This is a genomic window from Streptomyces sp. NPDC014733 (assembly GCF_043083385.1).
Lineage (GTDB): Bacteria > Actinomycetota > Actinomycetes > Streptomycetales > Streptomycetaceae > Streptomyces.
Window position 1 is genome coordinate 1 of the sequence record NZ_JBIBYO010000001.1, and the last position, 115343, is coordinate 115343.

Annotated in this window: 91 protein-coding genes, 3 pseudogenes and 1 riboswitch (1 of these 95 running past the window's edge); of the genes and pseudogenes, 30 read left to right on the plus strand and 64 right to left on the minus strand. The window is 72.5% G+C overall.

Annotated features, from left to right (window positions below):
• From ACF1BH_RS00005 to ACF1BH_RS00015, 3 genes and pseudogenes are all read left to right on the plus strand, one after another.
• Nucleotides 1-105: pseudogene (locus tag ACF1BH_RS00005) on the plus strand (roadblock/LC7 domain-containing protein); the annotation flags it as partial.
• 85 nt (nucleotides 106-190) lie between these two features.
• The gene (locus ACF1BH_RS00010; protein ID WP_391640096.1) at nucleotides 191-805 is read left to right on the plus strand and encodes a DUF742 domain-containing protein; all 615 of its coding nucleotides are present in this window, start codon (nucleotides 191-193) and stop codon (nucleotides 803-805) included.
• The gene (locus tag ACF1BH_RS00015; RefSeq protein WP_073447656.1) at nucleotides 786-1364 is read left to right on the plus strand and encodes an ATP/GTP-binding protein; all 579 of its coding nucleotides are present in this window, start codon (nucleotides 786-788) and stop codon (nucleotides 1362-1364) included. The genes ACF1BH_RS00010 and ACF1BH_RS00015 overlap by 20 nt, the downstream gene beginning before the upstream one ends.
• A 68-nt stretch (nucleotides 1365-1432) precedes the next feature.
• On the opposite strand, the gene ACF1BH_RS00020 is transcribed toward ACF1BH_RS00015, so the two are convergent.
• On the minus strand, nucleotides 1433-3208 hold the full coding sequence (locus ACF1BH_RS00020; RefSeq protein WP_391640097.1) for a dihydroxyacetone kinase family protein: 1776 nt from the start codon (nucleotides 3206-3208) through the stop codon (nucleotides 1433-1435).
• A gap of 267 nt (nucleotides 3209-3475) precedes the next feature.
• Between ACF1BH_RS00020 and ACF1BH_RS00025 the strand changes: the two genes are divergently transcribed.
• Nucleotides 3476-4771, plus strand: coding sequence for an MFS transporter (locus ACF1BH_RS00025; protein ID WP_391640098.1), 1296 nt, complete (start codon nucleotides 3476-3478; stop codon nucleotides 4769-4771).
• Nucleotides 4772-4841: 70 nt separating this feature from the next.
• On the opposite strand, the gene ACF1BH_RS00030 is transcribed toward ACF1BH_RS00025, so the two are convergent.
• The 3 genes from ACF1BH_RS00030 to ACF1BH_RS00040 form a co-directional block, all read right to left on the minus strand.
• On the minus strand, nucleotides 4842-5045 hold the full coding sequence (locus ACF1BH_RS00030) for an acyl-CoA carboxylase epsilon subunit (protein ID WP_391640099.1): 204 nt from the start codon (nucleotides 5043-5045) through the stop codon (nucleotides 4842-4844).
• Nucleotides 5046-5147: 102 nt separating this feature from the next.
• A complete protein-coding gene (locus ACF1BH_RS00035) occupies nucleotides 5148-6731 on the minus strand; it encodes an acyl-CoA carboxylase subunit beta (protein WP_391640100.1) in 1584 nt (527 codons plus the stop codon).
• A 207-nt stretch (nucleotides 6732-6938) separates the two neighbouring features.
• On the minus strand, nucleotides 6939-9371 hold the full coding sequence (locus ACF1BH_RS00040) for a polysaccharide lyase 8 family protein (RefSeq protein WP_391640101.1): 2433 nt from the start codon (nucleotides 9369-9371) through the stop codon (nucleotides 6939-6941).
• A gap of 337 nt (nucleotides 9372-9708) precedes the next feature.
• On the opposite strand from ACF1BH_RS00040, the gene ACF1BH_RS00045 reads away from it, so the two are divergent.
• A complete protein-coding gene (locus ACF1BH_RS00045; RefSeq protein ID WP_391640102.1) occupies nucleotides 9709-10320 on the plus strand; it encodes a YceI family protein in 612 nt (203 codons plus the stop codon).
• A 79-nt stretch (nucleotides 10321-10399) separates the two neighbouring features.
• Here ACF1BH_RS00045 and cimA read toward each other — a convergent pair whose 3' ends face one another.
• The 8 genes from cimA to ACF1BH_RS00085 all read right to left on the minus strand — a co-directional run bounded on the left by cimA (nucleotide 10400) and on the right by ACF1BH_RS00085 (nucleotide 20806).
• The gene (cimA, locus tag ACF1BH_RS00050; RefSeq protein WP_391640103.1) at nucleotides 10400-12055 is read right to left on the minus strand and encodes a citramalate synthase; all 1656 of its coding nucleotides are present in this window, start codon (nucleotides 12053-12055) and stop codon (nucleotides 10400-10402) included.
• 501 nt (nucleotides 12056-12556) lie between these two features.
• A complete protein-coding gene (locus ACF1BH_RS00055) occupies nucleotides 12557-13882 on the minus strand; it encodes an MFS transporter (RefSeq protein ID WP_391640104.1) in 1326 nt (441 codons plus the stop codon).
• A 109-nt stretch (nucleotides 13883-13991) separates the two neighbouring features.
• Complete coding sequence (locus ACF1BH_RS00060) at nucleotides 13992-14603, minus strand: TetR/AcrR family transcriptional regulator (protein WP_391640105.1); 612 nt, start codon at nucleotides 14601-14603, stop codon at nucleotides 13992-13994.
• 83 nt (nucleotides 14604-14686) lie between these two features.
• Nucleotides 14687-15727 (minus strand): agmatine/peptidylarginine deiminase, encoded by a 1041-nt coding sequence (locus tag ACF1BH_RS00065; protein WP_391640106.1) that lies wholly within the window; start codon nucleotides 15725-15727, stop codon nucleotides 14687-14689.
• Nucleotides 15728-15771: 44 nt separating this feature from the next.
• Nucleotides 15772-17463, minus strand: coding sequence for an urease subunit alpha (locus ACF1BH_RS00070; protein WP_391640107.1), 1692 nt, complete (start codon nucleotides 17461-17463; stop codon nucleotides 15772-15774).
• Entirely contained in the window at nucleotides 17463-18152 is a 690-nt protein-coding gene (ureA, locus tag ACF1BH_RS00075) for an urease subunit gamma (RefSeq protein WP_391640108.1), read from the minus strand. Before ureA ends, ACF1BH_RS00070 begins: the two co-directional genes overlap by 1 nt.
• A gap of 183 nt (nucleotides 18153-18335) precedes the next feature.
• The gene (locus tag ACF1BH_RS00080; RefSeq protein WP_391640109.1) at nucleotides 18336-19421 is read right to left on the minus strand and encodes a branched-chain amino acid aminotransferase; all 1086 of its coding nucleotides are present in this window, start codon (nucleotides 19419-19421) and stop codon (nucleotides 18336-18338) included.
• A gap of 344 nt (nucleotides 19422-19765) precedes the next feature.
• Entirely contained in the window at nucleotides 19766-20806 is a 1041-nt protein-coding gene (locus tag ACF1BH_RS00085; RefSeq protein ID WP_391640110.1) for a 3-isopropylmalate dehydrogenase, read from the minus strand.
• 129 nt (nucleotides 20807-20935) lie between these two features.
• On the opposite strand from ACF1BH_RS00085, the gene ACF1BH_RS00090 reads away from it, so the two are divergent.
• Complete coding sequence (locus ACF1BH_RS00090) at nucleotides 20936-22537, plus strand: purple acid phosphatase family protein (RefSeq protein ID WP_391640111.1); 1602 nt, start codon at nucleotides 20936-20938, stop codon at nucleotides 22535-22537.
• Between the two features lie 6 nt (nucleotides 22538-22543).
• On the opposite strand, the gene ACF1BH_RS00095 is transcribed toward ACF1BH_RS00090, so the two are convergent.
• From ACF1BH_RS00095 to ACF1BH_RS00120, 6 genes are all read right to left on the minus strand, one after another.
• On the minus strand, nucleotides 22544-23584 hold the full coding sequence (locus ACF1BH_RS00095) for an NAD(P)-dependent alcohol dehydrogenase (RefSeq protein ID WP_391640112.1): 1041 nt from the start codon (nucleotides 23582-23584) through the stop codon (nucleotides 22544-22546).
• Nucleotides 23585-23652: 68 nt separating this feature from the next.
• Entirely contained in the window at nucleotides 23653-24432 is a 780-nt protein-coding gene (locus ACF1BH_RS00100) for an SDR family NAD(P)-dependent oxidoreductase (protein WP_391640113.1), read from the minus strand.
• Between the two features lie 39 nt (nucleotides 24433-24471).
• On the minus strand, nucleotides 24472-25170 hold the full coding sequence (locus ACF1BH_RS00105) for a TetR family transcriptional regulator (protein WP_391640114.1): 699 nt from the start codon (nucleotides 25168-25170) through the stop codon (nucleotides 24472-24474).
• A gap of 125 nt (nucleotides 25171-25295) precedes the next feature.
• The gene (locus tag ACF1BH_RS00110) at nucleotides 25296-25427 is read right to left on the minus strand and encodes a hypothetical protein (RefSeq protein ID WP_281179980.1); all 132 of its coding nucleotides are present in this window, start codon (nucleotides 25425-25427) and stop codon (nucleotides 25296-25298) included.
• Nucleotides 25428-25846: 419 nt separating this feature from the next.
• Entirely contained in the window at nucleotides 25847-27478 is a 1632-nt protein-coding gene (gene pruA / locus ACF1BH_RS00115; protein ID WP_391640115.1) for an L-glutamate gamma-semialdehyde dehydrogenase, read from the minus strand.
• Nucleotides 27479-27620: 142 nt separating this feature from the next.
• Nucleotides 27621-28547, minus strand: a complete 927-nt coding sequence (locus ACF1BH_RS00120; protein WP_391640116.1) for a proline dehydrogenase family protein — start codon at nucleotides 28545-28547, stop codon at nucleotides 27621-27623.
• A gap of 278 nt (nucleotides 28548-28825) precedes the next feature.
• Between ACF1BH_RS00120 and ACF1BH_RS00125 the strand changes: the two genes are divergently transcribed.
• Nucleotides 28826-30175, plus strand: coding sequence for a helix-turn-helix domain-containing protein (locus ACF1BH_RS00125; protein ID WP_391640117.1), 1350 nt, complete (start codon nucleotides 28826-28828; stop codon nucleotides 30173-30175).
• A 151-nt stretch (nucleotides 30176-30326) separates the two neighbouring features.
• On the opposite strand, the gene ACF1BH_RS00130 is transcribed toward ACF1BH_RS00125, so the two are convergent.
• The 7 genes from ACF1BH_RS00130 to ACF1BH_RS00160 all read right to left on the minus strand — a co-directional run bounded on the left by ACF1BH_RS00130 (nucleotide 30327) and on the right by ACF1BH_RS00160 (nucleotide 41499).
• On the minus strand, nucleotides 30327-31358 hold the full coding sequence (locus tag ACF1BH_RS00130) for a PRC and DUF2382 domain-containing protein (protein ID WP_391640118.1): 1032 nt from the start codon (nucleotides 31356-31358) through the stop codon (nucleotides 30327-30329).
• A gap of 308 nt (nucleotides 31359-31666) precedes the next feature.
• Nucleotides 31667-33253, minus strand: coding sequence for a phosphoglycerate dehydrogenase (gene serA / locus ACF1BH_RS00135; protein ID WP_391640119.1), 1587 nt, complete (start codon nucleotides 33251-33253; stop codon nucleotides 31667-31669).
• Between the two features lie 279 nt (nucleotides 33254-33532).
• Entirely contained in the window at nucleotides 33533-34531 is a 999-nt protein-coding gene (ilvC, locus tag ACF1BH_RS00140; RefSeq protein ID WP_391640120.1) for a ketol-acid reductoisomerase, read from the minus strand.
• 128 nt (nucleotides 34532-34659) lie between these two features.
• Nucleotides 34660-35184 carry an acetolactate synthase small subunit gene (ilvN, locus tag ACF1BH_RS00145; protein ID WP_143942544.1) on the minus strand — a complete coding sequence of 175 codons (525 nt, stop codon included), beginning with the start codon at nucleotides 35182-35184 and terminating at the stop codon, nucleotides 34660-34662.
• Between the two features lie 35 nt (nucleotides 35185-35219).
• A complete protein-coding gene (locus tag ACF1BH_RS00150) occupies nucleotides 35220-37082 on the minus strand; it encodes an acetolactate synthase large subunit (protein ID WP_391640121.1) in 1863 nt (620 codons plus the stop codon).
• Nucleotides 37083-37284: 202 nt separating this feature from the next.
• Nucleotides 37285-40233, minus strand: a complete 2949-nt coding sequence (locus ACF1BH_RS00155) for a putative bifunctional diguanylate cyclase/phosphodiesterase (RefSeq protein ID WP_391640122.1) — start codon at nucleotides 40231-40233, stop codon at nucleotides 37285-37287.
• A gap of 288 nt (nucleotides 40234-40521) precedes the next feature.
• A complete protein-coding gene (locus ACF1BH_RS00160; protein WP_391640123.1) occupies nucleotides 40522-41499 on the minus strand; it encodes a 2-hydroxyacid dehydrogenase in 978 nt (325 codons plus the stop codon).
• An 87-nt stretch (nucleotides 41500-41586) separates the two neighbouring features.
• On the opposite strand from ACF1BH_RS00160, the gene ACF1BH_RS00165 reads away from it, so the two are divergent.
• Both ACF1BH_RS00165 and ACF1BH_RS00170 read left to right on the plus strand, forming a co-directional pair.
• Entirely contained in the window at nucleotides 41587-42618 is a 1032-nt protein-coding gene (locus ACF1BH_RS00165; protein WP_391640124.1) for an aldo/keto reductase, read from the plus strand.
• Between the two features lie 467 nt (nucleotides 42619-43085).
• On the plus strand, nucleotides 43086-44243 hold the full coding sequence (locus tag ACF1BH_RS00170) for a PQQ-dependent sugar dehydrogenase (protein ID WP_391640125.1): 1158 nt from the start codon (nucleotides 43086-43088) through the stop codon (nucleotides 44241-44243).
• A gap of 73 nt (nucleotides 44244-44316) precedes the next feature.
• Here the strand turns inward: ACF1BH_RS00170 and ACF1BH_RS00175 are convergent, their stop codons facing one another.
• From ACF1BH_RS00175 to mnmA, 17 genes are all read right to left on the minus strand, one after another.
• Nucleotides 44317-45018, minus strand: coding sequence for a hypothetical protein (locus ACF1BH_RS00175; RefSeq protein ID WP_391640126.1), 702 nt, complete (start codon nucleotides 45016-45018; stop codon nucleotides 44317-44319).
• Between the two features lie 161 nt (nucleotides 45019-45179).
• Nucleotides 45180-47294: a phosphocholine-specific phospholipase C gene (locus ACF1BH_RS00180; protein WP_391640127.1), complete on the minus strand. Its 2115-nt coding sequence runs from the start codon at nucleotides 47292-47294 to the stop codon at nucleotides 45180-45182.
• Nucleotides 47295-47492: 198 nt separating this feature from the next.
• Nucleotides 47493-48401 carry a TIGR03620 family F420-dependent LLM class oxidoreductase gene (locus ACF1BH_RS00185; protein WP_391640128.1) on the minus strand — a complete coding sequence of 303 codons (909 nt, stop codon included), beginning with the start codon at nucleotides 48399-48401 and terminating at the stop codon, nucleotides 47493-47495.
• Between the two features lie 517 nt (nucleotides 48402-48918).
• On the minus strand, nucleotides 48919-49320 hold the full coding sequence (locus ACF1BH_RS00190; RefSeq protein ID WP_391640129.1) for a hypothetical protein: 402 nt from the start codon (nucleotides 49318-49320) through the stop codon (nucleotides 48919-48921).
• A 26-nt stretch (nucleotides 49321-49346) separates the two neighbouring features.
• Nucleotides 49347-50090: a hypothetical protein gene (locus ACF1BH_RS00195; RefSeq protein WP_391640130.1), complete on the minus strand. Its 744-nt coding sequence runs from the start codon at nucleotides 50088-50090 to the stop codon at nucleotides 49347-49349.
• 59 nt (nucleotides 50091-50149) lie between these two features.
• Nucleotides 50150-50476, minus strand: a complete 327-nt coding sequence (locus ACF1BH_RS00200) for a hypothetical protein (protein ID WP_391640131.1) — start codon at nucleotides 50474-50476, stop codon at nucleotides 50150-50152.
• A gap of 333 nt (nucleotides 50477-50809) precedes the next feature.
• Nucleotides 50810-52318 carry an Asp-tRNA(Asn)/Glu-tRNA(Gln) amidotransferase subunit GatB gene (gene gatB, locus ACF1BH_RS00205; RefSeq protein ID WP_391640132.1) on the minus strand — a complete coding sequence of 503 codons (1509 nt, stop codon included), beginning with the start codon at nucleotides 52316-52318 and terminating at the stop codon, nucleotides 50810-50812.
• A 16-nt stretch (nucleotides 52319-52334) separates the two neighbouring features.
• Nucleotides 52335-52577, minus strand: a complete 243-nt coding sequence (locus tag ACF1BH_RS00210) for a hypothetical protein (RefSeq protein WP_384598312.1) — start codon at nucleotides 52575-52577, stop codon at nucleotides 52335-52337.
• Nucleotides 52574-54067, minus strand: coding sequence for an Asp-tRNA(Asn)/Glu-tRNA(Gln) amidotransferase subunit GatA (gene gatA / locus ACF1BH_RS00215; protein ID WP_391640133.1), 1494 nt, complete (start codon nucleotides 54065-54067; stop codon nucleotides 52574-52576). Before gatA ends, ACF1BH_RS00210 begins: the two co-directional genes overlap by 4 nt.
• A gap of 5 nt (nucleotides 54068-54072) precedes the next feature.
• Nucleotides 54073-54369, minus strand: a complete 297-nt coding sequence (gatC, locus tag ACF1BH_RS00220; protein ID WP_345085978.1) for an Asp-tRNA(Asn)/Glu-tRNA(Gln) amidotransferase subunit GatC — start codon at nucleotides 54367-54369, stop codon at nucleotides 54073-54075.
• A 411-nt stretch (nucleotides 54370-54780) separates the two neighbouring features.
• Nucleotides 54781-56889, minus strand: coding sequence for a putative bifunctional diguanylate cyclase/phosphodiesterase (locus tag ACF1BH_RS00225; RefSeq protein ID WP_391640134.1), 2109 nt, complete (start codon nucleotides 56887-56889; stop codon nucleotides 54781-54783).
• A gap of 157 nt (nucleotides 56890-57046) precedes the next feature.
• A complete protein-coding gene (ligA, locus tag ACF1BH_RS00230; RefSeq protein WP_391640135.1) occupies nucleotides 57047-59263 on the minus strand; it encodes an NAD-dependent DNA ligase LigA in 2217 nt (738 codons plus the stop codon).
• 32 nt (nucleotides 59264-59295) lie between these two features.
• Nucleotides 59296-60345, minus strand: a complete 1050-nt coding sequence (locus ACF1BH_RS00235; RefSeq protein ID WP_391640136.1) for a methionine synthase — start codon at nucleotides 60343-60345, stop codon at nucleotides 59296-59298.
• Nucleotides 60346-60438: 93 nt separating this feature from the next.
• Nucleotides 60439-61128, minus strand: a complete 690-nt coding sequence (locus tag ACF1BH_RS00240; RefSeq protein ID WP_391640137.1) for an SDR family oxidoreductase — start codon at nucleotides 61126-61128, stop codon at nucleotides 60439-60441.
• Between the two features lie 103 nt (nucleotides 61129-61231).
• Nucleotides 61232-61774 carry a TIGR00730 family Rossman fold protein gene (locus ACF1BH_RS00245; RefSeq protein ID WP_391640138.1) on the minus strand — a complete coding sequence of 181 codons (543 nt, stop codon included), beginning with the start codon at nucleotides 61772-61774 and terminating at the stop codon, nucleotides 61232-61234.
• Nucleotides 61775-61889: 115 nt separating this feature from the next.
• Nucleotides 61890-63266, minus strand: a complete 1377-nt coding sequence (gene gdhA, locus ACF1BH_RS00250) for an NADP-specific glutamate dehydrogenase (protein ID WP_391640139.1) — start codon at nucleotides 63264-63266, stop codon at nucleotides 61890-61892.
• 231 nt (nucleotides 63267-63497) lie between these two features.
• Nucleotides 63498-64622 carry a tRNA 2-thiouridine(34) synthase MnmA gene (mnmA, locus tag ACF1BH_RS00255; protein ID WP_391640140.1) on the minus strand — a complete coding sequence of 375 codons (1125 nt, stop codon included), beginning with the start codon at nucleotides 64620-64622 and terminating at the stop codon, nucleotides 63498-63500.
• A 54-nt stretch (nucleotides 64623-64676) separates the two neighbouring features.
• Here mnmA and ACF1BH_RS00260 point away from each other — a divergent pair, with 54 nt between their 5' ends.
• A complete protein-coding gene (locus ACF1BH_RS00260) occupies nucleotides 64677-65336 on the plus strand; it encodes an N-acetylmuramoyl-L-alanine amidase (RefSeq protein ID WP_391640141.1) in 660 nt (219 codons plus the stop codon).
• A 38-nt stretch (nucleotides 65337-65374) separates the two neighbouring features.
• Here the strand turns inward: ACF1BH_RS00260 and ACF1BH_RS00265 are convergent, their stop codons facing one another.
• On the minus strand, nucleotides 65375-66544 hold the full coding sequence (locus ACF1BH_RS00265; RefSeq protein WP_391640142.1) for a cysteine desulfurase family protein: 1170 nt from the start codon (nucleotides 66542-66544) through the stop codon (nucleotides 65375-65377).
• Between the two features lie 140 nt (nucleotides 66545-66684).
• Between ACF1BH_RS00265 and ACF1BH_RS00270 the strand changes: the two are divergent.
• Nucleotides 66685-67553 (plus strand): annotated as a pseudogene (locus ACF1BH_RS00270) (alpha/beta fold hydrolase).
• A 23-nt stretch (nucleotides 67554-67576) separates the two neighbouring features.
• Here ACF1BH_RS00270 and ACF1BH_RS00275 read toward each other — a convergent pair.
• Nucleotides 67577-68425 (minus strand): thioesterase family protein, encoded by an 849-nt coding sequence (locus ACF1BH_RS00275; protein ID WP_391640143.1) that lies wholly within the window; start codon nucleotides 68423-68425, stop codon nucleotides 67577-67579.
• A gap of 95 nt (nucleotides 68426-68520) precedes the next feature.
• On the opposite strand from ACF1BH_RS00275, the gene ACF1BH_RS00280 reads away from it, so the two are divergent.
• The gene (locus ACF1BH_RS00280) at nucleotides 68521-69150 is read left to right on the plus strand and encodes a trimeric intracellular cation channel family protein (protein WP_391640144.1); all 630 of its coding nucleotides are present in this window, start codon (nucleotides 68521-68523) and stop codon (nucleotides 69148-69150) included.
• 18 nt (nucleotides 69151-69168) lie between these two features.
• Here ACF1BH_RS00280 and ACF1BH_RS00285 read toward each other — a convergent pair whose 3' ends face one another.
• The 12 genes from ACF1BH_RS00285 to ACF1BH_RS00340 form a co-directional block, all read right to left on the minus strand.
• Nucleotides 69169-70608: a M1 family metallopeptidase gene (locus ACF1BH_RS00285; RefSeq protein ID WP_391640145.1), complete on the minus strand. Its 1440-nt coding sequence runs from the start codon at nucleotides 70606-70608 to the stop codon at nucleotides 69169-69171.
• A 249-nt stretch (nucleotides 70609-70857) separates the two neighbouring features.
• Entirely contained in the window at nucleotides 70858-71841 is a 984-nt protein-coding gene (locus tag ACF1BH_RS00290; protein ID WP_391640146.1) for an MGMT family protein, read from the minus strand.
• The gene (locus ACF1BH_RS00295) at nucleotides 71838-72416 is read right to left on the minus strand and encodes an RNA polymerase sigma factor (protein WP_391640147.1); all 579 of its coding nucleotides are present in this window, start codon (nucleotides 72414-72416) and stop codon (nucleotides 71838-71840) included. Before ACF1BH_RS00295 ends, ACF1BH_RS00290 begins: the two co-directional genes overlap by 4 nt.
• Nucleotides 72417-72506: 90 nt before the next feature.
• Nucleotides 72507-73577: an alpha/beta fold hydrolase gene (locus tag ACF1BH_RS00300; protein WP_391640148.1), complete on the minus strand. Its 1071-nt coding sequence runs from the start codon at nucleotides 73575-73577 to the stop codon at nucleotides 72507-72509.
• Nucleotides 73578-73798: 221 nt separating this feature from the next.
• On the minus strand, nucleotides 73799-74845 hold the full coding sequence (locus ACF1BH_RS00305) for an ABC transporter ATP-binding protein (RefSeq protein ID WP_391640970.1): 1047 nt from the start codon (nucleotides 74843-74845) through the stop codon (nucleotides 73799-73801).
• 245 nt (nucleotides 74846-75090) lie between these two features.
• Nucleotides 75091-76179, minus strand: a complete 1089-nt coding sequence (locus ACF1BH_RS00310) for an ABC transporter ATP-binding protein (protein ID WP_391640149.1) — start codon at nucleotides 76177-76179, stop codon at nucleotides 75091-75093.
• Nucleotides 76176-77186, minus strand: a complete 1011-nt coding sequence (locus ACF1BH_RS00315) for an ABC transporter permease (protein ID WP_391640150.1) — start codon at nucleotides 77184-77186, stop codon at nucleotides 76176-76178. Before ACF1BH_RS00315 ends, ACF1BH_RS00310 begins: the two co-directional genes overlap by 4 nt.
• A 76-nt stretch (nucleotides 77187-77262) precedes the next feature.
• Nucleotides 77263-79011: an ABC transporter substrate-binding protein gene (locus ACF1BH_RS00320; RefSeq protein ID WP_391640151.1), complete on the minus strand. Its 1749-nt coding sequence runs from the start codon at nucleotides 79009-79011 to the stop codon at nucleotides 77263-77265.
• Nucleotides 79012-79107: 96 nt separating this feature from the next.
• Nucleotides 79108-80109, minus strand: coding sequence for an ABC transporter permease (locus ACF1BH_RS00325; protein WP_391640152.1), 1002 nt, complete (start codon nucleotides 80107-80109; stop codon nucleotides 79108-79110).
• 409 nt (nucleotides 80110-80518) lie between these two features.
• A complete protein-coding gene (locus ACF1BH_RS00330; RefSeq protein WP_391640153.1) occupies nucleotides 80519-81304 on the minus strand; it encodes an enhanced serine sensitivity protein SseB C-terminal domain-containing protein in 786 nt (261 codons plus the stop codon).
• 58 nt (nucleotides 81305-81362) lie between these two features.
• Nucleotides 81363-82181, minus strand: coding sequence for an enhanced serine sensitivity protein SseB (locus ACF1BH_RS00335; protein ID WP_391640154.1), 819 nt, complete (start codon nucleotides 82179-82181; stop codon nucleotides 81363-81365).
• A 110-nt stretch (nucleotides 82182-82291) separates the two neighbouring features.
• A complete protein-coding gene (locus ACF1BH_RS00340; protein ID WP_391640155.1) occupies nucleotides 82292-83116 on the minus strand; it encodes an AAA family ATPase in 825 nt (274 codons plus the stop codon).
• A 263-nt stretch (nucleotides 83117-83379) separates the two neighbouring features.
• Nucleotides 83380-83474, plus strand: a riboswitch (glycine riboswitch).
• Between the two features lie 147 nt (nucleotides 83475-83621).
• Here ACF1BH_RS00340 and gcvT point away from each other — a divergent pair.
• The 7 genes from gcvT to ACF1BH_RS00375 all read left to right on the plus strand — a co-directional run bounded on the left by gcvT (nucleotide 83622) and on the right by ACF1BH_RS00375 (nucleotide 91830).
• Nucleotides 83622-84749 carry a glycine cleavage system aminomethyltransferase GcvT gene (gene gcvT, locus ACF1BH_RS00345; RefSeq protein WP_391640156.1) on the plus strand — a complete coding sequence of 376 codons (1128 nt, stop codon included), beginning with the start codon at nucleotides 83622-83624 and terminating at the stop codon, nucleotides 84747-84749.
• 153 nt (nucleotides 84750-84902) lie between these two features.
• Complete coding sequence (gcvH, locus tag ACF1BH_RS00350) at nucleotides 84903-85280, plus strand: glycine cleavage system protein GcvH (RefSeq protein WP_391640157.1); 378 nt, start codon at nucleotides 84903-84905, stop codon at nucleotides 85278-85280.
• 68 nt (nucleotides 85281-85348) lie between these two features.
• Nucleotides 85349-86608: a serine hydroxymethyltransferase gene (gene glyA / locus ACF1BH_RS00355; protein ID WP_391640158.1), complete on the plus strand. Its 1260-nt coding sequence runs from the start codon at nucleotides 85349-85351 to the stop codon at nucleotides 86606-86608.
• A gap of 423 nt (nucleotides 86609-87031) precedes the next feature.
• Complete coding sequence (locus ACF1BH_RS00360) at nucleotides 87032-88414, plus strand: L-serine ammonia-lyase (RefSeq protein ID WP_391640159.1); 1383 nt, start codon at nucleotides 87032-87034, stop codon at nucleotides 88412-88414.
• A 179-nt stretch (nucleotides 88415-88593) separates the two neighbouring features.
• On the plus strand, nucleotides 88594-89172 hold the full coding sequence (locus ACF1BH_RS00365) for a hypothetical protein (protein WP_391640160.1): 579 nt from the start codon (nucleotides 88594-88596) through the stop codon (nucleotides 89170-89172).
• 118 nt (nucleotides 89173-89290) lie between these two features.
• Nucleotides 89291-90643 (plus strand): Dyp-type peroxidase, encoded by a 1353-nt coding sequence (locus tag ACF1BH_RS00370; RefSeq protein WP_391640161.1) that lies wholly within the window; start codon nucleotides 89291-89293, stop codon nucleotides 90641-90643.
• Nucleotides 90644-90699: 56 nt separating this feature from the next.
• Entirely contained in the window at nucleotides 90700-91830 is a 1131-nt protein-coding gene (locus tag ACF1BH_RS00375; RefSeq protein WP_391640162.1) for a catalase family protein, read from the plus strand.
• Between the two features lie 34 nt (nucleotides 91831-91864).
• On the opposite strand, the gene ACF1BH_RS00380 is transcribed toward ACF1BH_RS00375, so the two are convergent.
• Nucleotides 91865-92539, minus strand: a complete 675-nt coding sequence (locus ACF1BH_RS00380; protein WP_391640163.1) for a hypothetical protein — start codon at nucleotides 92537-92539, stop codon at nucleotides 91865-91867.
• 356 nt (nucleotides 92540-92895) lie between these two features.
• Between ACF1BH_RS00380 and ACF1BH_RS00385 the strand changes: the two genes are divergently transcribed.
• From ACF1BH_RS00385 to ACF1BH_RS00400, 4 genes are all read left to right on the plus strand, one after another.
• Nucleotides 92896-93351 carry a MarR family winged helix-turn-helix transcriptional regulator gene (locus ACF1BH_RS00385; RefSeq protein ID WP_391640164.1) on the plus strand — a complete coding sequence of 152 codons (456 nt, stop codon included), beginning with the start codon at nucleotides 92896-92898 and terminating at the stop codon, nucleotides 93349-93351.
• A gap of 192 nt (nucleotides 93352-93543) precedes the next feature.
• Nucleotides 93544-94098, plus strand: coding sequence for a GH25 family lysozyme (locus tag ACF1BH_RS00390; RefSeq protein WP_391640165.1), 555 nt, complete (start codon nucleotides 93544-93546; stop codon nucleotides 94096-94098).
• 58 nt (nucleotides 94099-94156) lie between these two features.
• Entirely contained in the window at nucleotides 94157-94984 is an 828-nt protein-coding gene (gene nadE, locus ACF1BH_RS00395; RefSeq protein ID WP_391640166.1) for an ammonia-dependent NAD(+) synthetase, read from the plus strand.
• Between the two features lie 225 nt (nucleotides 94985-95209).
• Nucleotides 95210-95551: a hypothetical protein gene (locus tag ACF1BH_RS00400; RefSeq protein WP_391640167.1), complete on the plus strand. Its 342-nt coding sequence runs from the start codon at nucleotides 95210-95212 to the stop codon at nucleotides 95549-95551.
• A 9-nt stretch (nucleotides 95552-95560) separates the two neighbouring features.
• On the opposite strand, the gene ACF1BH_RS00405 is transcribed toward ACF1BH_RS00400, so the two are convergent.
• The 7 genes from ACF1BH_RS00405 to ACF1BH_RS00435 all read right to left on the minus strand — a co-directional run bounded on the left by ACF1BH_RS00405 (nucleotide 95561) and on the right by ACF1BH_RS00435 (nucleotide 102832).
• Nucleotides 95561-96436: a cytochrome c biogenesis CcdA family protein gene (locus ACF1BH_RS00405; protein WP_391640168.1), complete on the minus strand. Its 876-nt coding sequence runs from the start codon at nucleotides 96434-96436 to the stop codon at nucleotides 95561-95563.
• A complete protein-coding gene (locus ACF1BH_RS00410; protein WP_391640169.1) occupies nucleotides 96433-97203 on the minus strand; it encodes a DsbA family protein in 771 nt (256 codons plus the stop codon). Before ACF1BH_RS00410 ends, ACF1BH_RS00405 begins: the two co-directional genes overlap by 4 nt.
• A gap of 100 nt (nucleotides 97204-97303) precedes the next feature.
• On the minus strand, nucleotides 97304-97777 hold the full coding sequence (locus tag ACF1BH_RS00415; protein ID WP_391640170.1) for a hypothetical protein: 474 nt from the start codon (nucleotides 97775-97777) through the stop codon (nucleotides 97304-97306).
• Nucleotides 97778-98337: 560 nt separating this feature from the next.
• Nucleotides 98338-98865, minus strand: a complete 528-nt coding sequence (locus ACF1BH_RS00420; RefSeq protein WP_391640171.1) for an ATP-binding protein — start codon at nucleotides 98863-98865, stop codon at nucleotides 98338-98340.
• Nucleotides 98866-99131: 266 nt separating this feature from the next.
• Complete coding sequence (locus ACF1BH_RS00425; RefSeq protein ID WP_391640172.1) at nucleotides 99132-99902, minus strand: enoyl-CoA hydratase/isomerase family protein; 771 nt, start codon at nucleotides 99900-99902, stop codon at nucleotides 99132-99134.
• 83 nt (nucleotides 99903-99985) lie between these two features.
• Nucleotides 99986-101233: an Ig-like domain-containing protein gene (locus tag ACF1BH_RS00430; protein ID WP_391640173.1), complete on the minus strand. Its 1248-nt coding sequence runs from the start codon at nucleotides 101231-101233 to the stop codon at nucleotides 99986-99988.
• Nucleotides 101234-101596: 363 nt separating this feature from the next.
• Nucleotides 101597-102832 carry an Ig-like domain-containing protein gene (locus ACF1BH_RS00435; RefSeq protein WP_391640174.1) on the minus strand — a complete coding sequence of 412 codons (1236 nt, stop codon included), beginning with the start codon at nucleotides 102830-102832 and terminating at the stop codon, nucleotides 101597-101599.
• A 365-nt stretch (nucleotides 102833-103197) separates the two neighbouring features.
• On the opposite strand from ACF1BH_RS00435, the gene ACF1BH_RS00440 reads away from it, so the two are divergent.
• From ACF1BH_RS00440 to ACF1BH_RS00470, 7 genes and pseudogenes are all read left to right on the plus strand, one after another.
• Nucleotides 103198-105180, plus strand: coding sequence for an ABC transporter ATP-binding protein (locus ACF1BH_RS00440; RefSeq protein WP_391640175.1), 1983 nt, complete (start codon nucleotides 103198-103200; stop codon nucleotides 105178-105180).
• On the plus strand, nucleotides 105177-107036 hold the full coding sequence (locus ACF1BH_RS00445) for an ABC transporter ATP-binding protein (RefSeq protein WP_391640176.1): 1860 nt from the start codon (nucleotides 105177-105179) through the stop codon (nucleotides 107034-107036). Before ACF1BH_RS00440 ends, ACF1BH_RS00445 begins: the two co-directional genes overlap by 4 nt.
• 322 nt (nucleotides 107037-107358) lie before the next feature.
• Nucleotides 107359-108624 (plus strand): methyltransferase, encoded by a 1266-nt coding sequence (locus tag ACF1BH_RS00450; RefSeq protein WP_391640177.1) that lies wholly within the window; start codon nucleotides 107359-107361, stop codon nucleotides 108622-108624.
• A gap of 31 nt (nucleotides 108625-108655) precedes the next feature.
• Complete coding sequence (locus ACF1BH_RS00455; RefSeq protein WP_391640178.1) at nucleotides 108656-110539, plus strand: ABC transporter transmembrane domain-containing protein; 1884 nt, start codon at nucleotides 108656-108658, stop codon at nucleotides 110537-110539.
• A complete protein-coding gene (locus tag ACF1BH_RS00460; protein WP_391640179.1) occupies nucleotides 110536-112413 on the plus strand; it encodes an ABC transporter ATP-binding protein in 1878 nt (625 codons plus the stop codon). Before ACF1BH_RS00455 ends, ACF1BH_RS00460 begins: the two co-directional genes overlap by 4 nt.
• A gap of 515 nt (nucleotides 112414-112928) precedes the next feature.
• Nucleotides 112929-114593, plus strand: a pseudogene (locus ACF1BH_RS00465) (M4 family metallopeptidase); the annotation flags it as partial.
• A 298-nt stretch (nucleotides 114594-114891) separates the two neighbouring features.
• On the plus strand, nucleotides 114892-115343 hold the 5' end (the start) of the coding sequence (locus ACF1BH_RS00470) for a M4 family metallopeptidase (RefSeq protein ID WP_391640180.1). The gene runs 1174 nt beyond the window's last position; only the first 452 of its 1626 coding nucleotides appear in the window; its start codon is at nucleotides 114892-114894; its stop codon lies off the right edge, out of view.

Genomic DNA, 115343 nt, shown 5'->3' on the forward strand with positions numbered 1-115343 from the left:
GACATCGGCCTCGTCGGCTACGAAATGGCCCTCCTGGTCGACCGCGCAGGCAACGTCCTCACCCCCGACCTACGCGCCGAACTCCAGGGCAGCCTTCTGAACTAGCAGACAAGCAGTGCGTTTCCCGCCTTCGGCCCATTAGGGTGCGAGGGCGCGACCGGCGTCAGACAGGCAAGTTGGAGGAGGAGACGTGGCAACGCCCCCTGACGGGTACCCGTACGGTCCCGGACAGCAGTCCGGGTCGCAGGGCGAGACCCCTCACAACCGCTTCAACTTCCCGTCCGCGCCGAGCCGCCGGCCGCAGCGGTCCCAGCCGCCGCGGCAGCAGCAGCCCCCGCAGTCCCCACCCCGCCCGTACGACCCCCAGCCGTACGAGCCGTCGGTGTACGAGCCCCCTCGGACGCCCGGTGTTCAGCCGGTGCGGCCGCAGCCCCCGGCGCCCCAGGCGCCCGCGGGCGGCGCGCACAATCCGTTGGTGCGCCCGTACGCCATGACCGGGGGCCGGACCCGGCCGCGCTACCAGCTCGCCATCGAGGCGCTGGTCAGCACCACGGCCGACCCGGCCCAGCTGCAGGGACAGCTGCCGGAGCACCAACGCATCTGCCACCTGTGCCGCGAGATCAAATCAGTTGCCGAGATCTCCGCGCTTCTCTCCATCCCCCTCGGCGTCGCCCGGATCCTCGTCGCCGACCTGGCGGAGGCCGGACTCGTCGCCATCCATCAGCCCGGCGGGGACGAGACCGCCGGCGGACAGCCAGATGTGACACTGCTCGAAAGGGTGCTCAGTGGACTTCGCAAGCTCTAGCGGTGCAGCCCGCTCCACCACCTCCGCGAAAATCGTGGTGGCGGGCGGCTTCGGCGTGGGTAAGACCACGTTCGTCGGGGCCGTCTCAGAGATCAACCCGCTGCGCACCGAAGCCGTCATGACCTCAGCGTCTGCGGGGATCGACGATCTCACGCACGCGCCGGACAAGACGACGACGACCGTGGCGATGGACTTCGGCCGCATCACCCTGGACCAGGACCTGATCCTGTACCTCTTCGGTACGCCGGGCCAGGACCGCTTCTGGTTCATGTGGGACGACCTGGTACGCGGCGCCATCGGCGCCGTCGTCCTCGTCGACACCCGCCGCCTCGCCGACTGCTTCCCCGCCGTCGACTACTTCGAAAACAGCGGACTCCCCTTCGTCATCGCCCTCAACGGCTTCGACGGCCACCAGCCGTACACGCCGGACGAGGTCCGCGAGGCGCTGCAGATCGGGCCGGACGCCCCGATCATCACGACCGACGCCCGCCACCGCAGCGAGGCGAAGAGCGCACTCATCACGCTCGTGGAGCACGCGCTCATGGCCCGCCTGCGCTGACGCCGCGCACGCACCACGCCGAAGGCCCCCGCACCGCTTGGTGTACGGGGGCCTTCGGCATGTGCGGCTCAGTCGGTGAGGGTGGTGCCGACGGCGGTGAGCAGCAGCGCGAGGGAGGTGGCGCCGGCGTCGGGGTGGCCGCGGCCGAGGTCGCCCATGCGGGCGGCGCGGCCGCGGGCCGGGACGAGGCCGGCGGTCGCCGCGGCGGCGCGGGTGGCGGCCTCGGCGGCGACGCACCAGGCCTTGGCGGGGCCGTCGGCGGTGTGGGCGCGCAGGGTCCGGCGGAACGGTTCGAGGGCGTCCAGCAGGGTCTTCTCGCCGACGCGGGCGCCGCCGAGTGCGGCGACGGCGTGGTGGGCGGCGTCGGCGGCGTCGGCGAACAGCGCGGTGGTGCAGGGGCCGTCGGGTGCCTTGGTGAGGACGGCGCCGGTCTCGGCGAGGAGCGCGCCGTAGAGCGCGCCCGACGCTCCGCCGGAGGCGTCGGCGAGGGCGAGTCCGGCGGCGAGCAGGGCGGCGCCGGCGGTGCGGGGCGTGGCGGGGCCGGTCTCGGTGGCGCGGGCGGCGGCGACGGCGGCGCGCAGTCCGCGGACGATGCCGATGCCGTGGTCGCCGTCCCCGGCGACGGCGTCGAGGCGGCCGAGTTCGTCCTCGTGGGCGGCGACGGCGCCGAGGGCGGCCCGGAGGGCGGCGGTGGCGGGCAGGTCGGCGGCGTCGTCCGGGTGCGCGGGTGCGGTCCGGGCGGCCGGGATCCGGGCGGTGTCCGTGGCTTCCTCGTCCGCCGTGCGGTCGTCGGCGGTGGGGGTGTGGCCGCCGGGCAGGGCGCGGAAGGCGGGGGTGTCGCAGGGGGCGTCGTAGAGGGCGGTGAGTTCGTCGTCGAGGGCCATCAGGGAGAGGGAGACGCCGGCCATGTCGAAGGAGGTGACGAACTCCCCCACCTCGGGGCGGTACGGCCGGAGTCCGGCGGCCCGCAGCCGGCGGTTGACGTGGCGGTAGACGACGAACATCTCCTCGTACTTGGTGCGGCCGAGGCCGTTGAGGAGGACGGCGACGCGGCCGGTGGCGGCGGGGGGCAGTTCGGCGAGGAGCGGGTCGACGAGCGCGTCGGCGAGTTCGGTGGCGGTCAGGCCGCCGGTGGAGCGCAGTCCGGGCTCGCCGTGGATGCCCATGCCGAGTTCGGTGGTGCCGGGTTCGACGGTGAAGAGCGGCGCGGCGGCGCCGGGCAGGGTGCATCCGGCGAAGGCGGCGCCGAAGGTGCGGGTCATGGCGTTGGCGTGGGCGGCGAGACGGGCGACGGTGTCGAGGTCGTCGCCGCGGTCGGCCGCCGCCCCGGCGATCTTGAAGACGAAGAAGTCGCCGGCGACGCCGCGGCGGTCGCGGGACGGGTCGATCTCCTGCCCGTCGACCGGCGGCGGGCCGCTGGCGACGTCGTCGGTGACGAGGACGGTGCGGACGTCGGTGCCCTCGGCGGCGAGGCGGCGGGCGGCGAGGCCGAAGTGCATGACGTCGCCCGCGTAGTTGCCGTAGGTCATCAGGACGCCGGCGCCGCCGTCGGCCGCGCGGGCGGTGCGGTAGACCTGTTCGGCGCTGGGGCTGGCGAAGACGTCACCGATGGCGGCGGCGTCGGCGAGTCCGGGGCCGACGAGTCCGGCGAAGGCCGGGTAGTGGCCGGAGCCGCCTCCGATGACGACGGCCACCTTGCCGGGGCGGGGCGCGTGCCGCCCGACGACGCCGAAGGCGCCCGGGACGCGGCGGACGGTGCGTGCGTAGGCGTCGGCCAACCCTTCAAGCCAGTCCTCGCGGAAGGTCTCGGCGTGGTGTCCGGGGCCGACGGGGGTGGTGGTCATCAGGGGCACACTCCTTTGTTTCGTCCCTGTTTGATTTAACACCTACATCACAGATCTCGTCACCCCTTGCCCCGGAAATCACGGGGCCACCTGGGAGAACAGCCGATCAAAATCCCTCGCATCACACCTTGCATGTGAAGATCTCAGGATTGATGATGCTCGCACCGCGCCCGCCGACCGGCGGCGCCCGAGCCCGGAGACCCGGCTCCCCTGTCCCGACCCGCCGTCCGCCGTCCTGCGGCGGCACCCGCCCCACGGAGGCGTGACATGGCACCACCCACCCTGTTCGACCGGATCGGCATCCCGCGGCCGCTGGTCTTCGGCTACCTCGGCGTCCTGCTGTTCATGGTGGGCGACGGCGTCGAGTCCGGTTTCATCGCGCCGTTCATGGCCGACCACGGCGCCGGGAGCGAGGTGCACGCCTCCTATGTGATCACCGCGTACGGCGTGACCGTCATGCTCGCCTCCTGGCTCTCCGGGGCGCTGTCGGACCTGTGGGGGCCGCGCCGGGTGATGCAGCTGGGGCTCGTGGTGTGGATCGTCTTCGACGTGCTCTTCCTCACCCTCGCCATCGGCCCGCAGAACTACCCGCTGATGCTGGTCTTCTACGGTCTGCGCGGCTTCGGGTACCCGCTCTTCGCCTTCGGATTCCTGGTCTGGATCACCGCGACCGCCCCGAAGGCGCGGATGGGCACCGCCGTCGGCTGGTTCTACGTCGCCTTCACCGGCGGTCTGCCGACGCTCGGTTCCCTCGTCGCGGGCGTCACCAACCCGCTCTTCGGCCACCTGGGCACGTTGTGGGTGGCGCTGGCGATCATCGCGGTCGGCGGGGCGTGCTGTCTGCTGGGCGTGCGCGAGCGCACCGGTTTCGCGCGGCTGGCGCCGCCGGAGGTGCGTCCGGTGCAGTCGCTGCTCTCCAGCCTCTCCATCGCCTGGACCCATCCGAAGGTCGCCGTCGGCTGTGTGGTGCGCATCATCAACACCGCGCCGGAGTTCGGCTTCCTGGTGTTCCTGCCGACGTTCTTCGCCAAGGAGCTGCACTTCGGCGAGGGCCGCTGGCTGACGCTGCTCGCCGTCATCTACGGCACCAACGTCTTCTGCAACCTCCTCTTCGGCGTGATCGGCGACAGGATCGGCTGGCGGCGCACGATCGCGTCGTTCGGCGGCATCGGCTGCGCGATCACCACGCTGGCGCTGTACTTCGTCCCGAAGGCGGTCGGCAGCCACTACTGGGTGGCGATCGTCGTCGGGATGCTCTACGGCGTGACGCTCGCCGGGTTCGTCTCCATCTCGGCGCTGATCCCGGCGCTCGCCCCCGACAACAAGGGCGGCGCGATGGCGCTGCTCAACCTGGGTGCGGGCGGCGCCGCGTTCGTCGGTCCGGCGATCGTCAGCCTCTTCCTGGGGCCGCTGGGCCCGTCCGGCGTCGTCATCATCTTCGCCGCGCTGTACGTCGTCTCGGCGCTGCTGACGCTGTATCTGAAGACGCCGGAGGAGGAACGGGCCGCGGCGGAGCAGGTGCCGGACGGGCCGGACGCCGCGCCGGACCCGGTCCGCGCCTGACCTTGCACGCGAACGCCCCGGGCCCCGCACCATGCACTGGTGCGGGGCCCGGGGCGTGTCCGGCGAGGGGTCAGCGCTGCCAGCTGGTCGCGCCGTGGAAGCCGTGCTGGCGCTCCAGGCGGCGCCAGCGCGCGGCGGTGGCGCGGGGGCGGGCCGGGGCGGCGGGCCGGTGGGCGGCGCGGGCCAGGAGCACGGCGGTCAGGGCCGCCAGCTCCTCCTCGCTGGCCTCGCCCTTCTCCACGCGGATGGGGTCGGCGGGTGCTGCGGAATTCATGCGTTCGTCTCCGTCGTCTTCGTCTTCGTCGTCTTCGTCGTCTTCTCGGTGCCGTCGGTGCCGCGGTGCTCGCCTGCGTCGCCGGGCGGGCCGGCGCCGCGGCTACTGCGGCGGGTTGCCGTGCTTGCGGGCGGGCAGGTCCGCGTGCTTGGTGCGGAGCATCTCCAGCGAGCGGATGAGCGTGTGACGGGTCTCCGCCGGGTCGATGACGTCGTCCACCAGACCGCGCTCGGCGGCGTAGTAGGGATGCATCAGCTCGGACTTGTACTCCTTGACCATGCGGGCGCGCATCGCCTCGGGGTCCTCGGCGTCGGCGATCTGCCGGCGGAAGATGACCCCCGCCGCGCCCTCGGCGCCCATGACCGCGATCTCGTTGGTCGGCCAGGCGTAGGTGAGGTCCGCGCCGATGGACTGCGAGTCCATGACGATGTACGCGCCGCCGTACGCCTTGCGCAGCACGATCGAGATGCGCGGCACGGTGGCGTTGCAGTAGGCGTAGAGCAGCTTGGCGCCGTGCCGGATGATGCCGCCGTGCTCCTGGTCGACGCCGGGCAGGAAGCCGGGGACGTCGAGCAGGGTGACGATCGGGATGTTGAAGGCGTCACACATCTGGACGAAGCGGGCGGCCTTCTCGGACGCCTCGATGTCGAGGACGCCGGCGAGCGACTGCGGCTGGTTGGCGATGAGGCCGACCACCCGGCCGTCGAGCCGCGCCAGCGCGCAGATGATGTTGGTCGCCCAGCGCTCGTGGACCTCCAGGTACTCGCCGTCGTCGACGATCTCCTCGATGACCTTGTGCATGTCGTACGGGCGGTTGCCGTCCGCGGGGACCAGGTCGAGCAGGGCGTCGCCGCTGCGGTCCGCGGGGTCCTCGCACTCGACGACCGGCGGGTTCTCGCGGTTGTTGGCCGGGAGCAGCGAGAGGAGGTAGCGGACCTCTTCGAGGCAGGTGGTCTCGTCGTCGTAGGCGAAGTGCGCCACGCCGGAGGTCTCGGCGTGGACGTCGGCGCCGCCCAGACCGTTCTGGGTGATCTCCTCGCCGGTCACCGCGCGGACCACGTCCGGGCCGGTGATGAACATCTGGGAGGTCTCGCGGACCATGAAGACGAAGTCCGTCAGGGCGGGGCTGTACGCCGCGCCGCCCGCGCAGGGGCCGAGCATCACGGAGATCTGCGGGATGACACCGGACGCCTTGGTGTTGCGCTGGAAGATGCCGCCGTAGCCGGCGAGCGCGGAGACGCCCTCCTGGATACGGGCGCCGGCGCCGTCGTTCAGCGAGACCAGCGGGGCGCCCGCCTGGATCGCCATGTCCATGATCTTGTGGATCTTGGTGGCGTGCGCCTCGCCGAGGGCACCGCCGAAGATCCGGAAGTCGTGCGCGTAGACGAAGACCGTCCGGCCGTGGACCGTGCCCCAGCCCGTGATCACACCGTCGGTGTAGGGCTTCTTCGCCTCCAGGCCGAAGCCGGTCGCCCGGTGCCGGCGCAGCGGCTCCACCTCGTTGAACGAACCCTCGTCGAGCAGCAGCTCGATCCGCTCGCGGGCGGTCAGCTTGCCCTTCGCGCGCTGAGCTTCGGTCGCCCGCTCGCTGGGGCCTCGGTACGCCTGCTCGCGGATCGCGTGCAACTCGGCGACGCGCCCACGGGCGTCGGTCGCGCCCGCGGGCACCTCTTCGACAGTGGTCATGCATCGACGGTACGTGGGCGAGGGCCCGGGCGCCGATGTCAGTTTCGTACAACGTCGGATGCGATTTGGTGGGCAAGCAGTACAGAAGCCTCCTGTACGTGAGGTCGCCGCGCTGCTCCGTTCGGGTGGGGTGCGACCCGTGTGCTGTATGGGGCCGACAAAACCGGGGCGGGCGCGCGGCGTCTCGTCGGGCGGCGTCCGCGCCGGTCAGCGCAGTGTGAGGGCGGCGGCGTGGGTGGCGCAGGCGGTCCCCGGGGTGAGCCGCAGGCGCAAGGCGCGGCCGGTGGCGAGGACCGTGATGCCGGGGTCGTGGTGCGGTACGCCGGCGACCGGCCGGTGCCAGACGATCTCCAGCGGCTCGCCCGTCCGCTCGGGCGCGGCGGCGTGCAGGGTGGCGGTGCGCGGCCCGGTGCGGCGGACGAGGAGGCTCACCGGGCCGTCGGCGGTGAGCGGTCCCGCGGTACCGGGGCGGAAGAAGTTCGCGGCGGTCAGGCCGAGCGCGGTGACGGCGACGGCCTGCTGCTCGGCGGTGTGGGCGAGGACGGTGAGCCACCGGGGGTCGGCGGCGCGGGCGGCGACGGCGCGGGGCGGGGCGCCGGGCATCAGCAGGTACAGGTACCGGGCGCCGTCCGGGTCGGTGCCGTGGTCGTGCCAGAGGGTGAGGTAGCGGCGGGTGAGCGGGGTGGCGTCGGAGCCGGTGTTGATGTCGTGCCAGGAGCCGGTGCGGTCCTCGCGGAGGGTGTGCAGCGCGGCGCCGCCCGGGAATCCGCCGGGGAAGACGTACCCGCCGTGTCCGGCGAGGTGGGCCCAGCGGGCGGCCGGGAAGATGCGGACGGCGCCCGGGGCGTCGGGTTGCGGGCGGCCGTCGACGGTGAGGGTGGCGCGTCCGGCGGCGCCGAGGGCGCGGTTGTCGACGACCGTCTCGACCGGCACTCCGTCCTCGGCGGTGATCCCGGCGCCGAGGCAGACGACCGTGTCGTCGAGGAAGAACCACGACTTGCGGGCGGCGAGCGTCGAGCCGAGGCCGCGCAGATGCTGGCCGACGGCGGCGTAGCTGCCGTCGGTGGCGCCGCCGACCCAGCGGACGTCGGGGCGGGGCGCGCCGAAGGCGCCGCCCTCGTTGTCGGCGAGGCGCCTGGTGGAGACGGTGGTGCCGGGCAGGCGGTAGGGGTCGACGGTGGGCCAGAAGGCGTCGGTGTACTGCGCGCCGCCGGTCTCGCCCGCCCACCAGGAGAGCATGCCGGCGCCGGTGTGCCAGCCGTGCGGGTTCTCGCCGTTGCCGTTCTCGTAGTGGGCGATGCGGTCGGAGGCCATGGCGAGCCCGGCGGTCCAGCCGGGGCGGCGGTGGACGGCGCGGTCCATGGCGGGGAAGAGGCGGTGGCCGGCGGGCTCCGGGGCGGGCGCGGCGGGGCCGTCGGCCACGGCGGTGAGGCGGGCGAGGTCGGCGACGGTGTACTGGCGGTCGGTGCGGACCGGCAGCACCCGGTCGCGGACGAGGTGGCCCTTGACGAGGGCGTGCCAGCGGTGGCGGTCGGCCTCGTCCGCGCTCTCGGCGAGCAGCGTGATCGCGGCGAGGAGGGCGTGACCGTGGTAGTGGTCGCTGCGCGGGACGCGGCGGTCGTCGGTGAGCAGCGCGCCACGGCTGACGGCCCGTCCGCTGACCATGTCCATCATCAGCCCGTCGTGGAGCAGCGGCGCGTAGGCGTGGGTGACGCTGTCGAGGACGGTGTGGCGGGCCGGGTCGGTGACGGCCCATGCGGTACCGCCGAGCAGGGCGAGGAGTCTGCCGATGCCGTCGAGGAGGACGTAGCCGTAGGTGCCGGAGTAGGCGACGGCGGTGTGCTGGACGAAGGAGCCGTCGGCGTAGAGGCCGTCGCCGTGGGTGACGTAGGGGAAGACCGGGGAGAGGGCGTCGCGGGCGAGGGCGATCCTGGCGGGGTTCCGGCCGAGGATGCCGCTCAGCGCGACGACGCGGCAGAGGTCGACGCGGTTGGCGCCGGTGCTGGTGCCGGTGTACGCGCCGAGCATCGCGTCGGGGACGAAGTGGTCGACGGCGGCGAGGTGGCGGGCGCGTGCGTCGTCGGGGAGCGGGCCGCCGGGCAGACAGGTGTCGAGGACGGCGAGGGTGTCGAGGAGCTGCTGGGGGCTGCCGATCTGCCACTCCCACCAGTTGCCGTAGCGGTCGGCCCCGGCGTGGTAGACGGCGGCTTCGAGGTGGTCGAGACCGGTCAGGACAGTGTCGGCGAGGGCGGTGTCGCCGGTGCGTCCGGTGCCGGGCTGGGCGTACGCCTCGGCCATGGTGCGCAGCCGGGTGTAGCTGCGGGTGATGCCGGCCGGCGGGTCGAAGGGCTGGTCGGGCCAGAGCGAGGCGGCGGCGGGCCGCATGGTGGCGGCGAACTCTCCGGCCAGTTCCCCGGTCTCGCGCAGCGCGCGGGCGTACGGCTCGGCGGCCGGGTCGAAGCCGGTGCCGAGGATGAGCTCCGCCCAGCGGTGGCGCAGTGCGGCGAAGACGTCGTCGGCGGCCGCGGATCTTCGGGCCGGCGCGGCGGATGCGGCGGGGGTGGCGGCGCCGAGGGCGGCGGCGCCCGCGGCGGTGGCGGTGAGGAAGGCGCGGCGGGACCAGGCGGAGGGGTACGGCACGGTCGTTCCTCTCGGTGACGGCACGGCGGCCGCGGCCGCCCACGGCGGGACCGGACCGGCCAACCGGCCTGCGGGACGGCGCACTTGGCGGACGGAGCGCCGGTGTAGCACGGGGCGCACGACGGAACAAGGGCTCCGCGGGAGGGGTGGGAACGGGCCGGGCGGGCGGGACGGGAGAGGCGCCGCGCGCCCCTCCCCCGCACCGGCGGACCCGCACCGGCGGACCCGCGCCGCGGCCCCGTCCGGGCCCTCACCCTCCGAGGAAGTTGAAAATTGAACGAGACCTCGCTACAGTCATTCTCGTTGAACGTTAAACAACTTCTTCCGAGGAGGAGCCATGGCTCTGTTCGCCCGCAAGCGCGCCGAAGCCCCCGCCGCCCCCGCCCTCGTCGCGGCGGACCCCGCCCTCGCCGCGCTGACCGGCGACTACACGATCGACCCGGCCCACAGCACCATCGGTTTCGCGGTGCGCCACGCCATGGTCACCAACGTCCGCGGCTCCTTCGGCGCCTACGAGGGCCGGCTGCACCTCGACGGCTCCGAGCCGGGCCGCTCCACCGCCGCGCTGGAGATCCGGACCGAGAGCGTCGACACCGGCATCGGCGACCGCGACGCCCACCTGCGCGGCGGCGACTTCTTCGACGCCGAGGCGTTCCCGCTGATGACCTTCGTCTCCACCGCCGTCGAGCAGCTCACCGCCGACCGCTTCCGCGTCACCGGCAACTTCACGATCAAGGACGTCACCCGTCCGCTCACCCTCGACCTGGAACTCCAGGGCGCCGCCACCGACGTCTACGGCGCCGAGCGCGTCGGCTTCGAGGGCAGCACCGAGATCCTGCGCTCCGAGTGGGGCCTGACCTGGAACGCCGCGCTGGAGGCCGGTGGCGTGATGGTCAGCGACAAGGTCAAGCTCACCTTCGACATCTCCGCGGTGAAGAACGCCGCCTGAGTGCCGTCACATGCCGCGGCCCCGCGCCGGTCCCCTCCCCCGAGGACCGGTCGCGGGGCCGCACCCCTTTCCGGACCGGCTACTCCTGCGGCTCCACCCCGGCGCGCAGCAGTCCGTACGCGTAGGCGTCGTCGAGCGCCTGCCAGGAGGCGGCGATGACGTTCTCGGCGACGCCGACCGTCGACCACTCGCCGTTGCCGTCGGTGGAGGAGATCAGCACCCGGGTGATCGAACCGGTGCCCTGGCGGCCCTCCAGGATGCGGACCTTGTAGTCGACCAGCTCGATCCGGGCGAGCTGCGGGTAGATCCGCTCCAGACCGACGCGGAGCGCCCGGTCCAGGGCGTTGACCGGGCCGTTGCCCTCGGCGGTGGCGACGATCCGCTCGCCCTTCGCCCACAGCTTCACCGTCGCCTCGTTGGCGTGCGAGCCGTCCGGGCGGTCCTCGACGATCGCCCGCCAGGACTCGGTACGGAAGAACCGCGCGGCCCGGCCCCGCTCGCCGCCCCGCGCCAGCTCGTCGCGGAGCAGCAGCTCGAAGGAGGCGTCGGCGGCTTCGTAGGTGTAGCCCGCCAGCTCGCGTTCCTTGACCCGCTCGACGACCCGGCCGACCAGCTCCCGGTCGCCGCCGAGGTCGATGCCCAGCTCCTTGCCCTTCAGCTCGATCGAGGCGCGGCCGGCCATGTCGGAGACGAGCATCCGCATGGTGTTGCCGACCAGCGCCGGGTCGATGTGCTGGTAGAGGTCGGGGTCGACCTTGATCGCGGAGGCGTGCAGCCCGGCCTTGTGCGCGAACGCCGAGACGCCGACGTACGGCTGGTGGGTGGCGGGCGTGAGGTTGACGACCTCGGCGATGGCGTGCGAGATCCGGGTGGTCTCGGCGAGCTTGCCGGGCGGCAGCACCGCGCGGCCGTACTTCAGCTCCAGCGCGGCGACCACCGGGAAGAGGTTGGAGTTGCCGACCCGCTCGCCGTAGCCGTTGGCGGTGCACTGGACGTGGGTGGCGCCGGCGTCCACCGCGGCGAGGGTGTTGGCGACGGCGCAGCCGGTGTCGTCCTGGGCGTGGATGCCCAGCCGGGCGCCGGTGTCGGCGAGGACGGTCCGGACGACGGCGGCGACCTGCGCGGGCAGCATGCCGCCGTTGGTGTCGCAGAGGACGACCACATCGGCGCCCGCCTCGCTCGCGGTGCGCACGACGTCCTTGGCGTAGGCGGCGTCCAGCGCGTAGCCGTCGAAGAAGTGCTCGCAGTCGAGGAAGACCCGGCGGCCCTGGGCGCGCAGATGGGCGACGGTGTCCGCGACCATCGCGAGGTTCTCCTCGGGCGTGGTGCGCAGCGCCAACTCGACGTGCCCGACATGGGACTTGGCGACGAGCGTGACGACCGGCGCACCGGACTCCAGCAGGGCGGCGACCTGCGGGTCGTCCTCGACGCGGACCCCGGCCCTGCGGGTGGCGCCGAACGCGACGAGCTGCGCGTGCCGGAAGTCGATCTCGGCGCGGGCGCGTTGGAAGAACTCGGTGTCGCGGGGGTTGGCGCCGGGCCAGCCGCCCTCGATGAAGCCGACGCCGTAGTCGTCCAGGTGGCGGGCGAGGGTGAGCTTGTCGGCGACGGTGAGATTGATGCCCTCACGCTGGGCGCCGTCGCGCAGCGTGGTGTCGAAGACGTGGAAGTCGTCGGGGACCGCGCCCGCGGGGCGGGGCTCGGGCGACGCCGGGACTGTGGGTGCGTCCGTCATGCTGGTCTGGCTCCTGTCGGGATCTCGGTCTACCGGAATGACCGGCTCCACCGCCCCTCCATGTTCCCTCGCGCTCCGTCTTCCGGTGCCGGGTGGGTCCGGAAACGAAAAAACCTCTCGCGGATGCGAGAGGTCTGCGCGCGGGTCTGGGACGACGAGGGCCGCGCCGTACGCGGTAAGTACGGGGCGGTCACTGCGGACCGGCGCGCCTGCTGCCCATAATCATGGCAAACGAGAGCACGAGGGGCAGTCTGGCACGTCCCCGGCGGCGCGAGGTAGCCGGTCTCACGATGCGGGCGCCGGTCCGGGCGCGGGGCTGATCCACCGTGGGTGCCGCGGTCCGGCGGCGGCCCGGGGAGAGGGCCGCCGCCGGCCGGCCGACGGTCCGGGCCGGCTCGGGGGGACCGGCCCGGTGCGTCGTGGCAGGGCGTCCGCCGGTCAGGGTCCGTACGGGCGCCGTGGTGCGGGGCGGGCCGGACGGCTGGCGTCCGGCCCGGCGGGTCAGGCGGTGGCCCGCCGGGTGGCCGGGGCGGGTGCGCCCGGCGCGTCGTCCTTGCCGACGCGGTGCAGGTCGATGGTGCGGGTCTCGCGCATCGTCAGGTAGACGACGAGGGAGACGGCGGCGCACCCGGCGACGTACCAGTAGTAGCCGGACTCGATGCCGCCGTTCTTGAACCAGAGCGCGACGTACTCGGCGGTGCCGCCGAAGAGGGCGTTGGCGATGGCGTACGGCAGGGCGACGCCGAGGGCGCGGATGCCGGTGGGGAACAGCTCCGCCTTCACACAGGCGTTGATCGACGTGTAGCCGGTGACGACGACCAGCGCCAGCAGCGAGAGACCGAGCGCGGGCCAGAAGGAACCGGCGTGCCGCAGCAGCGTCATGATCGGCACGGTCAGGAACGTCGAACCGATCGCGAAGGTGATCAGCAGCGGCCGGCGGCCGATCCGGTCGGAGAGCCGGCCGGCGACCGGCTGCAGGCACATGAAGAGGAACAGCGCGCAGAAGCTCACCAGCGAGGCGGTGGACTTCTCCATCCCGGCGCTGTTCGACAGGTACTTGGTGAGGTACGTCGTGTACGTGTAGTACGCCACGGTGCCGCCCATGGTCAGCGCGATGACGAGGAACGCCTCGCGCTTGTGGGCCAGCAGCGCCTTGAGGGTGCCGCGGTCGGGGTCGGTGGCGGCGTCCTCGTCGCCGGCGTAGACGTCGGTCTCCAGCATGTTGCGGCGCAGGTAGAAGACGACGGCGGCGCCGAGCGCGCCGATGATGAACGGGATCCGCCAGGCCCAGCTGTGCAGCGCCTCGTCGGACAGGGTCCGCTGGAGGACGATCTGCAGGCCGAGGCCGAGGAGCTGTCCCGCGGTCATCGACACGTACTGGAAGCTGGAGGCGAAGCCGCGGCGGTCGGGGGCGGACGCCTCGGTGAGGTAGGTGGCGCTGGCCGCGTACTCACCGCCGACGGAGAGGCCCTGGAGCATCCGGGCGATCAGCAGGACGGCGACGCCGCCGTACCCCGCCGTGGCGTAGGTGGGCGCGACGGCGATGAGGATCGCCGAGGCGGACATCAGCGTGACGGTGAGGGTGAGCGCCGCCTTGCGGCCCTTGCGGTCACCGACCCGGCCCAGCAGCCAGCCGCCGACGGGGCGCAGGAAGAAGCCGACCGCGAAGATCCCCATGGTGTTCATGAGGTTGGCGGTGTCGTTCCCCTTGGGGAAGAACGCGTCCGCGAAGTACACCGCGAAGCTGGCGTACACGAACCAGTCGAACCACTCGACCATGTTCCCGGCCGAGCCGACCCAGATCTTCTTCCACTGTTCTCTCCCCATAGCCGATCACGGTCGCCGACCGGCGCCCGCTCGGCAAGAGCAACGTCCGCAACGATCCCGCGTACTTGCGTGCGTTGCGTTCGCGGGCGGGGGTCTTTCCGGGCGTGCGCTACGCCGGGGTCAGCGTCTCGTCGAGGAATTCCGCCACCTGCGCGCGGACCGCGGCGAGGTCCGTGCCGGGGAGACCGACGACGAGGTGGGTGGCGAAGCCGTCGAGGAGGGCGCGGATACGGGTGGCGAGGCGTTCGGCGTCGGCGGTGCGGAAGGTGCCGTCCGAGGCGCCCTCGACGAGGAGGGCGACGAGGTCGCGGTGCCAGGCGAGTTCGAGGTCGAGTTGGCGTTCGCGGGCCGCGTCGTCGGCGGTGCGGGTGCGGTTCCAGACCTCCAGCCAGAGCGTCCAGCGCGGGTCGCCGGGGCCGTCGGGGAGGTAGAGGTCGACGAGCGCGTCGAGGCGTTCGCGGACCGGGACGCGGCGGGCGAGGGCGGCGCGGCGGTCGGCGCCGAGCTGCTCCTCGCTCCACCCCAGGGTCTGGAGCAGCAGCTCGTCCTTGGTGCCGAAGTAGTACAGGATGTGGCCGCTGCTCATGCCGACCTCGCGGCCCAGGCCCGCCATCGTCAGCCCCGCGAGGCCCCGGGCGGCGATGGTCGCCATGGCGGCGGCGAGTACCTGTTCGCGGGGCTGGTTGAGCCGCCGCCGGGGGCGGCGGTCGGGTCCGGACACGGGGGCCTCCGGGGTCGGCGGGGGTGTGACAGAAGGACCCTACGGCCTGGGGACGGCGGCCGGTCCACCGTCCCAGGCGGGCGTCAGGGGCGCGGCTGCTGCTGGGTGATGCAGTGGATGCCGCCGCCCGCCGCGAAGAGGGTGCGGGCGTCGACGAGGGTGACGGTGCGGTCCGGGAAGAGGCGGCGGAAGAGCGCCGCGGCCTCCTCGTCGCGGGGGTCGTCGAAGGCGCAGAGGACCACGCCGTCGTTGCAGAGGTAGTGGTTGAGGTAGGAGTGGTCGACGAGTGCGCCGTCCGCCTCGATGACGGTCGGCGCGGGCACCTCGACGACCTCAAGGCGCCGGCCCCGGGCGTCGGTGGCGGCGCGCAGCACCTCGGCGATCTCCTTGCCGACGGCGTGGTCGGGGTGGGCCGGGTCGGGCTGGCTGTGGACGAGGACGGTGCCGGGGCGGGCGAAGGCCGCGACGATGTCGACATGGCCGCGGGTGCCGAACCGGCCGTAGTCGGCGGTGAGTCCGCGCGGCAGCCAGATGGCCTTGGTGGTGCCGAGGTGGGCATGGATCTCCGCCTCGACGTCCTCCTTGGTGCGGCCCGGGTTGCGTTCCGGGTCGAGCTGCACGGTCTCGGTGAGCAGCACGGTGCCCTCGCCGTCGACGTGCAGGCCGCCGCCCTCGTTGACCAGCGCGGACGCATAGGTACGGGCCCCGGCCAGCCCCGCGACGTGGGCGCCGATCCGGGCGTCGTGGTCCCAGCGGGCCCAGTCCTGGGCGCCCCAGCCGTTGAAGATCCAGTCGGTGGCGCCGAGCGTGCCGGCGCCGTCGGTGAGGAAGGTGGGGCCGATGTCGCGCATCCAGGCGTCGTCCAGCTCCGCCTCGACGACGTCGATGTCCGGGCCGAGCAGCGCGCGGGCGCCCTCGGCGGCGGCGGGCGCGGCGACGACGGTGACCGGTTCGAAGCGGCGCACCGCGCGGGCCACCGCGGCCCAGGCGTGGCGGGCGGCGCGCAGCGTCCCGCCGCCCTCCGGGCCGAAGGTGGCGTTGGGGCCGGGCCAGGCCATCCAGGTGCGGTCGTGCGGCGCCCACTCGGGGGGCATACGGAAGCCGTCGGCGGCGGGGGTGTTCATACGGGGTTCCTCACAGTTCGGTGCCGTGGCGCGCGCCCGGCGGCTCACAGGAAGTACAGGCGGGAGAGGGAGACGGACGCGGCCGGGTCGGAGCGCATCGCCTCGCCGTCGAGGGTGACCAGTCCGCTGCGGGCGTCGACCTGCACCTCGCCGATCCGGGAGTTGCGGACGAGGTCGGCGGGGCCGATGCCGCGGGTGCCGCGGACGGCGACCCGGCGCCGGCGGGTGGGCAGATGGTCGCCGCCGGCCTCGGCGGCGGCGCGGGAGACGAAGGCGACGGAGAGGTCGGCGGGCGCGGCGCCGTGCGCGCCGAACTGCGGGCCCAGGACGAGCGGTTCGCAGGTGTCGGTGGCGGCGTTCGGATCGCCGGTGACGCCGTACGCGGGGAACCCGGACTTCAGCACCAGCTGCGGTTTGGCGCCGAAGAACCGCGGCTGCCAGAGCACGATGTCCGCCATCTTGCCGGTCTCGATCGACCCGATCTCGTGCGCCAGGCCGTGCGCGAGCGCCGGGTTGAGGGTCAGCTTGGCGAGGTAGCGCAGCACCCGGGCGTTGTCGTCGTGCGGTCCGTCGCCGTCGAGCGGGCCCAGCTCCGCCTTCATCTTCCCGGCCATCGCGAAGGTCCGGCGGACGGTCTCGCCCGCGCGGCCCATGCCCTGTGCGTCGGAGGAGGTGATGCCGATGGCGCCCAGGTCGTGGAGGACGTCCTCGGCGCCCATCGTCCCGGCGCGGATGCGGTCGCGGGCCATGGCGGCGTCGCCCGGCAGGTCGGTCTTGAGGTCGTGGACGGAGACGATCATGCCGTAGTGCTCGGCGACGGCGTCCCGCCCGAAGGGGAGGGTGGGGTTGGTGGAGGAGCCGATGACGTTCGGGACGCCCGCCATCTTCAGGACGTTGGGGACGTGTCCGCCGCCGCAGCCCTCGATGTGGAAGGCGTGGATGGTGCGGCCGTCCAGGACGGCGAGGGTGTCCTCGACGGAGAGGCATTCGTTGAGGCCGTCACTGTGCAGCGCGACCTGCACGTCGTGCTCCTCGGCGACCCGCAGCGCGGTGTCCAGGGCGCGGGTGTGGGCGCCCATGTCCTCGTGGACCTTGAAGCCGCAGGCACCGCCCTCGGCCAGCGCCTCGACCAGCGGCGCCGCGCCGGAGGACGAACCGCGGCCCAGGAAGCCGATGTTGACCGGCCAGGCGTCGAATGCGCCGAACGCCCGCCCCAGCGCCCACGGCGAGTTGACGCCGACGCCCCAGACCGGGCCGAACTCCTGGCCGATGATCGTGGTGACGCCGGAGGCGAGCGACGCCTCCATCACCCGCGGGGAGAGCAGATGGACGTGGGTGTCGACGGCTCCGGCGGTGGCGATCAGCCCCTCACCGGAGACGATGGTGGTGCCGGTGCCGACGACGACGTCCACGCCGTCGAGGGTGTCCGGGTTCCCGGCCCGTCCGACGGCGGCGATCCGCCCCTCGCGGATGCCGATGGACATCTTGCGGATGCCCTGGACCGCGTCGATGACCAGGACGTTGCTGATCACGATGTCGCAGGTGTCGCGGACGGCGGCGGCCTTGAGGTGGAGCCCGTCGCGGGCGGTCTTGCCGAATCCGGCGAGGAATTCGTCGCCGGGCTTCTGGGCATCGGACTCGACGCGGACGACGAGCCCGGAGTCGCCGAGGACGACCCGGTCACCGGCGCGCGGCCCGTGCACCGAGGCGTACTCGTGGGGATCCATTCCGGTCATCACCGCTGTCCTTCCGCTCCCAGGTAGCCGCAGGCGGCGGCCCGCCGCAGCGCTTCGGCCTTGGCCCCCGGCGCGTCCAGCGGCCCGTCGACGAGTCCGGCGAAGCCGATCGCGACGCGGTCGCCGCCGATCGGCACCAGCCCGACCTCGGTGGCGCCACCGGGGTCGAACCGCACCGACGAGCCCGCCGGGACGCACAGCCGCATGCCGTAGGCGGCGGCGCGGTCGAACTCCAGCCGGGGGTTGGCCTCGAAGAAGTGGAAGTGCGAGGTGACGCTGACCGGCACCGTCGCGGTGTTGCGGACGGTGAGCCGCAGCGCCGGTACGGGCTCCGGATCCGCCGGTCCCGGCAGGACGGCGCCGGGGCCGTACGGGTCGGGCACCGCCCCGCGGATCGGATCGCTGACCACCGCGAGCCGGGAGCCGTCGTCGAAGACCGCCTCGACATGCACCTCGGTGACGACGTCGGCGACGCCGGGCAGCACGTCGTCCGGGCCGAGCACGGAGCGCGCCGCCTCGATCGCCTCGGCGAGGCGGCGCCCGTCCCGGGCCGCCTCGCAGACGGTGTCCGCGATCAGCGCGGTGGCCTCGGGGACGTTCAGCCGTACCCCGCGGGCCCGGCGCGCCCGCGCCAGCTCCGCGGCGCCGAACAGCAGCAGCCGGTCGCGTTCCGTCGGGGTCAGCCGCATCCTCACACCTCCAGCTCGATTTGAGCGTCACTCTAATGTGAGGAGCAGAACTACGGAAGGGGTGCCAGGGAGCTTGATGCAGGAAGGATTCGTGTCATTGATCACTGCTCTAATTCACCCCTCCCGGAACGCGGAACGGGCCGCCACCCATAGGGGTGGCGGCCCGTTCGTGCGCGGGAGGGATCAGCCCAGGGGGTGCATCCAGCCGTGCGGGTCGGCGGCCGCGCCGGTCTGGATGTCCAGCAGCGCCTTGCGGAGCTTCATGGTCACCTCACCGGGCTGCCCGTCGGCGACGTCCCAGTCACCGTCGGCGGACTTCACCGAACCGACCGGGGTGATCACGGCGGCGGTACCGCAGGCGAAGACCTCGGTGAGCGAACCGTCGACGGCGCCCGCCTTCCAGTCCTCCACGCTGATCCGCCCCTCGGCGACCTCGTAGCCCAGGTCGGCGGCGATGGAGAGCAGCGAGGCGCGGGTGATGCCGGGCAGCAGCGAACCGGTCAGCTCCGGGGTGACGATGCGGTCGCCGAAGACGAAGTAGAGGTTCATGCCCCCCATCTCCTCGATCCAGCGGCGCTCGATCGCGTCCAGCCAGACGACCTGGTCGCAGCCCTGCTCGGCGGCATGGGCCTGGGCGACCAGCGAGGCGGCGTAGTTGCCGCCGGTCTTGGCGGCGCCGGTGCCGCCGGGCACCGCGCGGACGTACTCCTTCGACAGCCACACCGACACCGGCTTCACGCCACCGGCGAAGTAGGCGCCCGCCGGGGAGGCGATGACGATGAAGAGGTACTCGTTGGCGGGCCGGACGCCCAGCCCGACCTCACTGGCGATCATGAACGGCCGCAGGTAGAGCGACTCCTCACCGGAGGCGGGCACCCACGCCTTGTCCTGGGCGACCAGCGCGTCGCAGGCGGCGATGAAGGTCTCGACGGGCAGCTCGGGCATGCCGATACGGCGCGCGGAGTCCTGGAAGCGGCGGGCGTTGGCGTCCGGGCGGAAGGTGGCCACGCTGCCGTCGGGGCGGCGGTACGCCTTCAGCCCCTCGAAGATCGTCTGCGCGTAGTGGAGCGTCATGTTCGCCGGGTCCATGGAGAGCGGCGCGTACGGGACGAGCTGGGCGTCGTGCCAGCCGCGGCCCTCCGTCCACTTGATCGTCACCATGTGATCGGTGAAGTGCCGGCCGAAACCCGGGGCCGAAAGGATCCGCTCCCGCTCGGCGTCGGACAGCGGGTTCGCGGAGGGCTTGAGTTCGATCGTGGGCGTCGTCATGAATGCGTTCCTTCACTGCGTCTTCCGGAGCCGGCGGGCGGGGCCGGGGAGTGCTCGGGGTGCGGCACCGGTGCGGTTGGTACGGCCGCGCGCCCCGGGGCGCGGGGTGGTCCCTGGCGTCAGGGGGCCTCGTCGTCGCGGCCGGCGGTCCATGTCCGATTATCGCGCGCGGGTGTCCGGGTCCGGAACGGGCGTGCGCGGGTCCTGTTGCCCGGCGTACGCCGGTGCGGACCGGTTTCCACCGAGCATCCCACCGGGCCGGTGGTGTGTACACGGGATATACGGCACGGAGCGCCGGGCCCTGCCGGCCCGGCGCTCCGTGGTGTGGCGGTACGGCGCGGGCGTCAGCCCGCTACGCGTGCGGCGAGCTGGTCACCGATCTCGTCGGTGGTGCGGGCCGTGCCGTCGCGGGCCTCCAGGTCGGCGGCGACCGCCTCCTCGATGCGGACCGCCTCGGCGTCGAGACCGAGGTGGCGCAGGAGCAGGGCGACCGAGAGGATCGTGGCGGTCGGGTCGGCCTTGCCGGTGCCCGCGATGTCCGGCGCGGAACCGTGCACCGGCTCGAACATCGAGGGGAACTCGCCGGTCGGGTTGATGTTCCCGGAGGCGGCGAGGCCGATCCCGCCGGTGACGGCGGCGGCGAGGTCGGTGAGGATGTCGCCGAAGAGGTTGTCGGTGACGAGGACGTCGAACCGCTCGGGCTGCGTGACGAAGAAGATCGTCGCGGCGTCGACGTGCAGATAGTCGGTGGTGACCTCGGGGTACTCCGCGCCGACCTTGTCGAAGATCTTCTTCCACATGTGCCCGGCGTGGACCAGCACGTTGTTCTTGTGGACCAGCGTCAGCTTCTTACGGGGCCGGGCGGCGGCCCGCGCGAACGCGTCCCGGACGACCCGCTCCACCCCGTAGGCGGTGTTGACACTGACCTCGGTGGCGACCTCGGCGGGGGTGCCGGTGCGCAGGCTGCCGCCGTTGCCGGTGTAGGGGCCCTCGGTGCCCTCGCGGACGACGACGAAGTCGATGTCCGGGCGCCCCGCCAGCGGCGTGGCCGTGTTGGGGAAGAGCTTCGACGGCCGCAGGTTCACGAAGTGGTCGAAGGCGAAGCGGAGCTTGAGCAGCAGTCCGCGCTCCAGTACGCCGGAGGGGACGGACGGGTCACCGATCGCGCCCAGGAGGATCGCGTCGTGCTCCTTGAGCGCCGCCAGCTCCTCGTCCGGGAGGGTGTCACCGGTCGCGTGCCAGCGCTTGGCGCCGAGGTCGTACTCCTTGGTTTCCACCTTGACGTCCTGCGGGAGGACGGCCGACAGGACCTTGAGGCCCTGGGAGACGACCTCCGGGCCGATACCGTCACCGGGGATCACTGCGAGGCGAATGCTGCGAGACATGTCTGGACCCTACTCGTCGTCCCATTCGTTGACACGCGGCGTCCGCCATGCGGACACATGGGGAGCCGGTCAGCCGCCGTTCACCTCACCGACCCACCGCGGTCGGGTCGCGCTGGGACATTCGGGGCCATGACTGGAGACTCCCGGGGGAGCGCCCCCCAGCCCTCGCAGCTGCCGCGCATGGGCATCCCGGAACGGCTCGCGGCCCGGATGAGCATGCCCGAACAGCACGCGTACCTGCGGACGAAGCTGACCCGGCGGGGCCTGCTGCGCACCTCGGCGGCGGGCGCCGGAGCCGTCGCCGGCGGCGGGCTGCTGGCCGGTTCGGCCTACGCCGCGCCCGTCGCCACCCCCACGCTGCTCACCTCGGGCACCGCGCCGGTGGACGGTGCGCTGGTCGCCCCGTTCGCCCGCCATCTGGCGTTCGGCGCCGACCCGACGACACAGATGCGGGTCGGCTGGCAGGTGCCGTTCGCGGTGCGGCGGCCGTATCTGCGGGTCGGGCTGGAGCCGTGGGACCTGGGCCGCAAGATCCCGGCGGAGGTCCGCGATCTGCACACCCCGTCACTGTCGTCGAAGCTGCCCGCGGTCGACCAGTTCTACCTGCACGCGGCGCTGGACGGACTGCGCCCGGGCACCACGTACTACTACGGCGTCGGCCACGACGGCTTCGACCCGGCGGACGCACGCCACTTCTCCACCGTCGGCACCTTCCGCACCGCCCCGGCGCGTGCCGAGCGGTTCATCTTCACCGCCTTCGGCGACCAGGGCGTCAGCTACCACGCGCTCGCCAACGACCAGCTGATCCTGGGCCAGAACCCCGCCTTCCATCTGCACGCCGGCGACCTCTGCTACGCCGACCCGGACGGCCAGGGCTCCGAGCACGACACCTACGACGCGCGGGTGTGGGACCAGTTCCTCGCCCAGACCGAGTCGGTGGCGAAGTCCGTGCCGTGGATGGTCACGACCGGCAACCACGACATGGAGGCGTGGTACTCCCCCCACGGCTACGGCGGCCAGAACGCCCGCTGGACCCTGCCGGGCAACGGCCCCGACCCGGACGCGGCACCCGGCGTCTACTCCTTCACCTACGGCAACACCGCCGTCGTCGCCCTGGACGCCAACGACGTCTCCTACGAGATCCCCGCCAACCAGGGCTACACCGGCGGCCGTCAGACCCGCTGGCTCGACCGGCGCCTGGGCGAGCTGCGCGCCACCCCCGGCATCGACTTCGTCGTCGTCTTCTTCCACCACTGCGCGTACTCCACCACCACCGCGCACGCCTCCGACGGCGGGGTCCGCGACGCCTGGCTGCCGCTCTTCGAGAAGCACCGCGTCGACCTCGTCGTCAACGGCCACAACCACGTCTACGAGCGCACCGACGCCCTCAAGGGCGGCCGGGTGGCGAAGCGGATGCCCCCGGGCGAGCGGGTGGACCCGCGCCACGAAGGCATCGTCTACGTCACCGCCGGCGGCGCGGGCCGGGCGCTCTACGACTTCCCCGTCCCCGACAGCTACGAGGGGCACGTCAAGGACCTCGACCACGTGGACACCTACCACTGGACGAAGGACCGCGGGAAGGCGGAGGAGGCCGTGGAGTGGTCCCGGGTGCGCTACACCGGCTTCTCGTTCCTCGCCGTCGAGGTCGTCCCCGGCCACCGGCCGACGATGAAGGTCACCGCGCTCGCCGAGTCCGGTGCGCGGATCGACCACTTCGAGGTGGTGAGGTGATCCGGCTCATCCCCGGGGGAGGATCACGGCCCGGCCGGTGATCTTCCCCTGGTGCAGCCGCTCGTAGGCGAGCGGCGCCTCGTCGATGCCGTACGTCTCGGTGTGCACCGCGACCGCGCCGGTCCGGGCCAGCGCCAGCACCTCCGCCAGTTCGGCGCGGCTGCCCCAGTACGGCGAGCAGACCGACACCTCGTACGCGGTGGTCCCGAAGCCGACCGGCAGCGCGCCGCCGCCCAGGCCCACGATCGTGACGTCCGCCTCCGGCGCGGCCATCGCCCCGGCCGCGGCGGTGGTCGGCGGCGCGCCCACGAAGTCCAGCACCAGCTGGGCGCCGAGGCCGCCGGTCCGCTCGCGGACCGCGGCGGCGGCGTGCGCGTCGGAGCGCACCGTCTCGTGCGCGCCGACCTCGCGGGCGAGCGCCAGCTTCTCGTCCGCGACGTCCAGCGCGATGACGTGCGCGGCGGTCATCGCACGCAGCAGCTGGATCGCGACGTGCCCCAGGCCCCCGGCGCCGATGACCACGGCGGTCGAGCCCGGCACCAGCTTGGGCAGCGACCGCTTGATGGCGTGGTACGGCGTCAGACCGGCGTCGGTCAGCGGGACCGCCGCGACCGGGTCGAGCCCGTCGAGCGGCACCAGATGGCGCGCGTCGTCGACGACCATGTACTCCGCCATGGCACCGGGCGCGCCCAGTCCGGGCGGGAAGATGCCCAACTCGGCGGCGTGGTGGCAGGAGTTCTCCCGGCCCTGCGCGCACGCCGCGCAACGGCCGCAGCCCCACGGCCCGTAGACCGCGACCTGCTCGCCGACGGTGAGCCCGGTGACGCCCGCGCCCAGCGCGGCGACGGTGCCGACGCCCTCGTGGCCGAGGGTGAGCGGCAGCGGGAAGCGCAGCGCGTCCGCGGGCATCCCCATCACGGCGATGTCGGAGTGGCACACCCCGGCGGCGGTCACCTCCAGCAGCACCTGCCCCGGCCCCGCCTCGGGGTCGGGGACGGTGACGACCTGCGGCGCCCCGCCGACTTCACGGTACTGAACAGCCTTCATCTCGCGCTCTTCTCTCGATGTGTCCCGAAAGGTTCCCCGTACCCCCGACTCCCCCGAGCCGGCGCGGCTCAGCGCGCGGAGTACCCACCGTCCACGAGGTGGTAGCTGCCGTTGACGAACGACGCGCGGTCCGACAGCAGGAACGCGGTCAGCTCGGCGACCTCGTCGGCGGTGCCCAGGCGGCCCGCCGGGTGCAGCGAGATCAGGTGTGCGCGGCCCTCGGGGTCGGCGTGGGCCAGCAGCGGGGTGTCGATGAAGCCGGGACCGGCGGCGTTGATCCGGATGCCGCGGTCGGCGTATTCGAGGGCGGCGGTCTTGGTGAGACCGACGACGCCGTGCTTGGCGGCGACGTACGCGGGGGACCCGGCGTAGCCGTTGGTCCCCAGGATCGAGGCCATGTTGACGATCGCCCCGCGGCCCGCGGCGGCCATCACCGGCAGCTCGTGGCGGAGCGAGTGGAAGACGCCGTTGAGGTTGGTGTCGATGACCTTGTGGTAGGCGTCGACGTCGTACGCGCCGGTGGGCGCCGACGGGCCGGCGATCCCCGCGTTGTTGACCGCCAGGTCGAGGCTGCCGTACGTCTCGACGGTGCGGGCGACGGCCGCGGCGACGGAGTCCGCGTCGGTGACGTCGACGGCGACGGCCGCGGCGCGGGCACCGACCGCGGTCAGCTCCTCGGCGGCGGCGCGGGCCTTGGCCTCGTCGAAGTCGGCGAGGACGACGGCGGCGCCGCCGCGGACCAGACGGCGGGCGACGGCCAGGCCGATGCCGGAGGCGCCGCCGGTGATCAGCGCCGCCTTCCCGGCGAACTCGTCGGGGACGACGGCGGGGGCGTTGTGCTGCTGCATGTGCTCAGATCCTTGGTGGACCGTGGCGGGCCCTGGGTCTCAGGGTTCCCGGGCGGGTCCTTCGTGGTGCTGCGGGAGCCGGTCGGGCTCCCCGGGGTGCGCCGCCGGGGCGGCGGGTCCGAGCGCGTCGGCCAGGGCGGCGAAGGCGCGCTCGACGAGTGCGGGCAGGGCGGCGAGTTCGCCGCCGCGGACCCAGGCGTGCTCCGCGGCGACCAGGGCTCCCGCCCCGGCGCCGACGAGTACGGCGGGCCGCAGATCGACGGCCGGGTCGGTGCCCATCCGGTCGGCCAGGATCGCCACCGAGTCGTCCTGGGCGGCGACGCGGGCGTGCTGGAGCGCGGCGTAGAGCGTGGGCTCCCGCTCGGCGAGGGTCAGCAGGGCGAAGACGTGCGGCCGGCGGTGCCAGGCCGGGTGCACCGGGTCGGCGACCCAGTGGAGGACGGCGGCGCGGTAGGCGGCGAGCGGCGGTTCGGCCGCGGGCCGGGCGCGCAGCGCGTCGTTGATGCGGTCGGCGTCGGCGCGGATGCAGTCGGCGACGGCCTCTTCCTTGCCGGTGAAGTAGCGGCTGAAGGTGCGCCGGGCGACGTCGGCGCGCTCGGCGATGTCCTCGACGCCGACCTCCCGCAGCCCGCGATCGAGCACCAGCTCCAGAGCTGCCTGCGCCAGCGCCTCACGGGTACGGCGCGACCTCCGGGACCGCCGGTCGGGCCGCTCTGCTCCGCTTTCCTCCGTGCTCATGCCGCCATCGTACACGCACAATGTCCCAATGGGACATCTGGCCCGTTGGGACACTGCGGGGGCGGCGCCGGCCCGGCCGGATCGGCGAGCGGGGCGCGGCCGCGCCGGCCGCGCCCCCGTGGGGCTCAGTGCCCGGTCGTGCCGCCGTTGTCGCGGCGGTCGAGGGCGCGCTGGAGGGCGGCGGCCGCGTTCTTGCGGTCGGCGTCGTTGGTACGGCGGGCGGAGTGACGGGTCCTGCGGACGGCGGTCTCGGCCATGATGCACGTCTCCCATACCTAGGCCCCACGGCCCGGGCGCACCGGGCGAAAGGGTCACATCATTCGGAAGGCCGGAGGGGCGGGGGCCGGCGCGGCAGGGGTCACCTGCCCTCAGCGCGGGCCGCATCCGCCGTCGCTCGATGGAGCGATTCGTTCGGCTCCTACAACGCTAGGCGAGCGGAGCCGTGATGTCTGCACAATTACTTGGTCTTCCTACTATCTGAGACGGCAGCGCCCCGAACGGGCGTCGGGCGGCCCGTACCGGGCCCCGCCGGGTACACGCGAAGCGCCCCCGGCCGGTCGGGCCAGGGGCGCTTCGCGCGGCAGGAAAAACCGCGGGTCACCGGCGAACTGGGGGGAGGTCGCAGGCCGGTGACCACCGGGCGGGTTCAGGGGCCGCCGCCCGGTGTCCGGGGGCGTCAGCCCATGTGCGGGTAGCGGTAGTCCGTCGGGGCGACCATCGTCTCCTTGATGGCGCGCGGGGACATCCAGCGCAGCAGGTTGAACTTCGAGCCGGCCTTGTCGTTGGTGCCGGAGGCGCGGCCGCCGCCGAAGGGCTGCTGACCGACGATGGAGCCGGTCGGGCGGTCGTTGATGTAGAAGTTGCCGGCCGCGAAGCGGAGCTTGTCGGAGACCTCGGCGACGACCTCCCGGTCCTTGGCGAGGACGGCGCCGGTCAGCGCGTAGGCCGACGCGGACTCCATCTGCTCGACCGTCTTGTCGAAGTCGGCGTCCTCGTAGACGTGGACGGCCATGATCGGGCCGAAGTACTCGGTCTTGAAGACCTCGTTCTCCGGGTCCGAGCAGACGATGACGGTCGGGCGGACGAAGTAGCCGACCGAGTCGTCGTAGGTGCCACCGGCGACGATCTCGCAGGTCGGGTCGGCCTTGGCGCGGTCGATGGCGGCCTTGTTCTTGGCGAACGAGCGGTCGTCGATGACGGCGCCGATGAAGTTCGACAGGTCGGTGACGTCACCCATGGTGAGGCCGTCGACCTCGGCGACCAGCGCGTCCTTGAGGCCGCCCTCCCAGGTGGAGCGGGCGACGTAGGCGCGGGAGGCCGCGGAGCACTTCTGGCCCTGGTACTCGAAGGCGCCACGGGTGATGGCGGTCTTCAGGATCGCCGGGTCGGCGGTCGGGTGGGCGACGATGAAGTCCTTGCCGCCGGTCTCGCCGACCAGACGCGGGTAGGAGCGGTAGTTGGTGATGTTCTCGCCGACGGCCTTCCACAGGTACTGGAAGGTGGCGGTCGAGCCGGTGAAGTGGACGCCGGCCAGCTCCGGGTGCGGCAGCGCGACCTCGGAGACCTCCTTGCCGTCACCGGTGACGAGGTTGATGACGCCCTTGGGGAGACCCGCCTCCTCCAGCAGCTCCATCAGCAGGATCGCCGAGTGGGTCTGCGTCGGGGACGGCTTCCACACGACGACGTTGCCCATGAGCGCCGGGGCGGTCGGCAGGTTGCCGGCGATGGCGGTGAAGTTGAAGGGCGTGATCGCGTAGACGAAGCCCTCCAGCGGGCGGTGGTCCAGACGGTTCCACACGCCGTTCGGCTGGATGGGGGGCTGCTCCTGGAGCAGTTCCCGGGCGAAGTGCACGTTGAAGCGCCAGAAGTCGACGAGCTCACAGGGCGCGTCGATCTCGGCCTGCTGGGCGGTCTTGGACTGGCCCAGCATCGTCGAGGCGGCGATGGTCTCGCGCCACGGGCCGGACAGCAGGTCGGCGGCCTTCAGCAGGATCGCGGCGCGGTCGTCGAAGGACATCGCGCGCCACGCCGGGGCGGCGGCCAGGGCGGCGTCGATCGCCTCCTGCGCGTCGGCCTTGGTGGCGTTCGCGTAGGTGCCGATGACGGCCTTGTGGTTGTGCGGCTGCACGACGTCGAAGCGCTCGCCGCCGCCCATCCGCTTGACGCCGTTGATGGTCATCGGCAGCTCGACGGGGTTACCGGCGAGCTCCTTGAGCTTGGCCTCCAGGCGCGCCCGCTCCGGGGAGCCGGGGGCGTAGCCGTGCACCGGCTCGTTGTACGGGGCGGGGACGTGGGTCACAGCGTCCATGACGGCCGTGTCTCCTTCGTTTCGACGTCGGTTTCCATCGTGGTGCGAGCGGCAGCGCCGCTGCGGGTGGGCGGCGCGGGCGCTGCGGTGGGACTCGTGTCCCACCCTCCAGCATCCACCCGCGCCGACCCGTCCGGGGCCGTCAGCCGCGGGTGGCGAGCGACCGGAGGAAGAAGGCCAGGTTGGCGGGGCGCTCGGCGAGGCGTCGCATGAAGTAGCCGTACCAGTCGGTGCCGTACGGGATGTAGACGCGCATCCGGTGGCCCTCGTTGACCAGGCGCTCCTGCTCGGCCTCGCGGATCCCGAAGAGCATCTGGAACTCGTAGTCGCCGGGCTTGCGGCCGTTGCGCTGGGCGAGGTCCTGGCCGATGGCGACCATCCGCGGGTCGTGGGAGCCGATCATCGGGTACCCGTCGCCCGCCATGAGGATCTTCAGGCAGCGCACGTACGCCTTGTCGACCTCGCGCTTGTCCTGGAAGGCGACGGTCGCGGGCTCCTTATAGGCGCCCTTGACCAGCCGGACCCGGGAGCCCTCGCCGGCCAGTGCGTGGCAGTCGTCCTCGGTACGGAAGAGGTAGGACTGGACGACGGCGCCGGTCTGCGGGAAACGCTGGCGCAGCTCCGAGAGGATGGCGAGGGTGGAGTCGACGGTGGTGTGGTCCTCCATGTCGAGGGTCACCGTCGTACCGGCCTCGGCGGCGGCCTCGACCACCGGGAGGACGTTCTTGAGGGCCAGTTCGTGGCCGCCGGTCAGCGCCTGGCCGAAGGCCGAGAGCTTGACCGACATCTCGGCCTTGGTGCCGAGGTCCTGCTCCGAGAGCGCCTCGGTCAGCCGGAGGTAGGCGTCGCGGTTGCGGAGCGCCTCGGAGGGGTCGGTGATGTCCTCGCCGAGGTGGTCGAGGGTGACCTCCATCCCCCGCGCGGCCAGCGACCGCACGACGGCCATCGACTGGTCGAGCCGTTCACCGGCGACGAATCGGTCGACCACCGGGCGGGTGATCGGAGCGGCCGCGACGATGCGGCGGATGCTGTCGCTGCGCGCGGCGGCGAGAAGCACGGGACCCAGCATGGGGCACCTCCACGATTCAGGATGACAAATGCCGGGCGGGCGCCGTTTGGGGGCGGGCGCTGCGGCAAGGTGAGCCACCTGAAACTTAAGGATCTCGCCACCTTTCAGCCATCGACAGCTGTCACGCCTTCGTGTCCCGGATCTCAGACAGATGTATGACAATGAAATGAACGGCGAGCGGGGCAGCCGAGCCGCCGGGCTGCCGATGACGGCGGCGGGGGGGCTGTGGGGGGACGGGGGCGGGTAAGGCAAGTGACACGGAAGGAGACGGCCGGCGGATGCGGGGCGACTACCAGCAGCTCGTGGACGACATCTCAGCGGCGCTCGGAGCGCCCGCGACCCTGGAGGACCGCGATTTCGGGCTGATCGCGTTCGGTGCGCACGAAGGCGACGACGATCTCGTCATGGACCCGGTGCGCACCCGCTCGATCCTCCAGCGGCGCTCGTCGGCCGCGGTGCGCGCCTGGTTCGAGGCGTTCGGGATCGCCCGCGCCAAGTCCGCCCTGCGTATCCCGCCGGACCCGGCGGCGGGCGTGTTCAAAGGCCGGATCTGTCTGCCCGTACGCCACCGCGGCATCGTGCACGGCTACGTCTGGCTGCTGGACGACGGCCACCTCACCGATCTGGAGCTGGGCGGCCGGGACACCCCGCCGGACCCGCGGATCGAGCACGCCATGGAGACCGCGTCGCGGATCGGCGCACTGCTGGCCGAGGACGCCCGCGCCGGATCGGAGCTGGGCGACCTGCTGCGCGAACTGCTGCTGGCGCACCCCGGGGACCGCCCGGCGGGCGCCGTCCTGCTGCGCGACGCGCTCCGCGACACCCTGCGCTTCACCCCGGGCGCGCCACTGACCCTGGTGGCGGTGTTGCCCTGGGACACCACCGACACCGACGCCGCGCCGCCGCCGAGCCTGCCCGGGCTGCTGGCCGCGTGCGCGATGTACCCGGAGGGGCCGGGCGGCCGGGCCGACACCCCGGGGACGCTGCCGCTGGACGGCACCACCCCGCCGCGCGGCATCCCCGTGCTCACCGCCCCGCGCCCGCGGCAGCCGGCCCCCGCGCTGGCCGCGCTGGTACGGCTGCGGTCGCCGGGGGCGCTCGGGCCCGCGCACACCGTCGCCGAACATCTGCTGCGCTCCCCGCGCGCGGGCGCGGTCGCCCCGCAGCAGCAGGGCCGCGGCAGCGCCCGTACGCAGCCGCACCCGGAGGCCCGGATCGGCGCCGGGGTCGCCGGAATCGCCGCCGGGACCACGGAGTTGGCGGCGCTGCCGGGCGCCTGGCACGAGGCGCTGGACGCGGCCCGCGCGGCGCGCGCCGAACCCAAGCTGGGCACCGTCGCGGAATGGGCGGCCCTGGGCTCGTACCGGCTGCTCACCGCGTTGCCCACCGAAGCCCCGGACGCCTCCGTGCGGCCGCTGCTGGACCCGGCCCACACCGAACTGGCCCGCACCGCCGAGGCGTTCCTCGACTGCGCCGGTCAGGCCGGCCGCACCGCGCAGGTCCTCGGCATCCACCGGCAGACGCTCTACTACCGGCTGGGCCGGGTGGAGAAGCTCACCGGCCTCGATCTGGACGACGGCGAGGACCGGCTGCTGCTGCACATGGGGCTGAAGGCTTCACGGCTGTAACGGCGTCGGGCCCCGGAACGGCCCGGGTGCCCGGCGGCGTCGGACCGGCCCGGGTGCCCGGCGGCGTCGGGTGCGGCGCCGCGCCGTCGCGGGCGGGCGGGGGCCGGGCGCCGGCCCCCGCCACTCCCCCGGGTGCGACGCCCCACCCGGGCTACCGGCGGCGCTCCGGCCCCGGTCCCTTGCGCTCTCCCTTGCGGGTGGACATACCGTTGTCGAACTCCACTTCCTCCTTGCGGAGTTCGGCGTTGATCTCCCGCTGCTCGGTGACCCGCTCGGTCTCCAGCCGTACGCGTTCCACCGGCACGGTCCGCTTGGTGACCACGGCCTCCTCCTCGTGGAGGACGACCTCGACCTCGCCTTCGCCGAGCCGCGGGGCGGTGCGTCCGCGCATCCGCTCCTCGTCACTGATCTTCTCCCGGACCAGCCGCACCTCCTCGTGGCTGAGCGGGACGGTGCGGTGCACGTCCTCGGTCACCACGTGCTTGCGCAGATGCGCCCGGCCGGCCTCGCGCTCCTCGGTGCCGATCTGGATCCGCTCCTCGGAGAGCACGATCTCGGGGACCTGTTCGCGGGTCTTCCCGGTCTCCGGGGCCTCGCCCTCCGCACGGCCGCGGGACATCCCGGCGCCGGCCATCGGCCGGCCGGTGTGTTCGGTGCGAGCGGCGCGCTCGCCCTCGGCCATCGTGCGGTCGCGCTCCCCGGCCCGGGTACGGTGCCCGGCGGCCATCCCGGCGCCCGCGCCCGCGGCGGTCCCGGCGGCCACGCCCCCCGCCAGGCCGGCGCCCTTCATCGTCCCCGGCGTACCGGTCGTGGTGCCGGCCGGACTGCCGGTGTCGGCGCCCTTGGGGCCGCCGGTCGTCCCCGGCCGGGTCAGCCCGTAGTGGCGGTAGAGCTCATCCTCCTCGGAGGGGTCGAGGTGCCCGTCCGCGTCGATCCGCGGCGCCTCCTTGATGGTGTCCTTCGTGTGCGGAACATGCAGTTCGTCGTCGACCCGCCGGGCCCCGGCGAGCGGGATGAAGGTCTCCTTCATCCCGAACATCCCGGTCCGCACGGTGATCCACTCCGGGACGTTGGTGGCGTCGTCCCGGTAGACCTGCTGGACCGAGCCCACCTTGGCGCCCTCCGCATCGACCACGTGCAGGCCGGTGAGGTCCTGAGGGGTGTCACCCAGGGGTGCATTCATGGCGTCTTCTCCTTCCGCACGCGCCGGAGGGGGCACGCGCATTTCCCATTGCGCGTCGCCCCGACCCGCGCAGCGACTCGGGAACGGGTCCGCCAGGCAGCTCCGAGGCCCCCCGGACGGTCCTGACGGCGCTCCCGCCCACCCCGGTCACTACTCCATTCGGGTGAACGCAGGGGGCTGGAGCCACCGGGCCGCTCACCCGGCCGGACGCGCACCGTTCGCGGCCGGCCGCCCGCACGGCACCCGGGTACGCGAACGGGCCCGGACCCCGCGGCAGCGGAATCCGGGCCCGTCGGGAACGGTGCGGCTCAGCCGAGGTTCACGGCGCGCGCCGAGGAGGCGCCGATCTCGTCCGAGATCTCCGCGAGCACATTCGCCGGGATGGTGTCGTCGACGGTCAGCGCGACCAGCGCCTCGCCGCCCACGTCCGCCCGCGAGACCTGCATCCCGCCGATGTTGATCCCGGCCTCACCGAGGATCCGGCCGACGGTGCCGACGACGCCGGGACGGTCGCCGTAGCGCAGGAACGCCATGTGGTCGGCGAGCGCCAGGTCGATCGAGTGCTCACCGACGGCGACGATCTTCTGGGTGTTGCGGTGGCCGGAGAGCGTGCCGGAGATCGACACCTCCTGACCGTCCGCGAGGGTGCCGCGCACGGTGACGACGTTGCGGTGCTCGGCCGACTCGCTGCTGGTCGTCAGCCGCACCTCGACGCCGCGCTCCTGCGCGAACAGCGGGGCGTTGACGTACGACACGGTCTCGTCGACGACGTCCTCGAACACGCCCTTGAGCGCGGAGAGTTCGAGCACCTTGACGTCGTGCTGGGTGATCTCGCCGTACACCTCGACGTCGAGGCGGACCGCGACCTCACCGGCGAGCGCGGTGAAGATCCGGCCCAGCCGCTCGGCCAGCGGGAGCCCCGGCTTGACGTCCTCGGCGATGACACCGCCCTGGACGTTGACGGCGTCCGGCACCAGCTCACCGGCGAGCGCGAGCCGCACCGAGCGGGCCACCGCGATCCCGGCCTTCTCCTGTGCCTCACCCGTCGAGGCGCCGAGGTGCGGGGTCGCCACGACCTGGTCGAACTCGAACAGCGGCGAGTCGGTGCAGGGCTCGGAGGCGTAGACGTCGAGACCGGCGCCGGCCACCCGGCCCTCCTTGAGGGCGGCGGCGAGGGCCGTCTCGTCGACGATGCCGCCGCGCGCGGCGTTGACGATCCGGACCGACGGCTTGACCTTGTGCAGCGCGTCGTCGCCGATCAGACCGACCGTCTCCGGGGTCTTGGGCAGGTGGACGGTGATGAAGTCGGAGACCTCCAGCAGCTCGTCCAGCGAGAGGAGCTTGACGCCCATCTGCGCGGCGCGGGCCGGCTGGACGTAGGGGTCGTAGGCGACGACCTTCATGCCGAACGCGGACATCCGCTGCGCGACCAGCACGCCGATCCGGCCGAGGCCGACCACGCCGAGGGTCTTCTCGCTCAGCTCGACGCCGGTGTACTTGCTCCGCTTCCACTCGCCGTTCTTCAGGGCGGTGTTGGCCTGCGGGATGTTGCGCGCGGTGGCCACCAGCAGACCGCAGGCCAGCTCGGCGGCGGTGACGATGTTGGAGGTCGGGGCGTTGACGACCATCACACCGGCCTTGGTGGCGGCGGAGACGTCGACGTTGTCCAGGCCCACGCCCGCGCGGGCGACGACCTTCAGCTTCTTCGCGGCGGCGATCGCCTCGGCGTCGACCTTCGTCGCGGAGCGCACGAGGATCGCGTCGACCTCGGCGATGGCGGGCAGCAGCTCGGCGCGGTCGGCGCCGTTGCAGTGCCGGATCTCGAAGTCGGGGCCGAGCGCGTCGACGGTCGCGGGCGACAGTTCCTCGGCGATGAGTACGACGGGTTTGCTCACGTGGTCTTCAGTCCTCACTAGTCCTTCGCGGACGGCCGTCCCGACGGCCGAAGGCGGTGAAGGGGGCAGCCGCGTGAAGACGCACGACGTTGTGAGCCTGACGCGCTTGTGCCTGGCAGTGTAGTGGCGGCCCGGGGCTTCTCCTGCGCCGGAGCGTAAGGATCACCCGTGCGGGGTTCTACGGGGTGGACAAGGCGGCCGGGGCCCGCGTGTGCGGGCCCGCGGCCACAAGGGTGACGGGGGCCGCGGCACCGCCCGCGGCCCCCGTCACCCGGATGCTCACGCCTCGTCGTCGACCCAGCTCATGAGCTTGCGCAGCTCCTTGCCCGTGGTCTCCAGGAGGTGGTTCTCGTCGGCCTTCTTGTACTCGTTGTACTTCGGCAGACCGGCGTTGTACTCCGCCATCCAGTTGTTGGCGAAGGTGCCGTCCTGGATCTCGCCCAGGACCTTCTTCATCTCGGCCTTGGTCTGGTCGGTGATGATCCGCGGGCCGGTGACGTAGTCGCCCCACTCGGCGGTCTCGGAGATCGACCAGCGCATCTTCTCCAGGCCGCCCTCGTACATGAGGTCCACGATGAGCTTCAGCTCGTGCAGGCACTCGAAGTACGCGATCTCGGGCTGGTAGCCCGCCTCGACCAGCGTCTCGAAACCGGCCTTGACCAGCGCGGCGGTACCGCCGCACAGCACGGCCTGCTCGCCGAAGAGGTCGGTCTCGGTCTCCTCGGTGAAGGTGGTCTTGATGACACCGGCGCGGGTGCCGCCGATGGCCTTGGCGTACGAGAGGGCCAGCGCGAAGGCGTTGCCGGAGGCGTCCTGCTCGACGGCGGCGATGCAGGGCACGCCGCGGCCTTCCTCGTACTGACGGCGGACCAGGTGGCCGGGGCCCTTGGGGGCGACCATGCAGACGTCCACGCCGGCCGGGGCCTTGATGAAGCCGTAGCGGATGTTGAGGCCGTGGCCGAAGAACAGGGCGTCGCCGTCCTTGAGGTTGTCCTTGACGGACTCCTCGTAGACCTTCGCCTGGATCGGGTCCGGCACCAGGATCATGATGACGTCGGCCTCGGCCGCCGCCTCGGCGGGGGTGACGACGCGCAGACCCTGCTCCTCGGCCTTGGCCTTGGACTTGGAGCCCTCGTGGAGGCCGACGCGCACGTCGACACCCGAGTCACGCAGCGACAGCGCGTGGGCGTGGCCCTGGCTGCCGTAACCGAGGACCGCGACCTTGCGGTTCTGGATGAGGGACAGGTCGGCATCGGCGTCGTAGAACAGCTCGGCCACTTCGGGTATCTCCTTGGATCTAGCTGGTTGCCCACACAGTACGTCGGGCAGCGTGCGGAAGGTTTCGGGGTCTCGCGATGCGAGCGGGGCGGGCGGCGTCTGCGCAGGTCGGACGGTGCCCGCGGGGGTCAGGCCGTGCGGTCCAGGGCGCGCAGCGAACGGTCGGTGATGGACCGGGCGCCGCGCCCTATGGCGATGGTGCCGGACTGGACCAGCTCCTTGATGCCGAAGGGTTCGAGCATCTTGAGCATCGCCTCCAGCTTGTCGCTGGAGCCGGTGGCCTCGATCGTGACGGCGTCGGGTGAGACGTCGACGGTCTTGGCGCGGAAGAGCTGGACGATCTCGACGATCTGCGAACGGGTCTCGTTGTCGGCGCGGACCTTCACGAGGACGAGCTCACGCTGGATGGCGTGACCCGGCTCCAACTCGACGATCTTCAGGACGTTGACGAGCTTGTTGAGCTGCTTGGTGACCTGTTCGAGGGGGAGCGATTCGACACTCACCACGATGGTGACGCGGGAGATGTCGGGGTGTTCGGTGACACCGACCGCGAGGGAGTCGATGTTGAAGCCGCGGCGGGAGAACAGGGCGGCGATCCGGGCGAGGATGCCGGGGGTGTTCTCCACCAGGACGGAGAGCGTGTGCTTGGACATGTCGTCTTCTCTCTATCTTCCGTGACGTCCCGGTCTCAGTCGTCCGCGCTGTCGCCGAAGTCGGGGCGCACCCCGCGGGCGGCCATGACCTCGTCGTTGGAGGTGCCGGCGGCCACCATCGGCCAGACCTGAGCGTCCTCGTGGACGATGAAGTCGATCACGACGGGCCGGTCGTTGACGGCGTTGGCCTTGGCGATGACGGTGTCCAGCTCGGCCGGGTCCTCGCAGCGCAGGGCGACACAGCCCATCGCCTCGGACAGCTTGACGAAGTCCGGGACGCGGGTGCCGCGCGGCGCGCCGTCGGCGGGCTCGGCGTCGGGACCGCTGTGCAGCACGGTGTTGGAGTAGCGCTGGTTGTAGAAGAGCGTCTGCCACTGGCGGACCATGCCGAGCGCGCCGTTGTTGATGATCGCGACCTTGATCGGGATGTTGTTCAGCGCGCAGGTGGTCAGTTCCTGATTGGTCATCTGGAAGCAGCCGTCGCCGTCGATCGCCCAGACGGTGCGGTCGGGCATACCCGCCTTGGCGCCCATCGCGGCGGGGACGGCGTATCCCATCGTCCCGGCGCCGCCGGAGTTGAGCCAGGTGGAGGGCTGTTCGTAGTCGATGAAGTGGGCGGCCCACATCTGGTGCTGGCCGACGCCCGCGGCGTAGATGGTGCCCTCCGGGGCGAGCTTGCCGATGCGCTCGATGACCTGCTGCGGGGAGAGGCTGCCGTCCTCGGGGAGTTCGTAGCCCAGCGGGTACGTCTCGCGCCAGCGGTTGAGGTCCGTCCACCAGGCGGCGTGGTCGCCGCGGTGACCGGCCTCGTGCTCCGCCTGGACGGCGACGATCAGATCGGCGATGACCTCGCGGGCGTCACCGACGATCGGCACGTCCGCGACGCGGTTCTTGCCGATCTCGGCGGGGTCGATGTCGGCGTGGATGACCTTGGCGTACGGGGCGAAGGAGTCCAGCTTGCCGGTGACGCGGTCGTCGAAGCGGGCGCCGAGGGTGATCAGCAGGTCGGATTTCTGGAGCGCGGTGACGGCGGTGACCGAGCCGTGCATACCGGGCATGCCGACGTGCTGCGGGTGGGTGTCGGGGAACGAACCGAGCGCCATCAGCGTGGTGGCGACGGGCGCGCCGGTCAGCTCGGCCAGCACCTTCAGCTCTGCGGTGGCGCCCGCCTTCATCACGCCGCCGCCGACGTAGAGCACCGGGCGCTTCGACTCGACGATCAGCCGGGCCGCCTCGCGGATCTGCTTGGCGTGCGGCTTGGTGACGGGGCGGTAGCCGGGCAGTTCGGTGTGGGGCGGCCAGGCGAAGACGGTCTGCGCCTGCATCGCGTCCTTGGCGATGTCGACGAGGACCGGGCCGGGGCGGCCGGTGGAGGCGATGTGGAACGCCTCGGCGATCGTCCGCGGGATCTCGGCGGGGTCGGTGACCAGGAAGTTGTGCTTGGTGATCGGCATCGTGATGCCGCAGATGTCCGCCTCCTGGAAGGCGTCCGTGCCGATCGCGCCGGAGGCGACCTGACCGGTGATCGCGACCAGCGGGACGGAGTCCATGTGGGCGTCGGCGATCGGCGTGACGAGGTTGGTGGCACCGGGGCCCGAGGTGGCCATGCAGACCCCGACCTTGCCGGTGGCCTGGGCGTATCCGACGGCGGCGTGGCCCGCGCCCTGCTCGTGCCGCACCAGCACGTGCCGGACCTTCGCGGAGTCCATCATCGGGTCGTACGCCGGAAGGATCGCACCACCGGGAATGCCGAAGACCGTGTCGGCCCCCACCTCTTCCAGGGAGCGGATGAGGGACTGCGCACCCGTGACGTGCTCGACGGCGGCGGTGCGCTGCGCTCCTTGGGCGTGACGGGTCCGCTGCTGCGGATGGTGGGCCCCGGTGGCCTGCTCGGTCATCTGCGTCTCTTCTCGAAGCTGAGGGTTTTGGCGGGGTTTGGGGGGTCTGGTGCAACAAAAAACCCCTCGTGCCAGGAGGCAAGCGAGGGGAGCGCGTCGGTGCGGTCAGTTGGGTCGTTGCCCAGCTTCAGCCGACGCGCTGTCCAAGTACGAGAATTCGGGTGCGCATGGCACTGACCCTCCCCCCGGCGCGCCATGAGTGTCAAGTGGGTGGGACGGAGGTCTCACTATGTGAGCGGAGCGGAGGGTGGACGATGGCGTCGGGACCCGATCCGCCGTGCCGAACGGGCAGGCCACTGCCGGTGAGCACCACCGCGCGGCTCGGTCCGGCCTGGCTCGGCAGCGGGGTGGAACCGGCCGTCAGCACGCGGCGCAGCCGGTGCTCGTCGAGCGGCCCGGAGAAGGCGGCGCCCTGGCCATGGGTGCACCCCATCGCGCGCAGGGCGAGCACCTGCTCGGGCAGATCGACGCCCTCGGCGACCGACTGCATCCCGAGGTCGGAGGCGATCCGCAACAGGCCGGAAGTGATCTTGTGCAACCGGGCGGACTCCGCCACACCGTCGATCAGTCCGCGGTCCAGCCGCAGGACGTCGATGGGGAGCCGGCGCAGCGCACCGATCGCGGCGTACCCGCTGCCGAAGCCGTCGAGGGCGATACGGACGCCCAGCCGGCGCAGCGCCACCAGACGGCGCTCCAGCTCGTCCAGCGGGGTCCGGGCATCGCTCTCGGACAGCTCCAGGACGAGCGCGCCGGAGGGCAGGCCGTACCGGGAGAGCAAGGTCTCGATGGTCTTGGGCGGCAGCGAGCGGTCGAGGAGGCGGCGGGCGGAGAGCTGGACGGCGACCGGCACGCGGTGTCCCGCGCGGTGCCGGGCGGCGGCCTGCTCGACGGCGGCCTCCAGATGCCAGCGGCACAGCTCCGCGGTGCGGTCGCCGCCCTCGTCGGCGAGCCGCCCGCGCTCGCCGACCCGCAGGAACTCCGCGGGCGTGAACAGGATGCCCTGGGCGGAGCGCCACCGGGCGTGGGCCGCGACGGCGGTGACCCGGCCGGTCGCCAGCTCGACCACCGGCTGGTGCAGCAGCAGGAACTCGCCGTCGTGCAGCGCGCTGCGCAGCCGGGTGGCCAGCTCGGCGCGGCGGGCCACCTCGGCCTGCAGCTGGGGGGCGTACAGCTCGACGCGCCCCTTTCCGGCCTGCTTGGCGCGGTACATCGCGAGGTCGGCGTTGCGCATCAGACCTGCCGGGGTGATGCCGGGCTCGGCGAAGGCCACGCCGATGCTGGCGGCGACCCGTACGTCGCGCCCCTCGATGCGGTACGGCTCGGAGAGCGTGATGCGCAGCCGGTCGGCGATCTCGTGGATGCGGAACTCCCGGGTGGCGGGGTCGCAGGTGGCGTCGCCGGTGATCAGCGCGGCGAACTCGTCACCGCCCAGCCGGGCCGCTATGTCGCCGGAGCGCACCGACTCGCCGAGCCGCTTGGCGGCCTGGATGAGGAGCTCGTCGCCCGCCTGGTGGCCGATGGTGTCGTTGACCTGCTTGAAGCCGTCGAGGTCGATGTAGAGCACAGCGGTGCCGTGGTCCCCGGCGCGGCGGCCGGCCAGCGCCTTGCTGACGCGTTCGGTGAACAGGGCCCGGTTGGGCAGGTCGGTGAGGGCGTCGTGGGAGGCGTTGTGCTGGAGCTGCGCCTGGAGGCGGACCCGCTCGGTGACGTCCCGGGAGTTGAAGATCAGGCCGCCGTGGTGGCGGTTGACGGTCGATTCGACGTTGAGCCAGCCTCCCCCACTCCCGGCTTCGCCCGAACGGGAGGTGCCTCCCCCGCCCGGCCGCCGGTCACCGGCGCGGAAGCGGCACTCGATGCGGGTGGTGGGCTCCTCCTCGGGCGAGGCGGCGAGGAAGCGGCGGACCTCGTGGAGGACCCGGCCGAGGTCCTCGGGGTGGATGAGCGCGGAGAGTTCGGAGCCGACCAGTTCCTCCGCGTCGCGACCGTAGACACCGGCGGCGGCGGGGCTGACGTAGCGCAGCACCCCGCTGGGCGCGGCGATCATGATGACGTCGCTGGAGCCCTGCACCAGCGAGCGGAAGTGGTTCTCCTTCTGCGCCAGCTCCTGGGTGAGGGTGAGGTTGTCGAGCAGCACGATGCCCTGGCGGATGACCAGGGCGAGGACGACGGTGCAGCCGGTGAAGAGGACGACGCGGTCCAACCGCTGCCCGTCGAGGACGTTGGTGAGGATGCCGAGGGTGCACACCGCGGCGGCGAGATACGGCGCGAGCGCGCCGAGCGAGCCCGCGAGCGGCCGGGCCCCGGCGTACGGGAGCCGGCGCGGCGGCCGGACGGCGTCCTCGGTGGCCTCCCCCACCCGGCGGGTGAACCAGGGGGCGTAGGCGAGGAGGATCGAGCCGGCGAACCAGCCGGCGTCGAGGATCTGGCCGGAGCGGTAGTGCTCGCGCAGCAGCGGTGAGGTGAACAGGGCGTCGCACAGCACCGTCAGGGCGAGGGCGGCGATGGCGGTGTTGACCGCCGAGCGCTGGGCGCAGCCGCGCCGGAAGTGCAGTGCGAGGACCATGCTGACCAGCACGATGTCCAGCAGCGGATAGGCCAGCGCCAGCGCGCACCGGGCGACCGAACGGCCCTGGAAGTGGGTGGTGTGGGCGAGGGCGAGGCTCCAGGAGAGGGTGAGCAGGGAGCCGCCGATCAGCCAGGAGTCCAGCCCCAGACAGACCCAGCCGGCGCGGGTGACCGGCCGTTTGGCGAGGACCAGCAGCCCGACGATGGCGGGCGGGGCGAAGAGCAGGAAGCAGAAATCGGCCAGGGAGGGGCTGGGCACCGGGGCGCCCTCGACGACCTCGTACCAGCCCCAGATGCCGTTGCCGAGTGCGGCCATCGCCGAGGAGATGGCGAAGAGCGTCCAGGCGGGACGGGAGTGGGAGCCGACGGCGCGGGCGTACAGTGCGCAGGAGACGGCGGCCACCAGCGCGGCGATACTGAGCCCGAAGTCCCCCATGATCAGTGCGACTTCGGGGGACCCCCAGCCGAGGGCGGAGCCCACGGCGTACCCCCCGCAGACCGCGGCGAGCACGATTTGCGGCAGCAGGCTCGGCGGCCGGTCGGCGGGCAGCTGCGGCTGGGAGAGCACCGCACCCGGCGCGCTCACCGGACCCTCCCGGTCACGGTCCGGCTGTGACGCGGTCGGCGCACCGGAGGCTGCTGCCCCCTTCTTCCCGGTGCTCGTGGATCGCGTGATTCGCGGTGTGCCCATCGGCCGTACATCGCCCGTCGCCCCCCTCGCGTTCCGGATGCTTCACGGGCGCCGCTTGCCTCGTCGGCGCCGTCCCCGCTCGGGACGATACACCAGATCGGTCACTCAGGGATATAGGTTCTCTACGGAGCGTAACTATGCGTGAAGTGCGGACACGCTGCGCATTCATACGGACCCGTAGCGCTACTCCGGGGCATTCCGCTCCGCCGTCGCGACGGTGTTCCGCAGCGGCCGTCCGGCGGCGAAAAGGGTCAGCTGGTCGCGCAGGAGGCGCTTCGCACGGGGCAGAAAAGCAGAGCTGGGGCCCCCGACGTGTGGAGTGATGAGCACACCGGGGGCGCGCCACAGGGGGTGTTCGGCAGGCAGCGGTTCCGGATCGGTGACGTCGAGTGCCGCCCGCAGCCGCCCGGACGTCACCTCGGCGAGCAGCGCGGCGGTGTCCACGACCTTGCCGCGCGCGACGTTCACCAGCAGGGCGCCGTCCTTCATCCGGGCCAGGAAATCGCGTCCCACCAGGCCACGGGTGTCTTCGGTGAGCGGCGTGGCGAGGACGACGACATCGGCGTCCGGCAGGAGGTCGCCGAGCGCGGAGAGTGGATGCACAGGGCCGCGCACGGTCTCACGCGCGGTGCGCGCGAGGCGCGTCACCCGCGCGCACTCGAAAGGAGTGAGCCGGTCCTCGATGGCACTGCCGATCGATCCGTACCCCACGATGAGAACGGATCTGTCGGCCAGCGCGGGCCGGAACGCGGGGCGCCACTCCCCCGCGTCCTGGGCGCGGACGAAGTCGGGGACGCCGCGGAGCGCGGCCAGGATGAGCGTCAGCGCCAGCTCGGCGGTGCTGGCGTCGTGCAGCCCGCGGGCGTTGCAGAGCCGGGTGCCGGGCGGGAGTTGGCCCAGAGCGGGCAGAATGTGCTCGACGCCGGCGGTCAGCGTCTGGACCACCCGGAGTGCGCTCATCCGGGCGAGCGGTCGCAGCGATACCGCCACGTCCTTCATGTACGGCACGGCGTAGAACACACAGCGGGCGGGGTCGGCGGGATACTCGGGGCCCGCGTCCCAGTGGACGTAGTTCAGGCCCGTGGGGAGACCGTCGATCTCTTCCGGGGGAATCGGGAGCCAGACGTCGTGCGGGCTGCCGTGCGGGTCTGCGGTTGCCATGGTCCGAGGCTATGCGAAGGACCGTTCCTCCAGACGTTAGTTTGGTCTGGCCCTTGACCGGGGGCGAGGGGACGGAGGCACGACCAGGTGGAGCGCAGGACAATCGGCGCGGCAACGCTCGAAGTAGGTGCAATCGGGCTCGGCTGCATGCCGATGAGCTGGGGGTACACCGAGTCGCAGCGGGATTTCGAGAGTTCGCTGCGGGCCGTGCACACCGCGCTCGACCGGGGGTGCACCCTGCTGGACACCGCCGACATGTACGGGCCGTTCACCAACGAACTGCTGGTGGGCCGGGTGCTCAAGGAGCGGCGGTCCGACGCGTTCATCTCGACCAAGGGCGGGCTGCTCGTGGGCGAGCAGCACATCGTCGCCAACGGGCGGCCCGGCTATGTGAAGCGCGCCTGTGACGCCTCGCTGCGGCGGCTGCGGACCGATCACATCGACCTGTACCAGCTGCACCGCGCGGACCCGGAGGTGCCGATCGAGGAGACCTGGGGGGCGATGGCGCAGCTGGTGGCGGCGGGCAAGGTGCGGTCACTGGGGCTGTGCGCGGTGGGCGCCCGGGCGCTGCGGCCGACGCGGACGGACCGGCCGGTGCCCGGGGGCGGGCGGCGTCCCGGGGTGCGCACCCATCAGTTGACCCTGCGTCAGCTGGAGCGGATCCAGCAGATCTTCCCGGTCAGCAGCGTGCAGGCGGAGCTGTCGGTGTGGTCGCCGGAGGCGCTGGACGAGCTGGTGCCGTGGTGCGAGTCGCGCGGCGTCGGCTTCCTGGCCGCGATGCCGCTGGGCAACGGCTATCTGACCGGCACCCTGACGCCGGGCCAGGGCTTCGAACCGGAGGACATCCGGGCCCGCCATCCGCGCTTCACCGCCGAGATGATGGCGGCGAACCAGCCGGTGGTGGCCGGGCTGCGCCGGGTCGGCGCCCGGTACGGCGCGACGCCGGGGCAGGTCGCGCTGGCCTGGGTGCTGGCGCAGGGCCGCCATGTGGTGCCGGTCCCGGGGACGAAGAAGGAGCGCTGGGCGGCGCAGAACGCCAAGGCCGCCGATCTGGTACTGGACCGCGCGGACCTGGCGGAGATCGCGTCCCTGCCACCGGCCCGGGGGTCCTGGTACTGACGCGGGTGCGGGACCGCCGGCGGCTGCCGCTGCCGACGGCTGCCGGGCGCCCGCCGGGCGGGCCCGGGCGGCGCCCCGTCCGCCGGCAAGGGCCTGACGCCGCATCACCGCACGGCGAAGCCTGACGTCACGCCGTCCGGCCCGAGACGGCGTCCCCCGTACCGCCGCCTCGGTGGGCGTCCGTGCGGCGGCGGAGGGAATCGCGGTGTCGGCCGCCGCGCGGCGCGGTGCGGGTGTGGTGTCCTGGGGCGGGCCGGGCGGCCGGATGTCGCGGTGTCCGCGCGGCCGTACGGGCGGCCCCGTCGGCCGTACGGCCGCTGTCCGCGTCCTGACATTCCCGGGCCCGCGCGTCCGGCCCGGCGCCTCCGGCGCGTTCGGCGGCCGGACGGCGCGCGGGCCCGGCGCGCACGCCCTCCCGGTACGGGCCGGGGCCGCCCGCGCACCGCCCCCGACGAGAGGAACCCGCCGTGCCACACCGCCTTCCGGCCGCCGTGACGGCCACCGCCGTCCTGCTCCTCGTGGCGGGCTGCTCCGCCGAGGGGGCCCGGCCCGTCCCGGGTGCGCCGTCCCCGGGGCGGTCCGCCGCCGCGGTCACCGGGCCGGAGCGGGACGCCTCCCCGCCGCCCGCCAAGGGGTCGGCCGAGGTGACCCGCACCCTGGCCACGGGGCTCAACTCCCCCTGGGGCGTCGCCGCGCTGCCGGGCGGTGATCTGCTGGTGGGCTCCCGCGACAAGGGCACGCTCACCCGTGTCTCGGCCCGCGACGGGCACAAGACCGAGGTGGGGTCGGTGCCCGGTGTCGCCCCGGGCGGCGAGGGCGGTCTGCTGGGGCTCGCCGTCTCCCCGTCGTTCCGCGGCGACCACCTCGTCTACGCGTACTTCACCACCGCCTCCGACAACCGCATCGCCCGGATGCGCTACGACGACACCCGGCACGCCGGTGATCAGCTGGGGACCCCGGGCGTGGTGCTGCGGTCCATCCCCAAGGGCCGTATCCACAACGGCGGGCGGCTCGCCTTCGGGCCGGACCGGATGCTCTACGCGTCGACCGGCGAGACCGGCGACGAGGATCTGTCGCAGGACAAGAAGTCCAAGGCGGGCAAGATCCTGCGGATGACCCCGGACGGCGCGCCCGCGCGCGGCAACCCCGACCCCCGTTCGGTGGTGTACTCCTACGGCCACCGCAACGTGGAGGGTCTCGCCTGGGACAGCGGAAGGCGGCTGTGGGCCTCGGAGTTCGGCGAGGACACCTGGGACGAGCTGAACCTCATCGAACCGGGCCGCAACTACGGCTGGCCGGCCCGCGAGGGCAAGGGCCCTGCCGACGGCCGCTACGTCAACCCGGTGCTCCAGTGGAGGCCCGCCGACGCCTCGCCCAGCGGGCTGGCGTACGCCGGGGGATCCCTGTGGATGGCCGCGCTCCGTGGTGAGCGGCTCTGGCGCATCCCGCTGAACGGGGCGAAGCCGGAGGCGGCCCCGCAGGCGTTCTTCACCAAGCGCTACGGGCGGCTGCGGACCGTCCTGCCGGCGGACCACGGGGCGCTGTGGCTGGTCACGAGCAACACGGACGGACGGGGGGACCCGCGGAAGGGCGACGACCGGATTCTGCGGGTGAAGATCAGCTGACGGCCGCTCCCCGGCATGGCCGAAGGCCCACCGGACCGGTGGGCCTTCGTGGTGGTGCGGGGAGCCGACGCCGTCAGCCCGCCGGGGCCTGGGCCGGGGCCTTGGGGATGGTGGGCAGGCTCGCCAGCAGGTCGAAGTACATGCCCGCGGAGATGAGCAGCCCGAGGACGCCGAGGGCCAGACCGCCCCAGGCGACGGCGCGGGTCCAGGTGGCGCGCGGCCGGTTGAAGAGCACCGCGGCGCCGACGGCCACGGCGAGCAGCGCGAAGACACCGTTGATCAGTGCGGTGGTGTGCCAGGGCGCCCCGTAGACGGTGGCGATCTGGTCGGTGGCCTTGCCGGACTGGAGCTTGATCTGCCCCAGCAGGGTCTGCCGCTCGGCGAGCAGCGTGCCGAGCCAGGTGCCGGTCACGGAGGCGAGGCCGAGCCCCGCGGCGACGACGGCGCCCGCGCCCCGCTTCACCCCGGTCGGGGCGGGGGCCGCACCGTCCGCCTCGCCGTCGGCGTCCCCGGCGTCCCCGGCGTCCCCGGCGTCCTCCGTGTCCACGGCGTCCGCGCCGGTGCCGTCGGCCGGGTCCGCACCGTCCTGCTCGTCCGTGGCGGACGTGGTGGCCGCGGCGGCCGCGGCGGTCGCCGCGTCGTCCCGGTCACCGGCCGGCTTCCCGGCGTCCTTCCCCTCCGTCCGCGGGGTCTCCGTGGCGGTGTCCCCCGTCACGGACGGGTCGTCGGTTCGCGTCGCGTCGCGCTCATCGGTCGTCGTCCTGGTCGTTCCCATGGGCGCGACCGTAGGGGCCGCGTCTGAGAGCGGGATGAGAGTCGGATGAACGCGGGGACAGCGCGGGGCGCGGGTGACGGCCCGGCCGTGGTGCCGCCCCACGCCGCCCGCGCGGGGCGCGCCCGCCCGAGCGGCGTGGGGCAACCCCACCTGACGCGCCGTCACCCGGTCACCGACTCCTCCCCGTTCTCGATGTGCCCCATCAGCCGCCGACGGAACGACGTGTCCTCCGCCGCCGTCAGGGCCAGGTCGTACCAGCCGTGGGCCGCGGCCGCCGGATGGGCGACGGTGCGGGTGGCGCCCGCCCGGACCGTCAGCGTGCGCGGGGCGGCGTCGGCGTAGGCGAGCGGGGCCAGGGTGAGGGTGAGGTCGGCGGAGCCGCCGTTGACGACGGTCAGATGCAATTCGCGGCGGTCCGCGTCGAGGCGGGTGCGGACGGCCAACGCGGCGGCGGCGCCCCGGGCGCTCCCGGCGAACTCCCGGCGGAAGCCGTTCGGCCCGGTGAGGGTGAAGCGGTACGCACCGTCCTTGACCGGCACGTCCCAGGTGCCCTTCCCCGCCACGTCGCGGTGCTGGGGCGTGCCGTACTCCTTCGCGTACGGGTACAGCGCCAGGTGGGCGGAGGCCGCGCCGTCGTTGCGGACGGCCAGCCGGAAGAGGCCGGCGTCCGCGTCCAACGCGCCGTCGGCGTCCGGCCGGTAGGGCAGCGGGCGAGCCGGGCGGACCCCGGGCTCCTGCTCCGGGAGCGCCTGGTGGACGGGCGGCTGCGGCGCCCAGCGGCCGCTGAACGGCGGGATCGCGCCGGGCTGCGCCACCGACGGCTGCCTGCGGCCGCGGCGGAAGTCGAACGCGCCGGTCAGATCGCCGCAGACGGTCCGCCGCCAGGCACTGATGTTGGGCTCGCGCACCCCCGTCCACTTCTCCAGGAACCGGGTGATGGAGGTGTGGTCGAACACCTGCGAGCAGGCGTAGCCGCCCACCGTCCAGGGCGAGATGACGAGCATCGGCACCCGCATGCCCAGGCCCGTCGGCTTGCCGTCCCAGAACTCCCCCTCGGTCCCGGGCGGCGGCACCGGCGGCGGTACGTGGTCGAAGAACCCGTCGTTCTCGTCGTACGTCAGGAAGAGCGCGGTGTGCCGCCAGACGTCCGGGTTGCGGCCCAGGGCGTCGAGGACCTTGTAGACGATGGTGGCGCTGGCGACCGGCGAGGAGGAGCCGGGGTGCTCGGAGTCGGCGGCCGACGGGACGATGTACGACACCTCGGGCAGCTTCCCGCTCGCCACATCGGCGGCGAACGAGGTGGCGGTGGAGTCCGGCTCCCCGCGGCGCAGCGCCCGCTCGAAGAGGCTGCGGTCACCCGCGCCGAGCGCCCGGACGCCCTGCTCCAGCTGTGCCAGCAGCTTCTCGCGTCCGGCGGCGTCGGCGGCGGCCACCTTCGCGTAGAAGGCGGTCATGTTCGCCGCGCCGTCCACCTCGGCCAGGGCCTTCCTCGCCACCGCCTTGAAGCTCGCGTAGAACTCCAGGTTGTTGTCGGTGAAGTTGTCCCACTCCTGGTAGACGCGCCAGCTGTGGCCGGCCTTCTCCAGCCGCTCCGGGTACGTCGTCCAGGTGTAGCCGGGGTGGTTGTCCTCGTCGTAGGCGTCGTTGCCGACGGCGCGGCGGCCGCTGCCCGGCTCGAAGCCCGTCCAGCCGCTGACCAGGTGGTTGCGGTTGGGGCTGGTGGAGGAGTGGATGGCGGAGTGGTACGCGTCGCAGACGGTGAAGGTGTCGGCCAGCTCGTGGTGGAGCGGTATGTCGCGGCGGTCGTAGTGGGCCATGGTGGCTGCGGTCTTGGCGGTGACCCAGTTGTTCATCCAGCCGTCGTTCCACGCCTTGGCGCCGCCGTCCCACTCGTGGTTCAGCGCGCCTATGTACTGGAGGTCCTTGTGCTGGGCGGCGGCCGCCTCGCGCACCGGGAACGGCAGGACGGTGCCGACGCCGAGCAGCCCCGGCTGTTCGAAGACGGAGCGGCCGCCGGGCAGTTCGACGGCGTTGCGGTCGGCGTAACCGCGGACGCCGCGCAGAGTGCCGAAGTAGTGGTCGAACGAACGGTTCTCCTGCATCAGCACGACGACGTGCCGGATGTCGCCCAGCTCCCCGCCGCGCCGCCCGGGCCGCGCCGCATCGGCGGCCAGCGCCTGCTGCAACGACGGCGGCAGCAGCGACCCGACGGCCGCCGCACCCGCCGCCGCGGCGCCCACGCCCAGGACCCGCCTACGAGATACCTCCGGTGCCACGCCCGACCTCCCAGTCGACAGTCGACGGCCTTCGGTCAGGCCGTCGAGAGGGTGCGACGGGGACGCTAGCGGCCCGGTGTGACCTGCGACAGGTGCTGAGGTGACAACTTGGGGAACACGTGACCGAAGCCGCTGCCGTGCGGGCCCCGCCGCGGACCGGGCGGCCGGGCGCACGGGGCCCGCTCGGCCCGCGGCGGCTCAGTCCGCGAGCAGCGCCGGTGCCAGCTCCTCCAGCTGACCGAGCCCGGGGTCCGCCGGGTCCGCCGTCAGCGGCTGGACGGCGACGTGGTCGGCGCCCGCGTCGAGGTGGTCACGCACCCGGCGCCGGATCGCGTCCACATCGCCCCAGGCCACCAGCGCGTCGACCAGCCGGTCGCTGCCGCCGCCCGCGAAGTCCTCGTCGCCGAAGCCGAACCGGCGCAGGTTCCCCACGTAGTTCGGCAGCGTCAGATAGCGGCTCACATGGTGCTCACGGGCCAGGGCGCGGGCCGTCGCCGGGTCGCTCTCCAGCAGTACCGCCTGCTCGGGCGCGAGCAGCGGGCCGTCGCCGAGGACCTCGCGGGCGTGGGTGGTGTGCGCCACCGGCACGAAGTACGGGTGGGCGCCGGACGCCCGGTCCCGGGCCAGCTCCAGCATCTTCGGGCCGAGCGCCGCCAGCACCCGGTCGGGCTCCGCCGCGGGGGCCGGGCCGTCGTACGCCGCGCCGTCCATCGCGTCGAGGTAACCGCGCATCGCGGCCAGCGGCTTGGTGTAGGTGTGGCCGCGCGCGCCGACGAGCGGGGCGTGGCTGGCGCCGAGGCCGAGCAGGAAGCGGCCGTCGTACGCCTCGGCGAGGGTACGGGTGGCGGCCTGGGCCGCGGCGGCGTCGCGGGCCCAGATGTTGGCGATGCCGGTGGCGACGGTGAGCCGTTCGGTGGCGGAGAGCAGCAGCCCGGCGTGGGTGAACGCCTCCTTCGAGGTGGGGCCCTCCCCCACCCACAGGGCGCCGTAGCCGAGGCGTTCGATCGCGGCGGCGGCCCGGCGTCCGGTCGCCGCCGGGAGCAGGCCGAGCCCGCCGTGCCAGACACCGACCCGGCCGATCCGCGGGGCGAGAGCGTGCTGGGACACCGTTCCTCCAGAGGGTCGGGGGACGTCCGCGTCCCGTTCCGTGCGCTCTACAGCGTCCCCGGCGCGCCCGGCATTCCTTGATCGGACGGGCGGTTTCACGCGGCGGGGACACGCGAACGGCGGCCGTCTCCCCGGGAGTTCCGGGGACAACCGCTCCGGTCGCCTCAGGCGAGGAGTGAGAGGGCGACCAGGCACAGGAGGAGCGAGCAGGCCATGATCCAGCCCCCCGTGGCAACCACTCGTGAACGGTCCGATCGCCACCCACGCACCATCACGATGAGGCCGCCGCACATGAACACCAAATTGACAAGAGTCACCCAGAGATTTCTGCCTGTCACGACAGAGAGAATGACAAGAACCCAGGGCGCCAGGATTCCCGCCCCCAGCAAGAGTGTGGTGAACTGCCCTCGCTCGCGGAGTGCCATTTCATCGACAGCACCCATACGGTCGAGATCAGGTAGTTCCGAATTCATCACGTTCCCCCCTATTCATATGAGCCCCTTCACCTACGCAAGATTCAGAACGAACTCCCCCTCTGGCCACCGTGACGGCTCTTCTCACGAGAGGCACGCGTCCGCTCTTCACGCTCCCTGGCGATCTCCTCGCGCTGCTCTTCCAAGAATTTAGCACCCTCACGCTCCGCATGGGCACGTTCCGCTTCCGACATCTCATCCCACTTGCCACGGAATGTATCGACATGCTTCACCAGCTCTTCTTCGTACGCCCCCACACGCACCGCCTCACGCAAACCGATGCGGCCGGAGAGAACTTCACGAGCCATTTCCTGCATAACCTCCCCGGCCTTGCCATCAGCCAGCACCTCCAACTGCTTTCGCAGCAATCGAGCCATAGCAGGGTCTCGCGTGATGGGAAGGAACTCTTCATCTCCGACGCGAGGGTCATCATCGCGCTCAGGCATGCATACTCCTAGTCCTCAGATACTGATCAAACCGCTGGGCTGTCATATCCCTTTCCCGGCAGCGGAAACTTCACCATGTTGGCGTCATGGAGGTGAGTCAACCCTGTAACGACCCCCACCGAACCACTCACACAGGTCTGCACCTGCGTGATCAGAGCAGAAATCCTGCCCCAGAGAGTAATCATGGCCGCGATCTCTCCCGCGATCGCACCTGCCGCGATAACCGGACCGACCAGAGTGAAACTCGTCGACGCACCGGCGGCAGCAGTAATGGCCGCAGTGAGAGCGAGGTCCAGAATCCCGCTCAACAAGTCACCACATGCCTCAGCAGCATTCCAGACGGCTTCCGTCACAACTTCATACTGCTTTTTGAGCTCATCAAATCCCTCCTTCATGGAGGAGACGTCTTTCGCCAGAGTACTCATGTAGACATACGCGGAGTCCGCGGCATTCCCGGACCAGGTGGAATCGAGCGCCTTGTTCCCGGATTCGATGTTCTGGGCTAGTTCATCGCAGAAATCCCCTAGGGCACCCCACGCCTTAGCGCACTTTGCATACTCCTCCCAGCTTCCCCCCAGGAGCTTCTTCGCCTCATCGACCGGATTGAAGTCGAACGCCAGCTCCAATCCTTTGCTGATCATCGCCGAGGGGCTCAGGACATCCCCGTAAGCCGTGAGGTCCCGGTAGAGACCGCCCGGCTCGTCCTTGTCCTCGTTCAACTTGGGGTTCACCAGCCGACCGGCGGGCTCAGCGACATCAGCAAAGCTCATCAGAATACTCCCGGTTCACACGATATCCGTTCACTGCGAGAAAAGGGATGCGGAACCATTCACCGCTTTGACGCAGGATAGGTGGAGTCAATCTTGGACGCCTGCTGTCGATCAGTCCTCTCATAAAAGGAGGCACTGCGCGCCATCTCCCCCTGCGAGGACTCCAGGATCCGGTGGAGCTTCTTCAGCATTGACTCCACATTCTCCATCACTCCGTCATGGCCGCCGCCAAAAATACTGGCAATGGCAGAAACCGGCCCCTTGTCAAAGACTCCGATCGAACATTGGCGCCGCACATACTCCAATGCCTGATTGGTATCGTCAGCAGCCCTCCCGAGCTGCTTGGAGAACGCGTTCAAATCACCCGGTTCAACCTGAAAAGTCACAATTCAGCCCCCTGCGAGTTCCAGCAACGCTGATGAGTGAGCTTATCAAATCAGCGTATGGGAACCCCCAATCGGGTAAAATTCAGCAAAATGGATCACGCGTTTCCCGGGCACTCCATGACATATCGCACGCACCAACGTTCTCCACTTCTCAGCAAAAGAGGGGAAGCCTGGCCGCGCGCCATTGGGGAGAACTACTCGTACCCGACTAACGCGTCGGTTTCTTCCCCTGCGGGCATCAGCGGAAGCATCCGCGCGGCCAGATAGCGCGAACGGCGGCCGTCTCCCCGGGAGTTCCGGGGAGACGGCCGCCGCTGCGCGTGCCGGGAGGCGTCAGCCCTCGACGCCGAGCTTCTCCAGGATCAGCTCGCGGACGCGGGCCGCGTCGGCCTGGCCGCGGGTGGCCTTCATGACCGCGCCGACCAGGGCGCCCGCCGCGGCGACCTTGCCGCCGCGGATCTTGTCGGCGATGGCGGCGTTGCCCGCGATGGCCTCGTCGACGGCGGCGCCGAGCGCGCCCTCGTCCGAGACGACCTTCAGGCCGCGCTTCTCGACGACGGTGTCCGGGTCGCCCTCACCGGCGAGCACACCCTCGATGGTCTGCCGGGCCAGCTTGTCGTTGAGGGAACCCTCGTCGACCAGCGCGGCGACCCGGGCGACCTGCGCCGGGGTGATCGCCAGCGCGGACAGCTCGACGCCGTCCTCGTTGGCGCGGCGGGCCAGCTCGCCCATCCACCACTTGCGGGCGGCGGCGGAGCCCGCGCCCGCCTCGGTGGTGGCGACGATCAGGTCGACCGCACCGGCGTTGAGGATCGACTGCATGTCGTGGGCGGAGACGCCCCACTCCTCGCGCAGCCGGTTGCGGCGCACCCGCGGCAGCTCCGGCAGGCCCGCCCGCAGCTCCTCGACCCACTCGCGCGCGGGGGCCACCGGCACCAGGTCCGGCTCGGGGAAGTAGCGGTAGTCCTCGGCGTTGTCCTTGATGCGGCCGGCCGTGGTCGAGCCGTCCTCCTCGTGGAAGTGCCGGGTCTCCTGGACGACGGTGCCGCCCGAGGAGAGGACCGCGGCGTGCCGCTGGATCTCGAAGCGCGCCGCCCGCTCCACGGAGCGCAGCGAGTTGACGTTCTTCGTCTCCGAGCGGGTACCGAAGGTCTCGGTGCCGTTCGGGCGCAGCGAGAGGTTGACGTCGCAGCGCATCTGGCCCATCTCCATGCGCGCCTCGGAGACGCCCAGGGCCTTGATCAGCTCACGCAGCTCGGCGACGTACGCCTTGGCGACCTCGGGGGCCCGCTCGCCGGCGCCCTCGATGGGCTTGGTGACGATCTCGATGAGGGGGATGCCGGCGCGGTTGTAGTCCAGCAGGGAGTGGGACGCGCCGTGGATACGGCCGGTGGCGCCGCCGACGTGCGTCGACTTGCCGGTGTCCTCCTCCATGTGGGCGCGCTCGATCTGGACGCGGAAGACCTCGCCGTCCTCCAGCTGTACGTCGAGGTAGCCGTCGTAGGCGATCGGCTCGTCGTACTGGGAGGTCTGGAAGTTCTTCGGCATGTCCGGATAGAAGTAGTTCTTCCGGGCGAAGCGGCACCACTCGGCGATGGAGCAGTTCAGTGCCAGGCCGATCTTGATCGCCGACTCGACGCCGATCGCGTTGACGACCGGGAGGGAGCCGGGCAGGCCCAGGCAGGTGGGGCAGGTCTGCGCGTTGGCGTCGGCACCCAGTGTGGTGGCGCACCCGCAGAACATCTTGGTCTTGGTGCCGAGCTCGACATGGACCTCCAGGCCCATGACGGGGTCGTAGGACGCGAGGGCGTCCTCGTACGACACCAGGTCAGTGACTGTCACGGTGAAACTTTCCCTCTCAGCCCAGCAGGACGTCGTCGTCGCCCAGGCGCTTCAGTTCGCGGTAGAGGATCGCCAGGCCGGTGACGATCGCCGCGGCGGAGACGCCGGCGTCGATCAGCCGCAGCGTGTCGTGCTCGTTGCGGGCCTCGCGGGCCTGCTTGAACACGCCGAAGGCACCGAACGCGGTGGTGCCGATCGACAGGTACACACCGGACTTCGACTTCTTGAAGTTCTTGGCCTTCTTGCCGATGTTGCTCACAGTGACGGTGCCTCCTCGAGCAGCGGGTGGCCCCACTTTTCCACGAAGGCGGCCTCGACGGCGGCTCCGACCTGGTACAGCCGGTCGTCCTTCATGGCGGGGGCGATGATCTGCAGTCCGACGGGCAGGCCGTCCTCCGGCGCCAGGCCGCAGGGCAGCGACATGGCGGCGTTGCCGGCGAGGTTCGTCGGGATGGTGCACAGGTCGGCGAGGTACATCGCCATCGGGTCGTCGGCGCGCTCGCCGATCGGGAAGGCCGTGGTGGGCGTCGTCGGGGAGACGATGACGTCGACCTTCTCGAACGCGGCCTCGAACTCCCGCGTGATGAGCGTGCGAACCTTCTGGGCGCTGCCGTAGTACGCGTCGTAGTAGCCGGAGCTGAGCGCATAGGTGCCGAGGATGATGCGGCGCTTGACCTCGTCGCCGAAGCCGGCCTCACGGGTGAGGGCGGTGACCTCCTCGGCGGACTTCGAGCCGTCGTCGCCCACCCGCAGGCCGTAGCGCATCGCGTCGAACCGGGCGAGGTTCGAGGAGCACTCGGACGGCGCGATCAGGTAGTACGCGGAGAGCGCCAGGTCGAAGGAGGGGCAGTCCAGCTCGACGATCTCGGCGCCGAGGCTCTTGAGCAGCTCGACCGACTCGTCGAAGCGCTGCACGACACCGGCCTGGTAGCCCTCGCCGCGGAACTGCTTGACGACGCCGACGCGCATGCCCTGGACGGTGCCGTTGCGGGCCGCCTCGACGACCGGCGGAACCGGCGCGTCGATGGAGGTGGAGTCCAGCGCGTCGTGGCCGGCGATCGCCTCGTGCAGCAGCGCCGCGTCCAGGACCGTACGGGCGCAGGGACCGCCCTGGTCGAGGGAGGAGGAGAAGGCCACCATGCCGTAGCGGGAGACAGCGCCGTAGGTGGGCTTGACGCCGACGGTGCCGGTGACGGCGGCGGGCTGGCGGATGGAGCCGCCGGTGTCCGTGCCGATGGCGAGCGGGGCCTGGAAGGAGGCGAGGGCGGCCGAGGAACCGCCGCCGGAGCCGCCGGGGATCTTGGTGAGGTCCCAGGGGTTGCCGGTCGGGCCGTAGGCGCTGTTCTCGGTGGAGGACCCCATGGCGAACTCGTCCATGTTGGTCTTGCCGAGGATGACGACGTCCGCGTCCTTGAGGCGCTTGGTGAGCGTCGCGTCGTACGGCGGGATCCAGCCTTCGAGGATCTTGGAGCCGACGGTGGTGGGCATGGACTGCGTGGTGAAGATGTCCTTCAGCGCGAGCGGGACACCGGCCAGCGGGCCGAGCTTCTCGCCGCGGGCACGCTTCTCGTCGACGGCGCGGGCCTGGGCCAGCGCGCCTTCGCGGTCGACGTGGAGGTAGGCGTGCACCTTCTCGTCCACGGCCTCGATACGGGCCAGGTGGGCCTCGGTCACCTCGACGGCGGTGACCTCGCCGGACGCGATCTTCGCCGCGGTCTCGGCGGCGGTGAGCTTGATCAGGTCTGCCATGTCGGTCACTCCTCCCCCAGGATCTGCGGCACCTTGAAACGCTGCTGCTCCTGGGCGGGGGCGCCGGAGAGCGCCTGCTCGGGAGTGAGCGACGGACGGACCTCGTCCGCCCGCATGACGTTGGTCAGGGGCAGCGGGTGGGAGGTCGGCGGTACGTCTTGGTCGGCGACCTCGGAGACGCGGGCGACCGCGCCGATGATGTCGTCGAGCTGTCCGGCGAAGTGGTCGAGCTCTTCGTCCTTCAGCTCCAGACGTGCCAGCCGGGCGAGGTGAGAGACCTCCTCGCGCGTGATGCCAGGCATGCAGCGTTCCTCTGCTGGTTCTCGGAGTTCTACGTGAACGTGAATCTGTCGGAGATCTACGTGAATCTGTACGGCCCAATCCTATGGCCCCGGCGTACGGAGCCGCGCCTGCGTTCCCGCGGGCCGGGCGGGCGGCACCGGCGGCCGGGTCACGGTGGCGTCCCGGCGCGGGTCAGCGGTGCCCGGAGGGCGGGGCCCCGGGGTCGCCGGGCAGGTCCGGTTCCCCGGGCGGCGCGGGGACGCCGGGACCGGCGGACGCGGCGGGACCGGCGGGACGGCCGCCTCCGGGTGGTGTGCCGGACGGGTCCGGCGCGGAGCCTTCCCCGGGTGCGGGGGGCGCGCCCGGCGACGGGCGGGCGGTGTGGTCGGGGCGGGAAGGCGGGTCGGGTGGGTCGGCCGGTGGCCGGGTCCTCAGTTCAGGACCTGTCCCGAAGGGCGGTCCCCCGCCTTCTCCGCCGCCAGGGCGGCCGTCTCCGATTCACGGTGCCACCCGCTCTTGCCGCGGGCGCGCAGCCAGGCGGTGGTCTCGTCCGGTGGCATCGCCGCCGCCACCAGCCAGCCCTGCACGGCGTCGCACCCGAGGTCGCGCAGGCGCTCCCAGGTCTCGTCGTCCTCCACGCCCTCGGCGACGACCAGCAGCCCGAGGGAGTGGGCGAGGTCGAGGGTGCAGCGGACGATCTCGGCGTCCTCGTTGTCGACCGCGAGCCGGGCGACGAAGGAACGGTCGATCTTCAGCTCGCTGACCGGCAGCCGCCGCAGATGGACCAGGGAGGAGTAGCCGGTGCCGAAGTCGTCGAGGGACATCTTGACGCCGTGGCCGGTCAGCCCGGCGAGGGTGTCGGCGGCCCGCTGCGGGTCCTCCAGCAGCACATGCTCGGTGATCTCCAGCTGGAGGGCGCCGGGCGGGACGCGGTGCCGGGCGAGGCGGGCGGCGACCGCGCCCGCGAAGCCCGGGGAGTGGACGTCGCGCGGCGACACGTTGACCGCGACCGGCACCTCCAGACCCATCGCCCGCCACCGCGCCACCTGGGCGAGCGCGGTCTCCAGGACGTACTCCGTCAGCCGGGGCATCAGGCCGGAGGTCTCGGCGATGGCGATGAACTCGTCGGGAGGGACCCGCCCGCGGTCCGGGTGCACCCAGCGCACCAGCGCCTCCAGGCCCGCGACCTGGCCGTCGAAGCCGACCTTCGGCTGGTAGTGCAGCTCGACGTCCCCGGCGTCGAGGGCGCGGCGCAGATCGCCGAGGAGGCCGAGGCGGTCGGGGGTGTTGCCGTCGCGCCGGGCCTCGTAGACCTCGACGCCGCTGCGGTCCCGCTTGGCCTGGTACATCGCGACGTCGGCGCGGCGCAGCAGCCCCTCGGCGTCCAGCGCGTGGTCCGGGAAGACGGCGACCCCCGCGCTCGCTTCGAGTACGAGGGTCAGACCGTCGAGGTCGAGGGGGGATCCCAGGGTGGCGACGAGGTTGCGGGCCACCCGCTGGGCGCTGGTGAGGGAGTCCGCGGTGGGGAGCAGGACGGCGAATTCGTCCCCGCCGAGCCGGGCCGCCTCGGCGCCGCGTGGCAGGGCGTCGCGCAACCGGTCGGCGATCTGCAGCAGCAGGCGGTCACCGGCGAGGTGTCCGAGCGTGTCGTTGACCGAGCGGAAGCGGTCGAGGTCGATCAGGACCAGGGCGCACCGGGCCTCGATCCGCTCGGCCTCGTCCAGCGCGGACCAGGTGCGCTCCAGCAGCCACTGGCGGTTGGGGAGTCCGGTGAGCGGATCGCGCAACTGCTCCTCGGCGCGGGCGCGGGCGATCCAGAGGGTGGAGTCGAGGGCGATGAGCGGGACGGCGTAGAACGGCAGCAGCAGCGGGGCGTGGTCGGCGGTGACGGCGATCAGCGGGGCGATGCCGAACAGCGCGACGCCGACGAGCATCTGACGGGTCAGCGCGGTGCGGGTGACGGTGGGCAGGCCGCCGCCGCGCGGCAGCAGGGTGCACCACAACAGGCCGCGGGTGACGAGGAGGTAGCAGGCGGCGGCCGCGACGACCTGCGGCAGGACGGAGAGGTCCCACACCTCGGGGTGCCAGGGGTGGCGGACCGTGGCGGTGCTGCCGAGGGCCGTGCTGCCGAGGGCGGCGGCCCCCACGCCCAGCAGGTCGACCGCGCCGTGGAGGACCGCCTGCCGCCAGCGGTGGCGGCGGGCGGCGCCGACGAGGACGACGACGGAGAGGCTGACCAGGACCGCGGGCATCCAGCCGTAGAGCAGGACGACCGCGAGGGCCAGGGCGGCGCCGGAGCCGGTGCCGCCCCACCAGCGGTCCCGGCCGAGGGCCACGAGATGGCCGACGATGATGCCGGTGAGCACCGCCAGCGACCAGCCGACGGTGCCGGAGGGGAACAGCGCCCGCCGCTCGCCCAGCGTCCAGATCACCCCGGTCAGGAGGGTGAGAGCCGCGAGGACGGTGAAGGCGGCGGGCAGCGCCGGCACGACAAGCCGGCGGAGCCGCGGCGCCGGAGCGGCGCTGTCGGTCGGTTTCATTCCGATCCCTCTCACAGCCGGCTGTGCCCGCGCCACGGCAGGCGCACCCCTCAACAGTAGGACGCGAAGGGCCCCTACGGGCAGCGATCGGCAGCGGTTGCCCGAATGCGACCCGGCCATCCCGATCACTCTGGTATGCGCCGAAGGGGCGGCCCTGTCACTCCTCCTCAGGCGGTGTGACCGCCACCTCGCGTGCCGCGTCGGGCCCTTGTTCCAGCAGTACCGCGAAGCCGTCGTCGTCCAGGACGGGCACCTTCAGCTGCATCGCCTTGTCGTACTTGGAACCGGGGTTGTCACCCACGACGACGAATCCGGTCTTCTTGGAAACGGAACCGGTCACCTTCGCGCCGAGACTCTGCAGGGCCTCTTTCGCGCCATCTCTGGTGTGGGACGCCAGGGTGCCGGTGACGACGACGGTGACGCCTTCCAGGGGGCGCGGGCCCTCGTCGTCCTGCTGCTCCTCCTCCATCCGGACACCGGCCGCGCGCCAGCTCTCGATGATCTGGCGGTGCCAGTCGACCTCGAACCAGCGCTTGAGGGAGGCGGCGATGGTGGGCCCGACGCCCTCCACCGCGGCCAGCTCCGCCTCGTCGGCCTCGCGGATGCGGTCGATCGAGCGGAACTCGCGGGCCAGCGCCTCGGCGGCCACCGGGCCGACATGACGGATCGACAGGCCGGTGATGATCCGGGCCAGCGGGCGTTCCTTGGCCGCCTGGATGTTCTCCAGCATGGCCAGGGCGTTCTTCTTCGGCTCGCCCTTCTGGTTGGCGAAGAACGTCACGATCTTCTCTTCGCCGGTCTTCGGGTCCCGCTTGGGCAGTCCGGAATCCGGGTCCAGAACGTAGGACTTGATGGGCAGCAGCTGCTCGATGGAGAGGCCGAAAAGATCCCCTTCGTCCTTGAGCGGCGGCTCGGCGGGCTCCAGCGGCTGGCTGAGCGCGGTGGCGGCGACATAGCCGAAGTTCTCGATGTCGAGGCACTTGCGCCCGGCGAGGTAGAAGAGCCGCTCGCGGATCTGGGCGGGGCAGGAGCGGGCGTTGGGACACCGCAGGTCGATGTCGCCCTCCTTGGCCGGCTGCAGCGGCGTACCGCACTCGGGGCAGTCGGCGGGCATGACGAACTCCCGCTCGCCGCCGTCGCGCAGATCGACGACCGGGCCGAGGATCTCCGGGATGACGTCGCCCGCCTTGCGGATGACGACGGTGTCGCCGATGAGGACGCCCTTGGCCTTGACGACGTCCTGGTTGTGGAGCGTGGCGAACTCGACCTCGGACCCGGCGACGGTCACCGGCTCGACGACGGCGTACGGCGTGACGCGGCCGGTGCGGCCCACGCCGACGCGGATGTCGACGAGCTTGGTGTTGACCTCCTCCGGCGGGTACTTCCAGGCGATGGCCCAGCGCGGCGCGCGGGAGGTGGAGCCCAGCCGCCCCTGGAGCGGGATCTCGTCGAGCTTGACGACCACACCGTCGATCTCGTGCTCGACGGCGGTGCGGCGGGTCTCGGCGTCGCCGTAGCGGGCGATGAACTCGCGGACGGCGGCGAGGGAGTCGACGACGCGGTTGTGCGTGGCGGTGGGCAGGCCCCATTCGCGCAGCAGGTCGTAGGCGTGCGACTGGCAGTCGATGTCGAAGCCCTGCCGGGCGCCGACGCCGTGGACGACCATGTGCAGCGGCCGGGTGGCGGTGACCTTGGGGTCCTTCTGGCGGAGCGAACCGGCGGCGGCGTTGCGCGGATTGGCGAACGGGGGCTTGCCGTCGACGACGAGGCGTTCGTTGAGCTCCAGGAACTTCTCCATGGGGAAGTACACCTCCCCGCGGACCTCGACCAGCTCCGGGATCCGCTCGCCGGTGAGGCGGTGCGGGATCTCGGCGATGGTACGGACGTTGGGGGTGATGTCCTCGCCGGTGCGGCCGTCGCCGCGGGTGGCGGCGCGGGTGAGGCGGCCGTGCTCGTAGGTGAGGTTGACGGCGAGGCCGTCCACCTTCAGCTCGCACAGGAAGTGGTAGCCGGCGCTCTTCGGGTCGCCGCCCAGCTCCCCGGCGAGCCGCTCGGCCCAGGCCGCCAGCTCCTCGTCGTCGAAGGCGTTGTCGAGGGAGAGCATTCGCTGGCGGTGCTCGACCTCGGTGAATTCCGTGGCGTACGCACCGGCGACCTTCTGGGTCGGGGAATCCGGGGTGCGCAGCTCGGGGTACTGCTCCTCCATCGCCTCCAGGGAGCGCAGCAGCCGGTCGAACTCCGCGTCGCTGATGACCGGAGCGTCCTTCACGTAGTACCGGAAGCGGTGCTCCTCGATCTGCTCAGCGAGCTGCGCGTGCTCCTCCCGCGCCGCCGCGGGCACCTCTGATGCCGCTGCGTGCTGTTCGCCAGCCACCGTGTTGTCCTCCCGTGGTCCGTGAGTGGTCGTCACTCAGGGTTGTCTGCGAGCGAGGTCGCGGCCCGGACGACATGGGCGAGCACGGAGCGGGCGTATGCGGGCGAAGCGCCCGCGAGCCCGCACGACGGGGTGACCACCACGGACTCGGCGAGAGTCCCCGGCGTCAGCCCCAGCCTGCGCCACAGCGTCCTGACCCCCATGACGCTACCGGCAGGGTCTGACAATCGGCCGCGCGCGGCGGGCACCACCCCGGCGAAGAGCGCGGTGCCGCCCTCCACGGCCTCACCGATCGCCTCCTCCTCACGCTCGGTGAGCAGGGAGAAATCGAACGAGATGCCCGCGGCACCGGCCCGGCGCAGCAGCGCGAACGGGACGGCGGGCGCGCACGAATGGACGACGACGGGGACGCCGTCCGCCGCCTCGACGAGGCTCCGCAGCGCGCCCTCGACGTCGGCGCGGTCGACGGCGGGGTGGGTGCGGTATCCGCTGGCGGACTTGACGCGGCCCTGGAGCACGGCGGTGAGCGACGGCTCGTCGAGCTGGAGCACCGGCTGCGCGCCGGGCACCCGGCGCCGCAGGTCCGCGAGGTGGGCGCGGACGCCCTCGGCCAGGGAGGCGGTGAGGTCGCGGCAGGCGCCGGGGTCGCTGACCGCCGCCTCGCCGCCCCGCAGCTCCAGAGCGGCGGCGAGGGTCCACGGCCCGACGGCGGAGACCTTCAGCGGACCCTCGTACCCCTGGGTGAACTCCTCCAGGGCGTCGAGGTCCTCGCCGAGCCAGGCGCGGGCGCGGCGGGTGTCGCGCCCGGGGCGGTCGCTGATCCGCCAGCCGCTGGGCTCCACATGGGCGTACAGCTCGACGAGGAGGCCGCAGGTCCGGCCGATCATGTCGGCGCCGGGGCCGCGGGCGGGCAGCTCCGGCAGGTGCGGGAAGGTCTCCAGCGAACCGGTGACGGTCTTGACCGCCTCACGCGCGTCGCCGCCGGGCATCGAGCCCACGGCGGTCGCCGTCCCCGCGCCCCAGGGGCGCGCGCCGCCCCGCCCGTCCGTGCCGCTGCGCTCACTCGTGCTGTTCTCGCTCACCCCGGAAGCGTATGACGCGGCGCGTCTCCCGGTGGCGGGCGGCCCGCCCGGAGGCGCCGCCGGGTGGTGGGCGCCCTCCGGGGCGGGCGGGGCTCAGCGCCCCGGGCGGACCGAGAGGTCGTTGATCTCGGCGTCCCGCGGCAGGTCGACGGCGGTGAGGATGGCCGTCGCGACCGACTCGGGGTCGATCCAGCGCGCCGGGTCGTACTCCTTGCCCTCCTGCTGGTGCGTGCTGGCCTGCATCGGCGTGGCGGTACGCCCGGGGTAGACGGAGGTGACCCGCACGCCGTTGCCGTGCTCCTCGCCGCGCAGCGCGTCGGCGAGCGCCTTCAGCCCGTGCTTGCTCGCCGCGTACGCGCCCCACTCCGGGTTGGCGCGCAGCCCGGCGCCGGAGTTGACGAAGACCACGTGGCCCTTGGCGACGCGGACCAGCGGCAGCAGCAGCCGGGTCAGCTCGGCGGGCGAGACGAGGTTGGCGGCGAGCGTCCGCTGCCACGCCTTGGCGCCGAAGTCGCCGATGGCGCCCAGTTCGAGGACGCCGGCGATGTGCATCAGCGAGTCGAGGCGTTCGGGCAGCGGCTGCTTGCCCAGCGCCCAGTCCAGCTTCTCCGGGGTGGCGAGGTCGCCGACGAGCGTCCGGGCACCCGGGTACCGCGCGGCCAGTTCCTTGGCGCGCCCGGCGTCCCGGGCCAGCAGCCACAGGTCCTCCCCGCGCTCCGCCAGCCGCCGTGCGACCGCCGCTCCGATGCCCGACCCTGCGCCCGTGATCAAGTGCGTACCCATACCCCGATCCTAACGAGCCACCGGGGCGCTCCCCCGCACCCCCGGCGCGGGCCGTGACACCGCCGGACTGCCGGTGACCTGGGCGTATGGCGTGACCGACCGCTCAGGCGGTGATGCCCGCCTGCTCCTCCAGGTACGCCAGGGCGCCCACGCCGTCCTCGGCGAAGAAGACCAGCTCGGTCAGGGGGATCGGCAGGAAGCCCTCGGTCTCCATGCGCTGGAACTGCTCCTTGAGGCCGTCGTAGAAGCCCGCGGTGTTCAGCAGGACGACCGGCTTGGTGTGCATCCCGTGCTTGCGCAGCTCCAGGATCTCGGTGGCCTCGTCGAGGGTGCCGGTGCCGCCGACCATGATCACGATCGCGTCGGCCCGCTCCAGCAGCTGCGCCTTGCGTTCGGCGAGGTCCCGGGTGACGACCATCTCGTCGGCGCCGGAGCGCGCCTTGTGTGCCAGGAACTCCACGGAGACGCCGATCAGCCGTCCGCCGGTCTCCTGCACACCGTCCGCCATGACCTTCATCAGGCCGGTGTCGGATCCACCCCACACCAGGGAGTGGCCGCCCTTGCCGATCAGCTCGGCGAACTGGCGGGCGGGGGTGGTGTAGCGGTCGTCGAGGTCGGCGGCGGAGCAGAAGACGCAGATGTTCATACGCGCCAGCTTACGAGTCGGGGAGCGGTGTCCCTCGGCCGACCACGGTGGAGGCGCCGGTCCCGCGACCGGCACCGCCGGCCCCGCACGTCGTTGGGCGGGGCCGCCGGGCGCGTCAGATCAGGCCCTGGGCGAGCATCGCGTCCGCGACCCGCTCGAAGCCCGCGATGTTCGCGCCCGCGACATAGTCGCCCGGCAGGCCGAAGCGCTCGGCCGTCTCGTAGCAGGTGTCGTGGATGTTCCGCATGATCGCGGCGAGTTCACCCTCGGCCCGCTCGAAGCTCCACGCCTCGCGCGCGGAGTTCTGCCGCATCTCCAGCGCGCTGGTGGCGACGCCACCCGCGTTGGCCGCCTTGCCCGGCCCGAACGCGACGCCCGCCTCCTTCAGCAGCGTCACCGCCTCCGGGGTGGCCGGCATGTTGGCGCCCTCCGAGACGGCCTTGACGCCGTTGCGGATCAGCGTCCGGGCGGCGTCCGCGTCCAGCTCGTTCTGGGTGGCCGACGGGAGCGCGACGTCGCAGGGGACATCCCACACGCTGCCGCCCGCGACGTACCGGGCCGAACTGCCGCGCCGCTCGGCGTACTCGGAGATCCGGCCGCGCTCGACCTCCTTGATCTGCTGGAGCAGCGGCAGGTCGATGCCCTTCTCGTCGACGACATAGCCGCCGGAGTCCGAGCAGGTCAGGACGTGCGCGCCGAGCGCCTGCGCCTTCTCGATGGTGTAGATGGCGACATTGCCGGAGCCGGAGACGGTGACCTGCCGGCCGTCGAACTCCTCGCCGCGCCGCTTGAGCATCTCCTCGGTGAAGAGGACGTTGCCGTAGCCGGTGGCCTCCGTACGGGCCTTGGAGCCGCCCCAGTCGAGGCCCTTGCCGGTGAGCACCCCGGCCTCCCAGCGGTTGGTGATCCGCCGGTACTGGCCGAAGAGGTAGCCGATCTCGCGGCCGCCGACGCCGATGTCACCGGCCGGTACGTCGGTGTGCTCGCCCAGATGCCGGTACAGCTCCGTCATGAACGACTGACAGAACCGCATGACCTCGGCGTCGGACCGGCCGTGCGGATCGAAGTCGCTGCCGCCCTTACCGCCGCCGATATTGAGGCCGGTGAGGGAATTCTTGAAGATCTGCTCGAAACCGAGGAACTTCACGATCCCGAGATTGACCGAGGAATGAAACCGCAGTCCGCCCTTGTACGGACCGAGTGCGCTGTTGAATTCCACCCGGAAGCCCCGGTTGACGCGGATCGCCCCGGAATCGTCCTGCCACGGCACCCGGAAGATGATCTGCCGCTCGGGCTCACAGATCCGCTCCACGATCCTGGCCTCGGCGAACTCCGGACGCGCCGCGAGCACCGGGGCCAGTGTCTCCAGCACCTCCAGCGCCGCCTGGTGGAATTCCGGCTCCCCGGGATTCCGCCGGACCAGCTCCGCGTGCAGGGCCTCGTGCCACCCCGGGTGAACCCCGGAACGGCCCTCGGAATGAACAGTCGACATGCTTTCGGATCCCTTCATGACCGACGAAAAGCCGCCCGCGCCCCGATTCCAGCCGAAATCGAAAGGGGCGGCGGCTTACTGAACGTCCTGTCGCGGTACCGAGACTATTTGCCGCAGGGCCTCACATCGAGAGCACTGTGGGGAAAACCTCATCCGCACCGCGGAATCCGGCCGTGCCGGACGCAGGGCAGGCGTCCGTACGGAACCTTCCCTTCCAGGCGTCGGCCCCTCCTACGCCTCCGCCGCCGCCCGCCTGCGGGTCGTGGCGATGGTGGCGGAGCCGACGACGCGGGTGCCGTCGTAGAGGACGATGGCCTGGCCGGGGGCGACGCCGCGGACCGGTTCGGCGAAGGTGACGTGCAGTTCCTCGCCGTCGGTCAGCTCGGCGCGGACCTCCGTCTCACCGCCGTGGGCGCGCAGCTGGGCGGTGTACGTGGCCGGGCCGCCGGCCGGCGGGCGGCCGCACCAGCGGGGGCGTATCGCGGTGAGCGCGGTGACGTCGAGGGAGGCGGCGGGGCCGACGGTGACGGTGTTGTCGACCGGGGAGATGTCGAGGACGTAACGCGGCTTGCCGTCGGCGGCGGGGGTGCCGATGCGCAGGCCCTTGCGCTGGCCGATGGTGAAGCCGTAGGCGCCGTCGTGGCTGCCGAGGCGGGTGCCGGACTCGTCGACGATGGCGCCCTCGGCGGTGCCCAGCCGCTTGGCGAGGAAGCCCTGGGTGTCGCCGTCGGCGATGAAGCAGATGTCGTGGCTGTCCGGCTTCTTGGCGACGAACAGGCCGCGCCGGGCGGCCTCCTCACGGATCTCCGCCTTGGTGGTGCGGGTGTCGCCCAGCGGGAACATCGCGTGCGCCAGCTGCCGGTCGTCGAGCACGCCGAGGACGTACGACTGGTCCTTGGCCATGTCGGAGGCGCGGTGCAGCTCGCGGCTGCCGTCCTCGCGCAGCACGACGGTGGCGTAGTGGCCGGTGCAGACGGCGTCGAAGCCGAGGGCGAGGGCCTTGTCGAGCAGCGCGGCGAACTTGATCTTCTCGTTGCAGCGCAGGCAGGGGTTGGGGGTGCGGCCCGCCTCGTACTCGGCGACGAAGTCCTCGACGACGTCCTCGCGGAAGCGCTCGGCAAGATCCCAGACGTAGAAGGGGATGCCGATGACGTCGGCGGCGCGGCGGGCGTCGTGGGAGTCCTCGATGGTGCAGCAGCCACGGGCGCCGGTCCGGAACGACTTCGGATTCTCGGACAGCGCGAGGTGCACGCCGGTCACGTCGTGGCCGGCCTCGGCGGCGCGGGCGGCGGCGACGGCGGAGTCGACACCGCCGGACATGGCGGCGAGTACGCGCAGGCGGGGTGCGTCAGTCATAACTTCTCCAGAGTAGACGGAACCACCGACAGTCCCGTACGCGTTGTCCAGCGCATGGGGAAGACGGAGCGGACCGGATCCGGCATCAGCAGACGGCGTGCGCTGTGGATCGGCGGCGCCGCGGTGGTGGCCGTCGGTTCCGGCGTCGTCGCGTCCCGCGGCGGGCTGCCGGGCACCGCGAAGCCGCGGACCCCCGGCGCCGTCGACCAGCCGGGCGCGGAGTGGGTCGCGGCGTCCTCGGCGAACTGGCGGCGGGCCGACCGCCCGGACGACTACCGCATAGACCGGGTGGTGATCCATGTCGTCCAGGGCAGCTTCGCGACGGCGCTGAAGGTCTTCCAGAACCCGCTCCACGCGGCCGCCTCGCACTACGTGGTGCGCAGGGACGGCCACCTCGCGCAGGTCGTGCGGGAGCTGGACGTCGCGTTCCACGCGGGCAACCGCGCGTACAACGAACGCAGCATCGGCATCGAGCACGAGGGGTTCGTGGACCGCCCGGAGTCCTTCACGACGGCGATGTACGCCGCCTCGGCGCGGCTGACCGCCGGAATATGCCGCCGCTACGGCTTCCCCGCCGACCGCGCGCACATAGTGGGCCACTCCGAGGTGCCGGGCGCCGACCACACCGATCCGGGGCCGCACTGGGACTGGGACGGCTATCTGCGGCTGGTCCGCGGGGAGCTGCGGAAGACCCCGCCCAAGGGCGCCGCGTAGCCGGCCGCCCCGGGCGCGCGGCCCGGGGACGGCTCCGGTCAGCTCAGGCCGGCCTGCCGGGCGCGTTCGACCACCGGGCCGATGGCCTCGGCGAGCGCCGCGACGTCCTCGGCGGTCGAGGTGTGGCCCAGGGAGAAGCGGAGCGTGCCGCGGGCCAGCTCGGGTGAGGTGCCGGTGGCGAGCACGACGTGGCTGGGCTGGGCGACCCCGGCGGTGCAGGCCGAGCCGGTGGAGCAGGCGATGCCCCGGGCGTCGAGGAGCAGCAGCAGGGAGTCGCCCTCGCAGCCGGGGAAGGAGAAGTGCGCGTTGGCGGGGAGCCGGCCGGCCGGGTCCGGGTCGCCGCCGAGGACGGCGTCGGGCGCGGCGGCGCGTACCGCCTTGATCAGGTCGTCGCGGAGGCCGCCGATCTCGCGGGCGAACTCCTCGCGGTGCTCCACCGCATGGCGCGCGGCGGCGGCGAACGCCACGATCGCGGGGGTGTCGAGGGTGCCGGAGCGGACCTGGCGTTCCTGGCCGCCGCCGTGCAGCACGGGCACCGGCGTCCACTCCCGGCCCAGCACCAGGGCGCCGATGCCGTACGGGCCGCCGAGCTTGTGGCCGGAGACGGTCATGGCGGCGAGCCGGGAGGCGGCGAAGTCGACCTCGGTCTGGCCGACCGCCTGCACCGCGTCGGCGTGCAGCGGGATGCCGAACTCCCTTGCCACGTCGGCGAGTTCGCGTACCGGCTGGAGGGTGCCGATCTCGTTGTTGGCCCACATGACGGTGGCCAGCGCGACGTCGGCGGGGTTGCGGACGACGGCCTCGCGCAGCGCGTCGGGGTGCACCCGCCCGTAGGAGTCGACCGGCAGCCATTCGACGCGGGCGCCCTCGTGGGTGGCGAGCCACTCCACGGCGTCCAGGACGGCGTGGTGTTCGACGGGGCTGGCCAGCACGCGGGTGCGGGCCGGGTCGGCGGCCCGGCGGGACCAGTAGAGGCCCTTGACCGCGAGGTTGTCGGCCTCCGTGCCGCCGGCAGTGAAGACGATCTCGCTGGGGCGGGCGCCGAGGGCGGCGGCGAGCGATTCGCGCGCCTCCTCGACGGTGCGCCGGGCCCGCCGCCCGGCGGCGTGCAGCGAGGACGCGTTACCGGTGACGGTCAGCTGAGCGGTCATCGCCCGCACCGCTTCGGGGAGCATCGGCGTGGTGGCCGCGTGGTCGAGGTAAACCATGGTGCCCCGATTCTACGGGCGGCCGCCCGGGGCCCCGGGGGCGCATCTCCGGCGCGCGGGGGCGCCGCCACGAGGGGCCGCCCGCACGCCCGCCGCCGGCCTCCTCGACGCCATGGTAAGGAGTTACCAGCCTGACGCTCATGACATCAACGACGCACGAGACGCCCTGGCGGCTGGACCGGACGTTCCCCTCCTCGACCGGCGGGGTGCGCTGGACCGCGCTCGGCCCGGAGGAAAGCGCGGAGCCGCCGGTCGTCCTGCTGCACGGCACCCGCTCTCGTCGTACGTCTGGCGCTCGGTGGCCCGGGCGCCGGCCGGACGGCGGCGGGTCTTCGTCCGGGACATGCCGGGGTACGGCGCCCCGGAGATGCGCGCCGGGCAGGACGTCTCGCCGGCCGCGCAGGCGGTGGTCCTCACCGAGCTGCTGGACCACTGGGAACTGGCCGAACCGGCCGTGGCGGCCCACGACTTCGGGGGCTGCGTGGCGCTGCGGGCTCATCTGCTGCACGGTGCGCGGTATTCCCGGCCGGCGCCGGTGGACCCGGTGGCGGTGACCCCCTGGGGGTCCCCGGCGTACCGGCTGCTGGGGCGGCACGCGGAGGTCTTCACCCAGTTGCCGCCCACGCTGCACCGGGCGCCGGTGCGCGAGTACGTCGCCTCGGCGAGCGCCGCCGGGCTACGTCCCGAGGTGCTGGAACGCCTGGTGGAGCCATGGTGCACGGCCGAGGGGCGGACCGCGTTCCACCGGCAGATCGCGGCGAACGACCGGCGGATGACGGACGCGGTCGAGGGCCGGTACGGCGAGATCACGCTGCCGACGCCGGTGTGCCGGGACGCGCGCGACACCTGGATCCCGCCGGAGCGCGGCCGTGACCTCGCGGCCCGCATCCCCGGCGCCCGGCTCCGGTTGATCGAGGGCGCGGGCCATCTCGTCCAGGAGGACGCCCCGGCGGAGCTGACCGCGGAGTTGGCGGATTTCCTGGCCGCGGGGGCGGGCACCGGGGCGTGAGCCGCCCGCCCCGGTGCGGACGGTCAGCCGCCGAGCGGCGCGCGGGCCAGCTGGCGGGACTGGGCGACGAGGCGGTCGGCGGAGTCCCAGACCTCGGCGTCCTCCTCCAGGAAGCCGCCGGCGAGGTTACGGGTGGCGATGGCGACGCGCAGTGGGCCCGGCGCCGGGCGGCAGCGGATGTGGCAGGTCAGCTCGACGGTCGGGACCCAGCCGGAGAGGCCCAGGTCGAAGGCGGTGGGCGGCATCGCGTCGACGGTCAGCAGCAGGGAGAGCGGGTCCGGCTCGCGGCCGTCGGCGAGACCGAACCAGCCGCGCATCTCGCCCTTGCCGGAGGGCGCGCCGACGGCCCAGCCCGCGGTGGCCGGGTCGAGCCGGATGTCGAGACGGCCGGCGATGGCGGTGCTGCCCGGTATCGCCGAGCCGCCGTCGGGTGCGCTGTCGGGGCCCAGGCAGTGTGCGTACGGGGGCAGCGCCGGGGGTTTGGCGCTGGTGCGGACGTCGTCGGGGAGCGCGCCGAGGTCGCCGTAGGAGGCGAGCACCCGCATCCGCTCGACCTCGGTGCCGTCCGGTGCGGTCTGGACGAGGGTGGCGGTGCCGGTCGACATGGTGCGGCCGGTGCGGACCACCTCGGTGCGGATGGTGGCGGGGCCGGGGACGGAGGCCGTCAGGTAGTGCGCGGTGACCGAGAACGGGTCGGGGTGCGGCAGGGCGTCGCCGAGGGCGCGGCCCATGAGGGCGAGGAGATAGCCGCCGTTGACGGCCTGGATGATCGTCCAGCCGGCGGAGAGCTCCGCGTCGTAGTGCCCCGGGGCGCGGCGCACCACGGCCGTGTCCCGGTCGAACTCGCTGTTACCAAGGGTCACCTGTGCCATGGCCGGAACGCTACACCGAAAAGTTACCGACCGGTAGTGTCAGTTCGGGGTGCCCGGCGGACCGCCGGACCGCTGCGGCCTGGGATGATTCCGGGATGCTCCACGTGCTCTACCTGTTCGGTGTCGCCGCGTTCGCCGCGAGCGGCGTGCTCGCCGCGTACCGCGCGAACATGGACCCCTTCGGCGGTCTGGTGCTCGCCTTCGCCGCCTCGATCTCCGGCGGCACACTGCGCGATCTGATCCTCAACCGGCACCCCCTGTACTGGACGCACGACTGGGTCCTGCTGACCGTGATCATCTGCGTCGGCGTGGCCACCATGGTCTATCTCCGCTTCTGGACGCTGCCACGGAAATCCCTGCTGGTCGTCGACGCCGTCGGACTCGCCGTCGTCACCGTGATCGGGGCGCGCGCCGCCATCGACGCGGGCGCCACCCCGCTCGCGGTGCTCATCCTGGCGGTGCTGACGGGCGTCGCCGGTGAGGTCATCCGCGATGTGCTGTGCGGGGAGTTCCCGCCGCTGCTGCTGCGCGAGGACGTCTACGCCATCGCCGCGCTGGCCGGCGCCGCCCTCCTGCTGACCCTGCACCACCTCGGCATCAGCTCCACCGCGGCCACCGCCGCCTCCGCCGGGCTGGTCTTCGCGCTGCGGATGGGCGCGGTCTACTTCGGGCTGCACCTGCCCCGGCCGCACCGGTCGCCGGACCGGAAGGGCACGGACGGCTGATCCGGCCGGGGCGGCGCCTCACGGCTTCGGCAGCGGCGGGCGGGTGCCGGTGTTCAGCCAGGCGTCGAAGAGGTCGCCCAGCCGCCGGCCGGATATCTTCTCGGCCAGCGCGATGAACTGCGAGGTCTCGGCGTTGCCGTAGCGGTGGGCCGCGGTCCAGGCGGGCAGCAGCTTGAAGAACGCGGTGTCACCGATGCGTTCGCGCAGCGCCTGGAGGGTCATCGCGCCCCGGTCGTACACCGCGTCGGAGAACATCGTGTCCCGCTGCGGATCGGCGACCTTGATCTTCCAGAACGGGTCGTCGGCGGGCACCGACGCGTACGCCTCGCGGAACGCGTCGTGGGCGCTCTTGGTGCCCTTGTGCTCGGCCCACAGCCACTGCGCGTAGCTCGCGAAGCCCTCGTTGAGCCAGATGTGCTGCCAGTCCTTGACGGAGACGGAGTCGCCGAACCACTGGTGGGCCAGCTCGTGGACGATGGTGGACTCGCTGCGGACCGCCGAGTAGGCGGGCTTGGACTGCACCTCCAGGGAGAAGCCCGCCTGCGGCATGTCGTCGACGATGGCGCCGGTCTCCTCGAAGGGGTACGGCCCGAACACCTTCGACCAGTAGTCCGTGGCCTCCGCGGTGACGCCGTAGACGTCGACCTTCCCGGCGGGCAGCGTCGGGTCGGTGGCGACGTAGATCGGGGTGCCGCCGGGGGTGGTGCCGGTGCGGACGTCGAACTTCCCGATGGTGGCGGTGGCCAGGTACGTCGCCATCGGGCGGCTCTCCCGCCAGTGGGCGTACGAGCGGCCGCCGCGCTCACCGGATTCGATCAGCCGCCCGTTGGAGACGCCGGTCAGCCCCTTGGGCGCGTCGATGCGGATGTCGTACGTCGCCTTGTCGCCGGGGTGGTCGCTGGAGGGGAACCACGTGGAGGCGGCGTTCGGCTCGCACGCGACGAAGACGCCGTCCTTCGTCTTCATCCAGCCGTACGGGGAGCCGAAGATGATCGGCCCGCCGAGCGGCTGGGGCACGCCGCTGTAGGTGACGGTCACCCTGAACGTACGGCCGTCACGCAGCATCCGCGCGGGCCGGACGGTGATTTCGTCACCGGATCTGCTGAAGCGCGCCGGGCGGCCGTCGACCCGGACGGCGGCGACGTCGAGCTTCTGGAGGTCGAGGTCGAAAGCGCTGAGGTTCTGGGTGGCGCGGGCGGTGAGCGTGGTGCGGCCGTCGAGGCGGCCGGAGGAGGGGTGGTAGCTGACGCCCAGGTCGTAGTGGAGGGCGTCGTAGCCGCCGTTGCCGAGGCCGGGGAAGTAGGTGTCGCCGGCACCGGGCGCGCCCGGGGTTCCGACGGGCGCCGCGGCGACGCTGCCGGGGGCGGTGGCCACGCCACAGACCGTGGCGACGACGGTGCAGGCGGCGGCCAGGGCGAGCAGCCGGGGACGACGGAGTGCGGATACGGAGAGTGCCATGGTGAGCCCATCTCTTCGAACACACGGATGCTGGGGTTCCAGCGGGCCGACTCTGCACGGCGCCGCCGCCCCCGGCGGGGGACTTTGCCAACTCGTCATGCGGAGCGTCATGTGCCGCCGTCCGGACGCCCGGCGGGGGCAGGACCGCGCCCCTCGGCGGCCGGGGCCCGGGCGGACAAGAACGGGCGGACAAGAAGTGGTGGCCATCGGCGCGGGGCTCGGGGCCCCGTGTGCACCGCGGCGGTCGGTTCAGGCGGCGACCGGACGGCAGGACCGGCACGGCCGGTATCCGGCCCGGCGGGCGTCGCGGGCGGAACGGAAGGGGACTTGGTGCCGCGGGGTGATACGGCGGGCGTGCGCGCAGAGCGGATGGCAGTAGATATGGGTGGTGTCGCTGCCGAGGAAGACGGTGCGGGTCCGGACCAGGGCGTGCACCCGCTCCGGGCTGATCCCCTCGGCCGCCCGCAACGCCGCACCGACCGCCCCGCCGTACGCCGCGTCCTGCGGCACCCCCTCGTCGTCGGTGACACGGTGGCAGGGGATCAGCAGATGCACCGGATTACGGGCCAGCGCCGCGGTCACCTGCGCGGCGCCGTTCGGCGGTACGTCATGGGACGGCTCGTCGTGGCGCGGTGGGTTGTGGTGCGGTGCGTCGTGGCTTGGTACGTCGTGGCGCGGTGGGTCGTGGCGCTCGGTCTCGTTCCGGAGCGTGCCGCCCTGAAGCCCGCCCTCCCGGCTCCCGGGGTCCGGAGCCGCCGGTTCGTGCAGCCCGGCCTCGCGCCAGACCCATGACAGGGGCCGCAGTTGGCCGTACGGGATCGAGCGGACCGCGCCGAGGACGGCGGACTCGGTGTGGGTCAGGCCCGCCCCCGCCAGATCGATCCGCAGCTGCCGGGCGCGGCCGGTCCGTACCGCGGGGCGGACTCCGGGGGCGGGCGTGGTGCCCGGCACCGCGCTGCGGCCCGTGATCGCCAGATGCCGCTCCTCGAAATCGCGTGCCGTGCCGACCGCCGCGGCCAGGACGGCTCCCGTCACCACCGGGCCGCTCCGTGCCACGTACAGCTCCCCTGCGGGCACCTCCACACGGACATAGGTGTCGTAGCGATCCTCGGGGACGCCCACATACCGCAGTACCTTCAGTTCGAAGGGGGTCGGGCCGGTGTCCGCCAGCTCCTCCAACGCCCGTACGAGCGCCGGCTCGCCGGAACTCCGCCCCTTCACTCCTCCACTCACGTCCTCACCTCCCTCAGATGTTCCGCTTCCGGCCCCAGTAACTTCCGTAACGTCAACAGCCCCCGCGACACCTGCGCTTTGACCGTGCCGACCGGGCAGCCCTGTGCCTCGGCGACTTCCACATAACTCATGCCCAGTACGTGCCGCATCACGACCGCGGTGCGGGAGCGCTCGGGCAGCTTTCCGAGGGCGGCGCCCAGCAGCTCACGCTCCGCGGTCCGCGACGCCCACTCCTCCGGGCCGGGGCCGGGGTCCGCCCATCGGTCGGAGTAGTCCTCCACGGGGACGGCCGCGACCGGGCGCCGGACCTTGGACCGGATGTCGTTGCGCCACACATTGGTGGCGATGCGCAGCAGCCAGGCCCGCGGATGCAGCTCCCCGCGGCGCTCCGGTGTGTAGTCCAGCAGCGCCTTGTAGGCCCGCAGGAAGGTCTCCTGTCCCAGATCGTCCGCCTCGGTCGCCGACCCGGTCACGCGGTACAGATAGGTGCGCACGGCCGAGCCGTGGATCCGCACCAGCTCCGCGAAGCCGCCGTCGAGATCCCGGGCCAGCTGCTCGGTCAGTCGCTCAGCCATTCGTCCTTCACCCCATGGGCACCTTCGGCACTTCGCACGTCCCGCGCGATGCGGGGAGGGCGGTGGTACCCGCGCCGGTGTCCGGCACGGTCAGTGCTCCTTCCAGAACTCGCGCAGCAGGGTGTGGACCGTCTCCGGCTCCTCGACATGGCCGAACGAGCCGCTGCGCTCCAGTATTTCGAAGCGGGTGCGCGGCGCCCAGCGGACGAACTCCCGCTGCATGGCCGGGTAGAGCGCCCGGTCGTACCGTCCGGCCAGCACCATCAGGGGCGCCTCGATCTCCGCCAGCCGCGGCCGGAAGTCGGGGATGCGGAGGATTTCACCGCCGACGGTGAAGTCGACGTCGGCGCCGCAGAAGAGGGGGTAGAGCGCGAGGTTGCGGGCGCCCGGTTCGGTGGCGAGCAGCGAGGCGTGATCGGGGTGGTGGAAGCGGACCAGTTTCACCGCGGCGGCGAACTCCGCCTGCATCCGCGGGTCGGTGGAGGGCACGCCCCGCTCCCGCAGCGCGGTGATCCGCTCCCACACCTCCGGGAACTGCAACTCCAGCTCGCGGTTGATGTTCTCGTGGTTGAGCTGCCACATCTGGGGGCTGTGCAGGCTGTTGGCGAGGGTGAGGGTGCGCACCGTCTCCGGGTGATCGAGCGCCAGGGCCTGGCCGATCAGTCCGCCGTAGGAAAAGCCGTAGAGGTGGACCGGGCCCGGATCGAGGGTGGTGAGGAGGGCGGCGATGTCGGCGACGTCGCGGGCGAAGGTCAGCTCCGTGAGGTCGTCGGGGGTGTCGGAGCGGCCGCGTCCGTGCAGGTCGACGTAGAGGACGCGGTGGTCGGAGGCGAGTGCGTCGAAGTGCGGGTGGAAGACGACATGCGATCCGGCCGGGCCGAGCCCGGCGAGCAGCAGGACGGGGTCGCCCTGCCCTTCGCTCTCCACCCAGAGGCGGTGGCCGTTGACGTCGTGGTACGCGCCGTCGGGGTGCCGGAAGGCCGGTGCGCCGTGGGACATGGGGAGGCCTCTTTCTGTGCCGTGCGGAGTGGTGGGGTGCGGGACGGCTGCCGCACAGCGCGCGTCGCCGGCGCGGCGGACGGTGGCCGGACGGCCGGCCCACGGCTCGGCGACGGCGCGAGGGGCTCCGGCCGTCTCCCCGGCCAGGGGTTCGATGGTCATGATCGGACGCGCTCCCGTCTCTCCGGACCACGGGAGGCGTCGGCCGTTCACGGCGCCACCGGCGCCGCGGGACCGCCCGCCGTCCCGTCTCACAGAAGAAACACCGGCCGGACGCCGGGGGTTGCAGGGAGGGCACAGAGATTTCGGGGCGCCGGCATCCGCTGCCGACGCCCCGAGGCACGTCCGTCTCCCGTGCCCCGGCCACCGCCGGGGCACGGCCGTCACGCCGTGCCGGGTCCCGGGGCGTTCTCCGGGTGGTGGCAGGCCACCTTGTGTCCGTCCTTGAGCGAGACCAGCGGCGGTTCGGTCGTCGTGCAGGTCTCGGTCGCCTTCCAGCAGCGGGTACGGAACCGGCAGCCGGAGGGCGGGTTGATCGGGGACGGTACGTCGCCCTTGAGCAGGATGCGGTCGCGTTCGGTGCGCCGCTTCGGATCGGGGACCGGCACCGCCGACATCAGCGCCTTGGTGTAGGGGTGCATCGGCGTGGTGTAGAGGGAGGTGCGGTCGGCCAGCTCGACGATCTTGCCGAGGTACATGACCACGATCCGGTCCGAGACGTGCCGGATGACGGACAGGTCGTGCGCGATGATCACGTACGTCAGGCCCAGTTCGTCCTGGAGGTCGTCCATGAGGTTGACGACCTGCGCCTGGATGGAGACGTCCAGCGCGGAGACCGGCTCGTCCGCGACGACGAGCTTCGGCTTGAGGGCGAGGGCGCGGGCGATGCCGATGCGCTGGCGCTGACCGCCGGAGAACTCGTGCGGGTAGCGGTTGTAGTGCTCCGGGCTCAGGCCCACCAGCTCCAGCAGCCGCTGGACCTCCTTCTTGACACCGCCCTCGGGCTCGACGCCCTGGAGGCGGAAGGGGGTGGAGACGATGCCGCCGATGGTGTGCCGCGGGTTCAGCGACCCGTACGGGTCCTGGAAGATCATCTGGACGTCGCGGCGCATCGGGCGGAGCTTCCCCGGGGAGAGGTGGGTGATGTCCTCCCCCTCGAACTCGACGGTGCCGCCGGTGGGTTCGTCGAGCCGGGTGATGAGCCGCCCCATGGTCGACTTGCCGCAGCCGGACTCGCCGACCACGCCCAGTGTCTCGCCCGGGTAGACGTCGAAGTCGATGCCGTCGACCGCCTGGACGGCGCCGACCTGCCGCTTGAGCAGCCCCTTGGTGATCGGGAAGTGCCGCGTCAGCCCGCGCACCCGCAGCAGCGGGGTACGCACCCCGTCGGCGTCCGCCCGGGGCGCGGGCACGGCCGCGGCCGACGTCACGGGCTCGGCCGGCTTCTCGTCGACGGCCTCGGCAGCCTTCCCGGGCTCGGCGGGCTCGGCGGAGGCGGCAGACTCGGCAGACTCGGCGGACTCGGCGGGCTCAGCGGGCTCGGCGGAGGCGGCAGCCTCTTCTACCCCCGCAGCTTCGTCCGCCTTCTCGGCCACAGCAGCCTTCTCGGCCTCCGCAGCCTTCTGGGCCTTCCCGGTCTTCCCGGACTTCCCGGCCTTCTTCTTCGCGTTCTCGCTCACAGCTTCGGCGCAATCTCTTCGGTCCAGATCCGCTTCCGCTCCGCCGGTGCCATGTGGCACGCGGAGAAGTGGCCGGTCGTGGCCTCGGTGAGTTCGGGGCGGACCGTACGGGTGAGGTCGTCCTTGGGCACGTCCGCGTACGGGCAGCGCGGGTTGAAGGCGCACCCGGAGGGGACGTTGATCAGGCTGGGCGGTGACCCCTTGACCGGGATCAACCGGTCGGCGTGGTCCCGGTCGATGCGCGGCATGGAGCCCAGCAGACCCCAGGTGTAGGGGTGTTGCGGCGCCTCGAAGATCTTGTCGGCGGGGCCGCGCTCGACGCACCGCCCGCCGTACATGACCAGCAGGTCGTCCGCGAGTTCGGCGACCACGCCCAGATCGTGGGTGATCACGATGACGGCGGAGCCGAACTCCTTCTGCAGATCGCGGATCAGGTCGAGGATCTGCGCCTGGACGGTGACGTCCAGCGCGGTGGTCGGCTCGTCCGCGATGAGCAGTTCGGGGTTGTTGACCAGCGCCATCGCGATCATCGCGCGCTGGCGCATGCCGCCGGAGAACTGGTGCGGATGGTCGTCCACCCGCTTGTCCGGCTGCGGGATGCCGACCCGGTCCAGCATCTCGATCGCCCGCTTGCGCGCCGTCTTCTTGTCGACGTCGTGGTGGACGCGGTACGCCTCCACGATCTGCTTGCCGACCGTGTAATAGGGGTGCAGCGCGGAGAGCGGGTCCTGGAAGATCATCGCCATCCGGCGGCCGCGCAGCCGGCGTACCTCGTCCGGGTCGGCGCCGATCAGCTCCTGGCCGTCCAGCCGGATCTCGCCGGACATCCGGACCGTGGCGCGCTGCCGCCGCGACGCGCGGTGCAGGCCCATCACGGCGAGCGAGGTGACGGACTTGCCCGAGCCGGACTCGCCGACGATGCCGAGGGTCTTGCCCTTCTCCAGCGTGAAGGAGAGGCCGTCGACGGACTTGACCAGGCCGTCGTCGGTCGGGAAGTGCACCTTCAGATCGCGGACGTCGAGGAAGGGTGCTCCCTCGCCGGACGGCTTCGGGGCGCCGGATGCGGTGTCGTCGGAGTCGGTCACGAGAGCCTCACGCGCGGGTCGACGGCGGCGTACAGGACGTCCACCACCAGGTTGCACAGGACGATGAAGAACGCGGCGAGCAGGGTGACGCCGAGGATGTTGGGCAGGTCGTTGGCGGTGATCGCCTGGACGGCGAAGGCGCCCACGCCCTGGAGCGAGAAGACCTGTTCGGTGATGAGCGCACCGCCCAGCAGCAGCCCCAGGTCCATGCCGAACACGGTGATGAGCGGGGTCAGGGCGGCGCGCAGCCCGTGCCGGACGACGACGGTGCGCTCCCCCAGGCCCTTGGCGCGTGCGGTGCGGATGTAGTCCTCGCTCAGCGTCTCCAGCATGCCCGCCCTGGTCAGACGGGCGTAGAGCGCCGAGTAGAGGAACGCCAGCGTCACCCAGGGCAGGACCAGCGTCCGGGCCCACAGGAGGGGGTTGTCGAAGAGCGGGACGTAGTCGCTGCGTTCGAAGATCGGCCACTGGTAGGTGAAGAGCGCCAGCGCGATGGCTCCGGTGAAGAACATCGGCAGCGACACCCCGGCCAGGGCGACGCCCATCGACAACCGGTCGAAGAGCGAGCCGGGGCGCAGCGCGGAGATGACGCCGGTGGTGATGCCGGAGACGAGCCAGACGACGGCCGCGCCGAAGGCGAGCGACAGGGTGACCGGCAGGCGGGACTGGATCTCCGGCCAGACCTCGATGTGGGTCTTGAAGGAGTAGCCGAAGCACGGGACGTGGCACCGCGCCGCCTCGGGGCCGAACTTGTAGTCGACGCCGGTGAAGATGCCCTTGAGGAACTCCCAGTACTGTTCGTACACGGGCTTGTCCAGGCCGAGGTTCCTCTTCACCGCCGCGATGTCGGCGGGCGTCGGCGACTTGCCGATGTACTGCTGGGCGAGCTGGTCGGTGGTCTGCCCGGCGATCTTCGGCAGCAGGAAGAAGATGCCGAAGGTGACCGCGCTGACGATCAGCAGCAGGATCACCGCGCTGATCACCCTGCGGATGAGGTACGAGAACACGGGGATGCGGCGTCGGTGCCCGCGGGGCCGAGGGGGCCGGCCGCGGGCACCAATGCCTTCACCTGCCTTCCGGGACTTACTTCTTGACGCCGATGTTGAGGTAGTCGTACTGCCCGCTGTAGGCCGAGGTCGCCACCATGTTCGTGGCCTTCGGGGAGCGGTAGTTCAGGACCTTGAAGTAGGTGAGCGGGACCATCAGGGCCTGGCTCATCGCCTTCTTGTCGATCTCGGCGTACGCCTTCTCACGCCCGGCCTTGTCCGGGTTGGCGACGGCGGAGTCGAGGAGCTTGTTGATCTCCGGGTCGTCCGTCTCCGAGAGGTTGGTGTTGCCGGACTGGGAGATGGCCTTGCCGTTGAGGATCTGCTGGAGGTAGCCGTAGCCGGTCGGGAAGTCGGCGCCCCACTGCATCATCATCAGACCGACGTTGTTCTTCTTGTTGAAGGACGGCACGCCCGCGTAGTCCGAGAAGTACTTGCTGCTCGGGTACTGCTGGATCTTGGCGTTGACGCCGATCTTCTTCAGCGAGGAGATGACGGAGGTCGCCGCGTCCACCTCCTCCTGCCGGTCACTGCGGGCGAGGATGGTGGTGGAGACGTTCCCGGCACCGCAGGAGGCCCACTTCTTCTTGGCCTCGCCGAGGTCGAGGTTGTCACCCGCGTACTTCTGCGGGTACTGGTCGAACTTCTGGTAGCCGGGGATGTCCGTCGGCAGGACGGTGGAGGCGATGTCGCCGCGGATCGGGCCGCCGAGGGAGGTCTGTACGGCCTTCTTGTCGACGGCGTACTCGATGGCCTGGCGGCATTCGAGCTTGTCGAACGGCTTCACCTTGGTGTTGATCGCCAGGTAGTTGAGCCGCTGGCCGAGGGCGTTGTCGGTGTTGCCCTTCTCCTTGGCGTCGGTCAGCAGCTGCGCCTGGGTCTGCGCGTCGACGCCCTTGCCGGCCATGTCGACCATGGTGTTGCCGGCGAGGAGGTCCTTGTCGATGGTGGACTGCGCCACCTTCAGCTTCAGGACGATCTTCTCCGGCAGCTGCTTGCGCAGCGGGTCCGTCTTGGCCGACCAGTACGGGTTGCGGACGAGGGTGAGCTGCTTGCCCTCCTGGTAGTCCTGGAACTTGTACGAACCGGTGGAGACCACGGCCCTGGTGTAGTCGGCGCCCTTGTCCTTGGCCTGCGGGACCGGCGCCGTCTGCGGGGCGCTGACCAGCTGGTCGAACTCCGCGAACGCCTTCTTCAGGTGGAAGACGATGGTGTGGTCGTCCGGCGTCTCGATGGACTTCAGACCGGCCTTGCTCTTGTCCTTGTACGGACCCTTGTAGCCGTCGCCGTCGTTGTCCTTGAGGAACTGCTGGAAGTAGTTCGGCCCCAGGGACAGCGTGTCGCGGGCGAAGTTGGAGCGCTCGACGGCGTACTTGACGTCCTGCGAGGTGACGGCGGTGCCGTCGTCGAACTTCACGCCCTCGCGGAGCTTGTACGTCCAGGTCTTGCCGCCGTCGGAGGACTTGCCCATCGACTCGGCGAGGTCCGGGACGATCTCGTTGCCCTTGGGGCCGGGGGCCGGCTTGAAGGTCGTGAGGGAACGCGCGTAGAGGCGGCTGAAGTTGTACACGAACGCGTAGTAGGTGTTGCCCGGGTCGAAGGACTCCGGGGCGTCGGCCATCGCGTAGGTGACCGTGCCGCCCTTCGCGTCCGAGGCGTTGACGATGCCCTCGGTGGCGGCGTTCGCCTTGCCGGAGGCGGTGGATCCGGCGCCCCCCGTGCAGCCGGCCAGCAGGCCCGCGCTGGTGATGGCCGCTATCGCCGCGACCGGAACTGACCTTCGCATGTTGGTGGCGCTCCCCTTCAATCGTCGAACACTTCGAGAGATGACTTCGGAAAACTCGGGACGACCGGACGCGGTGCGGCGGGCGGGGGGGCCGGCTCAGCGGCCGCCGCGGGGGTCCAGTGCGTCCCGCAGACCGTCACCGAGCAGGTTGAACGCGAGCACGGTGACGAAAATGGCGAGACCGGGGACGAGCATGTACTGCGGGTCGACCTCGTAGTACTTGACCGCCTGGTTGAGCATGCCGCCCCAGGACGCCTGGGGCGGCTGGATGCCGACGCCCAGGAAGCTCAGGGCCGCCTCGAAGAGGATGTTGGAGGGGATCAGCAGCGTCGAGTAGACGACGATCGGGCCGACGAGGTTGGGCAGCAGTTCGCGGAAGAGGATGAACGGGCCGCGCGCACCCATGCCGCGCGCCGCGTCGACGAACTCCCGCTCCCGCAGCGACAGGGTCTGCGCCCGCACGATCCGGCCCATGTACGGCCAGTTGAAGAAGCCGATGACGAAGATCAGGACGGAGAGGTGGAGCGGCAGTCCGGTGAGGCCGAAAGCGCCGCCCTGGAGCGAGGCGGAAATCGCGATGGCGAACAGCAACAGCGGGAACGCCAGGAAGACATCCATCAGCCGGCTGATCACCGCGTCGACCCGGCCGCGGTAGAAACCGGCGACCACGCCCATGACCGTGCCGATCGCCACGGAGAGCAGGGTGGCGCCGAAGGCGACGATCAGCGAGACCCAGGAGCCCTCCAGCACCCGGGCGAGCAGATCGCGGCCGAACTTCGGGTCCACGCCCAGCGGGTGGGCGCCGCTCATCCCGCCCAGGTCGCCCTTGGGGAGCGTGGTGTTGGGGTCGATCAGCGACTGGTTGGGGCTGTCCGGGTCGAGTCCGAGCAGCGCCTGGAGCGGGCGGGAGAGCGCGGCGACCGCGATCAGCAGGATGACAACGATGGCACCGGCCACCGCGACCTTGTCGCGCCGGAAGCGCAGCAGCGCGATGCGGCCGAGCGAGCGGCCTTCGATCCGCTTGCCCTCCACGCCCTTCAGCACCGCTTCCGGCTGCGTCTGGGCAGCCGCGCCGGTGGTCTCGATCGGTGCGGTCACAGTGCCTTTGACCCCTCTCGGCCGACGGTGGCCGGCCTCACGCCCCGCCGCGCTCGCGGCCTGGTCCCCATCGCCGCCGCACGCCTCGTACGGGTTGCCACGGAACGTTCGCAACACGAAACGCTGCGCATTCACCTGGCAGGTGTCCGGATGGTGTTCGTACACAGGGCCGATGCCCTGCTGCCGGAGTCTTCATCCGATTCGCGATCACTCACCAGCCCCCAAGGTGAATGGATGCGCAACTGTGATCTGGTCCACAAGTCTCCGCTATACGGACGCATCGGGCGTCTGAGCGGAGAATTCGGTGGCGGGAAAATGCCCGTCAATTCGCGGGCGAACAGGACGATTTACGACGCCGTGTCCCTGACGGCGGAGACCCCGGGGCGGCCCGGAGGCCGCGCCGCCGGGGTCAGTAGGGGCGCGGGTAGCCGTACCCGGGGGCGGGCGGCTGCGCCGGGGCGCCGTAGCCCTCGCGGTCGAAGAAGGGGCGGGCGCAGGCCCGCATCCACATGGCGACCGGGTCGTACTCGTCGTGCATCGCGACGGTCGAGACGGGCAGCCCGTCGGGGACCGCGCCCATGGCCTGCTGGGCCATCAACCGGGCGGCCTCCACGCTCTGTTGGCCCGCGTCGTAGAGGTCCAGGCCGAGGGCGAGGTACGGCGCGCCGAGGGCGGGCTGCACCCACGCGCGGCGCAACGACCGTACGGCGGGCGTGCGGTGGGCGTTCTGCGCGAGCAGGGCGTAGAACTGCGGGAGGTCGATGACCGGTTCGGTGATCCGCAGCGGTCCGGCGGGGAGCCGGTCGAGGCCGCCGGCGATCCGGCGCAGATCCAGCCAGGGGATGCCGACGCCGCCGCCGGGGGCGTGCGGATTCAGCCACAGGCCCCACCGGTCGGGGAAGAGGGCCGAGGCGATCTCGACACCGGTGACCAACTCGTGGTCGCGGTTCCAGCCGGAGGCGGCCAGCTCGGGTGCGGAGGTGACACAGGGCGCGTAGCCCAGGCCGTCGACCTCCATGTTCCCGTACTGCGCGTCGGGCATCCCGGCGCGGCCGTGCCAGAGCAGCATCCAGACCTGACCGGCGGCGAGCGCGTGCAGCAGCGCTTCATAGGCGTCGTAGCGGCCGGGTGTGACCTGTCCCAGCATCTGCTCGACCCGGCCTGCCGCCGCTCCCTGATGCGCACCCGCGCTCACGTGGTCCGTCCCTTCTCCGGCGGCCGCGTGGGGTACGTCCGCCCGTCGTCCGTCCAGCTTACGAGTGGTCCCGGGAGTAGAAGGGCCGTACGCGCGCACCCATCCAGTCGGCGACCGGGTCACCCTGGGCGACCTCCAGCAGTACCAACTGGACGGGCCAGGCCACCGGCACCGCGCCGAGCGCGCGCCCCAGGGCCGTGACGGCCACCTCGCGGGTGGCGTCGTCGTAGGGGTCGGCGAGGGTGGTGTCGATCTCGACTCCGACGAAGAGTGCGGGCGTGTCGCCCTCCACACTCGCCAGGGCACGACGGGCAGTTCGGACAATTCCGACGGCGGAGAACTCCAGCCCGGCGGCTGCGAGGAAGTCCACCGGCTCCTCCTGCCAGTCCGGTTCGAAGAGCCGCACCCGGCCGCCGACGGGCGCGGGCGCCCCGGTCCCGGTCTCCCGGCACAGCTCGGCCACCGCGGGCGCGGGCAGCACGGTGCCGACCGTGCCACCGGGGTTGACGGCGATACCGAGCAGCGGCGGCAGCCCGCGGGCGAACTCCTGCGCCGGGGCGACGGTGAAGGACATGTGAGCACCGACGGTCCGCAGGAACTCCTGCTCGGAACTGAACACCGGGACGTACGCCACGTCGTCGATCACGACGGTGGGCAGGTCCAGGCCCCGGCCGCCGGGGCCCGCGGCGTCCGGGCCACCGCCGTTGGGCAGCGGCACCCACACCCGGCTGCGGCCCAGCACCTCCACGATCCGGCCGCCCGCGCCGGGGTGCCCGACCGAGGCCCCGAGGACCTCTTCGAGTTCGTTGGCGGGCCACGCCAGCTGCGGTATTCCCTGCTCGATCCCCTGCTCGATCCCCTGCTCGGGAAAGTTCATGTCCATCCATCCGATTCCGTACCGCGCGCTCCGGCCGACGACACCCTAGGGCGTGTCGCCACACCCGCACCGTCACCCCAAGGAGGTGAACGGGAGTGTGACGACCGACCCTAGACGAGTGACGGGGGCACCGCGCCCGCCGCCCGGGCCGCGGGACCGCCGCCGCCGAAGCGGAGTGCGCGCAACCGGTCCGCCGCGGCGCGGTCCAGCAGCACGGCGGAGGCGAAACCCCGCGGCGGGCGGCCCGCCGCCGCGTCCCCGATCAGCTGCCGGGCGGCCGCGCGGTGCCGGGCGAAGGCGTAGCCGGACACCCCGCGCCCGCGCGAGCGCTGGCCGCACCGGGCCACCTCCGGCGGGACGTCGAGCAGCAGCAGGTGCGGACGGCGCCCGCCGCGGTGCGCGGCGCGGACGATCCAGCGGCGCACCCAGCGCTGCGTCCCGCAGTCGTGCACCACCGCCGCCCGCCCCGAGCGCAGCACCCGGCCCAGCCCGAGGTAGTGCGCCACCCGGACGAGTGGCCGGTAGAGGACGTACGGCACCCGGCGCAGCCGGCCGCGCTCCCAGCGCTCGCGCACGTCCTGGGAGTCGACACGGTGGACGGGCGCACCGCCGCCGTCGGCCGACGGGACGATGCGGTGCATCAGGGTGCTCTTGCCGCCGCCGGGCAGCCCGGAGACGACGACCACCGCGCCCGCGGGGAACCGGAGTTCGGCCGGGAGCTCGGCGGCGGGGCGGGAGCGGAGGTCGGTGACGGCGGGGGCGGCGGGGGGCGGCGTCCCGTCGCGGGCCGGTGCCGGGGCGGCGTCCGGGCGCGGCTCCCGGCGCCGCCCCGGCGTACCGTGCGGCTCCCGGGACGTGCGGGGCGCGGGCACGAGGCCGGGTGGCGCGGCGCCCCCGGTCTCCGGCATGGCCGTGCGCATGGCTTCGCTCTGCACCGTGATCGCCCCTCCCCCTCCGGCGGGGCCGGGCGGCGCCCGTCCCCTGCCCGCACAGTGTCAAGGAAAGGTAATGCGCTTCAAGGCGTGGGGTGTTCCGGTGCCCGCCCCGGATGCGGCACGGGCCGCGCGGAGGCGCTCCGTCCGCCCGGCCCGGCGGGTTCCGGACCGGGGCTCCTACGTGCGGCGTTCCCGTGCAATGATGTCGGCGCCACGTGCACTCCGGTGTTCCGCCGTGCACGGTCAACTGCATACCGGCCGCTTGAATCCGCGCGGGAGAGTCCCCGGCCGCGCGCCGGGGCGCCGAAGGAGCAAGTCCTCCCTTGAATCTCTCAGGCCCCTATACCGCGCGGGCGAGGCAGATCTGAAAAGCGAGCCGCGGCCCGGTCCGGGAGGCGGTTCCACCCAAGGTGCAAACCGGCCCGTTCGCGGGATTCCGGTGAACCTCTCAGGTTCCGATGACAGATGGGGAGACATGCCCTCTCATCCTGTCCGGGAGCCCACCATGACCGATGCCCCCCGCCGCACCGCGCTCGACGCCGTCCACCGCGCGCTGGGCGCGACCATGACCGACTTCGCGGGCTGGGACATGCCGCTGCGCTACGCCAGCGAGCGGGACGAGCACGTCGCCGTCCGCACCCGCGCCGGCCTCTTCGACCTCTCCCACATGGGCGAGATCACCGTCACCGGCCCGCAGGCGGCCGACCTCCTCGACCACGCGCTGGTCGGCAACATCGGCTCCGTGAAGCCGGGCCGCGCCCGCTACACCATGATCTGCCGGGAGGACGGCGGCATCCTCGACGACCTGATCGTCTACCGCCTGGGCGAGACGGAGTACATGGTCGTCGCCAACGCCTCCAACGCACAGACCGTCCTGGACGCGCTGACCGCCCGGGCCGGCGGCTTCGACGCGGCGATCCGCGACGACCGCGACGCCTACGCGCTGCTGGCCGTGCAGGGCCCGGAGTCCCCCGGCATCCTCAAGGCCGTCACCGACGCCGACCTGGACGGGCTGAAGTACTACGCCGGACTGCCCGGCACGGTCGCCGGGGTGCCGGCGCTGATCGCCCGGACGGGATACACCGGCGAGGACGGTTTCGAGCTGTTCGTCCGGCCGGACGACGCGGCCGCGCTCTGGGAGGCGCTGCTGGCGGCGGGCAAGGACGTGGGTCTGGTGCCGTGCGGGCTGTCCTGCCGCGACACGCTGCGCCTGGAGGCGGGCATGCCGCTCTACGGCCACGAGCTGACGACGGCGACCACGCCGTTCGACGCGGGTCTCGGCCGGGTCGTGAAGTTCGAGAAGACGTCCAACGGCGGCGCCTTCGTCGGCCGCGCCGCGCTGGAGGCGGCCGCCGCGCGTGCCGAGGAGCAGCCGCCGCGCAAGCTCGTCGGCCTGATCGCCGAGGGCCGCCGGGTGCCGCGCGCGGGCTACGCGGTGGTCGACGCCGAGGGCACCGTGATCGGCGAGGTGACCTCCGGCGCACCGTCGCCGACCCTGGGCCGGCCGGTGGCGATGGCGTACGTCGACGCCGCGCACGCCGCGCCGGGCACCGAGGGTGTCAAGGTCGACATCCGTGGCAGCCACGAGCCGTACGAGGTCGTGGCGCTGCCCTTCTACAAGCGGGAGAAGTAGCCCGCATCCCCGCGGACGAAGTAGTCCGTAGCGGGACATGTCACCACCGGTGGGACCACCACGCCGGGCCGGTGCGGCCCGGCGGCCGCCGGTGTGTCTCACTGTGCAAGACCCCTTTCACCACCACACCCTCGCGTACAGGAGAATCGACCCATGAGCAACCCCCAGCACCTGCGCTACAGCAAGGAGCACGAGTGGCTGTCGGACGCCGAGGGCGGCGTCTCGACGGTCGGCATCACCGAGCACGCGGCGAACGCGCTCGGCGACGTCGTCTTCGTGGACCTGCCGAAGGTCGGCGACACCATCACCGCGGGCGAGACCTGCGGCGAGCTGGAGTCGACGAAGTCGGTCAGCGATCTCTACGCGCCGGTGAACGGCGAGATCACCGAGGTCAACGAGGGTGTCAGCGACGACCCCTCGCTGGTGAACACCGCCCCGTTCGAGGACGGCTGGCTGTTCAAGGTGAAGGTCACCGCGGTCCCCGGCGACCTGCTCTCCGCGGACGAGTACACCGCCTTCACCGCCGGCTGAGTCCGCCGCTCGGCCGCCGCCCGTACCGGAAGCGCTCCGCGCCCCCCTGACCCTCCAGGAGAAGACCCATGTCGCTTCTCGACAGCTCCCTCCACGAGCTCGACCCCGACGTCGCCGCCGCCGTCGACGCCGAGCTTCACCGTCAGCAGTCCACCCTCGAAATGATCGCCTCGGAGAACTTCGCTCCGGTCGCCGTCATGGAGGCGCAGGGCTCGGTTCTCACCAACAAGTACGCCGAGGGCTACCCCGGCCGCCGCTACTACGGCGGCTGCGAGCACGTCGACGTGGTCGAGCGGATCGCCATCGACCGCATCAAGGAGCTCTTCGGCGCGGAGGCGGCCAACGTCCAGCCGCACTCCGGTGCGCAGGCCAACGCCGCCGCGATGTTCGCGCTGATCAAGCCGGGCGACACCATCCTGGGCCTGAACCTCGCCCACGGTGGTCACCTCACCCACGGCATGAAGATCAACTTCTCCGGCAAGCTCTACAACGTGGTGCCCTACCACGTCGACGAGAAGACCAATCTGGTCGACATGGACGAGGTCGAGCGCCTCGCCCGTGAGCACCGCCCGAAGCTGATCGTCGCGGGCTGGTCCGCCTACCCGCGTCAGCTCGACTTCGCCGCCTTCCGCAAGATCGCGGACGAGGTCGGCGCGTACCTGATGGTCGACATGGCGCACTTCGCCGGTCTGGTCGCCGCGGGTCTGCACCCCAACCCGGTGCCGCACGCCCACGTCGTCACCACGACCACCCACAAGACCCTGGGCGGTCCGCGCGGCGGCGTGATCCTCTCCACCCAGGAGCTGGCCAAGAAGATCAACTCTGCGGTCTTCCCGGGTCAGCAGGGCGGTCCGCTGGAGCACGTCATCGCGGCCAAGGCGGTCTCCTTCAAGGTCGCGGCGTCCCCCGAGTTCAAGGAGCGCCAGCAGCGCACCCTGGACGGCGCCCGCATCCTGGCCGAGCGCCTGGTGCAGCCGGACGTCACCGAGGCCGGCGTCTCGGTCCTGTCCGGCGGCACCGACGTCCACCTCGTCCTGGTGGACCTGCGCCACAGCGAGCTGGACGGCCAGCAGGCCGAGGACCGCCTCCACGAGGTCGGCATCACGGTCAACCGCAACGCCGTTCCGAACGACCCGCGGCCCCCGATGGTCACCTCGGGTCTGCGGATCGGCACCCCGGCGCTGGCCACCCGCGGTTTCGACGCCGACGACTTCCGCGAGGTCGCCGACGTCATCGCCGAGGCGCTGAAGCCGTCGTACGACGTCGAGTCGCTCAAGGCGCGGGTCGCCGCCCTCGCCGCGAAGCACCCGCTCTACCCCTCGCTCTGAGACGGGGCGCGCGGCGCACCGCCGCGCGCCGTGGCCGCCGGGAGCCGCACCACGCGGCGCCCGGCGGCGGTACGGGCCACGAGCCCGGGGCCCCGCGGTCCCGGGCTCGCCGTCTGCCTGCCCGAAGACGCGGAACAATCCGGCGCGAAGCCCATGGAACGGGCGCGGACCCCGGGCGCGTACACCGGCGGCGGGGCCCCACGCCGACCGCTCCGTACGACCGCTCCGTACGGCCGCCCCAAGTGCCCCGGCACCCGCCGTTCCCCGGGCGGACGGCCGCCCGTAGGGCCGTGTGCGACGGCCCGCACCGCGTCCGGGTTACGCTCGTCTGTCGGCACCGATACACCCCGAAAACCGCACCAACCTCCCGATCCCCTCCCCGCCCGCACCGCCCCTCACGAGCAGACAAGGGAGTCCGCCACCGTGGCCATCTCCGTCTTCGACCTCTTCTCCATCGGCATCGGCCCCTCCAGCTCCCACACGGTGGGCCCCATGCGCGCGGCCCGGATGTTCGCCGGCCGCCTCAAGAAGGACGGGCTGCTCGCCCAGACCGTCTCGGTGCGCGCGGAACTGTTCGGCTCGCTCGGCGCCACCGGCCACGGCCACGGCACCCCCAAGGCCGTCCTGCTCGGCCTGGAGGGCCACTCCCCGCGCACCGTCGACGTGGAGAACGCCGACTCCCGTGTCGCCGAGATCCGCGCGAGCGGCCGGCTGCGCCTGCTGGCCGCCGAGATAGGGGACGCCCACGAGATCGCCTTCGACGAGGCGACCCAGCTGATCCTGCACCGCCGCCGCTCCCTGCCGTACCACGCCAACGGCATGACCCTCTTCGCCTACGACGAGCACGGTGCGCCGCTGCTGGAGAAGACGTACTACTCGGTGGGCGGCGGCTTCGTCGTCGACGAGGACGCGGCGGCCGAGGACCGCATCAAGCTCGACGACACCGTCCTGACGCACCCCTTCCGCACCGGCGACGAACTGCTGCGGCTGACGCAGGAGACCGGCCTGTCCATCTCCGCGCTGATGCTGGAGAACGAGAAGGCGTGGCGCACCGAGGAGGAGATCCGCGCCGGGCTGCTGGAGATCTGGCGGGTGATGCAGGCGTGCGTGGAGCGCGGGATGACCCGGGAGGGCATCCTGCCGGGCGGTCTGAAGGTCCGCCGCCGGGCCGCCAACGCCGCCCGCGCGCTGCGCGCCGAGGGCGACGCCCAGGCGCACGCCATGGAGTGGATCACCCTCTACGCGATGGCCGTCAACGAGGAGAACGCGGCCGGCGGCCGGGTGGTGACCGCCCCCACGAACGGCGCGGCCGGGATCATCCCCGCGGTCCTGCACTACTACATGAACTTCGTGCCCGGCGCCGACGAGGACGGCGTGGTCCGCTTCCTGCTCGCCGCCGGTGCGATCGGCATGCTCTTCAAGGAGAACGCTTCCATCTCGGGCGCCGAGGTCGGCTGCCAGGGCGAGGTCGGCTCGGCCTGCTCGATGGCGGCGGGCGGTCTCGCCGAGGTCCTCGGCGCCACCCCGGAGAAGGTGGAGAACGCCGCCGAGATCGGCATGGAGCACAACCTCGGCCTGACCTGCGACCCGATCGGCGGTCTGGTGCAGATCCCGTGCATCGAGCGGAACGGCATGGCGTCCGTCAAGGCCGTCACCGCCGCCCGGATGTCGCTGCGCGGCGACGGCCGCCACCACGTCTCCCTCGACAAGGTCATCAAGACGATGAAGGACACCGGCGCGGACATGTCGGTGAAGTACAAGGAGACCGCGCGCGGCGGTCTCGCGGTGAACATCATCGAGTGCTGAGGGAGTCGGCCCTGCAGCGCGTTCGTCTCCTCCGGCGCGGTCAGGGCCTTCCCTGTCGCTCAGCGGCGCGGATGCGGGGCGGAGCGTCCGCGGTGACGATGAAGAGGCGAGGGCGAAGGCACGCCACGATCCGCGCGGTGGGAGACCCTCGCATCGACCGTAGGCAGGAGGATCTCACGATGGCTTCCACAACGGGTGCGACCCAACCTGCTCACCCCGAGCGCCCGGGCAAGTCGGACGGGGTCTGCAGCGAGTTCACCGTCTTCACCAAGATCAAGCCGGGCCACGCGGATGCGCTGCGTAAGGATCTCGCCAAGATCGCCGGCGCGGAGAACCGTGCTGCGCTGCGCCAGATCGGCACTCTGCACGACGCACGGCACGTGATCTTCGACAACGACACCCAGTTCATGTTCGCCAGCGTCTTCGACGGCTCCTGGGACACCTACATCGACGACTTCGGCAAAACGGTGGTGGGGGAGCACTTCGACACGATCTTCTCGCACAGCGAAGGGTTCCCCGGCGTCAGCGATCCAGGGGTGAAGGACTGGTTCGTCGCCCATCAGGAACCCGCGGGGGTCTTCGTCAGCTCCTATCCGGATCTGACCGTTCAGCAGATCTGGAAGGACCACCGGGTGGACGAGGCGTTCGAGGAGGTACTGGACACCCCTGAGTTCCGGGCCGCGCTGGACAACCCGGCCAACGCGGAGCTGGTGGCCACGCCGGCCTTCCAGAAGCTGTTGCAGGAAGCCTCGGCCTAGAACGCCGGACACAGCCGGCCCTCGGAGCCGACCCACCATCGGTGGACCGCGCCGGTCGGGGTGGGTCGGCCATCGCAGGGCTGCTCGGACAGAGACCGATGTGGAGGCAGAAGCGACCATGGAGACGGCGGCAAGCACCAGCGGGTCCGGCGTGCGCGTCGAGATCGACGACGTCCAGAGCGGGGCCCTGCGACCACGGCCCGTCCCCTACGAGGGGAAATTCATTTTCCTGCGCGTCGACGACCGCCGTGCGGGGCGCGCCCTGCTACGGCGGCTGCTGCCGGTGACCTCGGGCGGTCTGCCCGAGACGGACCCGCGCCAGGATGCCTGGGTCGCCGTGGCGTTCACCTATCAGGGACTTGCGGCCCTGGGGGTCCCGCAGGAGTCGCTGGACAGCTTTCCGCGGGCATTTCGTGAGGGCATGGCCGCCCGGGCGGAGCTGATCGGCGACGTGGGCGAGAGCGCACCGGCCCACTGGGAGGCGCCGTTCGGAACCGGCGATGTCCACATCGCGTTGAGCGCCCTGTCCTCCGATGCGGCGCAGCTGGACAAGGAGCTGGAGCGGGCCCGTGTCGCCTACGAAGACACGCCCGGCGTCCGGGTGATCTGGCAGCAGGACGTCCGCCAGCTCCCGACCGGACGCACCACCTTCGGCTTCCGTGACGGCATCAGCCATCCGAACATCGAGGGCGTCGGACTGCCCGGCTCCAACCCGCAGGAAGCCCCCATCAAGGCCGGCGAGTTCATCCTCGGCTACCCCGACGAAACCGGCAGCCTGCCGCCCGCCCCCAGCCCCGACGTGCTGGGGCGCAACGGGACCTACGCGGCCGTCCGCAAGGTCCACACCAACGTGGCGGCTTGGCGGCAGTACCTGCGCGCGAACAGCTCCAGCGCCGAGGAGGAGGCCCTCCTGGCGGCGAAGATGGTCGGCCGCTGGCCCAGCGGAGCACCGCTCACGCTCTCACCGGACCACGATGATCAGGAGCTGGCGGCCGATCCGCACCGCGTCAACAACTTCCTGTACCGGGAGAACGACGACCAAGGCTTCCGGTGCCCCGCCGGTGCGCACATCCGGCGCACCAACCCCCGTGATTCCACCATCATCGGCGACGCCCGGATGCACCGCCTCATCCGCCGTGGCACCACCTACGGCCCGCCGCTTCCGGAGGGTGTGCTGGAGGACGACGGCGCGGAGCGGGGGCTGGTGGGGGTCTTCCTCGGAGCCCATCTGGAGCGGCAGTTCGAATTCATCAAAGCCGAGTGGGTCAATGACGGAAACTTCATCGGCCACCCGGGCGAGAAGGACCCCTTGGCCGGGCACCACGGCGGAACCGGCAGTGTCACCATCCCGGAGAAGCCGGTCCGCCGGCGCCTGCGGAACCTGCCCGACTTCGTGGTCACCCGCGGCGGCGAGTACTGCTTCGTGCCGGGTCTGCGTGCGCTGCGCTGGCTCGCCGAACTGGAGGACTGACGGCGATTCCCCTCGCCCGAGGGTCCGCCCACGCTCTCCGAGGAGAGGCCGATCCCATGGCAACACCGTTCGTCCGCTACACACCTGACGTCGAAGACGACGACCCGCACTTCGACCGCAACGTACAGACGGTGATCGAGAAGACCGAGAGCTACATCGCCGAGTCGGTCCGTGCCGGTGGCACCGGACGGGCCCTTCGCGACGCCCACGCCAAGGGCTACGGGCTGGTCCGGGGGGAAGTGGAGATCCTGGACGGGCTGCCCTCCGAGTACGCCCAGGGCATCTACGCGACCCCGGGAACCCACGACGCGCTCATCCGTTTCTCCAACGGCTCGCCTCACACCGGAGCAGACGCAAAGCTGGGCGCCGCCGCCGGACTGGCGCTGAAGATGTTCGACATCCCCGGCCCGACCCTGCTGGAGGATGAACCGGACACGGGCACCTTCGACTACGCCAACATCAACGGACCGGTCTTCTTCTGCAACACGATCGAGCACTACCTCTTCATCCAGGAGTTGTTCCTGAACGCGCCGGACTACTTCTCCCAGGGCCGGTCCGGCGCACATCGTTTCTTCACCGACTTCGTGACCGGAAAGGGAACGCTGGACCAGGAGAACTGGGCGTGGGACGAGTTCCTGGCGTTCCTGCGCCTGTCGAAGACCGCTCCGGTGAACCTGCTGCTGTCGAGCTACTGGACGATGGGTGCGGTCCGGCACGGGGACTACATCGCCAAGGTGCGTATCACCCCCGATCCGTCCGCCGCCGCCGCGGTGATCCGGCGCGACATCGACCCGGCCTCCGCGCCGGAGGTCTTCCGGCCGGCGCTCGAAGCCGAACTGCGGGAGCGGCCCTACACCTTCGACATCCAGGTCCAGCTCTGCGCCGACCTGGAGCGCATGCCGGTGGAGGACACCACCGTGGAGTGGCCCGAACAGCTCTCGCCGTCCGTCACCGTGGCCAAGCTGAGGCTGCCGCAGCAGGACATCTCCGGTCCGGAGAACCTGATGAAGATGGACGCGCTGTCCTTCACGCCCTGGCGGGTCACCGCCGAACACGCCCCCCTGGGCAACATCATGCGGGCCCGCAAGGAGGTCTACCGGCACTCCTCCATGGAACGCCACAGGCTCAACGACCAGCCGCGCACGGAGCCCCGCAGCGCCGACGAGGTGCTTGGCCCGCCCCGGTGAAGCCGTCCGGCGCCGCGGTGAGCACCCGCCCTGCTCAAGCGGCGTCCGGCACCCGCGGCCCCCGGAACGAGGACCGGAAGACGCGGCTGCTCACGACCAGCACCCAGGCAGGAAAGATCAGTTCGGACCACGGGACGCTGGTGACGACGAAGAGCAGCACCAGCGCCACGAGAAGCCCGAACCAGCCGAGCCAGCGGGGGAAGAGCCCCAGGCCGCGCCCGATCGTCGTGGTGGACAAGGTGAACACCGCCGCCATACGCATCCCGTAACTCAGCAGCAGCGTGAAGGTGAAGTGCCGCCCCACCTCCCAGCCCTCGGGCGTTGCGGCCTGTTGCGAGACGCCGGCCGGCCCCACCAAGCCCTCGGCCGAGGCCCCGAGCGCGAACAGCATCGCCACGAACAGCAGCCCACTGCCCAGGAAGAGCGTGGCGAAGAACCTGTCCTCCCGCGCACCGACGTAATCGCGTACCGCGCCCATGAACCACAGGAAGAAGACGCCGCCGAAAGGCACCAGGGCAAGCGCCGTCCGCAGAGCGTCACGGCGCGACGGATCAGCCACCGCGGCCGCCGCACCGTTCGCCTGGTCGGGGAGCGCGAGACGGACCAGCACGATGACCGCGGCCAGCAGCAGCGCGAACACGCACCCCGCCACACCCGCCGCCCTTGGCGTCCGCAACACCCGCGCCGGATCTCCACTCTCCACCTGCATGAGCCGCCTCCCAGCACGCGACCGCTCCGGGGCCGTCGGCCCACCATCGTGCCGCGCAAGGACGCGATCGGGTGTTCAGGCACATCCCCGGCGCAAACGACCACTCCCACGGGCCAAGCGGATCACCCGCACATCGCCGAGCCGTGTCCACGTACGCCGCGGGCCGGGCGGACCCGGCACCGTCACGGCTCGCGCCCCGCCGCTCCCCTCCGGAAACCTCCCCCCGAACCGGATTCCCGTATCACATCCCCCCTGGTCAAAGCGCTCATCCGAGGCCCGACACGCCGCTACAATGAGTGCCGCTCCGGACGCGCAGTGCGTACGGGCCCGAGCTTCGACGGGGAAGGGGAGGCGGCGTGACCACGCTCGACCTCAGCAGCCATCCGGGGCCGCTGGCCAGGCGGTTCCAGCAGGCCCACACCCTGCTGTGGACGACCATGGTCTCCGAGGAGGTCACCTCCCCGCAGTTCGCGGTCCTCAACTCCCTGGTCGGCGAGGACGGACTGGACCAGCGCACGGTCGGCGAGCGGGTCGGCCTGGACCGCTCCACCATCGCCGAGGTGATCCGCCGGCTGGTGGTGCGCGGGATGGTCGACAAGATCCGCGATCCCCGGGACGGCCGCCGCGCGGCGCTGCGCGCCACCGACGAGGGCGTGCGCGTCCACAAGAAGCTCGCGGTGCGCACCGCGCGGATGAACCAGCTCTTCCTCTCCCCGCTGGCGCCGTCCGAGCAGACCCTCTTCGTGGAGCTGCTGCACCGCGTCTCGGACGCCGCCGAACAACTGCGCCACCCCACGCAGCCCACCGGCTGATCCCCGGTCACGTCTTCGACTCCCCCGCCCCAACCGCCGCACGCCATAGGGGTTTTCACCCTCCGCGTCAACCGGCCGTCACCGTGCGGAACTTCTCGGTAGCGATCTGGCGTCCTCCTCGGTGAACGTGCTGAACTGCTGGAACGCAGTGGACGGTTCGAAGAAGCAGGTCGCAACGGCGGGAGGCCGCTCATGCTGCACGGTGTCGATGTCAGCTCGTACAACACGTCGTTCTCGACCGACGGGCTGGACTTCGTGATCATCAAGGCCACCGAGGGCCGCTCGTACATCAACCCCCACCAGTCGGCGCAGGCGGCGAAGGCCCGTAAGGCCGGGTGTGTGGTCGGTTTCTACCACTTCCTGTGGCCGGGGAACATCGCGGCGCAGGCGCGGTACTTCGTCGAGAAGTGCGCATCGATCGGCGGTGACATCCTCGCCGTCGACTGGGAGACCACCGGCAGCGGCACCTACGCGAGCAATGCGCAGAAGGACCAGTTCATCAGAGAGGTGAAGAAGCTCCGCCCCACGCACCGGGTGATGCTCTACTGCAACCGCAGCTTCTGGCTGAACCACGACACCACCTCGTACGCCGGTGACGGTCTGTGGATCGCCGACTACGTTCAGGCCGGACATCCGCGGATCAAGGCGAAGTGGCGGATCCACCAGTACACCGACCGGCCGCTCGACAAGGACGTCGCGGACTTCGCGAGCAAGGCCGCCCTCAAGAAGTGGGCGCACCCGGCATAAGGTTTCCGGAGGCCGGTCGTTCCCCGGCCGACGGATTCCGACAGTACGAGGAGCAGCCGTGAGTGACCCGGCGTCCATGGCCCAGCAGGAGATCGCCCGGGATCTCCAGGTGAGCGCGTCCTTCGACGCCGGGCACGAGATCGAGCGCCGGGTCGCGTTCCTCACGGAGCGGCTGACCGCCACGGGCCTGCGCTCCCTGGTGCTCGGCATCAGCGGCGGCGTGGACTCCACGGCCGCCGGCCGGCTGTGCCAGCTGGCGGTGGAGCGCGCCCGCGAGGCGGGCCACGACGCGACGTTCTTCGCGATGCGGCTGCCGTACGGCGTCCAGGCCGACGAGAAGGACGCACAGCGGGCGCTGGACTTCATCAAGCCGGACCGGCTGCTGACGGTGGACGTCCGGCCGGCGAGCGATGCCGCGCTGGCGTCGGCGGTCGCCGGCGGGCTGGAGTTCCGCGACGCCGCCCACCAGGACTTCGTCCAGGGCAACATCAAGGCCCGGCAGCGCATGATCGCGCAGTACGCGGTGGCGGGTGCCCAGGACGGTCTGGTCGTGGGCACCGACCACGCCGCCGAGGCGGTCTCCGGCTTCTTCACCAAGTTCGGTGACGGCGCCGCCGACGTCGTCCCGCTGACCGGTCTGACCAAGCGGCGGGTGCGCGCGGTCGCCGCGGCCCTGGGCGCCCCGGAGGAGCTGGTCGTGAAGGTGCCGACGGCGGATCTGGAGACGCTGGACCCGGGCAAGCCGGACGAGGTCGCCCTGGGCGTGACGTACGACCAGATCGACGACTTCCTGGAGGGCCGGCCGATGGACGACGTCGTGCGCGAGGCCATCGTCCGCCGCTACCGCTTCACCGCCCACAAGCGGGAGCTGCCGCTCGCGCCGTGACGGACGGCACCTGAGGCGTAGGGCCCGCCGGAGGACATCCGGCGGGCCCTACGCCCCCCCCGCACGGCCCGGGCACGGTGTGACGGAGCTGTCATGCGCCGGTAAGGCGACAGCAAGCTTCCGGGGGCTAAGACGTCGGCCGCGGCGGGCAGGGATGCGGCCATGGGAGACCACGAAGCACGCGCGGAAGATCCACTGTCAGTGGGGGCGCCTACGCTCCGGGGCATGGGTTACGCACAGCTGCGCGAACTCCGCACCGCGCTGACCACCGCCTCCGACATCGCCTCGTCCCTGCGGGCCACGCCGACCCGGCGGGACGCCGACCAGCTCGTCGACGCACTCCGCCGGGCGCTCACCGCCGCCGGTTCGCTCGGCGAGGCCACCGGCCCGACCGGCTGCGCGCTCCATCCGCACGGTGCGGTCGATCCTCTCCACGGCGACCCGGAGGACCCGCTGCCGCCCGGGTACGGCAAATGTCTGCTCTGCAACGACCGCCGCAGACGCGCCGACGCCCCGATCCGGCTGCGCCACCGCCGCCCGCAGCCGGGGCGGCGGCGCAGCGCGTAGCGCGGGGCGTCACTCCGCGACGCCCTCCCGTTCCTTCCCCGGCTCCTCCGCCGGCTTCCGCCGCGGCTCCTTCTCCGGGCGCAGCGCGATCCGGCCGAGGACCGCGGCGACGACGAGGGCGCCCAGCGCGATCAGGACGTAGTCCGGCACGGCGTTGCCGATCGACGCCACCCACTCCTCGATGCGGAACTCCGACTCCGCGTCGAGGACGCCGGGCAGGGCGCTGGTCCCGTTGTAGCGGAGGAAGAGCACGCCGATGGCGATGAAGAAGAGGCCGGACAGGAGCGAGGTGGTGTGCAGCCGCAGCCTGCCCAGGCGCAGCTCCCGGCCGCGCAGCCAGCCGCGGCTGCCCAGCCGGAAGCGGTCCCAGAGCAGGGCGAGGACGAACAGCGGCAGCGCCATGCCCAGCGCGTAGACGGCGAGCATCGACGCGCCGTAGACCGGGGAGCCGCTGACCGCGGTGACGGTGAGGACGGCGCCGAGGATCGGCCCGGCGCAGAACCCGGCCAGCCCGTAGACACAGCCCAGCAGGAAGGTGGAGACGGCCGAGCGGGGGGTGATCCGGGCGGCCGCGGCCTGGGCGCGGCGGGAGGCGAAGCCGAGGCCGAGGATCTGCGCGAGCCCCATGGCGATCACCACCCAGCCGCCGACGGTGATCAGCAGATCGCGGTGGCCGTTGAAGAGCCGGCTGGCGGCGGTGGAGGCGACGCCGAGCGGCACCAGCGTGGTGGCGAGCCCCAGGTAGAAGACGCCGGTGCGGGCGAGCAGCCGCCCCGGGTGGGAGAGCGAGTACGCGAAGAACGCCGGCAGCAGCAGCGCGCTGCACGGGCTGACGAGTGCGAGGGCGCCGCCGAGGAACGCCGCGAGATACCCGATGTCGGTCACTTGCCGGCCCCCTCGGCCGGCTTCTTCCCGGCCGCCTTCGCCGCGGTCTCGATCGCGTCGGCGAAGACGGCGGTGGGCTGGGCGCCGGACACCGGGCGGCCGTTGACCAGGAAGGACGGCGTGGACTGCACGCCCAGTTCGTACCCCTCCTCCTGGTCCTTCTTCAGGGCGTCGCGGGCGGCGTCGCTGTCCAGGTCGGCGCGGAACTTCTCGATGTCGGGGACCCCGGCGGTGCGGGCCATGGCGACAAGCTTGTCCTCGGCGAGCGCGTCGCCCTTACGGGTCTTGGCGTACAGCTCGTCGTGCAGCTGCCAGAAGCGGCCCTGGCGTCCGGCGGCCCAGGAGGCGCGGGCGGCGCGTTCGGAGTCGGCGCCGTAGAGGGTGAAGTTGCGGAACTCGATGCGCAGCGTCCCGGCGTCGACGTACTTCTTGATCAGCTCGGGCTGGGTCTCGCGGGTGAAGCGGCCGCAGAACGAGCACTGGTAGTCGGCGTATTCGACGAGGACCACCGGGGCGTCCTTCTTGCCGATGGCCAGCGCGTCACCGGCCTCGCGGCGGCTGGTGCGCTCGGCGAGCTTGTCGTAGACGCGCTGCTGCTCCGGATCCTCCCCGGCTGCCTGGGCGGCGCCCTGCGGTTCGTTGGGGGCGCGGCCGTCCTCGACGGCCCGTCCGGCGGCGATGCCGATGGCGACGACGGCGATGAGCAGCGCGATGATCGCGCCGACCGCGGCGAGCTTGCGGCGGGTTGAGCTGAGGGTGGTGGACACAGTTTCTCCAGTCGTACCGGGGTGGCGGAAGGGCCGGACGGCGGCGGGCCGGTCCGGACACGGGCACACGGGGGCACGGCGGCGCTCCCGTGGGGCGCCGCTAAATCCGCAGTACGGGCAGGAGCGTGGCGGGGTCGGCGGGCCCCGCGGGGCCGGTGCCGGGACGCGCCGGGACGGGCCGGCCGAGGGGCGCGGCGGCGGTGGTGACCGCTGCCGCGACGCTGGGAGCGAGCGGTTCCCCGCGGTGCGGGGCGGGCAGCGGCGCGGATTCGTCGGGCCCCGGCGCATGCCGTCCCGAACAGCGCCGGGGGACGTCCACGAGGTCGGTCCGCGCGGTGAGGCGGTGGGCGCGGTCGGAGGCGGCGGCGCCGGGCCGGAGGTCCGCGTCCGCCGGGGGTGCGGCGTCGCGCGGGGCGGGGGCGGCCGGTGCGTCGGCGGCCCGCCAGGCGGCGGTGGCGGCGGTCGGCGCGGCCCGCCACGACTGGTCGCCGCCGGTGCGGCAGAGCAGCGGGCCGAAGGTCACGGCGAGGAGGAGCAGCCAGATCACGGCCGCCGGTCGGCGGGTGGCGGTCATGGCCCTCCTTCCTCCTCCCGGTGCGCGCGGGGCCCGGCGCGCACCGCCGTCGCGGTCGGCCCGCGCGGCGGCGTGCGATCACCGTCCGCGGACGGCCCCATCCTACGGACCGCGGCGGCGCCTCCCGAGCACGGACCGCCATCCGGAGGAGACACGGCGCCGCCCGGACGGCGCGGCGGAACCGGGCCCGCCGCGAGCGGTACGGCATCCGGCGGAGAGCGGTGCGCGGGGCTGCGGCGCCGGAGGGAGACACCGCCACAATGCCGCATATTTATCGGGGTAACCGGTAAACAAACCGTCGTTTACAAGGTCGGTGGCATACCTCACCTGGGATCCCCCAGGACTTCCTCCACCACTGCCCCGCATTGTCCGCAATGTACTTTTGGCATCGGAGGCCGGACCTGTCATAGTCGTTCGCGACGACCCCCATTGACCCGGGCCAGGTCGTTCCACCCCCCGCGGACACACCCCTTCCGTCCGCCGAGGGGCGACACTGGGGCCTCACCCGCACAACCCTGCGGGAGGCCCCAGTCGCGTATCCGGGGGCGGGGCGCCGCGGGTCAGCGGTCGCCGGTGCGCATCTCGAACCAGGTGGTCTTGCCGCGCGGCAGCAGATCGACGCCCCAGCGGTCGGAGAGCGTGTCGACGAGGAAGAGACCCCGGCCGCTGACGTCCAGCTCACGGACCGGCATCAGACACGGCAGCCCGCGCGAGGGGTCGCGCACCTCGATCCGGATCCAGCCGCGCCGCCGCAGCATCCGCAGCCCGAACCGCCGCGCCCCGGTGTGCCGCACGGCGTTGCCGACCAGCTCCGACACCAGCAGGACGGCGTTCTCGGTGAGCTGCGGGGGCAGGCCCCACTGTTCGTGGAGGACCCGGTGCGTCAGGCGGCGGGCGGCACCGGCGGATTCCGGCCGCGAGGGGAACGGGACCTCGTCCACGGAAGGGTCGCCGAGCAGATCGAGCACCAGGGGCCCCGGGGCGCCCGGCGCCGGTCCGCCGCTCTCCGCTGCGCCGGGGACCCCCCGGCAGGTGGCAGCCGTACCGCACAGCGGCTGCGACTGCTCCGACTCCTCCAGGCCCGCCATGCCCCCATCATCGCCGTTGCGCCACCGCCACGGGACCGGAACCGGCGGAAACCCCTCCCGCCAGACGCCGGGTTCCGGTCACCACGGAGGCCGCTCCGGCGGCGTTCATGACACCGCTGTCACCTGTCTGAGCTGCGACGCGACCACGCCGGGCGGCGCCCGCCGGAGCGGCGGCGCGGGGCGGTCCCGCACGGGGCCGGATCGGCGCGATTCCCCCGCACGGGGCACGGTACGCCGAACGTTCGCCCGCCCCGCCAACCCCCGCATCAGCGGCGGAACTTGGCCTTCCCCGGGCCGTCCTCGACAAAGCTGCGCATACCGATCTCACGGTCCTCGGTCGCGAACAGCCCGGCGAACAGGGAGCGTTCGATCGCCAGGCCGGTTTCGAGGTCCGTCTCCAGACCGGCGTCGACGGCCTCCTTGGCGGCGCGCAGGGCGAGCGCCGGGCCCTTCGCCAGCTGCGCCGCCCAGGCGTGCGCCGCCCCGAAGACCTCGTCCGCCGGAACCACCCGGTCGACCAGGCCGATGGCCAACGCCTCGTCGGCCCGGACATGGCGCCCGGTGAAGATCAGGTCCTTGGCCTTGGACGGACCGACCAGCCGCGCCAGCCGCTGGGTGCCGCCGGCACCCGGGATGAGGCCGAGCAGGATCTCCGGCTGGCCGAACTTGGCGTTCTCCGCGGCGATCCGGAAATCCGCGCAGAGCGCCAGCTCGCAGCCGCCGCCCAGGGCGTAGCCGGTGACCGCGGCGACCACCGGCTTGGGGATGCGCGCGATGGCGCTGAACGAATCCTGCAGCGCCTTGGACCGCACCACCATCGCGGCGTGGTCCATCTGCTGCATCTCCTTGATGTCCGCCCCGGCGGCGAACACCTTCTCGCTGCCGCGCACCACGACCGCGCGGACGTCGTCCCGGCGGGTGGCCTCCTCGCCCAGCTCGCGCAGCCGGTCCTGGGTGGCGATGTCCAGCGCGTTCATCGGCGGGCGGTCGAGCCGGATGGTCCCGACGCCGTCGGCGATCTCGAAGTTCACAGTCATACCGCGAAGGTTAGCCTTCGTTAACGCCGCTGGGTACGGGACACCGGCGTGCCCCGTACCACCCCGGACCGGGTGCCGCCGGGTCAGCGGCGGCCGGCCTTCCACTCCTTCCAGGAGAGGTTCCAGTCGCTGAAGCCGTTGTCCGGCCGGATCGTCTCGTCGTGGGAATTCTTGACGACGACCACGTCACCGACGAGGGAGTTGCGGAAGAACCAGGCGGCGGGGGTGGCCGGATCGCCGCCGCCACGCTGGTCGAAGAGGCCGACGCAGCCGTGGCTGGCGTTGCGGCTGCCGAAGGCGCCCCGGCCCGACCAGTAGTTGCCGTGGATGAAGGTGCCGGACGTGCTCAGCCGCATGGCGTGCGGGACGTCCTCGATGTCGTACTGGCCGTCGAAACCGACGGTCGCGCCGTTCATACGCGTCACCCGGAGCTTCTCGCTGATCACCATCCGGCCGTTGTACGTCTCGGTGCCCGGCGCCCCGGCGGAGATCGGAATGGTCTTGATCTTCTTGCCGTCGCGGACCACGGTCATCTTCTTGGACCGGGCGTCGACGGTGCTGACCTGGCTGCGTCCGACGGTGAACGACACCTTCCGGGACTGCGTCCCGTAGACGCCGGGGCGGCCCTCGACGCCGTCGAGGTCGAGCCGGAGGGTGACCTCGGTGCCGGGCGCCCAGTACTTCTCGGGGCGGAAGTCCAGCCGGTCGTTGCCGAACCAGTGGCCTTCGACGGGGACGGCGGGCTCCGCGGTGACCCGGACGGCCTTCTCCACGGCGGCGGGGTCGGTGATGCCGCGGCTGAAGCGCAGCGAGACCGGCATCCCGACGCCGACCCGCTGACCGCCCTCCGGCGTGTACGTGGCGGTGAAGGTCGCCTCGGGCCTGAGCGTGGTGAACCGGGCGTGGCGGGTGACCTCGCGGCCCTCCGCGTCGGCGGCCTCGGCCTCCACGGTGTACGTGGTCGCCGTCCCGAGGTGCCCGATGGGCTGCCAGCCCGTGCCGCCGCCGGATATCCGGCCCGGCACCTCCTTCCCCTCGGCGTCCTTGACCTTGACGGAGCGGAGCTTGCCCCAACGGGCCGTCACCGCGAGGGCGCCGCTGGTGGCGACGGAGTCCGCGCCGTCCCGGGGAGCGATCGTCACGACGGCCTTCGACGGGCCGTGCGCGGCGCGCGCCCGGTCGGCCGCGCCCTTCGCGTCCGCGCCGTCCCCGCAGCCCGCGGCGAGCAGGACGGAGCCGAGCGCCAGGGCGACGGCGGCGCCGCTCCGTGCCCGCCGTCCCCGCGGACGTATCGACCGACGTATCGGCTCTCCGGATATCGCCTGATGCATCCCTGGCCCCTCTTCCCCTCGCCCCGCGCGCACTCCCCCGCGCGCGGAACACCGCCACTCGACGCGGCGCCGCCCGCCGGGCGGCCGCACCTTCCGTGTAGATAACCACATGGGTGTGACAGCGGGTTGCCCGGCGGGGGGCTGTTCGGGGCGCGCTCCACGGCGCCCTCGTGGCGGACGGACGACGGGAAAGCGGGACGGGAGGGGGCAGAGGGGCGGGCGCCAACTCCGCAGGACGGTAGGGAGGTTGACGGACCGGACGGGCCAGGAGGCTCCGGACGGCCGGGGCGGCTCAGGACGCTCCGGGCCGCCCCGCATCGGCCGCCGGTCCCGTGGGCCCGGCGTTCTCCGGCGGCCGGGCGGCTACAGGGCCGTCCCCGCCCGCCACTGCTCCCAGGGCATGTTCCAGCCACCGAGGCCGTTGTCCGGGGCGACGATGCGGTCCCGGGAGTGGATGACCTCCACGATGTCGCCGATGAGCGACTGCGTGTAGAACCAACCGGCCGGGGTGGCGCCCTTACCGCCCTTGTTGTCGAGCAGACCGACGCAGCCGTGGCTGGTGTTCTCGTCGCCGAAGATGTCGGGGTCGGCCCAGTAGTTGCCGTGCAGGAAGGTCCCGGAGGTCGTCAGGCGCATCGCGTGCGGCACGTCGGGGATGTCGTAGGCGCGGCCGAAACCGACGGTCCGGGCGTCCATCCGCGTCTTCGGAAGCCGTTCCAGGATCACCATCTTCCCGTTGTACGTGGGATTCTTCTCGTCGCCCGCGGTGACCGGCAGCGTCACCGGCTTCTCCCCCTGCCGGGTGACCGTCAGGCTGTGCCGGGCCGCGTCGATGACGCTCGTCTGGTCCCTGCCGATCCGGAACCGGACGGTCTCGCTCTGGGTGCCGAACGTGCGGGGACCGGCCCGGACACCGTCCAGCCGGACCTCGACGGTGACGTCGGTGCCGGGCCGCCAGCGCTCCTTCGGGCGGAAGTCCAGCCGCTGGTCGCCGAACCAGTGGGGGGCCAGTTCGACGTCCGGATCGGCGGTGACCCGTACGGACCGCTGGACGGCGGCGAGGTCGGGGATCGGGTGGTTGAACTGGAGCGAGACGATCATGCCGGTGCCGACGGTCGCGCCGTCCTCGGGGAGGAGGGTGGCGGCCAGCTTGGCCGGGCCGGTGGTGAAGGTGGTGTGGCGCGTCCTGCGGTCGCCCTCGCCGTCCATCGCCACCGCGTCCACGGTGTACGTCGCCGCGGCCTCCAGCCGGCGCGCGGTGGGCCGCCAGGTCAGGCCGTCCCGGGAGATCCGGCCCGGGACCCGTGCCGCGCCGCCGTCGCCGGTGCGCCGCACGGTCACCCGCTGGAGGCGCCCGTCGGGCACCCGGACGACGAGCCGTCCGCTCTCGCTCACATCGCGGGCGCCGTCGCCGGGCTCGATGTCGATGCCCCGCTCCGCGCCGGGCGGCTTGTCGCCGCCGAGCAGGTCGGGGACGGCGCAGCCGGTCACCGCGGTCAGAGCGCACACCGGCACCAGGGCGAGACGGAGGAGGCGCCGGAGCCGCACGGGGCGGCGGGCCGGCGGACGGGGGGTGCGGTCCTTCTCATCACCGGACATGTGGCGAATTGTTACCGATGCACCGGTTGACGCCCCGGAAGTGACGGCCCGGCAGGTCCGTGTCCCGTACGGGATACGGCGTTGCGGTGGCGCGAGGGCGGTTGGCGGTCGGCGGTTGGCGGTTGGCGGTGGGCCGGAGCCGAGCGGCGGGGTACGGGACGGCTCGGGGCCGGAGCGGGTCGCGGGCAGCGGTCGGGCGGGGGTCCGGAGCGCCCCCATGGGGGGCGGTGCGGCCCGGAAGAAGCGCGATCCGGGCGGAGCCGCAGGTCAGCGGAGGTGGCGGACCGGCGGGTGGCGGGCCGGCGGGCGGTGCGGCGGGAAAAGGACATGAGCGTTGTCGGTGGTCGCCCTTACTCTCGCCTGTGATGGATGCCACCGCGAGCACACCCGCCCGTCCACCGTCCTCCGAACCCCCGCGGCACTCCGCCGTCCGGTCGCTGCTGCGCCTGTGGCCGTTCGTCCGGCCGGTGCGGGCGCGGCTGTGCACCGCCGCGGTCGTCGCCGTGGTCGCGTCCTGCATCAGCCTCGTCATCCCGCTGGTGCTCAAGTGGATCGTGGACGGTCCGGTCGCCGCGGGCGCGCCCGGCGGCGTCTGGCTGGGCGGCGGGTTCCTGCTGGCTCTCGGGGTGGCCGAGGCGGGGCTGTTCGGGCTGCGGCGCTGGCTGGTCGCGCGGCCGCTGGCGGGCGTCGAGGCGGCCATGCGGGAGCGGCTCTACACCCGCCTCCAGCGGCTGCCGGTCTCCTTCCACGACCGCTGGGCCTCGGGACAGCTGCTCTCCCGCGCCACCACCGACCTCCAGCTGCTCCGCATGTTCCTGGCGTTCCCGCTGACGTTCCTGCTGGTCAACGGCGCGACCATCGTGGTGGGCTGCGCGATCCTGCTGAGCCAGCGCTTCTCGCTGGGGCTGGTGCTGCTGGCGCCGGTGGTGCCGCTGATGATCCTCTGCTCGGTCTTCGAGGCGAAGTACGCACTGGCCGCGCGCCGGGCGCTGGACCAGGTCGGCGATCTGACGACGGTGATCGAGGAGTCGGTCCTCGGCATCCGGATCGTGAAGGGGTTCGGCCGCCACCGCAGCCAGGCCCGGATGTTCCGGCGGCTCACCCATGAGCTGCGCACCACCGAGCTGCACAAGGCCCGGCTGCTCGCGACGATCTGGGGCGCCATCACCCTGCTGCCGGAGCTGGCGATCGGCGCCGCGCTGGTGCTGGGCACCGTTCAGGTGGCGGACGGCGCGCTCTCGGCCGGCACGCTGGTCGCCTTCCTGTCGACGGCGCTCGCGCTGCGCTGGCCGGTGGACTCCATCGGCTTCCTGCTGGCGATGAGCTACGAGGCGGCGATGGCCACCGACCGGTACTTCGAGGTGCTGGACGCGCCGACGGCCGAGGCGGCGCAGGCTCCGCCGGAGGGGGCGGCAGCGCTGCTCCCGGGGCCGCGGACGGCCGCCGGCACCGCGGACGGCTCCCGATCCGACAGTCCCGGATCCGACGGCGCCGGATCAGCCCGTACCGACGCCCCCGGCCGTTCCGGCGCGCCCGGCTCGTCCGCCCGCCCGGGCGCCTCCGGCGGGCTCGTCTTCTCCGGCGTCGAGTTCCGCTACCCCGACGCCCCCGGGGGCACCCCGCCGACGCTGCGCGGTGTCGACCTGCACCTCGCGTCCGGGGAGACGATGGCGCTGGTGGGCGCCACGGGTAGCGGGAAGACGACGCTCACGGCGCTGGTCCCGCGGCTGTACGACCCGACCGGCGGCCGGATCACCCTGGACGGCCGCGACCTCACCACGCTCTCCCGGGACGAGGTGCGCGGTCTGGTGTCGGTCGCCTTCGAGGAGCCGACACTGTTCTCCGCAAGCGTCGCCGAGAACGTCCTGATGGGCGGCGCCGACCTCCAGGAGGCGGATCTGCGGCGGGCGTTGGCGGTGGCGCAGGCCGACGGTTTCGTCGCCGCGCTGCCCCAGGGGGTGCACACCCAGGTCGGGGAACAGGGCATGAGTCTCTCCGGTGGCCAGCGGCAGCGGCTCGCGCTGGCCCGCGCGGTCGCCGGCCGGCCGCGTTTTCTGATCCTCGACGACCCGCTCTCCGCCCTCGACGTCCACACCGAGGCGCTGGTCGAGGCGGCGCTGCGGCAGGTCCTGGCGACCACCACCGCGCTGATCGTCGCGCACCGCCCGTCCACGGTCCTGCTGGCCGACCGGGTGGCGCTGCTCTCCGGCGGCCGGATAACGGCCGTCGGCACCCACCACCAACTGCTCCGCGACCACGCCGAGTACGCCGAGCTGATGTCCGGCACCGGCCCCGTCACGGCAGGGCCGGTGCCCCGGCCCCGCGACGCCTCCGGAGGGACCCGATGACGACCGCCCCCGCACCGGGCGCCGTACCCGCCGATCCGCCCGCGCCCGGGCCGCCGCCCGGGGACGAGGACGCCTTCGCCCGGGACGTCCTGCCGGCGCCGCCCGGGGCGTCGCGGCGGCTGCTGCGGTCGCTGCTGGCCCCGCACGCCCGGTGGGTGACGCTCTCCGCCGTGATGCTGCTGCTCCAGCAGGCCGCGGTGCAGGCCGGGCCGCTGCTCGTGGCGTTCGCGCTGGACCGCGCGGTGCCCGCGCTGCGCGCCGGGGCCCACGGCCCGCTGATCACCGTGGCGGTCGGGGCCGCGCTGTGTGCGGTGGTGTCGGGCGGGCTGAAGTACCTCTTCATCCGGCGCTCGGCCCTGATCAGCCAGGACGTGCTGCTGGAGCTGCGGGGCCGTATCTTCCGGCATGCGCAGACGCTCAGCCTCGACTTCCACGAGCGGTACACCTCGGGCCGGCTGATCTCGCGGGCCACCACGGACGTCGAGGCGCTGCGCGAACTTCTCGACGAGGGCCTGGAGGAGTTGATCTCCTTCGTGCTCTCCACCGTCTCCATCACCGTGATGCTCCTCTACCTGGACTGGCGCACCGGCGTCGCGGCGCTCGCCTCCACCGGGCCGCTGGCGCTGCTGATCCGCTCCTACCAGCGGCGTTCGATCCGGGTGTTCAGCCGCAAGTCGTCGGCGGTCGCCGCCGTCATCGTGAAGTTCACGGAGACGGCCAACGGCATCCGCCCGGTGCAGGCGTTCCGCCGGGAGCGGCCCAACGACGCCGCATTCGCCGCGCTGAACCGCACCCATGAGGGCGTCAACGGCGACACCTTGCTGGAGATGGCCCGGTATGTCGTCGGGTCGCGGCTGGTGGCCAACTTCGCGGTCGCCGCGATCGTGCTGTGGAGCGCCTACCGCGTGGCGAGCGGGACGCTGGAGCTGGGCGTGCTGGCCGCCGCCGTGCTGTATCTGCGGCGGCTGTACGACCCGATCGACCGGCTCGGGATGTTCCTCAACTCCTACCAGGGCGCGGCCGCCTCGCTGGAGAAGATCGCCGGTCTGCTGGCGCAGCGCCCGTCGGTCCCCGAGCCGTCCGCCCCCGCGGCGCTGCCGGCCGCCCCCGGCGGGCGGCCCGGCCGGGAGGTCGTCTTCGAGGAGGTGCGGTTCGCGTACCGGACCGGCGGCGAGGTACTGCCCCGCTTCACCCTGCGGCTGGCCGCGGGCGAGACGGTCGCCGTGGTCGGCTCGACCGGCGCCGGCAAGTCGACACTGGCGAAGCTGCTGGCCCGCTTCTACGACCCGACCGAGGGCCGGGTCCTGCTGGACGGCGTGGACCTGCGGGAACTGTCCTCGGCCGAGTTGCGCCGGGGCGTGGTGATGGTCACCCAGGAGGCGTTCCTGTTCTCCGGGACGGTCGCCGAGAACATCGCACTCGGTCGGCCCGACGCCACCCGTGCGGAGATCGAGGAGGCCGCCCGGGCGATCGGGGCGCACGACTTCATCGCCGCGCTGCCTGACGGGTACGACACCGATGTCCGCAAGCGGGGCGGCCGGATCTCCGCGGGCCAGCGGCAGTTGGTCGGCTTCGCGCGGGCGCTGCTCGCCGACCCCGCGGTACTGATCCTGGACGAGGCGACCAGTTCGTTGGACATACCGGGTGAGCGGGCGGTGCAGCGGGCCATGGACACCGTGCTGCGCGGCCGGACGGCGGTGGTGATCGCGCACCGCCTGTCGACGGTGGAGATCGCCGACCGGGTGCTGGTGATGGCCGACGGCCGGATCGTGGAGGACGGCGCCCCCGCCGCCCTGATATCCGACCGCGGCCGCTTCGCCGACCTGCACCGGGCATGGCGGGACAGCGTGGGATGAGCGGGGCCGGCCGTGTGAGGCGGCCGGCCGGCCGGTTCCGGTCCGGCCGGGCGGGCCCGCCGTGCGGCCGCCGGTCCCCGGACGGCGAACGCCGTCTCGTCGACGGGCCGTTGGCGACCTGGCGGCGCTGCGTCAGCAAGGCGGGATGACGGCCGGCGAGGCGGTGCACCGCCTCGCCCCGGTGTACTCGCCCCGGGCACTCGTACGGCCTGCGGCGGAGACGGGCGGGCCGCGGCCGCGGGTGGCGCCGGTCCCGGCGTGTCCGGTCCGCCGCCCGGCTCCCGCTCCGCACGCCTCGTCCCTCGGCTAGCCTGAGTCCACGATGAACCGTTTCACGACGTCATGGGGTGCGTTCGACCTCAGCCGCTTCCCCGAGGACCCCCGCGACCAGCTCCGTGCCTGGGACGCCGCCGACGCCTATCTCCTGGACCACCTCGCGGAGAGCGGGACCGGCACCGCCCCGGACGCCGAGACCAGCCCCGAGCCGCCCCCGGGCCCGTCCGGCACCGGCACCACCGTCGTCCTCGGCGACCGCTGGGGCGCCCTCGCCACCGCCCTGGCCGGGACCGCGGCCGGAGCCGGAGCCGACGCCGAGCCCACCCCCGCCGGCTCCGTCCCCGGCCCCGGAGCCCCTGCCCCCCGTCTCGTCCAGATCACCGACTCGTACCTCACCCACCGCGCCACCGAGGTGAACCTGCGGCGCAACGGGGTCGCCGACGGCATCGTCCAGCTGCGGACGGTGCTGGACGCGCCGCCGGAGCGGATCGATCTGCTGCTGGTCCGGGTGCCGAAGAGTCTGGCGTTGCTGGAGGAACAGCTGCGGCGGCTGGCGCCCGCGGTGCATGCGGGGACCCGGATCGTCGGCACCGGCATGGTCTCCGAGATCCACACCTCCACGCTGAAGCTGTTCGAGCAGATCCTCGGGCCGACCCGCACCTCCCTCGCGGTCCGCAAGGCGCGGCTGATCTTCTGCACCCCCGATCCGTCCCTCTCCCCCGCGGCGCCTTCCTGGCCGCGCAGCTACGCGCTGCCCGCGGACGTGGGCGTGATGTCGGGGCGGACGGTCACCAACCACGCCGGGATCTTCTGCGCCGACCGGCTGGACATCGGGACCCGCTTCCTCCTCGGCCACCTCCCCCGGCGGCAGGGCGCCGAGCGCGTCGTCGACCTGGGCTGCGGCAACGGCGTCGTCGGCACCGCGATGGCGTTGGCCAACCCGGAGGCGGAGACCGTCTTCGTCGACGAGTCGTTCTCCGCCGTGGCCGCCGCACGCGCCACCTTCGCGGCGAACGCGCCCGAGGGCGCGCGGGCGGAGTTCGCCGTGGGCGACGCGCTGACGGGGCTGCCGCCCGGCTCGGTGGACCTCGTGGTGAACAACCCGCCGTTCCACACCCACCGTGCGACGTCCGACGCGACCGCCCGGCGGATGTTCGGCGGCGCCCGCGCCGTGCTGCGGCCCGGCGGGGAGCTGTGGGTCGTCGGCAACCGCCATCTCGGCTACCACGTGCGGCTCAAGCGGCTCTTCGGCAACTGCGAGGTCGTCGCCTCCGATCCGAAGTTCGTCCTGCTGCGGGCAGTGCGCCGCTGACCGGCGGATGGCCGCCCCATAGGGTGCGGCCATGGGGAAACCGGGCCGCACGGCGGCGCGTTCGGGGCGCGAGACGCCCGATCACCGCAGCGCCGCGCGTTATCTCGTGTGGCTGACACGGTGTCAGCTTTCCCGGGTGGCGGCGGGCGCCACTTTCGGCACGCTGTGGATGACGGGGCTGATGATCCCGCCGTACCTGCTCTCCCGCGCCGTCGACGACGGGCTGGTGCCCGGCCACCGGGGGCCGCTGCTCGGCTGGACGGCGGCGCTGCTGGCGATGGGCGCACTCAACGCCGCCCTCGCCATCTCCCGTCACCGCACCATGACCAGGGTCCGGATGGACGCGACGTTCCGCACGGTGCGCGCCGTCGTCGACCAGACGCTGCGGCTGGGCGCCTCGTTGCCGCGCCGGGTGACGGCGGGTGAGGTGGTCACCATCGGCATCGGGGACGTCGGGGTGATCAGCCAGACGCTGACGCTGACCGGCCCGGGGGTGGGCGCGGCCCTCTCGTACGGGGTGGTGGCGGCGCTGCTGCTGGCGGTGGATCCGGTGCTCGCCGCGCTGGTGCTGCTGGGGGTTCCGGCGCTGGCGGTGCTGGTGGGGCCGTTGCTGCGGCGGCTGGAGGGCGCCGAGGCGCGCTACCGGGAGCGGCAGAGCGGGCTGACCGACCGGCTGGCCGATCTGGTCGGCGGGGTGCGGGTGCTCGGCGGGCTGGGCGGCAAGGAGGTCTTCGCGGCGCGCTACCGGCGGGAGTCGGCGGAGCTGTGCGCCGAGGGGTACCGCGTCGGCGCGCACGCCAGCTGGATCCAGGCGCTGGGCGTGGGGCTCCCGGCGCTGTTCCTCGCCGCGGTCGTCTGGCTCGCGGCCCGGATGGCCGCCGCCGGGACGATCTCCGTGGGTGAGCTGGTCGCGGTCTACGGCTACACCGCGGCGTTGGCGGCGCCGGTGTCGTTCCTCATCGAGGCGGGGTACGACGTGACCCGCGGGCTGGTCGCGGCCCGCCGGGTGGTGCGGTTCCTGGGCCTGGAGCCCGACGCACGGGGCGGCGGGGACGACGGTCCGGCGATGCCGTCCGTGCTGCGCGATCCGGTCTCCGGTGTCGAGGTGGTGCCCGGGACGCTGACCGCGCTGGCCGGAGCGCGGCCCGAGGAGTCGGCCGCGGTGGTCGACCGGCTCGGGGGCGTCGCCGGCACCGCCGCGACCTGGGGCGCGGTACGGCTGGACGCGGTGGACGCGGCGCGGCTGCGGGAGCGGATCCTGGTCGCGGACAACGAGGCGGCGCTGTTCGCGGGCACGGTGCGCGAGGCGGTCGAGGGGCGGCGGGCGCGCCCGGCGGACGCGGTGGCCCGCGCGCTCCACACGGCGGTGGCGGAGGACATCGTGCGGGCGCTGCCCGGTGGCCTGGACGCGCTGCTGGATGCGGACGGCCGCAACCTCTCGGGTGGGCAGCGGCAGCGGCTGCGCCTGGTGCGGGCGCTGCTGGCCGACCCCGAGGTGCTGCTCGCGGTCGAGCCGACGTCGGCGGTCGACGCGCACACCGAGGCGACGGTCGCGGCGCGGCTGCACGCCGCCCGGGTGGGCCGGACGACCGTCGTCGCCACCACCTCACCGCTGGTGCTGGACGCGGCGGATGTCGTCTGCCATCTGTCCGGCGGCCGGGTGGCGGCGGTCGGCACCCACCGTGAACTGCTCGCCTCCCACCCGGAGTACCGCGCCCTGGTGGCACGGGGCGCGGACGGTACGGAGGACGGAACGGGCCCGGGGCCCGGCGCCGCCGCCGACGCCCCGTCCGCGCCGGACCTCCCGGCCACCCCGGCCGCCCCGGCCGCTCCCGGCACCGAAGTCCCCGCCCGCCGCGGCCCCGTGGACGAGGCTCCCGGGCAGCCCGCCCCCGTCGCCGAGGAGACCCCATGACGACCGCGCCGGCCCCCGCGCAGACATCGGACGGCGCGCTGCCGATCGCATCCCCCCGGGAGGCCCGGCGCGCGGCCGGCCGGTTGATCCGGCGTGACCGCCGGGCCTTCGCGCTGATGCTCGGGCTCAACGCGCTCGCCGCGGCCGCCGGGCTCGCCGGTCCGTGGCTGCTGGGCCGGATCGTCGACACCGTACGCGGCGGCGGGGGCGCCGCCGCGGTGGACCGGCTGACGCTGCTCATCGTGGCCGGAACGGTGCTCCAGCTGCTGCTGGGCCGCTTCGCGCGCTACGCGGGGCACCGGTTCGGCGAACGGGCGCTGGCCCGGGTCCGCGAGGGATTCGTCGACCGGGCGCTGGCGCTGCCCTCGGCGGTGGTGGAGCGGGCCGGTACCGGGGATCTGACGGCGCGGGGCACCACGGATGTGGCGGCGGTCGCCGGGACGCTGCGCGATGCGACGCCCGAGGTGTCGGTCGCGGTGGTCCAGGCGTTGTTCCTGCTGGGCGCCGTGGTGGTGCTCCATCCGCTGCTCGGGGCGTGTGCGCTGGGCCTGACGGGGTGCGGGTTCGCGGTCCGCTGGTATCTGCGGCGGGCGCGGACCGCCTATCTCGACGAGGGCGCGGCCGTGTCGGAGCTGGCCGGGCTGCTCGCGGCGACCGCCGCCGGGGCCCGGACCATCGATCTGCTCGGCCTGGCGGACCGCCGCGCGGCGGCGGCCCGGCAGGCGATCGAACGGTCCCGCCGCGCCCGGCTGCGCACGCTGTTCCTGCGCAGTGTGCTCTTCCCGGTGGTGGACTTCTCGTACACGGTGCCGGTGGCCGCCGCGCTGGTGGCGGGCGGGGCGCTGCACGACGCGGGCGTGGTGAGCCTGGGCGCGGTGGTGTCGGCGGCGGTGCTGCTGGGCCAGTTGTCGGCCCCGCTGGACACCCTGCTGTTCCGGACGGAACAACTCCAGGCCGGTGCCGCCGCGTTCGCCCGGGTCGAGGGCGTGGGAACGGAGCCGGACGCCCCCGGGCCGGACGGGCCGCCGGTGCCCGGCGGACCGGGCGGCGGCCCCGGCTCCCCCGCGGACGCCACCGCACCGCCCGCCCCCGGGGCGGCAGCGCCGCGGGGCCGGATCGAGGCGCGCGGGGTGCGGTACGCGTACCCGGGCGGGGCGGGCGACGAGGTGCTGCGCGGTGTGGAGCTGACGGTGCGGCCCGGGGAGCGGCTGGCGCTGGTCGGGCCGTCCGGGGCGGGGAAGTCGACGCTGGGCCGGTTGCTGGCCGGGATCGAGGCGCCGCGCGCGGGGACGGTGACGGTCGGCGGGGTGCCGGTGGCCGCGCTGCCGCCGCAGGCGCTGCGCCGTCAGGTGGCGCTGGTCACCCAGGAACACCATGTCTTCCTCGGTACGGTCCGCGACAACCTGCGGATCGCCGCGCCCGACGCCGACGACACCGCGCTGCACGCCGCGCTGGCCGCCGTCGGCGCGGAGTGGGCGGCGGAGCTGCCGTCCGGGCTCGCCACCGAGCTGGGCCCCGGCGGGTTCCTCCCGGACGGGGCGCGGAGCCAGCAGCTGTCGCTGGCCCGGGTGGTGCTGGCCGACCCCGGCATCCTGATCCTCGACGAGGCGACGGCGCTGCTGGACCCGCGGACCGCGCGGCGTACCGAACGGGCGCTCGCCGCCGTGCTGGAGGGCCGTACGGTCATCGCCGTCGCGCACCGGCTGCACACCGCGCACGACGCGGACCGGGTGGCCGTCATGGAGGCGGGCCGGATCACCGAACTCGGTACCCACGACGCCCTCGTGGCGGCCGGCGGTGCCTACGCGGCCCTGTGGCGCGCCTGGCACGGGGACGCCCCCGCCCCGCCGCCGGGGCGCCCGGCGGAGGTCTGACCGGCCGGGTCCGGCGGGCGGCCCGGGGCGGCCCGGCGGACGGGGCGGGGCCGGGTGCGGCAGGGCCGTCCGGCGGTGGATCCGCCGCCGGATTCCCCGCGCCGGAGGCCGTCGGGACCGTCCGAAGCCGACGCGCGCCGACCGTCCGAGGCCCGGATCCACGGGCGGCGGCGCTCTCAAACCCGCGACTTCCGGCCCCGGCTTTTCTCCGACCGCACCGCCCTCAGCTGCACCGTTGCCACCCCGTGCAACACCTCGTCCGTTATCCGAACCCGTAGTCCGGGCTACGGACGGTTTCCGGCCAATTAATTGAAGGGACCCTGACAAGCGGCGCGCGGCGGTGGCACTCTTCCCGGCAGCCGCCACACGGACCCCCACAGTCCCACCGTGCGGCAGTCGGCACCGTCTCCCCCCACACGTTCCAAGTGTTCTGCCTCGCTCTGCCCGGACGGCTTCCCGCCGCCCGGTCCCCCTCGGCCGCGGCCCCACGCCGCCGCCCCGCAGAAGGAGTCAGCGTGAGACGTACCCCCCCTCGTCGCGCCGTCGCAACCGGAGCCCTCGTCGCCGCCGCCGCCATGCTCGCCGTCGGTGTGCAGGCCGGCACCGGCACCGCGGCCACCCCCCAGCCGGGCACCCCCCACGCAGCCCCCGCCGCGGGCGCGCTGCCCGCGAAGCTCTCGCCCGCCCAGCGCGAGCGGCTGATCCGCACCGCCGACGCCGCCACCAAGGCGACCGCCAAGGAGCTGAAGCTCGGCGCCCAGGAGAAGCTGGTCGTCAAGGACGTCTCCCAGGACGCCGACGGCACCACCCACACCCGCTACGCGCGGACCCTGGACGGACTGCCGGTCCTCGGCGGCGATCTGATCGTCCACGAGGCGAAGGGCGGCGCCGTCAAGGGCGTCACCAAGGCGCAGTCCAAGCAGCTGAAGGTCGCCACGACCACCGCGAAGGTCGCGCCGTCCACCGCGTCGGCGAAGGCCCTCTCGTCCGCCCGTTCGCTGGGCGCGTCGAAGGCCGCCGCCGACAAGGCGCCGCGCAAGGTGGTCTGGGCCGCCGACGGCACCCCGCGGCTGGCGTACGAGACCGTGGTCGGCGGTCTCCAGAAGGACGGCACCCCCAACCAGCTGCACGTCATCACGGACGCCACGACCGGCGAGAAGATCTTCCAGTACCAGGGGATCGAGACCGGCGTCGGCAACACCGAGTACAGCGGCAAGGTCACCCTGGGCACCACCGCCTCCGGGTCGTCCTACACGCTGACCGACGGCGCCCGTGGCGGACACAAGACGTACAACCTCAACCACGGCTCGTCCGGCAAGGGCACGCTCTTCACCAACTCCACCGACACCTGGGGCAACGGCACGCCGCAGAACGCGGAGACCGCCGCGGCCGACGCGCACTACGGCGCCGCCGAGACCTGGGACTACTACAAGAACGTGCACGGCCGCACCGGCATCAACGGTGACGGCGTCGCCGCGTACTCCCGCGTCCACTACGGGAACAGCTACGTCAACGCCTTCTGGGACGACAGCTGCTTCTGCATGACGTACGGCGACGGCTACGGCAACGCCGCGCCGCTGACCGCGCTGGACGTCGCCGGACACGAGATGTCCCACGGCGTCACCGCCGCGACCGCCGGCCTCATCTACAGCGGTGAGTCCGGTGGCCTGAACGAGGCGACGTCCGACATCTTCGGCACCGCGGTGGAGTGGTACTCCAACACCGCCGCGGACCCGGGCGACTACCTCATCGGCGAGAAGATCGACATCAACGGCGACGGCACCCCGCTGCGCTACATGGACAAGCCCTCCAAGGACGGCGCGTCCGCCGACTACTGGTCGAGCAGCGTCGGCAACAAGGACGTGCACTACTCGTCCGGCGTCGCCAACCACTTCTTCTACCTGCTGTCCGAGGGCAGCGGCTCGAAGGTGGTCAACGGCGTGCAGTACAACAGCCCGACCTACGACGGGAAGTCGGTGCCGGGCATCGGCCGGGCCAACGCCGAGAAGGTCTGGTTCAAGGCGCTCAGCCAGTACATGACCTCGTCCACCAACTACGCCGCCGCGCGCACCGCGACCCTCAAGGCCGCGGCCGACCTCTTCGGTCAGGGCAGCGCGACGTACAACACGGTCGCCAACACATGGGCCGCGGTGAACGTCGGCTCCCGGGTGTCGGCCGGAAAGTGACATCGTGACCGGGTGACGGCACTCACCGGTCATCTCGGTGTGGCACGGCCGAGCTGCCGACCGATGCACTGAACCCACCAGCGAAAACGGCGAATTGGGCGCCGCTTCCGGATTTCCGGAGGCGGCGCCCTTCGGCGTTGCACGGACCCCGCACCAGGGGTTACCGACGAGTTTCGGCCAACCTCGCTCCAGCGTCCTGACATGAACGCGTTCGGAATGGCAATGTTCCCGACGCACGTCACACCCACATCGCTTTGCACCCCCACCACTTGGCAAAGTTGAAGGAGCACGCGTGACCCCCCGCATATCCCGCAAGGCCCGCATCACCGGTACCGCCGTCGTCGCCGCCGCGGCCCTCGTCGCCGGCGTCGCCGCCACGGCGGGCGCCTCGACCGCCCCGGCCTTCACGAGCGCCTCGCCGGTCGCCCTCACCACCTCGCACCGCGCCGAGATGATCCGCGACGCGAGCGCCGCCAAGGCGCAGACGGCCAAGGAGCTGGGCCTGGGTTCCCAGGAGCAGCTGGTCGTCAAGGACGTCATCAAGGACGCCGACGGCACCGTCCACACCCGCTACGACCGCACCTACGCCGGTCTGCCGGTGCTCGGTGGCGACATGGTCGTGCACCGCGCCAAGGACGGCTCGATCAAGAGCACCACCAAGTCCACCCAGAAGGCCATCAAGGTCGCGTCCCTCACGCCGAAGATCTCCGCCGGCGCCGCCGCGCAGAGCGCGCACGGCACCGC

Bases quoted from the DNA above. Each gene is read 5' to 3' on its own strand.
- ACF1BH_RS00020 (WP_391640097.1), bottom strand. From the start codon at position 3,208: ATGACCACCACCCCCGTCGGCCCCGGACACCACGCCGAGACCTTCCGC.
- ACF1BH_RS00025 (WP_391640098.1), top strand. From the start codon at position 3,476: ATGGCACCACCCACCCTGTTCGACCGGATCGGCATCCCGCGGCCGCTG.
- ACF1BH_RS00030 (WP_391640099.1), bottom strand. From the start codon at position 5,045: ATGAATTCCGCAGCACCCGCCGACCCCATCCGCGTGGAGAAGGGCGAG.
- ACF1BH_RS00035 (WP_391640100.1), bottom strand. From the start codon at position 6,731: ATGACCACTGTCGAAGAGGTGCCCGCGGGCGCGACCGACGCCCGTGGG.
- ACF1BH_RS00045 (WP_391640102.1), top strand. From the start codon at position 9,709: ATGGCTCTGTTCGCCCGCAAGCGCGCCGAAGCCCCCGCCGCCCCCGCC.
- cimA (WP_391640103.1), bottom strand. From the start codon at position 12,055: ATGACGGACGCACCCACAGTCCCGGCGTCGCCCGAGCCCCGCCCCGCG.
- ACF1BH_RS00055 (WP_391640104.1), bottom strand. From the start codon at position 13,882: ATGGGGAGAGAACAGTGGAAGAAGATCTGGGTCGGCTCGGCCGGGAAC.
- ACF1BH_RS00065 (WP_391640106.1), bottom strand. From the start codon at position 15,727: ATGAACACCCCCGCCGCCGACGGCTTCCGTATGCCCCCCGAGTGGGCG.
- ACF1BH_RS00070 (WP_391640107.1), bottom strand. From the start codon at position 17,463: ATGACCGGAATGGATCCCCACGAGTACGCCTCGGTGCACGGGCCGCGC.
- ureA (WP_391640108.1), bottom strand. From the start codon at position 18,152: ATGCGGCTGACCCCGACGGAACGCGACCGGCTGCTGCTGTTCGGCGCC.
- ACF1BH_RS00080 (WP_391640109.1), bottom strand. From the start codon at position 19,421: ATGACGACGCCCACGATCGAACTCAAGCCCTCCGCGAACCCGCTGTCC.
- ACF1BH_RS00085 (WP_391640110.1), bottom strand. From the start codon at position 20,806: ATGTCTCGCAGCATTCGCCTCGCAGTGATCCCCGGTGACGGTATCGGC.
- ACF1BH_RS00090 (WP_391640111.1), top strand. From the start codon at position 20,936: ATGACTGGAGACTCCCGGGGGAGCGCCCCCCAGCCCTCGCAGCTGCCG.
- ACF1BH_RS00095 (WP_391640112.1), bottom strand. From the start codon at position 23,584: ATGAAGGCTGTTCAGTACCGTGAAGTCGGCGGGGCGCCGCAGGTCGTC.
- ACF1BH_RS00100 (WP_391640113.1), bottom strand. From the start codon at position 24,432: ATGCAGCAGCACAACGCCCCCGCCGTCGTCCCCGACGAGTTCGCCGGG.
- ACF1BH_RS00105 (WP_391640114.1), bottom strand. From the start codon at position 25,170: ATGAGCACGGAGGAAAGCGGAGCAGAGCGGCCCGACCGGCGGTCCCGG.
- ACF1BH_RS00110 (WP_281179980.1), bottom strand. From the start codon at position 25,427: ATGGCCGAGACCGCCGTCCGCAGGACCCGTCACTCCGCCCGCCGTACC.
- pruA (WP_391640115.1), bottom strand. From the start codon at position 27,478: ATGGACGCTGTGACCCACGTCCCCGCCCCGTACAACGAGCCGGTGCAC.
- ACF1BH_RS00120 (WP_391640116.1), bottom strand. From the start codon at position 28,547: ATGCTGGGTCCCGTGCTTCTCGCCGCCGCGCGCAGCGACAGCATCCGC.
- ACF1BH_RS00125 (WP_391640117.1), top strand. From the start codon at position 28,826: ATGCGGGGCGACTACCAGCAGCTCGTGGACGACATCTCAGCGGCGCTC.
- ACF1BH_RS00130 (WP_391640118.1), bottom strand. From the start codon at position 31,358: ATGAATGCACCCCTGGGTGACACCCCTCAGGACCTCACCGGCCTGCAC.
- ilvN (WP_143942544.1), bottom strand. From the start codon at position 35,184: ATGTCCAAGCACACGCTCTCCGTCCTGGTGGAGAACACCCCCGGCATC.
- ACF1BH_RS00150 (WP_391640121.1), bottom strand. From the start codon at position 37,082: ATGACCGAGCAGGCCACCGGGGCCCACCATCCGCAGCAGCGGACCCGT.
- ACF1BH_RS00160 (WP_391640123.1), bottom strand. From the start codon at position 41,499: ATGGCAACCGCAGACCCGCACGGCAGCCCGCACGACGTCTGGCTCCCG.
- ACF1BH_RS00175 (WP_391640126.1), bottom strand. From the start codon at position 45,018: ATGGGAACGACCAGGACGACGACCGATGAGCGCGACGCGACGCGAACC.
- ACF1BH_RS00190 (WP_391640129.1), bottom strand. From the start codon at position 49,320: ATGCCTGAGCGCGATGATGACCCTCGCGTCGGAGATGAAGAGTTCCTT.
- ACF1BH_RS00195 (WP_391640130.1), bottom strand. From the start codon at position 50,090: ATGAGCTTTGCTGATGTCGCTGAGCCCGCCGGTCGGCTGGTGAACCCC.
- gatA (WP_391640133.1), bottom strand. From the start codon at position 54,067: ATGGCAGACCTGATCAAGCTCACCGCCGCCGAGACCGCGGCGAAGATC.
- gatC (WP_345085978.1), bottom strand. From the start codon at position 54,369: ATGCCTGGCATCACGCGCGAGGAGGTCTCTCACCTCGCCCGGCTGGCA.
- ACF1BH_RS00225 (WP_391640134.1), bottom strand. From the start codon at position 56,889: ATGAAACCGACCGACAGCGCCGCTCCGGCGCCGCGGCTCCGCCGGCTT.
- ACF1BH_RS00240 (WP_391640137.1), bottom strand. From the start codon at position 61,128: ATGGGTACGCACTTGATCACGGGCGCAGGGTCGGGCATCGGAGCGGCG.
- ACF1BH_RS00245 (WP_391640138.1), bottom strand. From the start codon at position 61,774: ATGAACATCTGCGTCTTCTGCTCCGCCGCCGACCTCGACGACCGCTAC.
- gdhA (WP_391640139.1), bottom strand. From the start codon at position 63,266: ATGTCGACTGTTCATTCCGAGGGCCGTTCCGGGGTTCACCCGGGGTGG.
- mnmA (WP_391640140.1), bottom strand. From the start codon at position 64,622: ATGACTGACGCACCCCGCCTGCGCGTACTCGCCGCCATGTCCGGCGGT.
- ACF1BH_RS00260 (WP_391640141.1), top strand. From the start codon at position 64,677: ATGGGGAAGACGGAGCGGACCGGATCCGGCATCAGCAGACGGCGTGCG.
- ACF1BH_RS00265 (WP_391640142.1), bottom strand. From the start codon at position 66,544: ATGGTTTACCTCGACCACGCGGCCACCACGCCGATGCTCCCCGAAGCG.
- ACF1BH_RS00275 (WP_391640143.1), bottom strand. From the start codon at position 68,425: ATGGCACAGGTGACCCTTGGTAACAGCGAGTTCGACCGGGACACGGCC.
- ACF1BH_RS00280 (WP_391640144.1), top strand. From the start codon at position 68,521: ATGCTCCACGTGCTCTACCTGTTCGGTGTCGCCGCGTTCGCCGCGAGC.
- ACF1BH_RS00285 (WP_391640145.1), bottom strand. From the start codon at position 70,608: ATGGCACTCTCCGTATCCGCACTCCGTCGTCCCCGGCTGCTCGCCCTG.
- ACF1BH_RS00295 (WP_391640147.1), bottom strand. From the start codon at position 72,416: ATGGCTGAGCGACTGACCGAGCAGCTGGCCCGGGATCTCGACGGCGGC.
- ACF1BH_RS00300 (WP_391640148.1), bottom strand. From the start codon at position 73,577: ATGACCATCGAACCCCTGGCCGGGGAGACGGCCGGAGCCCCTCGCGCC.
- ACF1BH_RS00320 (WP_391640151.1), bottom strand. From the start codon at position 79,011: ATGCGAAGGTCAGTTCCGGTCGCGGCGATAGCGGCCATCACCAGCGCG.
- ACF1BH_RS00335 (WP_391640154.1), bottom strand. From the start codon at position 82,181: ATGAACTTTCCCGAGCAGGGGATCGAGCAGGGGATCGAGCAGGGAATA.
- gcvT (WP_391640156.1), top strand. From the start codon at position 83,622: ATGACCGATGCCCCCCGCCGCACCGCGCTCGACGCCGTCCACCGCGCG.
- gcvH (WP_391640157.1), top strand. From the start codon at position 84,903: ATGAGCAACCCCCAGCACCTGCGCTACAGCAAGGAGCACGAGTGGCTG.
- glyA (WP_391640158.1), top strand. From the start codon at position 85,349: ATGTCGCTTCTCGACAGCTCCCTCCACGAGCTCGACCCCGACGTCGCC.
- ACF1BH_RS00365 (WP_391640160.1), top strand. From the start codon at position 88,594: ATGGCTTCCACAACGGGTGCGACCCAACCTGCTCACCCCGAGCGCCCG.
- ACF1BH_RS00370 (WP_391640161.1), top strand. From the start codon at position 89,291: ATGGAGACGGCGGCAAGCACCAGCGGGTCCGGCGTGCGCGTCGAGATC.
- ACF1BH_RS00375 (WP_391640162.1), top strand. From the start codon at position 90,700: ATGGCAACACCGTTCGTCCGCTACACACCTGACGTCGAAGACGACGAC.
- ACF1BH_RS00380 (WP_391640163.1), bottom strand. From the start codon at position 92,539: ATGCAGGTGGAGAGTGGAGATCCGGCGCGGGTGTTGCGGACGCCAAGG.
- ACF1BH_RS00390 (WP_391640165.1), top strand. From the start codon at position 93,544: ATGCTGCACGGTGTCGATGTCAGCTCGTACAACACGTCGTTCTCGACC.
- ACF1BH_RS00400 (WP_391640167.1), top strand. From the start codon at position 95,210: ATGGGTTACGCACAGCTGCGCGAACTCCGCACCGCGCTGACCACCGCC.
- ACF1BH_RS00415 (WP_391640170.1), bottom strand. From the start codon at position 97,777: ATGACCGCCACCCGCCGACCGGCGGCCGTGATCTGGCTGCTCCTCCTC.
- ACF1BH_RS00420 (WP_391640171.1), bottom strand. From the start codon at position 98,865: ATGGCGGGCCTGGAGGAGTCGGAGCAGTCGCAGCCGCTGTGCGGTACG.
- ACF1BH_RS00425 (WP_391640172.1), bottom strand. From the start codon at position 99,902: ATGACTGTGAACTTCGAGATCGCCGACGGCGTCGGGACCATCCGGCTC.
- ACF1BH_RS00430 (WP_391640173.1), bottom strand. From the start codon at position 101,233: ATGCATCAGGCGATATCCGGAGAGCCGATACGTCGGTCGATACGTCCG.
- ACF1BH_RS00435 (WP_391640174.1), bottom strand. From the start codon at position 102,832: ATGTCCGGTGATGAGAAGGACCGCACCCCCCGTCCGCCGGCCCGCCGC.
- ACF1BH_RS00440 (WP_391640175.1), top strand. From the start codon at position 103,198: ATGGATGCCACCGCGAGCACACCCGCCCGTCCACCGTCCTCCGAACCC.
- ACF1BH_RS00445 (WP_391640176.1), top strand. From the start codon at position 105,177: ATGACGACCGCCCCCGCACCGGGCGCCGTACCCGCCGATCCGCCCGCG.
- ACF1BH_RS00450 (WP_391640177.1), top strand. From the start codon at position 107,359: ATGAACCGTTTCACGACGTCATGGGGTGCGTTCGACCTCAGCCGCTTC.
- ACF1BH_RS00455 (WP_391640178.1), top strand. From the start codon at position 108,656: ATGGGGAAACCGGGCCGCACGGCGGCGCGTTCGGGGCGCGAGACGCCC.
- ACF1BH_RS00460 (WP_391640179.1), top strand. From the start codon at position 110,536: ATGACGACCGCGCCGGCCCCCGCGCAGACATCGGACGGCGCGCTGCCG.